Genomic DNA, 115,343 nt, shown 5'->3' on the forward strand with positions numbered 1-115,343 from the left:
TACTTTAACATTTTTCTGTGTGCTCGCAGGGCGCTATTTTACACCTACTTCAAATTTAACATAGGCTTAAGGAAGCGAGCTGTGTGTGAACCTTCGACTAACGCCACATCTTCAGGTGTACCTTCTGCAACAATCTCACCGCCACCTTGACCACCTTCAGGGCCAAGATCTAGGATCCAGTCTGCTGTTTTAACGACATCTAAGTTATGCTCAATCACCACAACCGTATTACCGTGATCGCGTAGTCTATGTAATACCGTCAATAGCTGCTGGATATCGTGGAAATGAAGACCTGTTGTTGGTTCATCAAGAATGTATAAGGTTTTTCCTGTATCTCGCTTGGATAGCTCACGCGCTAATTTAACACGCTGTGCTTCACCACCAGATAAGGTTGTCGCTGCTTGCCCTAATCGAATGTAAGAGAGGCCTACGTCCATGAGTGTTTGCAGTTTACGTGCAATCACTGGAACTGGATTAAAGAACGCACGCGCATCTTCTACGGTCATTTCTAGAACTTCGTCAATGGTTTTGCCTTTATAACGAACTTCTAGTGTTTCACGGTTATAGCGCTTACCTTTACACACATCACAAGGCACATATACATCGGGCAAGAAGTGCATCTCCACTTTGATTACACCATCACCCTGACAAGCCTCACAACGGCCACCTCGAACGTTAAAACTAAATCGTCCTGGCTTGTAACCGCGGGAACGTGATTCCTGAGTGCCTGCGAACAATTCACGGATAGGAGTGAAGATCCCGGTGTAGGTCGCAGGGTTTGATCTTGGTGTACGACCGATAGGACTTTGATCAATATCGATTACTTTGTCGAAATGCTCTAAGCCTTTTATCTTTTTGTGTTGTGCAGGAACCGCAGTCGTTGCACCGTTTAATTGAGTGTGGGCGACTTTAAAGAAGGTGTCGTTGATCAGCGTTGATTTACCCGAGCCTGAAACCCCTGTAATACAACTAAATAAACCAACTGGAATAGTGGCAGTGACATTTTTTAAATTGTTACCTGACGCGCCAATGATCTCGACAACCTTTTTCTTATCGATCGGTGTTCTCTTTTCTGGCACTGCAATTTCTTTAGCACCGCTCAGGTATTGGCCCGTCAATGAGTTCGGGTTTTCGATGATGTCTTGCATGGTACCTTCTGCAACCACGTGACCACCATGAACCCCTGCTCCTGGACCGATATCAATAACATGGTCAGCGCAACGAATTGCATCTTCGTCATGTTCCACAACAAGCACGGTATTACCTAAGTCTCTGAGGTGAATCAAGGTTTGCAGTAGACGTTCATTATCACGCTGGTGGAGGCCAATTGATGGCTCATCGAGTACATACATAACGCCAACTAGTCCTGCTCCAATTTGACTTGCTAGACGAATACGTTGCGCTTCACCACCAGACAGAGTTTCAGCACTGCGTGATAGGTTCAGGTAATTTAAACCAACGTTGACTAAGAAATGCAGGCGATCATTGATCTCTTTCATCACTTTGTCTGCGATTTGTCCACGCTGACCGTCTAGCTTCAATTCTTGGAAAAATTGTAGAGCGTCAGCAATGCTGAGTTCAACGATTTCTGGCAGTGTTGTATCACCAATGAAGACATTACGAGCTTCTAGTCTCAGACGAGTACCGTCACAGCTTGAGCATGACTTCGTTGAGATGTACTTAGCAAGATCTTCTCGAACCGCGCTTGATTCAGTATCACGATAACGGCGCTCGAGCGTATTTAAAATGCCTTCAAACGGATGACGTTTTACGCGGATATCACCACGATCATTGATGTATTTGAATTCAACTTCAGTGCGACCGGAGCCTTTGAGAATGATCTCTTGAGTCTTCTTTGGTAGAGAGTTAAATGGCGCAAACAGATCAAAACCATAATGCTCTGACAGTGATGTTAGCATCTGGAAATAGTAATAGTTCTTTTGATCCCAACCTTTGATCGCACCTTCTGCAATGCTTAGGCTCTCATCTAAAATTACCCGGCTTGGATCAAAATACTGTTGAACACCAAGACCATCACACGTACCACAAGCACCGGCTGGGTTATTAAATGAGAACAGGCGAGGCTCAAGTTCCTGCATGCTGTAACCACATTTTGGACAAGCGAAGTTAGCAGAGAATACGATTTCTTCTTGATCTGTTTCATCCATCCAACCGACAATGGCAATACCACCAGAGAGTTCTAATGTGGTCTCGAATGACTCAGCTAAGCGCTGTTGAAGATCAGGACGAACCTTGAATCTGTCTACCACAACTTCAATGGTGTGCTTCTTATGAAGTTCAAGTGCTGGTGGATCGGATAGATCACAGGTTTCGCCATCAATGCGCGCACGGATAAAGCCTTGCGCAGCTAAGTTTTCCAGTGTTTTAACATGTTCACCTTTGCGCTCTTTGACGATCGGTGCCATTAACATCATCCTTGAACCTTCAGGTAGTTCTAATACCTTATCGACCATTTGGCTGATGGTTTGCGCAGCTAGGGGAGTGTTGTGATCTGGACAGCGAGGTTCGCCAACTCGCGCGTACAATAATCTAAGATAATCATAGACTTCAGTAATTGTACCGACGGTTGAACGAGGGTTATGTGAAGTCGACTTTTGTTCTATTGAGATAGCTGGAGATAGGCCTTCAATATGGTCGACATCAGGCTTTTCCATAAGGGATAGAAATTGGCGAGCGTAAGCAGACAAAGACTCAACATAGCGGCGCTGACCTTCTGCGTAGAGTGTGTCAAACGCAAGTGATGACTTTCCTGAACCTGATAATCCGGTGATAACAGTCAGTTTGTCACGTGGAATGGTTAGGTTGACGTCTTTGAGGTTATGCGTACGAGCGCCTCTAATTTCTATTTTATCCATCTCAATAGACCATGTAATTTTAAGTGGCTAAAGTATTACATAGAGTGAGATTTGTGCAAAGTTTTACTGGATAAAAAAACAGTAAAATCCAAAAGGGCGACTCAAAGAGTCGCCCTTTTTATAATCTGTAACGTTAGTTATTAGCTAGCCGTTATGCTTCTTTTGTTGTTGAGTGTTTACCTAGCTCAATTTGTTGCTGGTCTTTCTTGTATAGGTTTTCAAAGCAGTAGTTTGTTGCTTCGATGTAGCCTTCTACACTACCACAGTCAAAACGTTGGCCTTTAAATTTGTAAGCCAATACACAGCCTGCTTTTGCTTGTTTAAGCAAAGCATCAGTAATCTGGATTTCGCCGCCTTTGCCTGGTTCCGTTTGTTCGATTAGCTCAAAGATATCTGGAGTTAGAATATAACGGCCAATGATCGCTAGGTTGCTTGGCGCAGTGCCTTGCTCTGGTTTCTCAACCATGTCATCAACACGGAAAAGGTCATCTTTAATCATTTCGCCAGAGATAACACCGTACTTGTGAGTCTCTTCCTCTGGAACTTCTTGTACTGCAACAATTGAGCAGCGGAACTGTTTGTATAGCGCAACCATTTGAGCTAATACGCCTTGCTGTTCGTTAACACAAAGGTCATCGGCAAGTACGACTGCGAATGGTTCATCACCAACCAGTTCACGACCTGTCAAGATAGCGTGACCAAGGCCTTTCATTTCACGTTGGCGAATATAAGTGAAGTTTGCAGCTTCAATTGTTTCGCGGATATTAACCAACAAGTCTTCTTTGTTGGTACCACTAATCTGGTGCTCAAGCTCGTAGTTCTTATCAAAGTGGTCCATCAACGAGTGCTTACCACGTCCAGTAACAATACACATTCCATCCATACCAGCTTCGATAGCTTCCTCTACACCGTATTCAATCAGAGGTTTGTTTACAACTGGCATCATTTCTTTCGGCATTGATTTAGTTGCTGGTAAGAAACGTGTACCGTAGCCAGCTGCCGGGAAAAGGCACTTTTTGATCATGATAAGACCCTTTATCTATAATAATTATTGATTCAACTGAGTTGTTGATATTTCTGAGGGCAACTCTAGCATAAGTGATGTCGAAAATTCAGCAACAATACCTATGGTTTACTAGAGCTTTCCTCAAAATTATCGTCAGATTAAGAGACGGATCGATTATGCAAGCAGATTCTGGTTTGCCCACGCAATGGCTTGAACTCTATTTTTGACCGCTAACTTACGGAATATCTGATAAAGGTGGGATTTGACCGTGAACTCACTAATAAATAAGTCATCGGCTATTTGCGTGTTTGATGACCCTGACTGAAGGCAACGAATAACCTGGATCTCGCGAATGGTGAGATCAACATTAGTAGGTGTTGTGTTGGTATTGACCATATTACGATAATAAAACAGCAGTTGATTGGTTACCTTTCTCGGCAGCCAGTTATCGCCATCAATGACTTCTTGAAGACCACGAGCAATCTTATCTTTTTGCTCTGTGCTGTAAAATAGCCCTTTAAGTACACCATAGGTAAGAAGTTCCGAGGTTGGAAGTTGCTGAGGGACATTGAATAAGATGATCTCATGGTTTTTCCACATAACAGCCAGGTTAGGACAAATAACCAGTAGTTGTGGCACCTCTTTATAATCGACGAGCAAGATCCGATTGCTCTGCTTTCTATCAACTAGCATTAATTCATCGGGCGTCATTTTGTAGAGAATAATAGATAAATGCTTTTCTATCTCTTTTACATGTAGATAGGTGTCGTTTGGGTCGATGCACAGAAAATGCAAAGTGCGAGCGTATCGTGATTTTCTCATTGAAACGTCCTGCTTTGGTAGAATTAGATTCCACGTTGTCATGCAGGCTTTCGCTTCTCTAGCGCCTTAATTGTGACTTGCGTTGAATATCAATTATCAAAGTAAATGAGAGGTTTGTAAGTGGAGAAAAAAGCAACATCGCTCTGAATATCATGATTTGTTACGTTTTTATTCTTTGTCTTGAGGAGAGAATAGGAATGCGATTTATCACTGCAGAAAAGCATGCTATTCTTGTGCGCTAAAATTTTCTGAGACTATGAATTTAGACGGAGCAAATCATGGCTAGCCGTGGAGTTAACAAAGTTATATTAGTGGGTAACCTAGGTAATGACCCTGAAATTCGTTACATGCCAAATGGTGGCGCAGTAGCGAACATTACCATTGCAACGTCAGAGTCATGGCGTGATAAAGCAACTGGCGAGCAGCGTGAAAAAACAGAATGGCACCGTGTTGCGCTGTTTGGCAAGCTAGCGGAAGTTGCTGGTGAGTACCTACGTAAAGGTTCTCAAGTTTACATTGAAGGTCAACTTCAAACTCGTAAATGGCAAGATCAAAGCGGTCAAGATCGCTACACAACAGAAGTGGTTGTTCAAGGCTTCAACGGTGTTATGCAAATGCTTGGCGGCCGTGCTCAAGGTGGTGCTCCTGCTCAAGGTGGTATGGGTAACAACCAACAGCAAGGTGGTTGGGGCCAACCACAGCAGCCACAACAACAGCAGCAACAATACAGTGCTCCAGCTCAACAGCAGCCGAAAGCACCTCAACAAGCTCCTCAGCAGGCTCAACCTCAATATAATGAGCCGCCAATGGATTTTGATGATGACATCCCATTTTAAGCCCTGTTTTTAATATATTATAAAGACAGTATTAAATTGGAAAAAGCCGCGTTCGTCGCGGCTTTTTGTTACCTACAATTCTTAACGCTTTATTTACAACGTCAATTTATAGTATAAGTAGCAATACGGTATAATGTGAGTTGAAAAGGATTTCGTTATTCATGAGATATACCCCGACACTAAAATTGAGCACTCGATTGGTCGCATTTGTTACTGTGATAGTGATCAGTGCGATGTTCATTCTTTTTATTGGTGGCACACTTTCCTTTAAGCGTATTGGACAGGAATATTTAGACCATTATTTGGTTGGTATTGTCGACGTTGTAGATAAAGAGATGGAAGATCCCGACGCCGCGTATTCAATGCAGCGCTGGATGCCTAAGATGTTACAGGCGAGCAATATTGTTGAGATGAAACTCTCGAACAAGACTGGCATCGTTTATCGTTTCAAAGATACCTCTCCACAAATTGATCCCAATCGTCTCTATGAGAAAAGCTTTATTTTAGAGCGCAATGAAGGGTATCGAATCGAATTTAAAGCACTCCCTCCTTATATTGGCTACAACTATTCAATGGAAGCGATGTGGTCAATTACTTTGGCTGTCGCATTAGTTCTATTCTGTCTTGCTCGTGGTGTTCGTTGGTTGAAGGAGCAACTCATGGGTTCTGAGATTTTGGAAGAGCGAGGAAGAATGATCTTGGCTGGGCAGGTTGAACCTCATGCAAAGGGAGATGAGCGTGAGTGGCCTTATACCGCAAGTGAAGCCTTGGATGTATTGATTGAAGAGTTACAAGATGCTCGTCAAGAACGAAGTCGCTTTGACACATTCATTCGTACCCACACCTTCCTAGATAAACTCACGGGAACCGCAAACCGAGTTTTATTCGATAATAAGCTAGAATCGGCACTGCATGAGAGTGGTGCTCGAGGTGGTGTGCTACTGATACGCATCGACGAATGGGAGCAAGTTCGTGATGCTAACGATAAGCAAATCACTGACGGCTTTATTATTGAAGTCGGTGAAGTACTATCGAATATCGTTCAGCGTTATCCTGATGTCATTTTTTCTCGTTATTATGAAGCGGACTTTGCTGTATTTATCCCTCATCAAGGAGCAAAAGATATTGCGACCTTGGCCGCTCAGTGCTTAAGACAGTTAGATAAGCTAACCCCTCCAGAGCCTTTGGAATCGGATAACTGGTGTCATATCGGTGTGACCATGTATACCGAAGGTGAGCGCCACAGTCAGATTATGGATGAAACGGAAACGGCATTAAAGAGTGCTCAGTTAGAGCGTATTAATAACTGGAGCCGTTACCCGAAACAGAATAAGAACGAGCTTGATAGAGGCAGTGTTCGTTGGAGAACATTACTTGATAAAGCGCTGATTCCTGAAAATTTAGTAATCTTTGCTCAGCGGTGTTATCTTATGCCGGAATCTGGTCAAGCCAATGAATTACATAGAGAAATATTCACTAGAATTCAGGACCCTGACAAAGGCTTATTGAAATCGTCTCGATTTATGCCTGCGGTTGAGCAAGTGGGTTATCAAGCTCAAATGGACCAATCGGTCCTAAGGGTTTTGTTGAAATCGCTGAAAGAATCAACTCAGCCTATCAACTACTCTGTGAACCTGAATGTGACTCCATTTGCTAATAAACAGCATTTTAAGTGGTTCAGAAGTGAGTTGTTACAGCTCTCTGCTCAACACCGTTCTCAGCTTGCTTTTGAGTTTCCCGAAGGGCACTTGATTGCTCATCTTGATTATATGAGACCGGTGGCAAAGATGCTGCGAGGTTTAGGGTGTAAAATTGTGGTTGGCCAAGCTGGACGAACCATTGTTAGCACTCACTATATAAAGGATTTGAAAGTTAATTATATTAAGCTTCATCGAAGCCTAATAAAGAAAATCGATCAAAGGCATGAGAACCAACTGTTTGTCCGAAGCTTAATTGGGGCTTGCGGTGATTCTCCAACTCAAGTGATTGCAGTTGGAGTCGAGACAAAACAAGAAAAGAATACCTTGATAGAGTTAGGCATTAACGGCTATCAAGGGAGATATTTCGACGAAGAACAACAAATTATTCCTTTACCTAATCAAGCTGAAAAGGCCGTGAAAGCGGAATCTGTTGTCAAAGTTGGAAGAAGAAATCGATGGCGTAAGAGTAGTAGTTAAGAATGAATTTTAAAGCGATTTTAGACAAGATAAAGCCAACGAATAATAAAGGTAGCTCACAAGTTGTTCTATTGGGCAATGATGCTATTTATATTTCATCGATAGATCAAGAACCTCAAGTAACCAGTATTCCAGTGGTTAATGGAGACTGGGAAAGTGCGTTAAAAAAATCGCTTAGCAGTGAGGCGTTTACCAGTAATAGCCTTCAGCTCATTGTCTGTGCGAACTACTACCAAACCTACCAAATTGATAAACCTGATATTCCAGAAAGTGAATGGTCGGTAGCACTGCCTTTTTTACTCAAAGATCTTGTTTCTGAAAGAGTCACTGAAATTACGGCGAGTGCGGTCGCGCTACCGACGTCGAACAAGCTGCAAGTGTATGTGTTGCCTAAAAAGCTGTTAGATAAGGTCCTAAAGGTTACCAACTCAGTTCAGGTAGAACTAAGTGGTGTGGTTCCAGAAGATGAAATTTGGGGTTACAGCGCTGGCGAACTGTCTAATTTCATTCTTTTACAACGTAGCACTAATTCACACTTTAAGCTTGGTGCGTTTGTTGAAAATACCGTTTGCTTTCAAAGAACAATTCGCAGCGTTGTTCCACCTTTAACAGGTGTTGCGTCAAGTGCTCTACAATTGGACGGCCTTGCTTTAGAGCTTCAACGTTCGATTGATTATCTTTCTTCTCAAATTAAAGGTACTCAACTTCACCAGCTGAAAATCTGTTGTGACGAAGAAGATGAAGCAGAGTTGCAAAGTACTTTAAATAGTACATTGAGCTCGACAGTTTCACTGTTGATTGAAGGAGAGCGTGATAATTCAGAGAGTTTGTTGGTTAAACTCGCCGCTGAAAAAAATGCTTTTAACGTCAATCTTTACCCTGAACATCTCAAGCCTAAAAAAGAATATTTTACGCTGACAAATGTTGTTGCGAGTTGGGGGGTAGTTTGTATTTTGCTGCTTGGCGGTTACTTTACGATGCAGTATCAAGTCTCTAATCTAGATAAAGAACTAACAGCCCTGCAACAAGACTCGAATCAACTTAACAAACAAGTTAACCAATTGAATAGTAAGTTAACTCAGCATAAACCGTCTCCAGAGAAAGTCGCAGCTGTTGCGCGTCTCAAACGTGAGACTGAGGCTAAAAAAGAGGCTTTGAAGGCTGTCGGACAATACGACGAATCCCAACAAGTCGGGTATTCTGGCGTCATGAATTCCTTAGCTAAATTAGGCCGAAATGACATCTCTCTTTCGCACATCTACATGACCCACGATACTTTAGACCTTAGTGGTTTGGCTCGTAACGCAAATGTCGTTCCTAACTGGATTGGTCAGTTCAAAAGTGAGCTTAATTTAGTTGGACGCGCTTTTGAAAAGCTAAAAATTGGTCGCAATGATCAAGATGTGGTGACGTTCGAGTTAAGTACTCGTCGGGAGAGTAAATAATGCAGCAGTGGAATCAGCTTAGCGATAAGTTTCTTGCATTAAGTCAAAGAGAAAAATGGCTACTTTTCGTGTGCGGTTTTGTGGGTTTATCCATGTTGCTGTTCACCTTATTAGTTGAGCCAGCGTATCTCGATCTACAAGCTAAAAATGCCAAGGCGACCAATCTGACTCAATCGAACCAAAGGCAGCAGGGGGAGTTACTTGTTCTGCAAGCTAAGTTAAACAAAGACCCAGACAAAGAAATTAATCGAGAGTACAAAAAGCTGCTGGTGGAGAGTCAAGATCTCTCACTGCAGCTTTCGCAGATTGTTGATGGGTTAATCACACCGTCTCAAATGTCGCAGTTATTGGAGAGCGTTCTTAACGCCGGTAATGGGCTAAAGCTTGAATCGCTAGAGTCGTTAAAACCAGAAGCGATTTCGAACAATAAAGAGACCAGTGAATATTCAGGCTACTTTCTTCACCCTGTAAGAATGGAGCTAACTGGCAGTTACTTTGATATATCAGCTTACCTTCAAGCTCTTGAGTCTCTGCCTGTGAGCTACTACTGGCGCACATTTGAATACTCAGTAGAAGAATACCCTAAAGCTCGACTGGTGTTCGAGGTTTACACACTTGGCACTAGACAGGAGTTTATCGGTGGTTAGAACTCTTTTGTTGTCTTTGCTGTTTAGCAGTTTCACGGTGTGGGCTGAGCAAGATCCAACGGCGCCATTAGGCTGGCTTTCGCCTCAACAGAAAACTACGCCTGCTAAGAAAGCACCAACTCGTTATCGCTTACCTTCTTTGGAAAGCATCGTGTGTAAAGGAGATACGCCTTGCTATGCGATTATGAATGGTCAGATTCTCGGACAAGGGGAAACGATCAGAGGGTACCGAGTTAAGAATATAGATCCAGAATACGTCACTCTGCAGAGAAGCTCTAAGCAGTGGAAATTAGAGATGTTCTCTTTAGATGTTAAGAAATAATTAAGGTTAGAGTGAAGACATGCGTAAACTTGTAGTAGCAATCCTAGTGTCATCTTTAGTCGGCTGTTCGATGGGGCATAGAGATCCTGTTGAGATTAAAGAGTCTTTAAACGAATCTATTAATGAAGCGAACAGCAGAGCGCTTCATGAGTTACCTTCATCGGTACAAGATGACCTTATGCCTCAGTTAAATTCTGACTCCATGTCTCCGGGTATGGAAACCGTTAAGCGTTTTCGTATTCAAGCAAAAGGCGTTGAAGCGAGGACTTTCTTTGCAAGCTTAGTGAAAGGTACTGAGTATAGTGCGGCTATTCACCCAAGTGTGTCTGGAAATCTCACCCTTAACCTAACAGATGTGACGTTAGATGAGGTATTGGCTGTTGCTCAAGATATGTATGGCTACGATATTGAAAAGCGTGGCAAAGTGATTCAAGTTTACCCTGCCGGCCTTCGCACTGTAACTATTCCTGTCGATTACTTACAAGTTAAGCGTTCAGGTCGTTCATTGACGACCATCACGACAGGCACGATCTCTAATTCAGATAACAGTTCATCGAGCTCTTCAAGTTCAGACTCTAACTCGTCAAACTCATCCAATTCATCTAACTCTTCGAACTCGACATCGAACGGTGGTACAGAGATTGAAACGACTTCTGAAAGTGATTTCTGGCCACAGCTTGAAGCGGCAGTCGCTCACTTAATTGGTTCCGGTGATGGACAAAGCGTTGTAGTTACCCCGCAAGCGAGTGTGATTACGGTACGTGCTTACCCTGACGAAATTCGTGAGGTTCGAGAGTTCCTGGGTATATCTCAAAAGCGTCTGCAACGCCAAGTTATCTTGGAAGCCAAAATCATGGAAGTCACCCTGAGTGACGGTTATCAGCAGGGCATTAATTGGACCAAGATGTTTTCGTCGAACGGTACAAATTACACAATAGGTATGGGCTCTATTGTTAAAGATGCAGCTGGTACTATCATCCCGGGAACACTGCCTGGGATGGACCCGATTGGTGCCGCTTTAGGCGGTCAATCCAATATTGTTGTTTCTGGTGGTAGCTTTGAAGCAGTATTAAGTTTCATGGATACACAGGGTGACTTGAACGTACTATCGAGCCCTCGCGTAACGGCTGCAAACAATCAAAAAGCAGTGATCAAGGTTGGTACAGACGAATACTACGTGACGGATTTATCAAGTGCGGTTGGCAGTGGTGACAACGCTAATGTGGCGCCTGAAGTTGAGTTAACGCCGTTTTTCTCTGGTATATCTTTGGATGTAACCCCTCAGATAGACGATGAAGGCAGTGTGTTCTTACATGTTCACCCAGCAGTTATCGAGGTAGATGAAGAGGTGAAAGAGCTTAACTTAGGTTCAACAACGGGTGTGGTTCAACTCCCTTTGGCGAAAAGCTCTATTCGTGAATCTGACTCCGTGATTCGAGCTCGAGACGGTGATGTGGTTGTTATTGGTGGTTTGATGAAATCTAACACTACTGATGTGACGTCGAAAGTCCCGTTCTTCGGTGATATCCCTGCATTAGGTCATTTATTCCGCAATACCAATCAGTTAACGCAAAAAACTGAGCTTGTGATCTTGCTTAAGCCAACGATCGTGGGTGTGAATACTTGGCAAAATGAGTTGGAGCGTTCACGTGATCTTCTTCAACAGTGGTTCCCTGATGAAGAGTAGTTGCTCACCTTTTCAATATAGAGTGGCTGTGTCTCACTAAGCTAGGTCGTCGTATGTATCAAGCTCATTTTGGTTTTGAACAGCTGCCATTTACCTTAACGCCGAATACAGATTTTTTTTATGGTTTAGCGCCTCATTTCGAAGCGATTCAAACGGTAATCTCGGCGTTGGAAATGGGGGAGGGCGTGATTAAGGTGACTGGAGAGGTTGGCACCGGTAAGACGATGGTTTGTCGGATGTTGGTCAATCACCTAGAAGACTGTACCGCATTAATTTACCTGCCAAATCCCGTGTTGTCCGGAGCTGATTTACGTCATGCTGTTGCAAAAGAGCTTGATTTAGCTGTTAAGAACGAAGCCACCCTGGTGGATAACATTCAACATAAGTTGATTGAACTACATAACTCAGGCTTAAGAGTGGTTGCGATTATTGATGAGGCGCAAGCTCTCTCTGACGAAGCGTTGGAGACATTGAGATTGTTCGGCAATCTGGAAACTGAAGATAAAAAGTTACTTCAGATAGTGTTGCTTGGGCAACCTGAATTAGACGCTCGGTTAGAGGCTTATCACCTAAGACAGTTTCGTCAAAGAATCACGTTTAGTTCAACACTGAGGCCACTAACTCTCGATGAAACGGTAGCGTATATTGATAATCGAATCGTTAAATCTGGTGGCAGCCCTGAGCTATTCAGCTTGAATCAAAAAAAGGCGATCTGTCGTTCGACGTTAGGTATCCCTAGATTGATAAACCAACTTTGCCATAAGGCTTTATTGCTTTCATTCAGTGAAGATAAGAAAAGTATCGATAACCAACATCTGTTTTCCGCTATGCATGAAACGTACGATGTGTGTAAGCCTAAATTTAAAACGCCAATACTGTGGGGTTGGAATTAATTATGAGCGTCATTAACAACGCCTTGTCTGAATTGGCAAAGAAAAAATCCGCGACTTCGATTGAAGCAGCAGTCGTGCCTAAAGTAAAAACACGTTCTCCATTGGTTTGGGTCGTTGCAGGTTTTACTTTGAGTTTAGCTATGGGAGGCTGGGCGATATCGCAAGGCCCTGTTGTTGAGCAATCAATATCAACTCGAGATTTACAGGTGCAAGTTTCTGTCGTTGATGATTCAAATGGCGTTCAGGAAGCTGCTCAACCAATCTCATCGCCAACTAAGAAATTGGTGATGCTAGACTCTGCGAACGTTTCAACAGAAAACACAGCGATTGTAAAAAGCACTCAAGCTAAGCCTGTTGTATCTAAGCCTATTGTATCTGGCTCGGTTGCAGCGTCTGTCCCAAAAGCGACAAAACAGCCAACACCAGCTAAGCCCCTAAGCGCTCCCAAAACGACTAAGACTGAAATACCCCAGCCGATTTACGTTGCTAGCTTAGCAAAAATAGAACCAGCCCCTACTTCTAATAATGAATCAGTAGTTTCTGGTGGTTCAGAAAGTAGCGGAATGATGATCGAACAGGTTGAGCTAACCCCTGAACAGTTATCTGTGAATGCACAAGGTAGAGCTCAGAAAGCGCTGGATGCGAATGATCTTACTGGTGCTCTGAAAGGCTACACTGAAGCTCTACGTTATACGCCGCGAAATGAAGATGTCCGTCAGAAACTTGCGATTCTCTACTTTGGTAAAGGTGATACTCGTAAAGCGTACGAGCTGTTTCAGTCAGGAATTAAGCTTAATATTAACAGCGAAAAGCTACGCTTGGGCCTATCTAAGCTTTTGGTTAAAGCAAACCAAGCAGAAGCGGCTTTAAGTCCATTAATACATTTACCGCCGAACCCTACGCAAGATTATCTAGCTATGCGTGCAGCATTGAGTCAAAAGTCTCAGCAAGAAGAAGTGGCATTGGAAAGTTACCAAAAGTTGGTTGAGATTGATTCAGATAATGCTCGCTGGTGGTTAGGCTTAGCGATCCAGCAAGAACGTCAGCTCGATTTCGTAGCAGCTAAAGCGTCATACCAAGGTGCGTTAACTAGGGTAGGTATCTCATCTCAATCACAAAGCTTTGTGCGTGACCGGTTAAAAATACTCAATGCTTTAGAGGAGAGCGGCGATGCAAATTAGATTAAGAAAAAGACTTGGTGATTTGCTTGTCGAAGAGGGCATTATCACTGAGGCTCAAGTTGAGCAAGCACTGGCTGCTCAGAAAAGTACCGGTCGTAAGCTGGGTGATGCACTGATTGAACTTGGCTTCTTGTCAGAGCAACAGATGTTGAGCTTCTTGTCGCAGCAGTTAGCGATTCCTCTTATTGATCTAAGCCGAGCTGTTGTCGATGTCGAAGCGGTACAGCTTTTACCGGAAGTACATGCGCGTCGTCTTCGTGCATTAGTTATTGGACGCCAAGGTGACACTTTGCGTGTCGCAATGAGTGATCCTGCTGACTTATTTGCACAAGAGTCTTTACTTGGCCAGCTCGGTGATTACGCGCTTGAATTCGTTGTTGCTCAAGAGAGGCAATTGGTTGATGGCTTCGATCGCTATTACCGAAGAACCAAAGAGATCGCCTCGTTTGCTGAGCAGCTTCACGCTGAACACCAAGTTAATGACGCGTTTGATTTCGATATCGCTGAAGAAGACAGTGACGAAGTTACAGTAGTAAAGCTAATTAACTCGCTATTTGAAGATGCCATCCAAGTTGGCGCTTCTGATATTCATATTGAACCTGACTCGAATGTTTTGCGCCTTCGCCAGCGTATTGATGGTGTGCTGCATGAAACACTGCTGAATGAAGTCAATATTGCTTCTGCACTTGTACTTCGCTTAAAGCTGATGGCAAACCTCGATATCTCAGAGAAACGTCTTCCTCAAGATGGTCGCTTTAATATCCGAGCTAAAGGGCAGTCGGTTGATATTCGTATGTCGACCATGCCGGTTCAGCACGGTGAATCCGTGGTTATGCGTCTTCTTAACCAATCAGCAGGACTGCGTAAACTAGAAGAATCGGGAATACCGGGTGATTTGTTGGTTCGTCTACGCCAACAACTACGCCGTCCACATGGCATGATCTTGGTTACTGGCCCAACTGGTTCAGGTAAAACAACAACCTTATACGGTGCGTTAAGTGAGCTAAACGAGCCGGGTAAAAAGATCATTACTGCGGAAGACCCAGTAGAGTACCGTCTTCCTCGTGTGAACCAAGTTCAGGTAAACCCTAAGATCAACCTCGATTTCTCGACTGTTTTGAGAACCTTCTTACGTCAGGATCCCGATATCATTCTTATTGGTGAGATGCGTGACCACGAAACCGTCGAGATTGGTTTGAGAGCCGCTCTGACCGGTCACTTAGTATTAAGTACATTGCATACCAATGATGCAGTAGATAGTGCGTTACGTATGATGGATATGGGGGCTCCAGGCTATCTGGTGGCGAGTGCGGTTCGAGCTGTCGTTGCACAACGATTAGTTCGTAAGGTGTGTACCGATTGTAAGATTGAGGATGAGTTGGATGAACCTCGCAAGCAGTGGTTGAGCGTCCGCTTCCCAAATCAAGTGGGTGTACCGTTTATGAAAGGCCGTGGTTGCCAAAACTGTAATTTAACCGGCTACCGCGGGCGAATTGGTGTATTTGAAATGTTGGAACTAGAGCAAAACATGATGGATGCACTAAGAGCGAATGATGCGGTTGGTTTTGCTCAAACGGCTAGACAGTCCGGAAACTACAAACCGCTACTGGCTTCTGCGATGGAACTGGCTTTGCAAGGTGTTGTGAGTCTCGATGAGATAATGCACCTTGGTGAAGGTGATGCTTCCGGTGCCACTGACCCAATTTATCTGTAGGGGTAGAGTGATATGCCAACGTATCGTTATGTAGGTCGTAGTTCTGATGGTAGCCAAGTAAGTGGGCAATTAGACGCGAATAACGAAGACCTTGCTGCTGAAAGTTTGATGAGTAAGGGGATAATCCCAACCTCGATTAAGCTTGGGAAAAGTGGCGGTTCCGTATTGGATATGGATGTTTCTGCTCTATTCTCACCGAGTGTGCCACTTGAGGTCTTGGTGCTGTTCTGCCGTCAGTTATATAGCTTAACTAAAGCGGGCGTTCCACTGCTGAGGTCGATGAAAGGCCTGACTCAAAACTGCGAAAATAAGCAGTTGAAGGCCGCGCTCGAAGAGGTTGTTGCAGAGTTAACCAATGGTCGTGGGCTAGCGGCATCAATGCAGATGCACCCAAAGGTATTCAGTCCGTTGTTTGTTTCGATGATTGGGGTTGGTGAAAACACCGGTCGTCTAGATCAGGCTCTGCTGCAATTAGCTGGATATTACGAACAGGAAGTTGAGACTCGCAAGCGAATCAAGACCGCGATGCGATACCCAACATTTGTGATCAGCTTTATTTTGATTGCGATGTTCATTCTGAACATCAAGGTGATTCCTCAGTTCTCTAGTATGTTTGCGCGCTTTGGCGTCGATTTGCCGCTACCTACACGTATATTAATTGGCATGTCGGAGTTCTTTGTTAATTACTGGGGCTTAATGCTTGGCGTGATCTTTGGTCTTATTTTTGCTTTTAAAGCCTGGGTTAAGACAGACAAAGGCTTGGAAAAGTGGGATAGATTGCGCTTAAAGATGCCTGTGATTGGCGGGGTAGTGAATCGAGCACTACTGTCACGTTTTTCACGTACTTTTGCTTTGATGCTAAAAGCCGGTGTACCGCTTAACCAATCGTTAGCCTTATCGGCGGAAGCCTTAGATAACCGTTTTCTAGAGTTGCGAGTTCAAGCGATGAAGTCGGCCATTGAAGCGGGTAGTACGGTCTCATCGACCGCGATTAACAGCGAAATTTTCACACCGCTCGTGATACAAATGATTTCAGTCGGTGAAGAGACCGGTCGTATTGATGAGCTATTACTTGAAGTGGCTGATTTTTATGATCGCGAGGTCGATTACGATCTGAAAACCTTAACTGCCAGAATTGAACCAATTTTGCTGACCATCGTTGCGGGAATGGTGTTGATTCTTGCTCTTGGTATTTTCTTGCCGATGTGGGGAATGTTGGATGCAATCAAAGGCTAGGGAATGCTAAATAACCTACAACGCTCACGTTTTGTTATTTGGACTGTGGTTATTCTTTTTCTTATTATCGGAGTGCTTTCGGCATTCAAAACGGTAGAAGAGGAAGCGACTAACACGGCATTTATTGTCGCGAGCAAACGGATTTTAGAGCAAGCCAATTTGTTCAAACAGCAGTATTTGTTATCGGGTGTTGGGCTAGAAGGAGGCACGGACCCCCTAAATAGCTACAGCAGAACCGGGTGGGTAATGCCTATCCAAGGTTCGGAGCGAAACTGTAACTATTGGCTGGATCAATTATATCCCCAAGGGAGCATTTTAGGGCTAAGTTCTCCAAGTGTTGAAGATAAAAGCAATAACAAACAGTTTCATTGTGCTTATCATTATAGTGATAAGTATCAAATAGATATATTGCTCGAAAAAGAGCGATTTAGTGTGAAAGCCAATATTTTGGCTTTGTGAAAATATTGACAGTTTTTTTGTGGTTTTATACGAGCGCAAATGTATAATGCGCGTTAATAATTAGATGAGTAGGTAGAAAATGCTTAAGAATCAAAAGGGTTTCTCCCTTGTCGAATTAGTCATAGTGATCGTGGTCGTTGGTTTATTGGCGGTAGCTGCTTTACCTCGTTTCTTAGATGTGACGGATGAAGCCAAGAAATCAAGTATTGAAGGTGTGGCTGGTGGCTTTGCGACGGCAGTTTTGTCGGCGAGAGCGCAATGGGAAGCAGAAGCAAGGCCTTCAGAGAAGATAGGTGTTGAAACATACAATACTGTAAACTATGATGGTGTTGATTTTTGGTTAACAAGATCAAAGAACAGTAACAATATTGAGACTGATTTTCGTGATGGTTACCCTTGGACTCTGAATAACGACTCAAGTACAGCGCCACAAGATATTTCAGATCAAACCTGTTCCGAGTTGATGGAAAACTTGCTGCAAAATCCACCTAAAGTCGGTGCGGTTTCAGATGTTGCTAGTGACTCAAATTACAAATATTCAGCGCAAGCAAATTCAGGTGATGCAACGTGTACTTACATTCAATTAGAAGGTAATACTGAACACCAATTTGTTTACGAAATTAAAACTGGTCGTGTGACCGTAACTTTGCAGTAAGTCTGCGTAAAATTAAACATAGAGAGAGCTTAACTATGAAAAGACAAGGCGGTTTCACCCTAATCGAACTAGTGGTTGTAATTGTTATTCTAGGTATTCTTGCTGTAACTGCGGCACCACGTTTCCTAAACCTACAAGATGATGCGAAACGAGCTTCAGCAGAGGGCCTTAAGGGAGCAATGGCTGGAGCTTCGGGCATTACTTATGGTAAGGCGGCTATTGCTGGAGAAGAAGGAACTGCGGGTCCTAATGCAATTTCAGTTGGTCAAAGTACTATCAATGTGGTTTGGGGTTACCCTGAAGGTACATCTGCAGCATTAACCGCAATCGTATCTGGCTTGACAGATGATTGGACAGAAGTAACAGGTCAACCTGCTGGTACAGTCGCCTACGGTTTTGCAAATGACGCTACTACTTGTCATGTTACTTATCAACAAGCCCAGTCTGAGGGAGATGAACCTTCAATTGACTTGGTAGCTTGTGAGTAATTATTTTAAATCATTTAAAAGGCCAGCTCCCGCTGGCCTTTTTTCTATCCAAAGCTCACAAATATTAAAACTATTCATATAGATAAGATCACGATATTCGTAATCTTGTATAATCAGTATTCGCTAGGCAGTTAGAGGCTCATTATGGATAGTAGTCCAATATCCAAAGGCTTTACTCTGGTAGAGCTAATCATCGTTATCATTATCATCGCTATCGTATCTATTACGGCTGTGTCACGTATGTCCGGTCGGAGTAGCTTTGAACTATTCGCTTTGCAAGATCAAGCGATCTCAGTTGTGAGGCAAGTTCAAGTTAATCGCATGCAATCAAATATTGATTCGTCCTCAAGTCTAGACCAAGACAATTTTCGCCTTTTCGCAAGCAGCAGCTGCTTAGGCTCTCCTAATGCGTGTTCCTCAGAAGAAAACACAGATCCAAGAAGCGATCGTGTGACGGGTGACGGATACCTATTCCAATTCCAGCCAAGCCTCATTGATAATATTCTTGAATTTGATCTCGTTGGTAATCCTTTGTCCACTGCTTCCTCCGGAGTAGGTATCTCAATCAGTGAACAAGGAAACCCTAGTAACCGTGTGTGGGTATGTATTAATGAGCAAGGGTTCGTTTCAGCTGAGATAGGAGGTTGTTAAGAATGACTACCCGCGGCAAAGGGTTCACTTTAATTGAGTCAGTGATTGTAATCATCTTACTGGGATTTGCGGCGCTTACACTGTCCTCATTTTTGGCACCGCAGTCTGCTCAATCCAGTGATGCCAATTACTACAACAGAGCCTCAGCGTTAGGCGGTAGTGTGATGTCTAGATTGCTTGCTCAAAGCTATACGGATATTGATACGTTTGATGGTGAAACGGATCTAAGCAACTTAATTAAAGACGCTTCCACTTACACCAATTTTCAAATAGAGGTCTCTATAGAACCAGTATCAGGTGCAAGTAGCAGTCTGAAATCTGTTATTGTCGATGTTACAGCGAGTTCGCAACCAACAGTGACCTTTAATGCTTTTAAGGGGAACTATTGATGCGAGTGAAAGGCTTTACACTGATCGAACTTATTTTAGCTATTATCGTATCTAGTATTTTGCTACTTGGTTTAGCTAATTTTACCGAAGTGGGGGTAAAAGGTTATTTTGGTACGGTAGAGCGCTATCGTTTACAAACTGAAGCCAATTTTGTTATTGAAAAAATATCGCGCGAGATGAGACATGCTGTGCCTAATTTATTCCCTTCAGCAGTATCCAGCGGTTGTGTATCTTTCTATCCGATTGTAGATTCAGGCTTCTATGTTGTTTCTGGGGCAGATGTCAATTTTTTAGTAAGCGATTCACATAGCGATGTTCAATCACTACAAAGTTTATCAATGGTCATCAACCCAACGCGCTCTTACGAAGAAATTAGTAATATCGATAATGTATTCCCATTAACTAATATCAGCCAAGCTACTGGCGCTGGTGTGTCGGGAGCTGCGTTCACTTTAGCTGGCCAAGCTAGCGAGTTGGTGGGAGGCTCTGTGAGTAATAGGCATTATATTTTTGATGATGATAACCCCGTTGAATACTGCCTTTCTGGTGATAAATTTTTAACAAGAGCTAATGGTGGAGCGCCTGTTATCATTAGTGATAAATTAGATATTGATCAAAGCTCTCTTCAATATCTTCCCGCTACAGTGCAGCAAAACGGAATTGTCGATCTAACCCTTACATTTAATGTTAATGGTGAAACCACGACCTTTGAACAAGAAGTGCAGGTGCTCAATGTCCCGTAATTATCAACAGCGTGGTAGCGCACTTATCATAGTTATCTTTGTCATCGTTATTGTTGGGTTTCTCGCGACAAGTTTAACGCGCACCAGTTGGTCAACTCACGACACTAATACTCGTTCAGTGATGGGTACTCAGGCATGGCTGTTGAGTCATTCAGTTAACGAGTATGTGATGACTCAGTTCTATCCAGATCCTGACCCTGCCGCGTCTTCTGCTGTGTCAGCTTTGTGCGCAACACCAATGCCTGTCGATATTAGTAATTTTGCTGAGAGTTTAGTTGAAAGTGCGACAGTCTCTTGCGAGCTACACCGCTTAGAGTGTGAGAGTCGTGGTAGATTAAATGATATGAATTTTTATGTTTTGGAATCTTCAGTAATTTGCGGAACAGGGGTTAATCGGGCTCAACGCAATCAACAAGTTTGGGTGAGGGAGTGATTATGGTATTTGGGAACGTTCTTTTCAGAATTATTAGAAATACAACCCAATTTTTAAAGTTTACTGTGGTTGCGATCTTGCTGTCCGTGATTTCCTTCGTTTCTAGGGCTGATGACTTTTCACCTCAACAGTGTAGCAACCTCAAAAGGCAAGATGGCTTTTCTGTTGCTTTTGTTGTGCCAAACCCAAAGACAGTTACAGTAGTACTTGAGTCAAATAAACCAGATGTTGTTTTATGGTCGAGTGTAGCTAGTAGTGTTGCCAAGATAACAGATGAGAGTGTGAACCCTGGAGAAAGAGTCCTGCTAGTTTACAAACCTATATCTAATAATGGTAAGTATGGACGCTTAATTTACAAGCTTGATACCGGTGCGGGGTATATACAAAAACAGTCATCTCTAATTTGGATTGATGGGGGGAATGGTACTTTACAAGTTTCGGGAGATACTGTTGTCGTTGAGTGTGCCGATGGAGAAGAAGAACCCGACCCGATTCCTGAGTTAGAAGATGTATCTTATGAGTTTGGGTCTATTGAAGGTATGGATTGCACTAATGGTTGTAATTTATTATTCCAAAAACAATACGAGAATCCAATTGTATTCTTAATGTCGACTATTGATCCTGACAATATCGTTGATAGTGTTCCGACAAAGGCGAGTGTTGCAACGATTTGGAACTCTAAGAAAGGAGCGACTATTGAGAGCGAGTCGATGCCGGGCACTTCAAAATCCGACCGAATGTCACCTATCTACTATTTTGTTACCGAGCCTGGGAAATTAAAATTCTATGACTCTAGTGGTCATGCCGTTTATGGCGAGGCTGGTGTCAAAACAACAGACCTAGCTCAGTGTACGAGTGGATGTGATAGGGCTGATGATTGGGAGGATATTGACTATCAGCTGGGAAGCATCACCGCACCAGTTATCATGGCTCAAGTCCAAGGAAAAGACTCTAAGTGGGCGACGACGGCAATCCAAAATGTCAATTCAACAGGCTTTGATTTGTCTCTTGAACGTGGTCGTCAAGGGCCTCTCAGTTCTGGCTTTAAAGATATAGCTTATCTAGTTGTCCCTGAGTTTCATGGTAAAGATGAAGACTTGCAGTCAAATATAGAGTTTTACCAAGGTTCTAGGGACTATGCCCAATCAAACGAATTACCCAAAACAAAATCTATTGGTTGGTCGTGCGAAAATAATAAAGTGAACTTACATCAGAGTTTTTCTAAATTCGGTGTAATTGTGAATAAGCAAAGTCGAGTAGGCAGTCATGGTGGATGGCTTCGTTACTGTAAGCAATTTGAGGATGGTAGGAAGCCAACTTTTACTTTCGCGTTTGACGAAGATGTAGAGTCTCTTGGTGACCGTAAGCACGGCAGAGCAGAGTCTATCGGTTATTTTGCTTTTGAAATCCCAGAAACAGAGCTACCGACTAATGTTTGTAACTTATTTCCTGAACCGATTCAAAGTTGGTCAGGTGTGAATAGTGAGCTTTATTTGGGGAACCCCATCAACATAAATGGCTGGTCAGATGATTACATTGAACGATATGTAAATAAGGTCTCTGAAGGCTATCAGCGCTATGACGAAAGTATATGGTCACCTTCTGTGGATGAGTATTTATTATTAGGTTTTGATCATACAAGTACCGCATACCCACTCTATACATCGAAAGTTTGCAATGGTGACTATGCTTGCGACGTTGGCAATGGAGATGGATATTTAGACTTACGAAAAGTGGCACAGGCTAATATTTTACCGGTTCCACAGAGAAATACATCGCATACGCTAAGAATCGCGACTATAGATGGTATTAAGAATAGTTGTCGAGATGGCGCTACCCCCAAATTATGCTCATATTCCGAAAGTGGGAAAAATATCGAAGTAGTCATCGAGAAAGATCTGGCTAGCTTAACGATAATCAAAGAGTGGCCTAACGATACCATTGTTAGAGTTAAGCTTAGAGACAACTTGTATATTGAAAATGTGCAGATTTCATCGGGTGATAATCTTGAGTTTGTATTCCCTAAGTTAAGTACAGTTACATTTGGTACATTCCACCATCAGTCTGGAAGTACTCAATATGTGTTTGATCCAGGAACTCAAGTCAATATTAGACTGTCGATGACCTTAACTCGAGCTCAGATATCTCAGGAGCACTCATACCCTGTTTTATACGCACCTAACGGTACAATTACTTTCCATGAGCCTTCCATTTTTAGAGGATTTATTCTCGCTGACCATTTGATTTTTAATCAAGGCACTATTGAAGGAGCGGTTACTGCTCGCAAGGCTGATTTCCATCACACTAATGTAACGCTCAATAAACCAGACTATAGTTGTCCATTGCCTCCAATTCCTCAAGGTGAGTTAGTTGTTACTCCTATTCAATCACATGTTCTGATCTGTGAAGCTGCCGCTGTTGAATTTCGAGTGAAAGAAAAAGATAGTGATACTACTGTAACGAGTGAAACTGGCGACTTTGTCGCAAAAGCAATGCCCCATGCCAACGCCCGTTGGTGTGAAGTGTATGACAAAGATACGGGTAGTCTTTCGCAATGTAGTAACTATGGATCTTCTCTAACAGCATCGCTAATTGAAGGAAAAAGAACACTTTATTTGTCCTCAAATCAGCTAAATAAGTCTGGTTATGACGTTAGTGGCAAATGGAATGGAGAAGAGTATTCTGGGAACTCTAAGGTTTCTTTTGTGCCTTATAAGTTTGATATCTCAGAACAAGAAGTAATCGCCGGGGCTACAACGGATGTCTCTGCGAGAGTGCTTTCTTGTAATTCTGCAAACTCTAGCACTTCTATCGAATATTCAGGTACTCCAAGTGTTAGTTTAGCAATTGAACAACCAAGTAATGGCCTAAGTGATAGTGAGCTACTTACTTATAATCCTACATTTGATTCCGGCGAAAGTACTGATGCGACAGAAGCTTTCTCAATTGATGAGTCAGGGCTGTTTAGGGTGACCTTGATTGATAGCTCGTTTGATTGTAGCGAAATTGCGGGGTGCCCTGAGGATGATATAGATTCGTTGTCTGGTAGTTTTTTGGTGAAATCGAGACCCTGGGCGTTCGCTATATGTACTGATATCGACTCTGGAGGTACGAGTAGCACTGGAAGTGGCTTTACTGCAGCTGGAGAAGAGTTCGATGTATACGCAAAGCCAATTCGTTACACGAGCGATGCAAATACTTGTAACGACAGTTTAGTGACAGAAAACTATATGAAATCCGATGCTAGTGTTGCCATTACACATACCTTGGACACACCTGCTGATGATGGTTCGGTTCTGGGGGGGCTCAAACCGGATAGTGAGCTTGCAAAAAACGCTAATAGCATTATTGCAGCCAACAAAGGTTATAAATTCGAGAATCTAAAGTATTCAGAAGTAGGTAGCTTTAACTTCATAGCAACGGAAACTGGTAGTTTCTATGGCGATATCCTTGGTGGTTTATCTGGCAGTAAGGCTATTGGCCGTTTTTATCCTAAATATTTCCAAATTATCGACCAAAATTGGAACTATGCTGGTATCCAAATATTCAATTATATGAACCAAAACTTTGAACAAGTGAGCTTTGACGTTGAAGCTTTATCCAAAGAAGTATCGATTAATGGTGGAGTTGAAGAGCCTCAACCTGTGCACAATTATCAATATTTTACTCCAAAATTAAAAACGAGTTTTTCGTTATATGAGAGTGAGCTATCAACGCGCCTAATTTCACCAAGCTTTGGCGATGGGGCTTGGAGTGGATCTAATCAGAGCATTGGTCGCTTTTCAGTTAATCTGTCAGGGGAGTGTGGAGGAAGCAGTAGTTTCTGTTTAACTAAGGATGATACTGAAATAGGGTATGAAGATGGGCCATATAATCTTAATGAAGGAACCTCTGGAGATACTACAGACATTAGGCTAGCTGTTGAAGATAACGTTGATCCAGTTGAGTTTTGGAATGATGGTGACCAGTTCTTAAAAGAACCCGATATCCGCTTTGGTCGGATAGAACTAGATGATGTAGGTGGCAACTCAGGTACGACTATTACCATTCCATTAAGAACTGAATACTGGAATGGTAGCCGTTTTGTTGTAAATGACGTTGATAGCACAACAAATGTTGCTGCTTCTACGAGCGCTAGCGATGTTATTTGGTCAGAAGATGGCGGTGTCACCACGACAGTAACACTCGCTAATGGCGGCCAAATCTCTGGTGGAGAGTCTCGTAACCTGACGGCTTCTCAAGGCGATGATGTAAGTATCCGTGAGCAAGTGCAGTTGTGGCAAAGTATGGATGATACGCCATGGCTTAGATACGATTGGGATAGCGATAAAGTGTTGGATGTTAACGGAGAGCAAGATCCCTCCACCGTTGTCACATTTGGCATCTACCGCGGTAACGATCGTGTGATCTACCGAGGGGAAAGTGGCTTAACAGGTCAGTAATAATATAATTTTTGCCCCTTAAGTTAGGAATCTGTAAGAAATTGCGGGTTTCAGTCCATGTTTATACTTCAATGCCTTGCCGTGACAGCAAGGCATTGGTACATTTAGTGCAATTTTTGTCTTCTAATTCTTGCAGGATGAGCGAAGAATATGTTTAAAAAACTTCGTGGCATGTTTTCAAACGACCTATCGATTGATTTAGGTACAGCCAATACCCTTATTTATGTAAAAGGCCAAGGCATTGTTCTTGATGAGCCTTCAGTTGTAGCTATTCGCCAAGATCGTGCGGGTTCTGCAAAGAGTGTCGCTGCTGTTGGCCACGCTGCTAAGCAAATGCTTGGTCGTACGCCTGGTAACATCTCAGCGATCCGTCCAATGAAAGACGGTGTAATTGCCGACTTTTACGTAACGGAAAAAATGCTTCAGCACTTCATCAAACAAGTACATGACAACAGTGTGCTTAAACCAAGCCCTCGCGTTTTGGTTTGTGTACCTTGCGGTTCAACGCAGGTTGAGCGTCGTGCTATCCGTGAATCAGCGCTAGGTGCTGGTGCTCGTGAGGTTTACCTAATCGATGAGCCAATGGCTGCTGCGATTGGTGCTGGCCTACGTGTATCTGAACCAACAGGTTCAATGGTTGTTGATATCGGTGGTGGTACTACTGAAGTTGCAGTTATCTCACTGAATGGTGTGGTTTACTCGTCTTCTGTTCGTATCGGTGGTGACCGTTTTGATGAAGCGATCATCAACTACGTTCGTCGTAACTACGGCAGCTTGATCGGTGAAGCGACAGCAGAGAAGATCAAACACGAAATCGGTTCAGCGTACCCTGGCGATGAAGTGGAAGAGATCGAAGTACGTGGTCGTAACCTTGCTGAAGGTGTGCCTCGTAGCTTTAGCCTGAACTCAAACGAAATCCTTGAAGCACTTCAAGAGCCTCTATCAGGCATCGTATCTGCAGTGATGGTTGCACTTGAACAGTGTCCACCAGAACTTGCTTCTGATATCTCAGAAAATGGTATGGTGCTAACAGGTGGTGGTGCACTGCTTAAAGACCTTGATCGTCTGCTAACCGAAGAAACAGGTATCCCTGTTGTTGTTGCAGAAGAGCCACTAACGTGTGTTGCTCTAGGTGGCGGTAAAGCCCTAGAGATGATCGACATGCACGGCGGCGATCTGTTCAGCGAAGAATAATATCTAGTGTTAGGCTCTTTTCTTATCTAGTTTTATGTAAAGAGCCTAGGACCTTGTCTATAGGATCAAATGTAGCTCTAGGACCAAATATAGAATGAAGCCAATTTTTGGTAGAGGTCCCTCTCTACAATTGCGCCTGTTTTTTGCTGTAATTTTATCAGCCAGCCTTATGCTGGCTGATAGTCGTTTAGATGCTTTCTCAAATGTCCGCTATCTATTAAACAGCATGGTTGCGCCTATTCAATATGCAGCCAACTTGCCTCGCACTATGTTCGATGGTGTATACGACCGTTTTAGCACTCGTAAAGGGCTGATCGAATCAAACCATAATATTAAACGAGAAGTCTTGCGACTGAAGAGCGAGCTGATTCTGCTTGAGCAATATCAAGAAGAAAATAAGCGCCTTCGTAAGCTGTTAGGATCTCCGTTTATCCGTGATGAGAAGAAAGTCGTCACAGAAGTTATGGCGGTAGACACTTCACCATATCGTCATCAAGTCGTGATCGATAAAGGTCAGATTGATGGGGTGTATGAAGGTCAGCCGGTGATCAACGAAAAAGGCATCGTCGGCCAAGTCACTTTCGTTGCTGCTCATAATAGTCGTGTATTGCTACTTACTGATGCGAACAATGCAATTCCCGTGCAAGTTATTCGTAATGATATTCGAGTGATCGCTTCGGGCAATGGCATGATTGACGAGATTCAGCTAGAGCACATTCCAACCAGTACTGATATACAAGAAGAAGATCTATTGGTGACATCTGGGCTCGGTGGGGTATATCCAGAAGGTTATCCAGTCGCCTATGTTACCGCCGTAGATTATGACCCGAAACGTGAGTTTGCGGTTATCAAAGCGGAGCCTGTGGTTGAGTTCGATAAGCTCAGATACTTGCTGTTGGTATGGCCTGATGAAAATAAACAGATGCAAGCGGATCAATCCAGCATAGAACAAGCATTGTTAGAGGGCGAAGATGGCCAATAGCGTTTTAAGAAGCAAGGTAGTCATTGGCTGCTCATTTTTAGTAGCCCTTATTCTGCAAACGATCCCTTGGCCTGGTAGCTTAGATCTATTTAGACCCTCTTGGTTACTGCTGGTTACGTGTTACTGGGTTTTAGCTTTACCGCATCGTGTTAACGTGGGTAGCGCTTTGATTCTAGGCCTATTGTGGGACCTTTTGATTGGCTCCACTCTAGGCATTCGAGGCATGATGATGGCAATAGTGATGTACATTATTGCCATGAACTTCCTCGTCATTCGTAACATGGCGTTATGGCAGCAAGCGATGATCATTGCTGCGTTAACGGTGTTGTTTGAGGTCTTGATCTTCTTTGGTGAATATTTGATCCAAGATGTCGTTTTCAATCCGTTATCGCTATGGAGCGCATTGATAAACTGTATACTTTGGCCTTGGATGTTTTTATTAATGAGACGCGTGCGTCGCCATTGGCATGTGAGGTAGTGTGGCAATGGAAAAGAAACATTTAGTTTTGGCATCCGGTTCACCGCGCCGCAAAGAATTACTATCTCAACTCGGTTATGAGTTTTCTGTCCTTGTAACCGATGTTGAAGAGCGTAAACACGCCCAAGAAACCGCCGAAGAGTACGTTAAGCGACTATCTTTAGATAAAGCCTTAGCTGCGTTGTCTTTATTGAAAGATAACCCTTCTGAAAAGCAGCATGTCGTTTCTAGTTCTGATACTGTAGTTCTTGGATCTGACACGGTAGTCGTCAGCCAAGGTCAAGTGCTCGAGAAACCCTCCGATTTTGCTGACTCTAAGCGTATGCTTACTCAGTTAGCGAATGGACGTCATCAAGTGATGACGGCGGTTTCTGTGGTTTCAGAAGAAAAACAAAGAACAGAAATCATTATTACCGACGTATGGTTTAAACCCCTCAGTGAAAAAGAAATAGAACAATACTGGCAAACAGGGGAGCCATGCGATAAAGCCGGTAGCTATGGGATCCAAGGTTTGGGTGGACGCTTTGTCACCCGAATCGAAGGTAGTTATTACGCCGTTGTCGGCTTACCTTTATTTGAAACGGACCAGCTACTGCAAGAATTCTTATAATTACTAATCTGAGGTGCACCATGAGTGCTGAATTGTTGCTGAACGTGACCCCGAGTGAAACTCGTGTGGCCATGATTGAAGGGGGAGCTCTTCAAGAGATCCATGTCGAACGAGATGCTCGACGCGGTATCGTAGGAAATATCTATAAAGGACGTGTAAGCCGTGTTCTTCCGGGAATGCAGGCGGCTTTTGTGGATATAGGCCTTGAGAAAGCAGCTTTTTTACACGCCTCTGATATTGTTCCACACACTGAATGTGTCGCTGAAAATGAAAAGAAGCAATTTCAGGTTCGTGACATTTCAGAGCTTGTTCGCCAAGGGCAAGACATTGTGGTTCAAGTGGTCAAAGACCCTCTTGGTACTAAAGGTGCCCGTTTAACGACTGATATCACTCTACCGTCTCGCTATCTGGTATTCATGCCGGGCGCAAGCCATGTCGGTGTTTCTCAACGTATCGACAGCGAGTCTGAACGTAACCGTCTTAAAAAAGTCGTGTCTCGTTACTGTGACGAACATGGTGGCTTCATCATCCGCACTGCTGCAGAAGGTGCAGACTCGAATGAGCTGGCACAAGATGCCGCATTCTTGAAGCGATTATGGCTGAAGGTACTAGAGCGTCGTGGTAAGCATAAAGCGCGTACTCGCTTGTATGGTGAGCTTTGCCTAAGCCAACGTATCTTACGTGATTTTGTTGGTACTGAACTGAGCAAGATCCAGGTCGATTCTCGTCTAGAATATGAAAACCTAAAAGAGTTTACCTCTGAATATGTTCCTGAGCTTACAGATAAGCTTGAGTTGTATGAAGGCGATAAGCCAATCTTTGATATGTACGATACCGAGAACGAAATCCAGCGTTCATTGGATCGTAAAGTCGAATTAAAGTCTGGTGGGTATCTGATTATTGACCAAACTGAAGCGATGACCACTGTTGATATCAACACTGGCGCGTTTGTTGGTCGTCGTAATCTAGAAGAGACGATTTTCAACACCAACGTAGAAGCGACTCAAGCGATTGCTCGCCAGCTGCGTTTGCGTAATTTAGGCGGCATCATCATTATCGACTTTATTGATATGTTGTCTGAGGAGCACCGTAAGCGAGTACTAACTTCTTTAGAGGCTGCGCTAGACAAAGACCGTGTGAAAACCAATATTAATGGCTTTACGCAGCTTGGTTTGGTTGAGATGACGCGAAAGCGTACTCGTGAAAGTATTGAGCATATCCTGTGTTCGAGCTGTCCTGCTTGTGAAGGCCGTGGCAGTGTGAAGACAGTTGAAACCGTTTGTTATGAAATTCTTCGAGAGATCACGCGAGTGAATCGTGCGTACGACGCCGATAAATTTGTGGTCTATGCGGCAGCGGCTGTGGCCGAGGCGTTAGAGGGCGATGAATCTCATGCGCTTGCGGAACTTGAAGTCTTTATTGGTAAGCAAGTTAAAATCCAGGCTGAGCCTCTGTACATACAAGAGCAGTTTGATGTTGTTATGATGTAATGGAAATTTTGTGAGCTCAAGCGTTACTCTGATTCTACGTGCATGTTTATGGTTAGTGGTTACTCTCTTGGTAACGCTAGCCATTGCCGTTACTACACTGCGTGTAGCCTTGCCCAATTTAAATAAGTATCAATCTGAAATTGAGCTTTGGGTAAACCAACATTCCGGTTTTGATTTTTCGATTCAAGACGTGGGCGGTTTTTGGCGTAACACTCACCCCTCTATCGCCCTGCAAGGTGTAAAAGCCAGTCTCCCTAATGCAGAAGATGTGACCTTTTCTGTCGAGCGTGTAGAAGTCGAGTTCGACTTGATTCAATCGCTCGTTCAAATGCGTCCGGTTGTGGCTGATTTGGTCATGAATCAGATGTATCTCGACATCCGTTCTATTGACCTGTTTGCTGGGCAAGATGAGACAGACGAACCTAAAGATTCTGGTTCATCTAAACGAGTGATGCAGGAGCTTGATAACCTGCTGCTGAAAACATTGGTCGATGTCACCGCGAAAGATTCTACCATTTTGTATCGTGCTATCTCTGATGAAGAACGTCAGCTTGATATCGACACTCTGAAGTGGCAAAACTCAGGTAAACATCACCTTGCGGAAGGTGTGGTGAGTATAAAAGATGCCAATCTAAACTCTTTGTCAGTGAGCGCTAACTTTATTGATGGCGGCTCGTTAACCGATGTGACAGGCGAGTTTTATGTCAGCGCGGATAGCATTTCGGTTAAACCTTGGTTGACTCGTTACATGCAGGCGGAATCCGGCATTGAAACGGGTACGGTGAGCTTGAATAGTTGGCTAACGCTACGAAATAGCAAGCCAGTGAGTGCTTATGTTGAGGTTTTACCCTCTGAGTTGACGTGGAACGAAGATGGCAAGCATGATCTGATGCTTGAGTCCGGTGTGTTTAAGTTGTCTCCGATTGATGATGGTTGGCAAGTAAATGGCCACTCACTAAACCTTAGAACGGATGACACACCTTGGCCTGAACTCGACGTAGCGTTCAGGTGGAACCAAGGTCCATGGCAACTCAACGTTTCCGAGTTGGATATTGCGACCATTACTCCGTTGATTAAGCTGCTGCCTGACTCTGAACAATCAACCAACATGATCAACGCATTGGCACCGGGTGGTTCTGTTTCTGATATCCGAGTCTCCATGGGCTCTGAAATCGACAGTTTACGATACTCTGCCAGTTTTTCTGATCTTGCTATCGAGCAGTGGGAGTTAGTTCCAGGCTTTAGCCAAGTATCAGGTAGTGTGTTTGGTTCGGCTTCAGAAGCGAAAGCCAGCCTTCATGTAATTGATGATGTGTTCCCTTATGGTGATGTTTTCCAAGCGCCTTTGAACATCAAGCAAGGTCAGGTTGATATTGTTTGGCAGCAAGACGAAAACGGCTGGAAACTGTGGTCGGATAAAATCACGGCAGCAACGCCAGATTTACAGGTACTAGGCGCATTCCGTCTAGACTTTCCAAAAGATGCTAGCCCATTCTTATCGTTTTACGGCGAAGCAGACGCTTACAATGTCGGTGAAACATGGCGTTACCTTCCGACGCTCGCACTTGGGCAAGATCTAACAGATTACCTTTCAACTGCAATTCAAGCGGGTAAAGCGGATACCGTAAAACTGCTGTGGCATGGTGATTTATCTCAGTATCCATACACCAATCATGATGGTATTTTCCAAGTTTGGGTGGGCTTAGAAGATGCTAAATTCAGTTTCGATACCGCGTGGCCATTGATTACTGACCTTCAGCTTGATCTGTTGTTTGAAAATGATGCGATGCATTTGGATTCTCGTTCAGCTCAATTGATGGATGTGACTGCCGACCGAATCACTGGACGTATTCCTTACCTAGGGGAAGGCGGCCATATTGAGATAGAAGCTAAAGCAACGGCATCTGGCAACGCAGTTCGTGATTACATGACGTCTTCGCCACTGGTAGGTTCGGTAGGCGCAGCGTTAACCGCACTTCAAGTGAGCGGTGATGTCTCTTCAGAATTCCAGCTCAATATCCCATTCGACTCTGATAAAGACGCGAGAGCGTGGGGGTACGCTGATCTAAGTGGTAACCATGTTGAAATTGAAGCGCCACCAATGGTGTTAGAAAACACCACGGGTCGTATCGAGTTTGATAATGATGTTGTGACAGCGAATGGTTTAGCTGCAGACTTGCTTAAACAAGGCATCTCTATTGATTTCAAAGGACAGAATGACGGTCCTGGCTACGCTGTTGATATCGATGTGCTGGGCGATTGGGACGTTAAGCCTCTAGAACCTTACATTGGTGAACAGTGGTTAAGCCGTTTGTCTGGCCATGCTCAGTGGCAAAGCCAGATTGATATCCAACTTAACGATATCGGCTTTACTTACCAATTGGATTTGCAGTCTGACCTAAAATATCTCGCGAGTGACTATCCATACCCATTGGCGAAGAAGTCATTAGAGAGTGGCTCTGCAAGGTTACAAGCATCGGGTAACCAAGAGGCGATTACTGCACGTTTGCAGTTGCCGAATACTAAGTACCAAGCTGAAATTGATATCACCGGTGATGTGCCTGAGTTAACCGCGACCAACCTAGTATTAGGTCGAGGCGGCTATAAAATTAGCCCTGTGGTTGGCCACCATGCGTTGATTCGCACGGATAAGTTTAATGCTGATGATTGGCTTTCGGTGATCATGGAGCCGGTACAGCCATCAACAGCTGTTCTAAGCCAAATGAACACACCAACCATTCCAACTCCAAGTCGTGTGACTTTTGAAAGTAAGGAGCTGATTCTTGGAGGCATTTCTTGGAATGATGTTGATTTTAGTGCACGTAAGAATAAACAAGCTTGGCAAATGGAAGTATCGAGCCAAGAGCTAGAAGGGGATATTAATTATCTACCTCCTTATGATCTGACTGTGTCATTGGATCGCTTACACCTGTTTGTTCCAGAATGGAGCGACAAATCAAAGCAGGAACCATTGCTGCAACGCAAAGAGCAAGAAGCACCGTTGATCTCTGAGTTGGATAGAAAGATCCATGATGTGATGCCGAATCTCAAGCTAACCCTCAACGACTTCTGGCTACAAGGCTATAAAGTTGGCAAAGTGGATGTTGAACTTGCTAGAGAAGAAAACCGTATTGCGTGGAAGAAAATTCAGGTACGTAGCGGCGGCAATAAAGCAGATGTCAGTGGCTGGTGGGAATTGAATGGTGACAAGAGTCATTCATCGCTGAAAGTTGACGTTGAAGGTGAAAACAACAGTGAGCTAATGGAGCGCTTTGGCATCACGTCGGGAATTCAAAAAGCTCCATTTGAGCTAGAAGCTCAACTTGACTGGGACGGTTCACCTTGGGGGATCAAGATGGATACTCTGGATGGCGACGTAAAAACCAAGTTCGGTAAAGGTATTATCTCAGATGTGAGCGGGGCTGCTCGCTTACTTGGTTTGTTTAGCTTAGATTCGATCATCCGTAAGATGCAGCTCGATTTCTCTGATGTGTTTGATAAAGGTATGGCATTTAACAGCATTACAGGCACGGGCAAGATGCAAAATGGTATCTTCCTGACCAATGACCTGAACATGGATGCTGTCGCGGGTGAGATGAAAATCAAAGGCATCGCTAACCTAAACACTCGCCAGGTAGATGCAGAAGTAAACTTTACGCCAGATATCACTTCGGGTATTCCGGTACTGACAGCGTTTGCAGTAACGCCTCAAACAGCGTTGTATGTGTTGGCGGTAACTACGGTTATTTCACCGGTTGTTGAGGTCTTTACACAGGTTAATTACTCGGTGAAAGGTCCTCTGGATTCACCAACGGTAAGTGAGCTTTCTCGTAGCTCTGGTGAGTTCCAACTTCCAGAAAACTTAAGGAAGTTGGCTGAGTAAAATAAGCCCTAATATACAGATAAATAGTGATTTCTGAATCATAATGAATGGAGAAGCAGTGCACATGGATTGTGTTGGTTTGATTCAAATGACTTCGGGCCCAGACCCTGACTGTAACCTTGATTATCTCGCCCAAGAGATAACCAAGTGTAAAGCGTTGGGGGCTAAATGGGTCGTGTGCCCAGAGAATGCATTGGTATTCGGTAGCAAAGCAGATTACCACAAGTATGCCGAGCCCCTAAATGATGGCCCATTGCAGAAGAAACTGGCTGAGTTAGCTAAGCTTCATCGCATTTGGGTCATTGTGGGCAGTATGCCGATAAGCACAGCGAAAGGTGTCACCACCACGACTTTGGTGTTCGATGACTTTGGCTGCTTAGTGGCTCACTACGACAAGCTACACATGTTCGATGTGGATGTTGCCGATGCCCACAAGTGCTATCGAGAGTCTGATATTTTCACTCCGGGTGAGCGAGTTGTGACAACGGAAACGCCTTTTGGTCACTTAGGTTTAAGTATTTGTTATGATGTGCGCTTTCCTCACTTGTATTCAGAGTTACGCAAGCAAGGCGCGCAGATCATAGTGGTACCAGCGGCGTTTACTGCAGTAACCGGTCAGGCGCATTGGGAAGCATTGTTAAGATGCCGGGCAATCGAAACACAATCGTGGATTGTTGCGGTAGGGCAAGGTGGTAAGCATCCTTGCCAAAGAGAAACATGGGGACACTCTATGGTGGTTGATCCCTGGGGAAGAGTGGTCGCTCAGTTAGACCAAGATCCTAAAAGTATGGTGGTCGAGATAGACATATCCAGTTGTGAATCCATTAGGCAAAATATGCCAATCACACAACACACTCGATTTACCAATCAATTTTAATTACAAACAAGAGCCATCTATGAGCATTAATCAAATTGAAGAAGCGCTACTGAACCCAACAGGGCTTACGGAGCAAAATATCGCAGATACATTGGCGAGCATTGCTACCCGCCAAATTGATTATGCTGATATCTACTTTCAGTCAAGCTGGCACGAATCTTTAGTGCTAGAAGACAGCATCATTAAAGACGGCTCTTTCAATATTGATTGCGGTGTGGGTGTTCGTGCAGTATCTGGCGAAAAGACTGGTTTTGCTTACTCTGACCAAATCCAATTGGATGGATTAAAGCAAAGCGCGATTGCAGCTCGTGGTATCGCGAAGCAAGGTCAAAACGGCAAGGTGCAAGCTTTCAAGCGCAACGCTAACCAAACTTATTATGATGCGGTAAACCCACTAGCAAGCTGGGAAAAGCAGCAAAAAACAGAACTTCTTAAGTCATTGGACGCTTACATTCGTACTAAAGAGCCTATGGTGACGGAAGTTTCAGTGAGCTTAAGTGGTGTGCATGAGCAGATGCTGGTTGCTGCGACTGATGGCACGTACGCTGGCGATATTCGTCCGTTGGTTCGTTTATCTATTAGTGTTCTTGCTCAGAAAGGCGATCGCCGTGAGCGTGGTAGTGCTGGTGGCGGTGGTCGTTTTGGTTACGACTTCTTCCTAAGCGATGACAAAGGCACTCAAGTTGCTTACCAATTTGCTGATGAAGCGATTCGCCAAGCATTAGTTAACCTTGAAGCGGTTGCTGCGCCTGCTGGTGCAATGCCTGTGGTTCTGGGTTCTGGTTGGCCGGGTGTTCTACTGCATGAAGCGGTAGGCCACGGTTTAGAAGGTGACTTCAACCGTAAAGAGTCATCAGTATTCTCTGGCAAAGTTGGCGAACAAGTGACTTCAAGCCTGTGTACGATTGTCGATGACGGCACATTGACTGATCTTCGTGGCTCATTGAACGTCGATGATGAAGGTGTAAACGGTCAATACAATACCCTAATCGAAAACGGCATCCTAAAAGGTTATATGCAAGACAAGCTGAATGCCCGTCTAATGGGGGTTGCTCCAACAGGTAACGGTCGTCGTGAGTCTTACGCGCACCTTCCAATGCCACGTATGACTAACACATACATGCTACCGGGTGAACACACACCAGAAGAGATCATCGCGACAGTAGATAAAGGTATCTACGCACCAAACTTCGGCGGCGGTCAGGTTGATATTACTTCTGGTAAGTTTGTATTCTCAGCTTCTGAAGCCTACATGATTGAAAATGGTAAGATCACTCACCCAGTTAAGGGCGCAACGTTGATCGGCTCTGGTATCGAAGCGATGCAGCAAGTGTCTATGGTTGGTAACGACCTAAGCATCGACCGTGGTGTTGGTGTGTGTGGTAAGGCTGGTCAAAGCGTGCCAGTAGGTGTTGGTCAACCAACATTGAAACTAGACTCGCTAACCGTTGGTGGTACTGAGTAAAGCAGGTTAGTCTCTGCACAATGACTAAAAATTTAAAGTGAAAAGCGCCTCCATTGTGAGGCGCTTTTTGTTTTTGAGGGAGAGTTAGTTATAGCAAAAAGCGATTACATGTTCTCTTCGGCAAACTCTGCCAGTCGGCTACGTACCACGCCATTGAGGTGAATATTGGCGCTGCCTTCGAAGTTTTTAAAACGCTCAACCATGTAGGTTAAACCCGAAGTAACAGGGGTTAGATAGGAAGAGTCGATTTGCGCTAGGTTGCCTGAACAGACAATCTTGGTCCCTTCACCACAACGGGTGATGATGGTTTTGATTTGTGAAGCAGTCAGGTTTTGACACTCATCGAGAAGCACAAACGCATTCTGGATGGAACGGCCACGCATGAAGTTGATCGACTTGAACTGGATATTGGCTTTATCACAGATGTACTTCATCGACCCTTCGGTACAGTGGTCATTTTTGTGCAGTGCTTCAAGTGTATCGGTCACGGCAGCCAACCAAGGCAACATTTTCTCTTCCTCTGTACCAGGGAGGAAACCGATCGACTCTCCAATATCAGGCGTGTTTCGGGTTACGATGATCTTATCGAACTGTTTACGCTCAATAGTTTGTTCAAGCGCAGCGGCCATAGCTAACAGTGTCTTACCACTGCCTGCCGCACCAGTTAGGATTACCAGGTCAATATCGGGATCGAGCAGCGCATCGATCGCCATGCCTTGATAGACGTTCTTGGGTGTGATGTCCCATGCTCTGCGATTCATCAGTCTTTCGCGACTGAGGTCTCTCAGCGTGATACTTTCCGGTTCAATCTCCTCGACTCGAGCGGCAAAGTCAGTCTCTTCGTCAATTACATATTGGTTAAGGAAGGTTGGTTCAAACGGCGCTCTTGCTAAGGTGTGCAGGGTCTTACCGCCTAAACTTCTGCTCTCGACATTATCGATACCATCCCAAAATGCGCCCTCAAGTTGTTGAAAGCCTTTGGTGAGGTATTGGATATCATCAATCAGTTGGTCGGTTTGGTAATCTTCAACGAAACGGACACCAGCGCCTTTAGCTCGTAAGCGCATGTTGATGTCTTTGGTGATGAGAACCACTTCGCGTGGTGCGCGTTTATTTTGAAGATAGAGAACTGCGTTGAGGATTCGGTTATCGCCAGCTTTGTCGTCGGCGAAGGCCTTGATACTTTCTTGAAGTTCGTAATCTGCGAGTATTGAAATACTGCCAGAGGCGTTAATGTCTTTAGAAAATGGAATGCCTTCCGATATTTGGTCGGGTGTGGCTTCCCTGAATAAGTCTTCGAGGGTTCGAATCGCAATTCTCGCATCTCGAGCAACGTCTCTTTTACTGTCTTTGATTCTGTCGAGTTCTTCTAGCACTGTCATGGGGATAACGACATCGTGCTCTTGGAAAGAAAATATAGCGAAGGGTTCGTGAAGTAGGATATTGGTGTCTAAAACAAATAGCTTCCGGTTGGTCTCGCCCATAGCATCTCCTTGCCGACGTGCGGCTTGCCTTGCATTCATTGAACGTAGATAAAGCTCATATAAAGATTAGTATCTGATTCTGGTGATAGTCAACTACTCACCTAAACTTCATCTAGAGGAATAACACCATATCGTTGTAGATGAATATGGCGTATTCGTTTGAGAGCAGCAATCTGCTATCCATAGAGTAACCATGAGTTTTTGACAGTTTGATTGCATTGGCGAAAACAGAAAAAAAGCACGAAATCATCTCCTTTAGGCGTGACCTAAATCACAGCATCGAGTAAGATTAGCGACCTTTTTCTGCACCATTTTCTCGAGATATTTATTATTGAGAGCGCACTTAAAAAGTGGCTGCAAACTAGGCATTTTTGGCTATATTTTTAGTTCAGGAGCGAGAACGTTCTTGTTTGAAACTGCAGTTAAAAGACCAAATTCCAACTATAAGATTGAGGTAGTCGATTCATGACATTTGCTTTGGGGCAACGCTGGATAAGCGATACGGAGAGCGATTTAGGTTTAGGTACCGTTGTAGCAATGGATGCTCGCACAGTGACACTAATGTTTGCAGCGTCAGAAGAAAACCGTGTTTATGCACGTACTGATGCTCCCGTAACCCGAGTAACGTTTAATGTAGGCGATGTCATCGAATGCCAAGAAGGTTGGTCTCTGTCTGTCGAAGAAGTTATCGAAGACAAAGGACTGCTAACCTACTTAGGTACTCGCGAAGATACCCAAGAAACAGAAGTCGCTCTGCGTGAAATCTTCTTAAGCAATCAGATCCGCTTTAACAAGCCACAAGATAAGCTGTACGCAGGTCAAATCGACCGTATGGATAACTTTGTGTTGCGTTATCGCGCACTGAGCAATCAATACCAACAGCACAAGAGCCCAATGCGCGGCCTGTGTGGTATGCGTGCTGGCTTGATTCCTCATCAGTTATACATCGCTCATGAAGTGGGTCGTCGTCACGCTCCGCGTGTTTTGCTTGCTGATGAAGTTGGCCTAGGTAAAACCATCGAAGCGGGCATGATCATCCACCAACAAGTGTTGTCTGGTCGTGCAGAACGTATTCTGATTGTAGTGCCTGAAACTCTACAGCATCAATGGTTAGTTGAGATGATGCGCCGTTTCAATTTGCACTTCTCTATCTTTGACGAAGAGCGTTGTATTGAAGCCTTTGCAGAATCAGATAACCCATTTGATACTCAGCAATACGTTCTGTGTTCTTTGGATTTCCTACGTAAGAGCCGTAAGCGCTACGAGCAAGCACTTGAAGGTGAGTGGGATCTGTTGGTTGTCGATGAAGCTCACCACCTTGAGTGGAGCCAAGAGAAACCAAGTCGTGAATACCAAGTCGTTGAAGGCTTAGCTGAAAATACTTCTGGCGCACTACTACTAACAGCAACACCTGAACAGCTTGGTCGCGAGAGTCACTTTGCACGTCTGCGTCTGCTGGACCCTGATCGTTTCTACGACTACGAAGCATTCGTTGAAGAAGAAGACCAATACGCACCGGTTGCTGATGCAGTAACGGCTCTGTTCTCTGGTGTGAAGCTTGAAAACAGTGCGAAGAACCAGATTACTGAACTGCTTTCTGAACAAGATGTTGAGCCGCTATTCCGTGTGATTGAAGGTGATAGCAGCGAAGAAGAGCAAGCACTGGCTCGTCAAGAACTGATTGATAACCTTATGGATCGCCATGGTACAGGTCGTGTTCTTTTCAGAAACACACGTGCTGCTATTAAAGGCTTCCCTAAGCGTAATGTAAACCTACTGCCGATGGACATTCCAACGCAGTACACAACCTCAATGCGCGTATCTGGCATGATCGGTGGCAAGATGGCTCCCGAAGCTCGTGCTATGAAGATGCTGTACCCAGAAGAGATCTTCCAAGAGTTTGAAGGTGAAGATTCAAGCTGGTGGCAATTCGATTCACGCGTTAACTGGTTGATTGAAAAGATCCAAGATAAGCGCAGCGAAAAGATCCTAGTGATCGCCTCTCGTGCAAGTACGGCTTTGCAATTAGAGCAAGCGCTGCGTGAGCGTGAAGGTGTACGTGCAACCGTATTCCACGAAGGCATGTCGATTCTAGAGCGTGATAAAGCGGCGGCTTACTTTGCTCAAGAAGAGGGCGGCGCTCAGGTTCTTATCTGTAGTGAGATCGGTTCTGAAGGTCGTAACTTCCAGTTCGCTAACCAACTCGTAATGTTTGATCTTCCATTCAACCCAGATTTGCTTGAACAACGTATCGGTCGTTTGGATCGTATTGGTCAGCTGCGTGATATCGACATCCATGTTCCTTACTTGAAAGGTACATCACAGGCGATTCTTGCGCGTTGGTTCGATGAAGGTCTGAACGCGTTTGCCGAGACTTGTCCAACAGGTCGCACGGTTTACGACAAGTACTCAGATGTTCTTATTGAGATGCTAGCTTCTGGCAACACAGATCAACTTGATGAAGTGATTGAAGAGTCTGCTAAGTTAAACCAAAGCCTGAAATCAGACCTAGAAAAAGGCCGAGATCGCCTGCTCGAGATGCACTCAAACGGCGGTGATAAAGCGCATGAAATTGCAGAAAAGATCGCGTCGACTGACGGTGATACTAATCTAGTAACCTTTGCACTGAGCTTGTTCGATACGATTGGTTTGAACCAAGACGACAAGGGTGAAAATGCGCTGGTTATAACGCCATCTGAACATATGATGGTTCCAAGCTACCCTGGCTTACCGTACGAAGGCGCAACCATCACGTTCGACCGTGATACGGCACTTTCTCGTGAAGATATGAACTTCATTAGCTGGGAGCACCCAATGATTCAGGGCGGTATTGATTTGTTACTGAGTGAAGGGGTGGGCGCATCAGCGGTATCGCTACTGAAAAATAAAGCGCTGCCAGTTGGTACTATCTTGCTTGAGTTGGTTTACCTTGTGGATGCGCAAGCACCGAAACGCAGCGGTATCAGCCAGTTCCTGCCTAAAACTCCGATTCGTTTGATGATGGATGGTCGTGGTAACGATCTATCTGCTCAGGTTGAGTTTGATAGCTTTAACCGCCAGTTAAGCCCGGTGAACCGTCACCTAGCAAGTAAGCTAGTGAACTCGGTACAAGGTGAAATTCACAAGCTAATCGAAGCGGGTGAGACGCATGTATTGCCGAAGGTTGAAGAAGTTCGTCAGCAAGCTCAGAAAGATATGCAAACTAACTTGAACGGTGAGCTAGAGCGTCTACAAGCGCTTAAAGCGGTGAACCCTAACATTCGTGATGAAGAGCTAGAGGTAATCGAAGCTCAAATCAATGAACTAACAGGCTACATCAGCAAAGCTCAGGTTCAGCTAGATTCATTACGCTTGATTGTGGTTTCTCACAACTAGTTTTGAAATAGCGAAATGCTTCAAATAGATAAGGCCTTCATCATGAAGGCCTTATTTTTATCTAGCGTTTGAAAGGTGTTTGGGATGTTGAAAGTGTAATTTCAGAGGAATTACATTAACCACTTCCACCAAACAAATACCGCTAAGAAGCCAAATAGGTACACAAGACCTGCTACAGACAACCATTTTAACTTGGTGCCGATAGCTAGCGCTTCAGGAAGCTTGGTTTTGTTTACCAAAATGAAGTTAAGTAGAGCGAAGAACGGTGTCGTAGCAAAAGCTAACACCATTGCAAAATCCAGCATTGGCATCAATGCAGCACTGAAGAACATTACAATCGCCAATGCCGCGATAGAGACAATGATGATCCAGCCTTGCAGCATTCTTGGGCTCGAGTCTTTTTTGAATAACAGACGTTGTGATTCAGCAAGTACACGTGAGTAGCCGTCGATAACCGTAATCGTACTGCCAAAGATACAGAAGAAAGCGATAAGAGCGATTAATGGACGAGACCATTCACCAATCGTTGAGGCGTAGATCCCTACTAATTGATGAGTAAACCCAACACCAGAGCGAGACAGTTCAACCCCTGAACCGTGAAGGACTAGCGCACCTAACGCAACGAATACTAAAGCAAGCAGTGCCGTACCAATGTAGCCGACATTGAAATCGAACAATGCTGATTGAGCAGTCACTTCTTGTTTTTCTTTTTGGCTTTTTAGCCACATAGAGGTGATGCTGGATATTTCGATAGGCGCAGGCATCCAACCCATGGTCACCACGATAAAGCCAATAGCGGCTAATGACCAAGGAGATGGTGGAACAAAAGCTGCGTCAGGTTCGACTGGAGAGCCGATAGCAATGGCAACGGCAGCTAAGGTTGTGATGGTCAGGATCGCCATGATCGCTTTAGATAGCGTATCAAGAGCACGATAATGGCCAGCAAACAGAATGATCAAACAGGTCGCTAAAACGATCATACAAAGCGTGATGGTCGCTAGATCGAAAGGAACAAAGTAGCTAAGTAGACTTGCACTGAATAATAACAAAGCAGCCGTGTTCACGACGGCGGAAATGGCACTCAGTATTGAAAAGATAACAAGGTAAGGTCGGCCTAGGTTAGAGTAACCCTCAACCAAGCTTTGTCCGGTTCCGAGCGTATATTGTATACCGGCTCTAAAGAATGGGTATTTAAATACGTTAACCAGGATAATAAGAGCAGCGAGCTGCCAGCCATAAATCGCACCAGCTTTGGTAGAGGCGACTAAGTGAGAGCCACCAACTGCCGCAGCAGCCATCATGATACCTGGGCCAAGAGACTTGATTAAACTTGATAGGGGAGCAGAGGTTTGTGTTTTTTCTGTGGTTGTTTTAACCGTACTTTCCATCATTTTTCCTTTGATGCTGACTTCTTATTTTCCGTTACTCTATCAATACCATGTTTTGTAAGCTCGTCAACTTTTATGTACAAAAATGTTGGAAGTTGTATTTAATAATAAACAAATCAACCGTAAATTATTTATTTACCAGTAATTAAGAGGCTTCAATGGCGTTAGAACAGTACACACCACCACGTGAACCGTGGATTGATATTGTCTATCAAGATGACGATATTCTTGTGGTGAACAAGCCTGCGGGTCTACTTTCAGTACCGGGCCGGTTGCCAGAGCATTACGACAGTATGTGGAGTCGTTTAGTCGAGGAGTTTGCTGATATTCAGGTGGTTCACCGCTTAGATATGTCGACCTCTGGTTTGATGCTGTTAGCTAAGCATAAGCAGGCAGAGCGTCATTTGAAAAAGCAGTTCCAATATCGCCTGACGCACAAACTGTATTACGCACGCGTATGGGGAGCGGTTGAGCATAAAGAAGGTTTGATCGAACTGCCACTCATCTGTGATTGGCCAAATCGCCCTAGGCAGAAAGTGTGTTTTGAAGACGGTAAACCATCACAGACTCGTTATGTGGTGGAGCAAGAAGAGACTCAAACCACCTTGTTGAAGTTACTGCCGATTACCGGACGTTCTCACCAATTAAGAGTGCACTGCATGGAAATAGGCGCACCTATTGTGGGCGATGAGTTTTACGCAACACCAGAAGCGTTTGAATATAGTGATAGGTTGGCTTTGCATGCGTGTGAACTGAGTTTCTATCATCCAGCGAACAACCAACTATTCAAAGCCTTTGTCCCTTGTGACTTTTACCCTCAAGCGTCACCACAAATCGAACAGCACTTTGAAATTGCGCCTGATCTTCCAGACTACAGTAAGCTAAAAGCTTAGAATAAGATTAACCATTCGACTTATCCAAGGAAGTACAATGCCGAAGCTGAAAGTGGTCTTTCTCGACCGAGCCACAATCCCATCTCAAATTCATTTAAAACCTCTGAGCTTTGAGCATGATTGGGTGGAGTACGATTTCACGGGTCCTGAGCAAGTGTCGGAGCGAGTTGAAGAAGCTGATGTGGTGATCACTAACAAGGTGGTGCTCAATGAGTCGAATCTCGCTGGTGCTAAAAAACTCAAGTTGATCGCGGTTTCAGCGACCGGAGTCAACAATGTCGATGTGGAATACTGCGAATCTAAAAACATTGCTGTGACAAACGTACAAGGCTACGCGACTCAATCGGTTCCTGAGCATGTTATCGCAATGCTATTCGCTCTTAAACGAAACCTTGTTGGTTATCATAAAGACATTGAGGCGAGCGAGTGGCAAAAGGACAAGCAATTCTGCTTCTTTACTCATCCGATTCAAGATGTGGCTGGCAGTACATTGGGTTTAATGGGCAGTGGCAGCTTAGGCCAAGCAACCGCGATATTAGCTAAAGCAATTGGTATGAAGGTGATGTTTGCCGAGCGAAAAGGGGCGGACTCTTGTCGAGAAGGGTATCTGCCTTTTGAAACTGTTTTAAAGCAAGCGGATGCAATCAGCTTACATTGTCCATTGACTGATGCGACCCAAAATCTGATTTCAGAGCGAGAGCTCACAATGATGAAATCGAGCGCGGTGTTGATTAATGCCGGGCGCGGAGGTCTAGTAGATGAACAGGCCTTGGTTGAAGCTCTGAAGAACAATCACATTGCTGGAGCTGGCATGGATGTGTTTACTCAAGAGCCAGCCGACAACTCAAATCCACTGTTGGCTAACAGCCATTTGCCAAACTTGCTACTCACACCACATGTAGCGTGGGGTAGTGACAGCTCTATTCAAAAACTGTCTGATATCTTAATGGATAATATTGATGGCTTTATCGCTGGTAGTCCGCAAAACATAGTGAACTAACTCTAAAGCTATGTAGCATGAGTTAAAAACAAAAAAGGTTGGCGTGTAGGCCAACCTTTTTAGATTGTGTGTCGATTAAATGACTTAACCTTGCGGTTTAACCACCAATACGTTGATTGGTGAGTTCTGTACTACTTTGCTTGCAACCGAGCCAAGTACCACTTTGTCGATTTTCGAACGCTTATGGCTAGGCATCACGATAAGGTCGGCGCCAAGCTTTTCTGCGTAATCAAGAATCGTCGCGTAGGTTTTACCCTCAGCAACATGAACCTTGTAAACCACTTCATCGTCGATGTGTTTGTCGGCGAACTCTTTCAGCTGATTTTTAACATCCAGTTTCATTTGGTTCGCTGCATCTTTCGGGAAGTAAGATGCCACCATCGACATGTGAATGCCTGGCAGTACGTTCAGAATATGGATTTCAGCATTGCTGTGTTTTGCGTGCCATACCGCCAGTTCGACTGCCTTATCAGAAAAGCCTTTGTCATTAAGATCAACAGGAACAAGGATTTGTTTATACATGTATTCGTCTCTTTTTAATCAGTGCCAAGCTCTCACTTAGCACTGTAATTATCCTTTCCATGTAATAAAGCTAAATAGCGTTAAGTGCTACTCAGCCTTATCCATTACGCGCTAATCTCATCCTTACGAGCACGTCTTCTTTGGTTCATCGCTAAACCAATCAAAATGATCAGAGCTGGTAAGAATACCCACTCTTTCATTGGTCGATCTGCATCTTGGATAACGGATTTGATTTCCCAATCGAAATCAATACCAGCCGCTTCTGCAGGGCTACCGAACTCAACCATATCAACAATCATCTTGCCTTCAGATTCAGTCAACATTAGACCCATAGAGGCAATACGATCTTCACTTGAGGTCGCAGAATCTTCAAACGGTAGGCGAACAGTCTTTTCAGAATAGTCACCTTCTAAGTTTTCGCCACCCACTCTTAGTTCAAGTGATTGTCCCACATCCAGCTTTTCTGTGATTTGAGCAATCTCAACTCCAGGTGAAAGAACTTTCTCTGGGTAAATCATGTCCCACCAGAAGCCAGGGCGGAAGAAAGTGAAGGTCAATGCAATCAGCAGAACCGTTTCCCACCACTTGTTCTTAGTAAACCACCAACCTTGTGTTGCAGCTGCGAAGATAAGTACCGCAGTTACAGATGAGAAGATAGTTAGTGCTAAGTGCCACCAAGAATCAATGCCCATCAGCAGTAGCTGAGTGTTGAAGATGAACATGAACGGCAAGATCGCGGTACGGATATCGTAGGTGAAGCCTTGGATACCAGTGCGGATCGGGTCTGATTTCGCAATTGCCGCTGCAGCAAATGCCGCAAGACCTACAGGAGGTGTGTCATCCGCAAGAATACCGAAGTAGAACACGAATAAGTGCACCGCAATCAGTGGGATGATAAGACCGTGTGCTGCACCTAGGGTCACAATTACTGGTGCCATCAGTGTCGATACAACGATGTAGTTTGCTGTGGTTGGCAAGCCCATACCTAGGATCAAGCTGATTACCGCAGTGAAGAGCAGCATAAGGATGATGCTACCGCCTGAGATAAACTCAACGAAGTCAGTCATTACAAGACCGATACCCGTCAGCGTTACCACGCCTACAACAGTACCAGCAGCTGCTGTAGCCACACCGATACCGATCATGTTACGTGCGCCTGAAACCAAGCTTTCAGCTAGGTCAACGAAGCCTGCTTTGGTTTGCTCTGCGAGATCGTCTGATTTGTTCATCAGAGTCATCAAAGGACGTTGTGTGATCAAGATGAAGATCATGAACACTGTTGCCCAGAATGCAGACAAACCAGGTGAGAAACGTTCAACAGTCAGACACCAAACTAGAACTACGATAGGCAGTAGGAAGTGCAAACCTGATTTAATCGTAGGGCCTGGATCCGGAACCTCTTTTAGATCCGCATCGATTTCCATGCCACCTTCAGCTGCGTATTTTGCAGATACGCGAACCAAAGCAACGTAAGCGATTAATAGCGCCACAGTCACGATAGGTGTTGCCGCATCGCCAAACACATCTTTCGTCCAACCCACACCGTAGTAAACCGCGGCACTGATAACACATAGACCTAAAATGGTGCCAGTGAAAGACAGTAGGCTTTGTACGATAGTTGGTGTGTGACGACGAGGTAGACCTGTCATACCTGCTTTACATGCTTCTAGGTGAACAATGTAAATCAGAGCAATATAAGAGATCAGAGCTGGAAGTAGCGCCGCTTTGATTACTTCTACATACGAGATGCCCACATATTCAACCATCAGGAATGCCGCAGCACCCATGATAGGTGGTGTTAGCTGACCGTTGGTTGAAGCTGCTACTTCTACCGCACCGGCTTTTGTTCCCGGGAAACCAACACGCTTCATTAGCGGGATAGTAAAGGTACCTGTGGTTACTACGTTCGCAATAGATGAACCTGATACCAGACCAGATAAACCAGATGCTACAACGGCAGCTTTCGCAGGACCGCCTTTCATGTGACCAAGCAGTGAGAATGCGACTTTAATAAAGTAAGCACCAGCTCCGGCACGCTCTAGCATTGCACCAAACAGTACAAACAAGAATACGAATGACGTTGATACGCCAAGAGCAACACCGAATACACCTTCAGTTGTTAGCCACAGGTGTGACATTGCCTTGTTCAGGCTCGCACCTTTGTGGGCAATAACGTCTGGCATGTGTGGGCCGCCAAAGGTGTAAAGTAGGAATACTGCTGCCACAACCATAAGAGGTGGACCCAAAGCGCGTCGTGTTGCTTCAAGCAGTAAAACCATACCGAATACGGCCGCAACAATATCGAATGTTGTTGGTGCGCCCGAGCGCCCGGCGAGTTCAGTATAGAAAATATAGATATAAGAAGCTGAAAAGCTACCTACAAGCGCTAGTATCCAATCGACTGCAGGGATGCGATCCCTAGGCGAGTTCTTCATGGCTGGATAAGCGGTAAAGGCTAGGAAAATAGCAAACGTAAGGTGAATTGCTCGAGCTTCAGTGTCGTTTAAAATTGCGAAGTTAAAAATGAACGGCAGCGGAGATGCATACCAAAGTTGGAACAATGACCAACATAGAGGCACAAACCATAAAATACGGCCTTGGATACCACGAGGGCTACGCGCACCAGTATCTGATTGTGCCACCATTTCTTGCACATCTGGAGACGGTGATGTTGTCTGCGTCATGTACTTTATCCTTATTATTGATGGTCTGCCTTTTCTTACGAACAACAAACGTTATTTATTTCCTATCTAGTGTAGTGAATGGATAGGGAAATGCGTTCTTTGTTCGTCTTTGTCTTAGGCTTGATACGAAGGTAAGTCCTCCAAATTGGAGAAACTTAAAGGGTTGTTCTTTCCACTTAAGTTATTTTTATAAAACGTGAAAAGCCAATAAGGAGGGCTAGCCTCCTTATTGGTGTAGTAGGCTTAAAGTAGAATTACTTTAGAAGGCCCACTTCTTTGTAGTATTTTGCTGCGCCTGGGTGAAGAGGGATAGAGATACCCGCTTTAACCATGTCTTCTTTCTTCAGGTTAGCAAATGCTGGGTGTAGGCGTTTGAAAGTGTCAAAGTTTTCAAATACTGCCTTAGCAACGTTGTATGCAACTTCTTCAGAAACGTCTGAAGTAGTTACCATAGTTGCAGCAACACCGAAGCTGTTTACGTCAGCGTCTGTACCACGGTACATGCCAGCAGGGACTGTGCTGTATGCGTAGTATGGGTTTTCAGCTACGATTTTGTCGATCTGTGGACCCGTTGCTGAAACCAGTTTTGCATCACAAGACGTCGTTGCTTCTTTGATTGATCCGTTCGGGTGACCAACCATGTAGATGAATGCATCAATCTTGTTATCACAAAGTGCTTGTGAACGCTCAGAACCTTTAAGTTCAGAAGCAAGCTTGAAGCTGTCGTTAGTCCAGCCCATAGCGTCCATTACAACACCCATCGTTGCACGGTCACCAGAACCTGGGTTACCAATGTTTACACGCTTACCAGCTAGGTCAGACACATTGTTGATGCCAGCATCGGTACGAGCGATGATGTTGAACGGTTCTGTATGTAGAGAGAACATAGCGCGAAGTTTCTTGTATTCGCCCTGATCTTTGAACTTACTTGTACCGTTGTAGCCGTGGTATTGCCAGTCCGATTGAACAACACCGAAATCTAGTTCACCAGCACGGATGGTGTTAACGTTGTAGATTGAACCACCAGTAGACTCTACAGAACAACGAATGTTGTGGTCTTTGCGGCCTTTGTTCACTAGCTTACAAATCGCACCACCAGTTGGGTAGTAAACACCCGTTACTGAACCAGTACCAATTGTGATGAACTCTTGAGCGTTAACTGCGCCAGCGCCCATTACAGCAGCTGCAATAGCCCCAACTTTAATAAGTTTGGTAAATGCCATGAATTTCCCTTCCTTTATTCATTATTAACCCTGAAACAATTGTAGTCGTTTCTGGAGTTTCCTATTTGGAAACGGCACCTTTTTCAATCCATGTGATGAAAAAGTGGCTGAATAATATCAAAAATTGGCAGAAAATTACTCGAATGTTAAAAGATATAGCTAAAAAATCTAACAAATGATGTCTAGAACTCGTGTTTCATTTGCTACTGAGTTTTTTAAAATCAATGATTTAGTGTGATTTTAGGAAGGGGAGATAGATATTCTAGGATGTGATTTGGATCACGAAGCGAATAGATGTTCGCGATCCATTACTAAGGCTGATAGTTATGAAACAGTGATCAACTATCCTGCGTATTCAAACAGTTCGCACACTGAATCAAACAGTTGCTTAGTGGTAACCGATAACGTTGGAGTGATAAAGATAGTATCATCACCTGCGACTACGCCTAGTATGCCTTCAGACTTACCTAGTGAGTCTAATAAACGAGCAATCAGTTGCGCTGCGCCAGGGCCAGTGTGTATCACTACTAATGCATTGTTGTGGTCAATATCTAACACCAACTCTCTTAAAGAGCTCGAAACCGTCGGGACGCCAAGCTCAGCAGGAAGACAGTAAACCATCTCCATTTTTGCGTTACGAGTTCGAACGGCACCAAACTTGGTTAACATACGCGAGACTTTAGACTGGTTGATGCTTTCAAAACCTTCGTGTTTTAGGGCATCCACAATTTCGCCTTGTGAGCCAAAACGTTCTTCTTTTAGTAAGGCTTTAAATGCACGAACTAAGTTGTCTTGCTTTTCTGTATTGCGCATATGTCATTCTTATTCATTAACAAAGATGTTTGCATATTCTCGCATACATATTCAATTTTAGCCAAAATATCCCAGTAATTTGTTAGTCATATCACTGTAAATATTTAATAGAATAATGTGTTATTTGCGACGACTTATTTTGTTATTTCAGTTGATTATCGCCATAATGCGAACTCGCTGTGTAGCACGGTTTTATTGACTTGCGCGAAGTCGCAAAGCTAGCGTTAATTGATTGTAATCACTTTGTGATTAATATAGTTTTTAACTTAGATTTAGCTCAAGAATTACCCTACAAAGAATTTATAAGAGAAAGCTCTCAAGGAGAATAACAATGAAAGTAGCTGTTATTGGTGCCGCTGGTGGCATCGGTCAAGCCCTAGCCCTACTACTTAAGAACCGCCTACCTGCTGGTTCTGATCTTGCACTTTACGATATTGCACCGGTAACACCGGGTGTTGCTGCCGATCTTAGCCATATCCCAACGCCTGTTTCGATCAAAGGTTACGCGGGTGAAGATCCAACTCCAGCACTAGAAGGTGCGGATGTTGTGCTTATTTCTGCGGGTGTTGCTCGTAAGCCAGGTATGGATCGTGCGGATCTTTTCAATGTAAACGCTGGTATTGTTAAGTCTCTTGCAGAGAAAATCGCAGTTACTTGTCCTACTGCTTGTGTTGGCATCATCACTAACCCAGTAAACACAACAGTGCCAATCGCGGCTGAAGTACTTAAGAAAGCAGGCGTTTACGATAAGCGTCGTTTATTCGGTATTACCACTCTTGATGTGATTCGTTCTGAAACGTTCGTTGCTGAACTAAAAGATAAAGATCCAGGCGACATCCGTGTCCCTGTTATTGGTGGTCACTCTGGTGTAACAATCCTTCCTCTTCTTTCTCAAGTTGAAGGTGTAGAGTTCACTGACGAAGAAATCGCAGCGCTAACGACTCGCATCCAAAATGCTGGTACGGAAGTAGTAGAAGCTAAAGCGGGTGGCGGTAGTGCGACACTGTCTATGGGTCAAGCGGCTTGTCGTTTCGGTCTTGCATTAGTTAAAGCTCTTCAAGGCGAAGAGAACGTGATTGAGTGTGCATACGTTGAAGGTGAAGGCGAGCATGCACCATTCTTCGCACAACCAGTTAAACTTGGTAAAGAGGGTGCAGAAGCTATCCTTAGCTACGGTGAACTGAGCGACTTCGAACGCAATGCTCTAGACAGCATGCTTGAAACGCTAAATGGCGATATTGAGATTGGTGTTGAGTTCGCTAAGTAAGCGAGACGCTATTTAATTCAGCCTAAAAGTTAAGTAATAAGAGCCGGTCATTATGATCGGCTTTTTTGATCCTAGAGTTCAAGCTACTCGTATTTTCCTCTAACACCAAGTTGAGGGTAAGTTTTATGGCTACTGTTCAGAAGGGTATGAATGTCGAATATCTGGGGCACTTAGGAAAAGTATTGGTTATTGATGAGCAAGAGCAATATGCCTTAGTAGAGACTTACAATAGGCATGAGCAATACGCAGTGCCAATGGAAGAACTTGAAGAAATTGAAGCGCAACTGCCGTTATTATTAGAAGCTAGCCGATATTAAAATTGGTTCTCTTAGAAATATTTGTTCAGATCAAAAAAGAGCCCAAAGGCTCTTTTTTATTATCTATGTAATGTTGTCTATTCAGAAGACAGTCTACAAAGTTACTTGTTGCGTTTAACAGCCAAGTGAGCAAGTGTGGTTAGTGCTTGCTTATATTCAGAGTCAGGCAGTACAGATAGCTCAGCAATCGCTTTATCGGCTTCTTCATAGGCTTTATTAGTTGTGTACTCTAATGAGCCTGTCTCTTTCATTACAGCCATAATATCGTCGAGACGCTCCATGCCGTTCGCTTTTTCAATCGCTTCACGAATCATGCTTGCTTGTTCAGGAGAGCCATTATGCATTGCGTAAAGTAGAGGCAGTGTCGGTTTGCCTTCGGCTAGGTCGTCACCAACGTTCTTGCCCATCTCTTTACCATCAGCCGTGTAGTCCATCACATCGTCAATCAGTTGGAATGCAGTGCCTAGGTACTTACCATAGTTCTGCATAGCCGTTTCGATTTCAGGTGCTGACTCAGTAAGAATCGCACCAATTTGGGTCGCAGCTTCGAACAAGCGAGCAGTCTTAGAGTAGATAACCTGCATGTAGCTTTCTTCTGTGGTGTCTGGGTTATTGCAGTTCATTAATTGTTGAACTTCACCCTCGGCAATCACGTTTACCGCTTCACTCATTAACTCAAGGATCTTTAAAGATCCTAGTGTTGTCATCATTTGGAACGAGCGAGTATAAATAAAGTCACCCACCAAAACGCTAGCAGCATTACCAAAAGCAGCGTTGGCTGTCGCTTTACCGCGTCTCATGTCCGATTCGTCAACGACATCATCATGAAGCAGGGTGGCGGTGTGAATAAACTCGATAAAGGCTGCTGAGGTGATATGAGCTTCACCTTGGTAACCAAGTGCGCGAGCAGATAAAAGAGCAAGCAAAGGGCGTAGGCGTTTGCCACCACCGCTAACGATATAAAAACCAAGCTGGTTGATTAAACTTACGTCAGAATTAAGTTGGGCTTGAATTGTTTCATTCACTTTTGCCATATCATTGGCAGTAAGCGTTTGGATAGCTTTAAAATCCATTGTTCATCCGGCTGAAGTTAGACCCTGTAAGGCTTATACGTTGTATTTAATTGTTGAATAATACACTAAAAAACGTTGATTAATACATCGCTAAAGGGCATGATTGCCGCACTTTTCTTTGGCGAACAGGTTTTCGCCAATTTTTTAAAAATATGGCTTGTCATAGCGCCATGATTCCCGTAGAATCTGCGCCCTATTGATTAGTTTAGCGCACACCCGAGTTGTACAATTAACAACCATAGGCTGTGCGGAAAAAGCGGAGTAAAATATGTACGCTGTTTTCCAATCTGGTGGCAAACAACACCGAGTAAGCGAAGGTCAAACACTTCGTTTAGAGAAATTAGACGTTGAAACTGGTGCAACTGTTGAATTTGATAAAGTTCTTCTTGTTGCTAACGGCGAAGAAATCGCTGTTGGTGCACCTCTTGTTGAAGGTGGCAAGGTTACTGCAGAAGTAGTACAACACGGTCGTGGCGATAAAGTAAAAATCGTTAAGTTCCGTCGTCGTAAGCACTCGCGTAAGCAAGCTGGTCACCGTCAGTGGTTCACTGAAGTGAAAATCACTGGCATTAACGCTTAAGTATTAGGAGAGTTTAACAATGGCACATAAAAAAGCTGGCGGTTCTACTAATAACGGCCGCGATTCAGAAAGCAAACGTCTTGGTGTTAAGCGTTTTGGTGGTGAATCTGTTCTTGCAGGTAACATCATCGTTCGTCAACGTGGTACTAAGTTCCACGCTGGCACAAACGTTGGCATCGGTAAAGACCACACTCTTTTCGCTCTTACTGAAGGTAAAGTGAAATTTGCTGTTAAAGGTCCTAAAAACCGTAAGTTTGTAAGCATCGAAGCTGAGTAATTTAATCTTTAACTAGATTATTTTGTTAGCTTTCAAGCTGAATTCAAAAGCCCTGCCGATTCGGCAGGGTTTTTTATTTATAGCAAGAATAAAAAAGCAGACGCTCTGGCTTTATTTTTTGAGAAACAGTTTGGCTTTTAAGAAGCCTTGTAGTTCTTAATACATAAAAAGCAAAGAACCTCTCCTTATTTGTTCCTTGGTTGCAGGTCGGCCTAGATCTTAGGTGATCGATCTAAACACGGATCTGCTAGAATTTATATCACTCCTTGATGAGTGGTAACGCAACGTAAGTGCGGAGTTAAAAAATGAAATTCGTTGATGAAGCGGTAGTAAAAATAGAAGCCGGTGATGGCGGTAATGGTACAGTTAGCTTTTGGCGCGAGAAGTTCGTCGCTAAAGGCGGCCCTGACGGCGGTGACGGCGGTGACGGTGGTGATGTTTACATCCAAGCGGATGAAAACTTGAACACACTGATCGATTATCGTTTCCAGCGTTTTTACAACGCGGAGCGTGGTGAGAACGGTCGCGGTGGTAACTGTACAGGTAAGCGCGGTAAAGACATTACACTGAAAGTGCCTGTAGGTACTCGTGCGGTTGATATTCACACCAACGAAATCGTTGCTGAAGTTGCTGAACACGGCAAGAAAGTAATGGTTGGTAAAGGTGGTTGGCACGGTCTTGGTAACACGCGTTTTAAATCGTCTGTTAACCGTGCTCCTCGTCAAAAGACAATGGGTACTAAAGGCGAAGTTCGTGAACTGCGCTTAGAGCTTCTTCTATTAGCTGATGTTGGTATGCTTGGCCTACCAAATGCGGGTAAATCTACCTTTATTCGTTCAGTATCTGCTGCGAAACCAAAAGTAGCGGATTACCCGTTTACTACCTTGATCCCAAGCTTGGGTGTGGTCAGTGTTGTTCCTGAAAAGAGCTTTGTTGTTGCCGATATCCCAGGTCTAATCGAAGGCGCTGCGGATGGCGCCGGTCTTGGTATTCGTTTCCTTAAGCACCTTGAGCGCTGTCGTGTTCTTCTGCATATGATCGATATCATGCCGATCGATCAATCTGATCCGATTCAGAATGCACTAACGATCATCGATGAGCTTGAGCAATACAGTGAAAAAGTTTCACAGAAACCTCGTTGGTTAGTGTTCAACAAAGTTGACCTAATGCCAGAAGACGAAGCAGACGAAAAGATTCAAGAAATCATCGATGCTTTGGGCTGGGAAGGCGAGTACTTCAAGATCTCTGCTGTGAATAAAATCGGCACTAAAGATCTTTGCTTTAAACTAGGCGAGTTTATGGAAAACCTACCTCGTGAAGTTGTAGAAGTTGAAGAAGAAGAAAAAGTAGACTTTATGTGGGATGACTACCATAAAGATGCGATGAGCGGTAAGAATGTCGTTACTGAAGATGACGACGATTGGGACGATTGGGATGACGAAGAAGATGACGGTCATGTTATCTATGTTCGTGACTGATCTTCTTAATTTCTCATAACGCATCGGTCGCTTCTTCCAAGAACACTGATAGTTTTATTAAACCGCAATGAAAATTGCGGTTTTTTTGTATCTAAATCATTATGTACTGCCGAACTTTAATGCAGAATTTATTCTAGATATTTAACGCCTATGGAAGGGAAATCATGGCATCAAAACAAAGAGCGATCTCAAGACTCGTCGCTCAATCTGGACAAATGTTATTAGCTCACGGGGCTGAAAGCACATTGGTCGGCGATATCATGCGCCGTATCGGTGTTGCTTGTGGAGTGGATGAGGTTGAAGTTGCACTGTCAGCCAATGCGTTGGTTGTGACAACAGTAATGAATGATCACTGCATTACCACTACTCGAAGTTGTGCTGATCGTGGTATTAACATGCAGGTTATCACCGACATTCAACGAATTTGCATCATGATGGAGAAGGGAATTCTTGATTATGATTTGGCTTACAAGAAGATCCAAGGGATCAGCCCTGAACGTTATAATCGCTGGTTGGTTGTCGTGATGATTGGATTATCGTGTGCCTCTTTTAGCCGCCTTGCAGGCGGAGATTGGCAGGTATTCATGATGACCTTTATCGCTTCAGCCTGCGGTATGATCGTCAGACAGGAGATTGGTCATCGCCATTTCAATCCATTATTAAATTTTGCTATCACAGCATTCGTTACCACGACCATCTCTGCTCAGGCAGTACTTTACAATATTGGAGGTCAACCCACGATCGTGATGGCTTCATCGGTATTGATGCTAGTACCAGGTTTCCCTTTGATCAACTCCGTTGCTGATATGCTCAAAGGTCACATTAATATGGGGCTAGCGCGGTTTACCATGGCCAGTTTATTAACTCTGGCGACGAGCTTGGGAATTGTTGCGGCGATGAGTCTATCTGATGTTTGGGGTTGGGCGAGCTAATGAGTATTTTCGAACTGTTTTTAGGTTTGTTCAACGATATGTTTTTCGCAGCAATCCCTGCTGTAGGGTTCGCACTGGTATTTAATGTCCCACAACGCGCTTTAATTTATTGTGCCCTGGGTGGTTCTATCGGTCACGGTAGCCGTTATTTGATGATGCACTTTGGGATTCCAATTGAATGGGCAACCTTCTTCGCCGCAACTGTGGTTGGCCTTATAGGTGTGCATTGGTCACATAAGTTGTTGGCTCATCCCAAGGTGTTTACAGTCGCGGCTCTGATTCCTATGGTGCCGGGTGTATTTGCCTTCAAGGCAATGATTGCCATGGTTGAGATTAATCGGGCTGGTTACACGCCCGAGTTACTGGCGATGTTGATGGAGAACTTTTTGAAATCGATGTTCATTATCGCAGGGCTGGCGGTTGGCTTAGCTGTGCCAGGGCTGTTATTCTACCGTCGTAGACCTATCGTCTAGCGTTAATTTTTTTAGGACAGGACTTTCGATTTATGATCATCAGCATGATTGCGGCAATGGCGAACAACCGTGTAATTGGTAAAGACAATCAAATGCCTTGGCATTTACCTGCGGATTTCGCATGGTTCAAGCGCTCGACTATGGGTAAACCTGTCGTGATGGGACGTAAGACCTACGATTCAATTGGTCGTCCTTTACCGGGGCGGTTGAATGTTGTGATCAGCCGTGATGCGACCTTGGAAATTGAGGGGGTGACAACGGTTACTTCGATTGACGAAGCATTAGAGTTAGTCATTGATGCTGAAGAAGTAATGATCATCGGTGGTGGTTCAATCTATGAAAGCTGCCTACCTAAAGCAGACAAGTTGTACTTGACCTATATTGATTTTGATGTCGATGGTGACACTCAATTCCCAGACTGGGGAGAAGGTTGGGAGCAGAGCTTTAGCGATACGTATCAAGCGGATGAGAAGAACAAACATAATATGGAGTTTGTGATCCTCGAGCGCTAAGGTCTAAAGTTTAAAAACGCTTGCGCTGCTTCATCAGTAGCGCAAGCATCTCGTATCTCGTATCTCGTATCTCGTATCTCGTATCTCGTATCTCGTATCTCGTATCTCGTATCTCGTTCTTATAGTGCTTTTTGAGTAAAAAACTGTTTGTCTTCCCAGCGAAGTATCGTCAATTCTCCTCCCCAGACGCACCCGGTATCAAGTCCAATCACGTCTTTTCCGTTATAGCCTTCAAGTGCCGCCCAGTGCCCAAAAACAACGGTTTTATCTAGCTTTATGCGTTGCGGAAGGTCAAACCATGGTACCAATGGTTCATCGGTAATTTCATTAGGTGGTAGTTTACATGCCATGTCGAGTCGACCATCTTCAAAGCAGAAGCGCATTCTCGTGAGACTATTGATCGCATAGCGATAGCGCTCAATATCATGTAAATCTTGATGCCATAAATCCGGTAAATTACTGTACATGCTCTCGACGAGCCACTGCCATTTATCCGACTTCAGCAAGGATACGATCTCTCGATTTTCAATACGTGCTCTGTCTAGGTCCCACTGGGGCGATATACCTGCGTGACACATTACGAATTCTGGGTGTTCTTGAAGCAAAGGTTGTTGCCTTAACCATTCGAGTAGCGGCTCACGATCTTCAGCATCAAGGATAGCTTTAGTTTTATCTTTTGGTTTCGCCGGAAATAATCCTAAGGAAACCGCAAGAAGATGTAAGTCATGGTTACCTAATACAACCTTAGCTGCATCACCAAGGCTACGAATAAAGCGTAGAGTCTCTAATGATTTTGGGCCTCGGGCCACTAGGTCTCCAGCGACCCATAAAGTATCTTGGTGTTTATCAAAGTTAATAGTTTCAAGCAGTAATTGAAGTTCGTCGAAGCACCCTTGGATATCTCCGACAATATAATTCGACACAATAATTTCCTGTAGATACCGATGTATGACTAATTAAGAATGTTAGGGATTGCGAGTCTAAAGGGGTCAACTTCGGTAATAAAATCAATGCCCTTGTTATCGGTCATCACATAGTGACCTTGCATAACGCCAACAGGCGTTTCTATGACAGTGCCACTCGTATAAGTGTATTCGTCGTTGGCTTCAATCACGGGCTGTTGTCCAACCACACCGTCACCCTCAATGGTGAGTTGCTTACCGTTAGAGTCGGTAATTAACCAGCGGCGAGACATAAGCTGAACTGTTGTTTTACTTAGGTTTTTGATGGTAATAATGTAGGCGAAGACATAACGATTTTTCGTTGGCTCAGATTGTTCTTCTATGTACTTAGAGTGAACCTGGCATTTGATACAAGGCGTAGATATATCCATATTCGCACCTTTTGTTGTTGATATACTTAATGTAATTAAAGTATTACATAAAAAAGGCTCCTAACCGAAGTGTAGGAGCCTTTTTATTTATTTGTCAGCGTTGTGACTGTCGTACAACCAGTTTGCCATGTCGACAAACTGTTCGAGCGTTAAGTTCTCTGGGCGCATGCTTGGGTTGATGCCTAGCTCTTCAAGCACTTCCTTATCGATTAAGCTCTTGTAGCAGTTACGAACTGTTTTACGACGCTGGTTAAAGCCTTCGCGACATACGCGATCAAGCCATTTTAGATCTTTTGCCGGGTAAGGTAGCACTTCGTATGGCTGTAGGCGTACAACTGCAGAGTCTACTTTCGGTGGCGGAACGAAGGCTGTCGGTGGCACTTCTAGTACAGGTGTTACTTTACAGTAGTACTGAGCCATCACCGTCAAACGACCATATGCTTTGCTACCAGGTCCCGCAGCTAGGCGGTTCACCACTTCTTTTTGAAGCATAAAGTGCATGTCTTGTACGTCTTTATGGAATTCAAAAAGGTGGAACATCAATGGTGTCGAGATGTTGTATGGCAAGTTACCAAAGATACGCAGCTTATTATTTGGCTTAACCAGTTCTTGGAAATCGAACTTCATCGCATCGCCTTCACGGATCGTTAGCTTATCAGCCAGATCTGGATGGTTACGAAGACGCTCTGCAAGATCTCTATCCAATTCGATAACGGTAAATTTATCGACAAGCTTACCCACAGGCTCAGTAATTGCGCCTAGACCTGGACCGATTTCTACTAGGTTTTGACCCGGTAGTGGGTTAATGCTCGATACGATGCCATCAATAATGTATGGATCGTTAAGGAAGTTTTGACCAAAACGTTTACGCGCTTTGTGCCCTAAGTGGACATCATTTCTCATTGCTTTTTCTCTACTAATTCAATGGCGTGCGTGAGCGCTGTTCTAAAGCTCCCTGTATCGGCTTGGCCTTTCCCTGCCAAGTCTAAGGCGGTACCGTGGTCGACAGATGTACGAATAAACGGTAAGCCAAGCGTGATGTTCACTGAGCGACCAAACCCTTTGTATTTCAATACCGGGAGTACTTGGTCGTGATACATACCTAAAACAGCATCTGCATCTTGCAAATATTTTTCATTAAAGATGGTATCTGCTGGCAATGGGCCAACTAAGTTGATGCCATCTTTTTGGCGAATTTTTTCTAGCGTTGGAGTGATAGTTTCTATCTCTTCACGTCCTAAACAACCATCTTCACCCGCATGTGGATTCAAGCCACATACGTAGATAGTCGGTTTCTCAATTGCAAATTTTTCAACCAAGTCTTGATTCAGAATAGCAATGATTTGCTCTAATCTGTCTTCGGTCACTGCTTGAGATACATAAGCTAGTGGGATGTGCGTTGTTACTAGCGCAACACGCAGCCCTTCTGTTGCCAACATCATCACCACGAGTGGTGTATTGGACTTTTCTGCAAAGAACTCGGTATGGCCACTAAAAGCAACGCCAGCTCGGTTAATTACACCCTTGTGAACAGGGCCGGTGACAATAGCATCAAATTCATCATTCATACAGCCAATTGCTGCGGTTTCTAAAGTATTTAATACGTAATGGCCGTTAGCTTCGTTGAGTTGACCTGCTATTGCCGTTTCAGCTAGTGGCACGTGCTTTACTACTAGTGTGCCTGCGCGTTGAGGTTGCTTAGCCGCGTTTGCGTCGTAATCCAACAGTTCCACTTCGATACCAAGGATTTTAGCTCGCTCGGCTAGCAGTGTTTTATCGGCACAGACCACGAGTTGATGAGGCCAGCTTTCTTGAGATAGAGCCAGAGTCAAATCTGGACCTATCCCCGCGGGTTCACCTGCGGTTATGACAATACGTTTAGTTGTCATCTTGGTCGTCCTCAACCATTTCAACAAAGGCACTTGCTCTTATTTCTTGCAGCCAAGCACCTGCTTCTTCGTTGAACTTACGGTTAAATAGAATTTGGTAAGCTTTGTTCTTTAATGCTGAATCCGTGCGGTCAACCTCACGGCGGTCCAGTACTTCAACAATGTGCCAACCGTGCACAGTTTTGAATGGTGCGCTGATCTTGCCTTCCGGTAGTGTTTCTACTTGGTGTTTGAACTCGGGAACGTATAGATCTGGAGTTTGGTAGCCAAGTTCACCGTCTTGTACTGCAGACCCTGGGTCTTGACTGTATTGTTGTGCAAGGTCACCAAAGCTCGCTTCACCTGCGTTTACGCGGCGTGTTATTTCTTCAAGTTGTTCTTTTGCACCATCGTCACTTAAGATTACGGTTGGTTTAATCAGAATATGACGAGCATTCACTTCCGTTACCGCAACAGTTTCCAAACCTTTCACATCTTCAATTTTTAGAATATGGAAACCAACACCGCTTCGGAAAGGACCGATGATGCTGCCTTTGTTCTGCATTTTGATTTGGTCTGCAAAAATGGTTGGCATCTCTTCTTTACGCATCCAACCCCAATCACCACCTTGTAGTGCTTTAGGGCCTTTTGAGTAAGTATATGCCATGGTGCTGAAATCTTTACCTGAGTTGAGCTCTTCAACTAGCTCTTTAGCTTGGGCTTCTAGTTCTTCTTTGGTTTGGTCATCGTTAAAGCGAAGTTGAATATGGCCAATTTTGTATTGAACTGTCGCGTTAGTCTCTTGAGCAAGAATATCCGCTAGGTTGTCTACTTCTGCAGGAAGGATATTGATACGACGGCGAACGAGAGCGTTACGAGCTTCACTTGCCGCGATCTCTTTTCTTACTTGCTCACGAAATGCGTTGTAGCTCAGGCCTTCTTCAGCAACCGATGCCGTTAATTGTTCTACCGTTTGGTTGTTGTCTTTCGCGATTCCTTCAATTGCTTGATCAAGTCGAGCATCATCAATACGAACGCCAATACGCTCCGCTTCTTGAGTTTGAATAGTATCGATGATCAGCTTCTCGAGCACTTGCTCATTGAGCACGTCTTGTGATGGCAGTGTTTGACCGCTTTTTTTAGCGTTTGCACGCAGCGTCTTCATCGAAGCATCGATGTCGCTTTGTAAGATAACGCCTTCGTTAACGATAACTTTTACGCTGTCTAGCTCGACCGGCGCAGCATAGCTTGTTGATAAAGTACAAGCTGCTGCAATGGCAATTAATGTGCGTTTCCACAATGTCATGTGTAATCCTTTAAATTCACTGATGCTCTATCAGTAAAGAAAATTAGTTGTTTAAGAAGAATGGGCGACCGTATTCTAAAGAGTTTCCAGAGCTATCGAAGCCCGAAACATTTGATCCAGATCCAGCAGATGTACCGAAGCCTACAATACCAAAATTAACACTAAAGTTGTTTTCGTAAACAGGATCAGCGTTGATATCTGAGTAGCCGCTACCAGTCCAGCTTCTGAGTTCGTTGCTATACGTAACCCCTACATACCAACAATCATCTTTATAGCGCAGGTTAGCTAACCACTCGATAGCGATGTTTTCATTCATATCATGATAGTACTGGGCGCTAGCATACCATTTTGGAGTGAACTGGTAGCCTGTAACTAAACCTGCTTGTGAGATACCTTCGCGTGTTATCTCGTCTATATTAGTAATGGTCTCACCGACATTGTCTTCAATGTACTCTTTGGTTACGTAGCGATAGTTTGCTTGAATAAAACCGTTAGCATCTATTTTATATTCAATCGTACTATTGGCTAATTGCATTTCTGCTGAGTCGATATCGTATTGGACGCCACCGTGATAAAACAGGTAATCATCGTAGTTAAAATCGACTTCAACTGCCCAAGACGAATAATTAGACTTTTCTGTTGAATCGATGCTGCTAGATGATTGTTTTGTTTCTTTGTCGATATAAAATATTTGGCCGAAAGAGATATTAAGACGCTCTTTGTATTCGTCATCAAAGAAACGAGAAGAGGCACCATAGCTTAGTTGATTTGCAGCTGCTATAAAATCAACGCCACTGTATTTACGGCTTCTAAACAACCCGTAATAATCAGTTTGTAGTAAAGTTGTATCATAACGACCAATGTTAGATTGATCTTTCTCCGGTACGTAAAGATATTGAACCTGTGGCTCAAGAGTCTGTGTGTAACCATTCATAAACGTAGTGTCGCGTTCAAGTACAATACCAGCATGACTTCTGAATTCTGGTATTACACGAGAAACACTATCTTCGAGCCCGTAATATGGGTTAGTTTCAGGCCCAGTTGTCGTATCGACACCAGATAAATCTTGGTTATAGTATGTTCCAAGCAGGCGAGCCTCGGTTGTCCATGTTCCCCAAGTTGTACTTAATGGTACTTTTAATCCTGGTTCTATGTGTAATCGTGTTGCTGTCGGTTTTCCTTCTGCATCTGTTTCAAATTGAGAGATATGACTAATCATATCAACCTCTACAGAATTCCAAATAATAGGGGCGTAATAGTTAAATGTTAGCTGTGGCATTAAGCGATAAGCTTGGGTATTTCCATCAGTCAGCACTTGGAAGTCACGAACTGCGAGAGAAGCATCCCAATTTAATGCACGATAACTTATTTGGCCAGATTGCATGAGTTGACCATCTTCACGGTTACCTATGTTCGAATCCACGTCTGAAAAATAGTTAACATCGCTTACTTTTGAGTAATCGATATCAAATTTCCATGCTTCTTTATAGATACCTTCAAAGTTGAACTGTCCCCCCCAACGACTGCCTTGTTCTGGATATTTATCATCACTTTCTAGGAACTCGAATTTTAAATTGCTTTCACCAAAATCACTTAAATGACGGAATTCATTGTTTAGTTGTGTTCCACGCTCTGCCATATACTTAGTTGTGATAAGTAGATCGTAGTTTGGTGCTATATTCCAATAGAAAGGAACTTCGGTTTCGAAACCGTCACTTGAACCGTACGAAATCGTTGGGTACAAAAAACCAGTTTTACGTTTATCTCCTACTGGAACGGTGAGATATGGCATGTAGAAAACAGGAACATCTAGAATCTCAAAACGTGGATTGTAGAATGTGGCTTGCTCTTCATCTTGGTCTAGCTCGATACTAGAAGCTTTTAGCCTCCATGACTTATCACCCAGTGGGCAAGAAGTGATAGATCCATCTTCCATGGTATAAACGGCTTTACCAGTACGAGATATATATTGAGCATCCCCTCGGCCAGGTTCGCAAAGGAACTGGTATTGGGTATTCTCTAATTCGATTTGATCTGTATTTAGATTATTGGTCGCTTTGTCAGAGATAGATTTGATTTGACCATCACTAAAGTTTACGTTGCCTTCAGCTACAACGATATTTTCTTGTTGGTGTAGGGTTACATTGTCTGCAAGGATGGTCTTGTTCCCTTGCGTAACTCTTACGTCACCTGAATATATTGCCTTGTCGCCATTGATAGCTTCTAAGCGATCTGACTCAACATGAGCAGGTAGTTGTGTCTCGTTTTCTGCAGCGGGCTCGATCAAGCATTGATCTATAGAGGGCATTTCCTGCACACTACTATCGGTGATTGTTTCAGCTTGAGTTGTCGACACGTATAACGCCGTACTTATAGACGCGGCTAACAAGGTGCGGGAAAAAGATTGCATGAAGTTGAACTATCCTGTGTCACTAGATGGAGGGTTGATCTAGTATCAATCCAATTAATAAAGCATTTTCCTTATGATAAAGGAAATATTAGCATTCAGCATCATCAGACAGCATTACTCAGATAAAATTCATAGATAGAGAACACATAATGCAAATATTTGGCAAAATTTTGGGCGCGTTTTTTGGCTTTTTATTTGGAGGGCCGCTCGGTTTGGTTTTTGGCCTATTTTTAGGTCACCAGTTCGATAAAGCTCGCCGATTGAACCAATCAGGCTTCAATAGCTCTGGTTTTGGTCGAGGCCCAAGCCAAGCTGAAAGACAGAACGAGTTTTTTAAATCCGCTTTTGCGGTTATGGGACATGTTGCTAAAGCCAAGGGGCAAGTAACACCTGAAGAGATTCAGCTTGCTTCTACCATGATGGAGCGCATGAACCTACATGGAGAGCAACGTAAAGCGGCACAAGATGCATTCCGTGACGGCAAAGAGAGTGATTTTCCATTAAGTGATGTACTTGAGCGTGTGAAAATCTCATCGGGTGGCCGTTTTGATTTGCTGCAGTTCTTTTTAGAGCTACAAGTCTCTGCTGCATTTGCTGATGGAAGTTTGCACCCGAGTGAGCGCCAAGTTCTGCATAAAATAGCGCAAGGCCTTGGGTTTTCTGCAGAGCAACTTGAACGCCGCTTACAGATGCAAGAGGCGGCATTCCGTTTCCAGCAACAGGGTGGAAGCTTTGGTGGTGGTCATCATCAAGGGCAATCGTCAGGTTGGCAACAAGCATCACAACAAAACCAACTGGGCGATGCATTTAAGGTTCTAGGTGTAAGTGAAAGTGCGGATGGTAAGGAAGTTAAAAAGGCCTACCGTAAGCTGATGAATGAACATCACCCTGATAAATTGATGGCGAAAGGTTTACCGCCAGAGATGATGAATGTTGCGAAAGAGAAATCACAAGAAATTCAAAATGCTTATGACCTGATAAAGAAGGTCAAAGGTTTTAAGTAATCGAACACTAAGCCGAGCCATGACATTAAATGACTCGGTTTTTTATTAAAGGGAATTATATGACGGTAACGTATCAGGATGTTCTAGAGTTTTGGTTCGATGAATTGACGCCAAAAGACTGGTTTACTGGCGGCGAAGAAATTGATGCTTTGATTGAGGCTCGCTTTTCTAACTTACACCAATCAGCAGCTCAAGGTGAGCTATTTGAATGGCGACAAAACGCACAAGGACGATTGGCAGAGATTATCGTGCTTGATCAGTTTTCTCGCAATATTGGTAGAAACAGTCCGGCAGCTTTTTTGGCTGATCCGATGGCGTTGGCTCTAGCGCAAGAGGCGGTAGCGGGTGGTTTTGATCACCAACTTAACGAGCAACAAAAAAGCTTCCTGTATATGCCTTATATGCATAGTGAGTCTTTGTTAGTCCATAAACAAGCCGTGGAGCTCTTTTCTCAAACGGGACTGGAACATAATTTGGATTTTGAGTTTAAGCACAAGGTTATCATTGAGCGTTTTGGTCGTTACCCTCATCGTAATGAAGTGCTAGGGCGAACCTCGACTCCTGAAGAAGTAGAGTTCTTGCAGCAACCGGGCTCAAGTTTTTAATTGTAGAGATACGGTCAATGAATTGAGAAGAGGCTAGTGGTTGATAAAACCCTAGCCTCTTTTTTGTTTTGCTTTAGTGATGAAGTTTAGCGCTAGAGCTAGTTAGCTTGGTTGAGCGACCAGTCGTAGTCATAACTGATATTTTGAGTATTGGTGACTGCTTCTGTTCGATATTGGTCTAAGTGTTGAATGAGTTGTTTCTCTGTACCAAAATCCACAGCAAACCATTCATAAATCGATGATAGCTGGAGCTTATTGCCTTTAACCAACACACCTTTGTCACTGTTAACAAACTCAGAGGCTGCTTGTTCTAGTAGAGCCTCGGTGTTGTCAGCCGTAAAGGCTTGAAGTTGTAGGTTAGGGCACCCTAAACTCGCACAATTTACCGCGTAGTGTGTACGTGGATCTTGCCATATAGGCCTTAAGATGCGGTGCTCAATATCGTTGAGTGTCAGTGACTTACCATTTACTGATACGACATCGTCTCCCCATGGCCCAAAACTAAATAGGTCGCCGAGCTTGGTGATCGATTTAACTGGGTATGCATCGAGAATCAAATCAACAGTCACTGCATTGTATAGGTTGACCCAGTAAGCGTACTGCTCTGCTTTTGAGTATTCGAGTGGGTTTGCCTGCTCTAACTGCTTAATGTATTGCTTTAGCTTTGTTTTATCTGTGTCGGTCACTGCTTGATAACGAACTAGAGTATTTTGCCCCTGTTTAACCAAATAGCTATCGAGGAATTGCTGCCAGCTTTGATGAGAAACTTGTGCTGAGTTGGCCTCATTACTTTGATTCCAGTACGGCCACAGTTCAGATTTCGGTGCTGACCAAGCTAAGGTTGAAAAAAGTAGGCTGATAATAACGAGTAGTTGTTTCATGGCATTCTCCTGATAGCTGACTACTAAGACCTTGTGCTTTACGGTTTTCTTTCATGGCTCTTAAGTTAAATAACAGATCAGAGTTTGGTAGACACTTTAAGCTAAGGCTGAACCAAATAAAAAAGGTTGGCACTAAGCCAACCTTTTCGAACTTTGATACTGCTTTTCTATTGCAAGGCTTCTTTATTTTAGGAAGCTTGGAATCTTCTCTTCATACGCAGAAATCTTATCAGCATGCTGCAGCGTTAGGCCGATGTTGTCTAAGCCATTCAGTAGGCAGTGACGACGGAATTCATCAATTTCAAACGAGTACTCTTTACCATTTGCGCTCACTTTCATTGCTTCTAGATCAACGGTAACTTCTGCGCCTTCATTCGCTTCTACGAATTGGAAGATCTCATCCACTTCTTGCTCAGTCAATCGAACTGGAACCATTTGGTTGTTGATCGAGTTACCGTAGAAAATGTCTGCAAAGCTTGGTGCAATCATCACTTGAATACCGTAATCGGCAAGAGCCCAAGGTGCGTGTTCACGAGATGAACCACAACCAAAGTTCTCACGAGCCAGTAGAATTGAAGCGCCTTTATAGCGTGGTGCGTTCATTACAAACTCAGGGTTCGGTTGTTGGCCTGCGTCATCTAAGAAGCGCCAATCGTGGAACAAGTGCTTACCAAAACCAATGCGGTTTACTTTCTGTAGGAACTGCTTTGGAATGATCGCATCAGTATCGATGTTGGCCGTATCTAGAGGAACGACTAATCCGGTGTGTTGTTGAAAACCTGACATGTTAAATCCTCTAATTAAAGTTCACGAATATCGACAAAGTGACCGGCGATCGCTGCTGCGGCAGCCATTGCAGGGCTAACTAGGTGCGTACGACCATCACGGCCTTGGCGACCTTCAAAGTTACGGTTTGATGTAGAAGCACAGCGCTCTTGTGGACCAAGACGGTCGTTGTTCATTGCAAGGCACATAGAACAGCCAGGTAAACGCCATTCGAAGCCTGCTTCTTTGAAGATAACATCTAAGCCTTCAGCTTCTGCTTGTGCTTTAACTTGCTCTGAACCCGGAACAATAAGCGCTTGCACATGTTTTGCAACTTGGCGACCTTTCGCTACCGCTGCTGCTGCACGCATGTCTTCGATACGCGAGTTAGTACAAGAGCCCACAAACACTTTATCGACGTTGTAATCAGATAGAGATTTACCTGCTTCAAGGCCCATGTAAGCTAGTGCTTTTTCAGCTGACGCTTTTTCAACAGGGTCAGCAAAGCTTTCTGGTGCAGGGATTGGCGTGTCTACCGAGATAACCTGACCTGGGTTAGTGCCCCAAGTAACTTGTGGTTTGATGTCTGCTGCTTCTAAAGTAACAACCGCATCGAATTCAGCATCAGCATCAGTTTTTAACGTATCCCAGTATTTGATTGCAGCGTCTAAGTCTTCGCCTTGTGGAGAGAACTTACGACCTTTGATGTATTCGTAGGTCGTTGTATCTGGTGCAATTAGGCCAGCTTTAGCGCCAAGCTCGATAGCCATGTTACATACCGTCATACGGCCTTCCATCGTAAGGTCAGTAATCGCCTCACCACAGAATTCAACTACGTAGCCAGTACCGCCTGCGGCTGTTGTTTTACCGATGATCGCTAGCACGACATCTTTGGCAGTGATACCTGGAGCAACCTTGCCTTTTACTTCAATCTTCATCGTTTTAGCGCGAGCTTGTTTCAGCGTTTGAGTTGCTAGAACGTGCTCAACTTCTGAAGTACCAATACCAAATGCTAAAGAACCAAATGCACCATGTGTTGCGGTGTGTGAGTCACCACATACGATAGTCATACCCGGTAGCGTAATACCTAGTTCAGGGCCCATTACGTGCACAATACCTTGGTATTTATGGTTTAGGTCGTAAAGCGTTACACCAAACTCTTCACAGTTCTTCGATAGCGTTTCCATTTGGATACGAGCCATCTCACCAGAAGCGTTGATGTCTTTGGTTTGGGTTGATACGTTGTGATCCATGGTCGCGAAAGTTTTGCCTACTTGGCGTACTTTACGGCCTTTTTCACGTAAGCCGTCAAACGCTTGAGGTGACGTTACTTCGTGAACTAGGTGGCGGTCGATATAAAGGATCGGGTTTTCGCCTTCCGCTGCTACTGCAACGTGCGCGTCGTAAACTTTTTCGTATAAGGTTTTGGCTTGCTGGTTTGTCGACATAGCTTTTCTTCCTTGGGAGCATCAGTCCCAGTGTTTGTTTCGAGCCAAGTCATGCAATTTTGCAGACTTGGCTTGATATTATTCTTATGTACTTGCTTCTATTTCCGAGCTATTAGCTTATGAAGCTAAGATGTACTCTGCGATCTTGTCACCCATTTCAGAAGTAGTAAGCGCTTGGTTGTCGCCCGCAAGGTCTGCTGTTAGCTCGCCTGCTGAAAGCGCTCTAGATACCGCTGTTTCAATGTCTTGTGCTGCCGCTTCTTCGCCTAGGCTGTAACGAAGCATTAGCGCTGCAGAAAGAATCTGTGCAACTGGGTTTGCGATGTTCTTGCCTGCGATATCTGGAGCACTGCCGCCCGCTGGTTCGTATAGGCCGAAGTTGCTTTCGTTTAAGCTTGCAGAAGGAAGCATACCCATAGAGCCAGTGATCATTGCACACTCATCAGAAATGATGTCGCCGAAGATGTTTGAACATAGCATCACGTCAAACTGAGATGGATCTTTGATTAGCTGCATGGTCGCGTTGTCGATGTACATGTGGTTTAGCGTTACATCTGGGTAATCTTTTGCAATCTCTTCAACTACTTCACGCCATAAGATAGAGCTCTGTAGAACGTTCGCTTTATCGATTGAGTAAACATTTTTGTTACGTAGGCGTGCAGATTCAAAAGCAATCTTTGCAATACGTTCGATTTCGTAGCGGTGGTAAACCTCAGTATCAAACGCTTTTTCAGTTGCGCCTTCGCCTTCACGACCTTTAGGTTGGCCGAAGTAGATGCCGCCTGTTAGTTCACGTACTACCACGATGTCGAAACCGTTACCTGAGATGTCAGCACGTAAAGGAGAGAAAGACTCCAGACCTTTATGGATTTGTGCTGGGCGTAGGTTACAGAACAGTTGGAAGTGTTTACGTAGAGGAAGTAGGGCACCACGCTCTGGTTGATCGTTTGGTGGAAGGTGTTCCCATTTAGGACCGCCGACAGAACCAAAAAGTACTGCGTCAGATTCTTCACAACCCATTACTGTCGCTTCTGGAAGTGGACAGCCATGGTTATCAATTGCGATACCACCAACATCATACTCTTCACGAGAAAAGCTAATCGCGTGCTTCTTTTCAATCGCGTCTAGCACTTTGTGTGCTTGCTGCATTACTTCTGGGCCAATGCCATCACCAGGTAGTACGGCAATTTTGTATGATTTATCAGTCATGTTAATCCTTTAATTCTTGTTACTGAGCTTTTCGCTCGTTTTAAATTTTGTCCCTAAAGCCAATAACATCGGCTCTAGGGCTCTGTTATTGGGTGCTTAAACTGTCGCGATTTTTTGCTGTTTCATTTCAGCAATGGTGTCTGCGCGTTGAATGCTATTGATAACGTGCAGTAGCGCTTGACCAGAAGCTTCAACGATATCCGTTGAAACGCCCGTACCGTGGTACTTACGGCCTTTATAGTTAGCAATAATATCAGCTTGGCCTAGGCCATCTTCGCCTTCACCTTTCGCGGTAAGGTCGAATTTATCCAATGCAATTTCGTAACCAGTTAAGCGGTAGATGCATTGGTATAAAGCATCAACAGGGCCGTTACCTACAGCCGCTTCGCATTTCTCTTCATCACCACATTGCAGCTTGATGCTGGTGGTAGACATAACACTACCAGATTGTACGCTTAGGTAGTTAAGTTTATAGAAGTCATCTTCGTCACGTAGATTTGCGAAGTGCATTAATGCTTCTAAGTCGTAATCGAACACTTGGCCTTTACGGTCAGCAAGCTTCAAGAAGTCTTCGTACAATGAATCTAGGTTGTACTCATTGTCTTTGTAGCCCATTGCGTCCATGTGGCTCTTAACTGCTGCACGACCACTGCGGCTTGTTAGGTTTAATGCTTTGTTTTTTAAGCCAATAGACTCAGGGGTCATGATCTCGTAAGTGTTTTTGTTCTTAAGCATGCCATCTTGGTGGATACCTGAAGAGTGGCTGAATGCGTTAGCACCAACGATTGCTTTGTTGTCTTGAATTGGCATGTGGCAAAGTTGGCTTACCAACTTACTGGTGCGGTGAATCTCTTTGTGGTCCAAACCAGTGTGAACACCCAAAAGCTCTTGACGAGTTTTGATGATCATTGCGATTTCTTCTAAAGAACAGTTACCTGCACGCTCACCAATACCATTGATTGTGCCTTCAATTTGTCGAGCCCCCGCTTGAACCGCAGCAATTGAGTTAGCAACCGACATACCTAAGTCATCGTGGCAGTGAACAGATATGATCGCTTGATCGATGTTTGGTACGCGATCAAATAGCGTTTGGATAATGCCACCGAATTCATTTGGTACTGTGTAGCCTACAGTATCTGGAATATTGATGGTTTTTGCGCCAGCGTTGATAGCAGCTTCAACCATACGACATAGGTTGTCGATAGGTGTACGACCTGCATCTTCACAAGAGAATTCAACATCATCTGTGTAGTTACGCGCATGTTTAACGGCTTTTACTGCCATCTCTACTACATCGTCGTAACTGCGGCGTAATTTGTCTTGTACGTGAACCGTCGATGTCGAAATGAAGGTATGAATACGGAACTGCTCAGCGACTTTTAACGCTTCTGCCGCTGCGTCGATGTCTTTTGCTACTGCGCGAGAAAGCGCACAGATGCGGCTATCTTTAATATTTTTTGCGATGGTTTGTACTGATTCGAAATCGCCTGGTGATGACACAGGGAAGCCTGCTTCAATAACATCTACACCCAGTCGTTCAAGTGCATAAGCGATCTGTAATTTCTCTTTTACCGTAAGACTTGCGGCCAACGCTTGCTCGCCATCACGTAAGGTCGTGTCAAAAATTATCACTTGATCGTTCATGGGTGCTTCCTTATATCGATAATGAATCGATTGCTATCCAAATTATTATTAAGAATGATGTTCTTTTAAAAGTGCCAGTTACAAAAAAACCCGCTCAGCGCGGGTTTTAATATTTGTGTAGTTCTTGACCCACAACTTACCCGCGCGATTGGTTCACGATAAGGAGAAGTTTCAGCAGTCGAGAAGAAGAAAAAATCATTACACAAATATCCGTAAATAAACTGTTAACACCATATTTACCGCAATTTATTCTGAGCGTCAAACAAGAAAATCCAATATCAGTATGCTTTGGCGGTGTTTTTGTTTGGTTTGTGCTGCTTTAGTGTTGTTTGTTGGTGTTATCGGCTGATTGAGTGTTTCGTACTGGGCGGTTAGTTTATCGTTTGGCTGATGTGTAGGTTAAAACTTTGTAGTAAATCTTTTTGATGGAACGATTCACCAATAAAATTTAAAGGGCAGATAAATTAATTAATCATTTGATTAAATAGTGAGTAATTAATCTTCTACTGTTCCGCCTGTTTATCTCTATAATTAATCAGATGATTAATTATAGAGATGGATTTTTGCCATGACGGCACGAAAAGCGGGGCGACCTCAAAAGAACTTAGATGTTCGACAGTTATTAATTGAGCATGCTCGTGATCTGTTTGTCGTGCAGCCATACGACAAGGTCTCGACACGCCTGATTGCAGATCGTGCGGGTGTGAACATAGCGATGATCCGTTATTACTTTGGCAGTAAGGCCGGGTTGTTTGAAGCTATGTTGCGTGAAACGTTACGACCTATGCAATTGCAGATGCAGAGATTGGTTGAAGAGAGTAGTCACGAGAACTTTCTTGATTTAATGCGGACTTACTACAAAGAGATGGTCAAGGTTCCTAAGTTTCCTCGCTTGATTGCCCAAGTGATGAATATGCCTCCCTCTGAAGTGCAAAGAGAGTTGCTCGAAAAGGTTTTCTTCGATGTGGCTAAGCCAGCCCAAGATGTCATTTTTGAAAAGTTGGTAGCACAAGGTGTCTTAAGAAAAGATATGGATCCCAAACTCTGTCGCGTGTCGTATATAAGCTTGATGGTGTTTCCTTTCATCGCTCCGCCGCCTTTATTGGCAATCCATGGTATTGAAATTAATGAAGAATTTCTTAATCGTTTAATCGAACACAACATTCAACTGATGACTGAAGGCTTTATCAACGCACCTAGCCCTTCTTCCGTTCAGGACCAAAGATAATGAAAATAAATAAAAAACTACTCTTCTTTCCAGCACTTGCGGTTGGGGTTATTGGCCTTGTCGCAGCGATTAACTTGAAGCCGGATCTTCCAACCAAACCTGCCGGTGATAGAGCTCGCTTAGTTGACACTGTGAGCCTAGAACAGCAGTTGATCGCACCGTTAGCGGTTGGCTTTGGCAAAGTAGTGCCAAAAGTCGAATGGAAAGCGATTGCCGAGGTAACAGGGCAAATCGTGTATCGACACCCGGATCTTGAGAAAGGGCAGGTGATCCCTGCGGGAACGGACGTACTCAAGGTTGATCCACTGGATTACGAATTGAAACTGATACAAGCAGAGGCGGATCTAAAATCAAGCCAAACCTCACTAGCTAAATTGAATCAAGAAGAAGATAACCTCAATCAGACTCTTAAGATCGAAAAGAATCGCTTAGTGATCAGCAACAAAGAGCTACAACGTAAACAAAATCTGCGTAAGAAAGGGCTGACTTCTCAATCGGATGTCGACCTACAACAACAAAGTGCATTGTCTCAGCAGAAATTGGTTTTGGATATCGCGAACCAAATCGCTTTAATGCCAGACGAAAAGCGTGTAGCGGAAGCAGTCATTAAGGTCAACGTATCTAAAGTGAAAGAGGCGCAACGCTCTCTTGATAAAACCACCATCACTTTGCCAAGGGCAATGCGAATTGCTCAGGTTGATATTGAACAAAATCAAGTGGTTAATCTTCAACAAGAGATGTTTATTGCTCACGGAATTAATGTCATGGAAGTGGAGGCGCAACTCTCTATTCACGATATGCAAACTTTAGCCTCCAGTTTTAACCAGTTCCCTCGCGATGCTGCAGGAATCCCTAATCCTCACGAAGCGCCAATCAAAGCAAGCATTCAACTTAACAGTGGCAACCTAAACCTTAGCTGGCCTGCGAAAGTGGCAAGAATCAGCGAAACGGTGGATGAAAACCAAGCGACGGCAGGGATTATTCTCGAGATCGCTCAAGACTACTCACAATTGCAACCAGATAGTGCGACACCTTTGGTTAACGGTATGTTTGTAAAAGCCGAGATTGAGGGGGGCGCCAATCTGAGTTGGGTGGTTCCAGAGCGAGCACTGCATGGTGATAAGGTTTACCTGATGGATGACAACCAGCGCTTGCAAGTGGTGAATGTTGAAGTGCTTTATCGCAGAGACAATCAAGTGGTAGTGAGTGGTGAGCTACAAACCGGAGACAAATTGGTTCTCAATGATGTCCTGCCAGCAATCGAAGGCATGTTATTAAAAGAGTCAAATCCTGAAAAGGTTGAGCTTGAATCTGATACTCAGGAGAGTGCGTCATGATCAAGTTCTTCTCTAGGCACCCAACAGCAGCCAACTTGTTGATGCTTGGTTTGTTGATCATGGGTATAAGTTCACTCTCAACCATCAAACGTGAAACCTTCCCCGCTTATGATCCACCTTACATTATGGCGGCCATCGTTTATCCCGGCGCTTCTCCACAAGAAGTAGAAGAGAGCTTATGTGTGCGAATGGAAGATGCAGTCGATGGCTTGGCCAACATTGAAGAGACTCAGTGTGAAGCGATCGAAGGCAGTGCTCGTCTTATTCTGAAACTTAATGAGAAAGCAGACATCGGTCGAATGCTGGTGGACGTGCAAACTCAGATCAACTCGATCAATGACTTCCCAACTGAGATTGAATCTCCTGTTGTTCAAGAGCTAGATTGGAATGAACCTGTTGTGGATATCGCAATTACAGCCGAAACCTCATGGCCAGAGCTTAAAGCCTACGCGGAAGATCTTAAGCGCACTATGAAGCTCGATTACGATGTCTCTTTGGTCGAAGTCAGCGGATTTTCAGATCATCAATACCGAGTAGAATTAGACACCCAAGCCATTCGCCAATTGGGTTTGAGCGTCGGTGATATTGCCGATCAGATAGGCCGTCAAAATGTAAAGCTTCCGAGTGGTAACGTTGAAACACCAGACAAGAACTTTTTGATTCGTTTTGACGAGAGGCGAATTACGCCTGTTGAACTGGAAAGTATCGTGGTTGGATCTGCGCCTAATGGTTCGGTGATTCGCTTAAGGGACATAGCCAAAATAACCGACCGCTTTGAGCTTGATGAACAGAAGGTACTGTTTGATGGTAAGCCTTCTGCGCTATTGAAGATCAGCAAAAACAAAGAAGATGATGCGCTACGAATCAAGGAGAACGTGACCCGATTCGTTGAAGATCAAAGCGCGATTGCCCCTGATGGTGTGACATTGCAAATGACCAATGATCTCTCGTCTGTGCTTTGGGATCGTTTAACCATGATGGTACGCAACGGGTGGCAAGGTATTGTGCTGGTGTTTGCCACCATGTGGTTGTTCTTCAGTTTGCGATATTCATTCTGGGTTGCGGCAGGTTTACCCGTAGCCTTCCTTGGTGGCTTGTTCTTAATGGCCAACCTTGGCCTGTCGATCAACATCATGTCATTGGTCGGCTTATTAATGGCGATCGGTATTATGATGGATGATGCCATCGTGATTGCCGAATCGATAGCCTCCCATTTAGATAGGGGGCAAAATGTTGATGATGCGGTGTACAACGGCGTTAAGAAAGTGCTCCCCGGGGTGTTATCTTCTTTCTTAACCACGGTGTGTATTTTCGGTAGCTTACTGTTCCTTGATGGGGAAATGGGTGCGGTGCTTAAAGCGGTGCCTCAGGTACTTATCTTGGTGTTGTCGCTGAGTCTAATCGAAGCGTTTCTTATTCTACCAAATCACTTATCTCATTCATTACATAAAGAAAAAAATGACAAGCCTGCACTGCGCTTCAAAGTCGTGTTGTTAGAGAAGTTTGAGAACTTCCGCAATACAACCTTGATGAACATGGTCGAGAAGGTCGTGACGTTCCGTTATGCCTTTATGGGCGGTGTGATAACTCTGCTGTTGTTATCCATCTCCTTGATCGCTGGTGGCGTTGTCAAATTCCAGCCCTTTCCTGAGTTGGATGGCGATATTGCCGAGGCGCGTATTATTCTTCCACCGGGCGCATCATTGTCTCAAACCGAAAAAGTCGTCGACAAAATTGTCGCGTCGGCTGAGCGTTTGAACAGGCAATGGAGCGAAGAGGTTGAGGAAGGCAATACACTGGTCGAGCACATCACCAGCCAATTCAATGCTAACGCCGATGCTAATGAATCTGGCCCACATTTAGCCACAGTTCGCTTAGACTTACGTGGAGCAGAGAGCCGTAATACGGTTATCGATGACTTCATTGATGCGTGGCGTGAAGATATTGGCGATTTAGCGGATCCTATTTCATTGGTGTTCAAGCAACCCACTATGGGCCCGGGCGGTCGTGCTATTGAGATTCGTGCTAAGCATGATGACCTGAGTGCATTGAAATCGGCCTCTTTGGATATTCAGGAATACCTCAATCAGTTTGATGGCGTACACGGTGTGCTTGATGACATGCGCATGGGTAAGGAAGAGATCTTAGTGAAGCTGCGCCCAGGAGCTGAAACCTACAATGTGAATGGGCAGATGATTGCATCTCAGTTACGAGCGGCTTTCTTTGGGCAAACGGCGGATGAGATTCAAATCGGTGTTGAGAATATCTCGATTGAGGTTCGTCTTGATAAAGATCAAGCGGGCGACATACAGCAGCTGGCTAACTTCCCAATCATTACCGCAGATGGCAGTCAGATCCCGCTAGCAACGTTGGCGACATTAGATTTCCAACGTAACTACGTGCGAATTCAGCGAATTGATGGGTTGAGAACCATCAGTATCTTTGGTGATATTGATAACAAGAAGGCGAGTTCATCCGCGATTTTGGCTCAGTTCCAAAAAGATGAAGCCGCCAAACTTATTCAGAAATATCCGGGTTTACGCTTTGATTTCGAAGGGGAAGCTAAAGATGCAGCTAAGACTGGCGCTTCGATGGGCAAAGGATTCTTGCTCGGCTTATTCGGCGTGTTTGCGATTCTTAGCTATCAGTTTAGAAGCTACTTAGAGCCTGTGGTCGTGATGCTAGCCATTCCACTTGCCTTTATTGGTGTTGTCGTTGGTCACTGGATACTTGGGCACTCTTTGAGTATGCCAAGCATGATGGGCTTTGTGTCGCTTGCTGGTATTGTGGTTAATGATTCGATCTTGCTAGTTCAGTACATTCGTCACCATGTCGATGAGGGAGATAGCGTGCATGACTCGGTGGTAAAAGCCAGTCGCGAGCGTTTCAGAGCGGTATTCTTGACCTCAATGACAACTGCGGCAGGTTTGCTACCGCTGTTGACGGAAACCAGCCTACAGGCTCAGGTTATCCAGCCATTGGTTATTTCAATCGTGTTCGGCATATTTGCATCGACCCTATTGGTGCTGTTTATGATCCCTGCTGCCTATGCGATCTTGGCTGACTTTGGTTTAGTGAAAAAGCACGAGCCTCTTTCGTTATAGAGTTTTGGAATTAGAAAATATGCAATTAACAATAAAGCGGCCTAGTGCCGCTTTATCTTTATAGGGTGTACCGTCCTAAATATGGTTGACACATTTCCAACATGAAATTGGAGAGTGTCATGAAAACAACAAGTAGACGTACTCAACGAGATTATTCTCTTGCCTTTAAATTGGCAGTCGTAAGCCAAGTTGAAAAAGGCGAAATGACTTATAAGCAAGCTCAAGAACGTTATGGGATCCAAGGGCGCTCTACCGTTTTAGTTTGGCTTCGCAAACATGGTCAACTAGATTGGTCTAAAGGAATAGAACAATCGAGAGCGTTAGGAGCGACTATGTCAAACTCTTCCTCAACTCAAACCCCAGAGCAACGAATCAAAGAACTCGAGCAGCAATTAGAAGAAACTCAGCTCAAAGCTGAGTTCTTCGAAGCGGTTGTAAAAGTCATGGATCGAGATTTCGGAGTACGAATTTCAAAGAAGCGCAAGGCCGAGTTATTAAGGAAAAAACGGTCAGAAAGTTGACCGTTACTAAAGCTTGTCACTTTATAGGTATTACACGACAAGCTTTCTACAAGCGCTGTGTTGCAGAAATTCATCAGACAAAGAAAGATGAATCCGTACTCGGTTTTGTGAAGGAGCAAAGGATGATGCACCCTCGAATAGGGACTCGTAAGATCAAGTATTTACTTGCTCAGAACGATATTGAAATCGGGCGAGACCGCTTATTCTCTCTGCTGAGAATGAATCGATTATTAGTACAGAATCGAAGGGCTTACCATCGAACCACAAACAGTAATCATCGCTTTTACTGCCATCCAAATCGAATCAAAGAAGGCTTAATACCGGAAAGACCAGAGCAATTATGGTTTGCCGATATTACTTATCTAGCAACGCGGCGTGGTAGTACTTATCTCAGTTTAGTGACGGACGCTTACTCAAGAAAAATCGTGGGCTATCACATAAGTGATGATATGAAAGCTCGCACGGTCAAGCAGGCCTTTTTAAACGCGTTGAAAGAGCGGAAGAATACAGGTGAGCTTGTTCATCACTCAGATCGAGGTGTTCAGTACTGCTCTGTTGAATACCAAGAGTTGCATCGACAGTATGGTGTATCTTGCTCAATGACTGATGGCTATGACTGTTATCAGAATGCGTTGGCAGAGAGGATCAACGGAATACTGAAGATGGAGTATCTGTTGAATAAGCCTAATGATTTAGATGAAGCAAAGAAAATGGTCGCTGAATCAGTAAAAATCTATAATGAATATAGGCCTCACACAGCTCTAAAATACAAAACGCCCGATGAAGTACATCGAGCGTTTTAGTCAATCAAGTGTCAACCCATATCAGGACGGGTCAGGGTGTTTTTGTCATCGCCTTAGTCTGAGCAGCTTCACTGCGCATTCCAAGGAAATTTCATTTTAGTTCATTTAAAACGTCACTTAACTGTCATTTGTTGGGCATAACTTGGGCCTTAACTGAATAAGGATTGTTAAGGAGATCGTATGCGAACCATCGAACCTATTGTCCGCTGGGATGTGGCATTTTCTGTTTTCTGTTTAAACAACCGCTATGGCGTACAACAGGCGACACTCAGCAAGGCGGTGTCTCATACTGGAGACGGACACCTTTACGTTTTGATCGCTTTGATTGCACTGCTGACTGATAGCTACACTGGCCGAGACTTTCTATTGGTAGGCCTAACCGCCTTTGCAATCGAGTTACCTATTTACTGGTTTGCCAAAAACACCCTCAAGCGCCGTAGACCCGCTGAATTCTCATCACTACTTCACTCTCATATTGTGCCATCTGATAAATACAGCCTGCCTTCTGGGCATTCCGCTGCTGCTTTTGTTATGGCGACCCTAATCGGACATTTCTATCCGAGCTTGTACCTCTTTAGCTTGGTGTGGGCAACTGCGATTGCAGGCTCTCGAATCCTGCTTGGTGTGCACTTTTTAACGGACGTACTGATTGGCGCAGCCTTGGGTATCGTTTGTACTAGCCTTGCTATCAGCTTCATCCTGTAATCATTTTGTTGGCAACCACTGCCGCGTTTAAGTGGCAACTCTAAAGGAAAAAGCATGAAAATTTTATATGGCGTACAAGGCACAGGAAATGGGCACATCGCTCGAGCGAGAGCAATGGCCGTCGCTTTTCGTCAGCAAAATATCGATGTCGACTTTCTGTTCTCTGGGCGAGAAGAGAGCAAATACTTTTCGATGGAAGCGTTTGGCAACTATCAGACCCGCAATGGATTAACCTTTTACAGCGAGCAGGGGCAGGTCAAATACGGCAAGACATTCATCAAGAATAACATCTGGCGATTTCTCCGTGAGATTAACCAGATCGATCTTACGCCTTATGATTTAGTGATTAATGACTTTGAACCTGTGACAGCATGGGCGGCTAAGAGGCAAGGTGTGCCATGTATTGGGATAAGCCACCAGAATGCGTTTCGTTACGATGTGCCCAAAGAAGGGGGCAACTGGATAGAGCATTCAGTGATTCAACATTTCGCCCCAACCGAGCACTCTATTGGCTTGCATTGGTATCACTTTGAACAGCCGATTTTACCTCCTATCGTTCACACGCTTGTTGGTGATGAGCAAACTAAAAAAGCACAAGATTTTACGTTGGTCTATTTGCCATTTGAGGATCTTGAGGCGATCTCAGAGCTGCTGATGAAGTTCATTTCACACAGCTTTGTTTGCTATCACCCGCATGTCATTGAGCATAGCCGAGTCGAAAATATAGAATTCAAACCGTTGAGTCATGCCGGCTTCCAATTTGACCTAAATCAGTGCTCTGGTGTGGTCGCTAATGGCGGCTTTGAATTGCCATCCGAAGCCCTAACTTTAGGGAAGAAATTGCTTCTCAAACCGCTCGAAGGGCAGTTCGAACAACAGAGCAATGTGGCGACGCTAGAGGCTCTTGGATTAGCTCAAACTATGACCTTTTTAGATGCGGCTATCTTGCGTGCTTGGCTCAATGAAAAACAAGCTGAAGTGGTCATCTATCCGGACGTAGCGAGTGCACTCGTTGAGTGGGTATTAGCGGGGAATTGGTCTAATCAAGACGACTTAAGAAAGCAACTTTGGGACAAGGTAGACTTTCCAAGTTATGCATCGCTCACCTAACTCATAAGTGTTATTTCTGAATCAACCGGTCAACTAATTCACGAGTTCAATAAATTGTAACAATTGTAACCAAAAGATAGAACAGCTAAATAAGTCGAAATGAAACTCATAAGTTAAGCTTTTTATATTTTTTTATAACTCTATAAATTATTGATTTTTAGGTGTTATTTAATCATTAAGATAAAATAAAATTATTCTTTATCAATCTTGTTGGTAGCTCGAGATGTATTGGTTAATAGTAATGGTAATCCGAAAAGTATCGGTCTGATAAATATAAAAATTAGTGGTTATCTATTCCCATACCATTACCAATTTAACGCTGTCGAACCGACAAGAGGCAACTTGAATGTTAGAGAAAAAAGACGCAATGAGTGCAATTGCAAGCTACAGAATGGAAAGCACACTTCGTGGAGTCGACTTAAATCTTTTGACTGTATTTGATGCAGTTATGCAAGAGCAAAATATTACACGTGCAGCTCACAATCTGGGGATGTCTCAGCCAGCTGTAAGTAACGCTGTTGCTCGTTTAAAAGTGATGTTTAACGACGAACTATTCATGCGCCAAGGTCGTGGTATTCAACCGACTCAACGTGCTCGTCAGTTATTTGGTCCAATCCGCCAAGCGCTACAATTAGTACGCAACGAACTACCAAGTTCTGTGTTCTCTCCAGAGTCGTCTTCTCGCCTGTTCAAACTCGCGATTTGCAGCCCTTGTGACATGCGTTTTGCTCCGAAGATTATGTCTACAATCAACGACCAAGCACCTAGCGTTAAATTGCACATGGATGCTGAATTCGACCGTCAACTTTCTGAGCGTATGCGCTACCAAGAAATCGACTTCGTCATTGATTACGCTCGCTTTGATGAACAAGGCTTCTCAAGCACTGAAATCTTCCAAGACGAATTAGTTGTTGTTGCTTCTGCTTCTCATCCACGCATCAACGGTGAAGTTTCTGCGGCAGAGCTGCTTAACGAAAAGCACGCAAAACTGTCTCGTATCCATGGCCAACGTAGCTTCTCTGAGCAAGCGTACCGTGACCTAGATTGCACGCCTTTCTACGAAGGTACGAGCTTGAGCAATGTTCTTTACGTTGTAGGCCAATCTGAACTAGTAACAATTGCTCCTCGTTGGATGGTAGAACATGCAGCAAACAAAGAGCAGCTTCAGATTCTAGATTTCCCATTCGATAATGCGGCGATTTCTGGCTTCCTAAGCTGGCATGAATCAAGTGAAAAGGATAAAGGACACATTTGGTTACGAGATCAGTTAATGATGATCTGTGGCGAAGTAGTGGCACTTAACTAGACACTAATCCCTATGATTTATAAGCCCTAAGCTAGGAGTCTGGCTTGGGGCTTTTTTGTGCCTGCTATTTTTGTTGATAGAAAACTTAGCGTTAGACGTACTATTACTGATAACTTTGAGCTTCATCAGTTGCCTTTTCCATGATCAGAGGTACACTTGTGCGCTCAAAAAAGCTTACAGGTGTAAGCCAAAGGTAAAGAGATGGCCAATTTAGATTTTCATATCGTAAAAAGACTTCGTGACCAAATTGCCCAAGGCGGCAACCGTACAGCTTTGAAACATAAAGTAGACAATGTATGGCAAGGCATTAGCTGGGAACAGTTTGGACAACAAATCGATACGCTTTCATTAGCACTGTTGGCTCAAGGGTTGAGAGTTCAGGATAAGATCGGTATCTATTCGAACAATATGCCTCAATGGACCGTAGCAGATTTTGCATCTTTACAAGCACGCCTTGTGACTGTGCCGATTTATCCAACCAACACAGCAGCACAGTCTTCTTACATCATCCAAAATGCGGATGTGAAGATCTTATTCGTTGGTGAACAAGTTCAATTTGACGCGGCGGTGAGCCTATTCGAAGAGTGCGAACAGCTAGAAGTGGTTGTGGCGATGTCTGATGATATCGATCTTCAAGACCATAGCTTCGCGATATCTTGGAATGATTTCATGGCACGCGGTGTTGAGGCTCAGCAAGCTGAACTTGATACTCGTCTTGCAGATGCAAGCATGGACGATTTACTGACTCTTATCTATACCTCTGGTACCACAGGTCAGCCAAAAGGCGTAATGCTTGATTACACCAATATTGGCTACCAGTTAGAAGGCCACGATGAGCGCCTTAGCCTAAGCAAAGACGATGTATCATTGTGTTTTCTACCTCTGTCGCACGTATTTGAGCGTGCTTGGACGTTCTACGTTCTCTATAAAGGCGCAACTAACTGTTACCTGCAAGACACAATGCAGGTGCGTGATGCGCTAAGCGATGTGAAACCTACCGTAATGTGTGCGGTTCCCCGCTTCTACGAGAAGATCTTCTCTGCGATTCACGAGAAGGTATCTAAAGCGCCGTTTATTCGTAAAGTGTTATTTACTTGGGCGGTAAACATGGGCGCTAAGCTTTCTGTTTGTCACCAAGAAGGTCGTACTCCGTCTTTGATGCTGAAGAAGAGTCACGCACTAGCCGATAAGCTTGTGTTATCTAAACTGCGCGCTCTGCTAGGCGGTAATATCAACTTCATGCCATGTGGTGGCGCGAAGCTTGATGAGACGATTGGCCGCTTCTTCCATGCTATCGGCATCAACGTAAAACTTGGCTATGGTATGACAGAAACCACAGCAACAGTATCTTGTTGGGATGACCGCTGTTTTAACCCTGATTCGATTGGTATGTCGATGCCGGGCGCAGAAGTAAAAATTGGTGCGAAGGACGAGATTCTTGTTCGTGGTCCAATGGTGATGCGCGGCTACTACAAGATGCCTGAAGAGACGGCTAAGACGTTTGATGAGCACGGCTTCCTGAAAACCGGTGATGCGGGTCATTTTGATGAAAATGGTAACCTGTTCATTACTGACCGAATCAAAGAATTGATGAAAACCTCTGGCGGTAAATACATTGCACCGCAAGTGGTGGAAGGCGCGATTGGTAAAGATCATTTTATCGAGCAGATTGCCGTTATCGCAGATACGCGCAAATTCGTTTCTGCACTGATTGTCCCTTGTTATGACTCGCTAGAAGAGTACGCTAAAGAGCTCAATATCAAGTATCACGATCGCGTTGAGCTTGTTAAGCATCACCAAATCGTCGAGATGCTAGAAAAGCGTGTGAATGATCTGCAGCAAGAACTGGCTAAGTTTGAACAAGTGAAGAAATTCAAGTTGTTGCCAAAAGCATTTTCGATGGATGATGGTGAACTGACGCCAACTCAGAAATTGCGTCGTAAAGTTATCAATGATAAGTATCAAGACGAAATCGAAGAAATGTACAATGAAAAGCCTAAAGATAAGTAGTTTTCTGCTTAGATAAATTTTCAGTTGTTTAAAAATCCCCCTACGAATGTGATTGCATTTTTAGGGGGATTTTTTATGGCTCAAGACTTGGCACAATGTGCGAATGCGCACACTGAAAAGCGTGTAACTCATCGATAAATAATGGTTTGTAGAAATATTAAGTGCTTTTTTTGTGTGTATTTGTGGTTTTTATAACTACATGCTTGTCTTGGGGTAGTGTTTGTTTGATGTTTTAAGCTAATGGTTGGTTTTTTAACATGATCGCCGGATAACAAGTGTTAGACCAGATGATAATAAAGCGTTAAAGTTGTTTCGTATTACTGTTTGTTGTTATCACGACAGACAGCCATAGCCGAAAAAGTGGAAGTATTTCGAATTAGGCTACGAATAAGCCCTAGACTATGAAAAACCAGCCCAACATGTTCACCAAATATGATTGGAAACTGGTGAGGAGAGCAATATGACAACAAAACCTGAAACAGCAATGTTATCCGGCGCTGAGATGGTGGTGCAGTCTCTAATTGAAGAGGGTGTAGAGCAAATCTTTGGTTACCCAGGTGGCTCTGTACTTGATATCTACGATGCGCTGCATGCTAAAACTTCTGAAATTAAACACGTATTAGTACGACACGAACAAGCCGCTACCCATATGGCTGATGGCTATACTCGTTCTACCGGTAAACCGGGCGTAGTACTTGTGTGTTCTGGTCCAGGTGCAACCAATACCGTTACAGGTATTGCGACAGCGTACATGGACTCAATCCCAATGATTGTTATTTCTGGTAACGTACCAAATAACTTGATTGGTAACGACGCCTTCCAAGAGTGTGACATCGTAGGTGTATCTCGCCCGATAGTTAAACACAGCTTTCTAGTTAAGAAAGCGGAAGACATCCCTGAAGTCGTTAAAAAAGCCTTCTATATTTCAACGACAGGACGTCCTGGTCCTGTGGTTATCGATCTACCGAAAGATATCCTAAACCCACAAATCAAGCTTCCTTATGAATACCCAGAAACGATCAAAATGCGTTCATATAACCCAACGGTTACGGGTCATAAAGGTCAAATCAAGAAGGCATTAAAAGCACTTCTTGAAGCGAAGAAGCCGGTACTTTATGTCGGCGGTGGTGCGGTTATCTCTGAGGCAGACCAACAGCTAATTAAATTGGCTGAAGCACTGAATTTACCCGTTGTAAGCACCCTAATGGGTCTTGGCGCCTTCCCTGGTACTCACAAGAACTCTTTGGGTATGTTGGGTATGCACGGTTTGTATGAAGCCAATATGGCAATGCACAATGCCGACCTTATCTTTGGGGTAGGCGTACGTTTCGATGACCGTACTACTAACAACCTAGACAAGTACTGCCCGAATGCGAAGATCATGCACATTGATATCGACCCATCTTCGATCTCTAAGAACGTGAAAGTGGATCTACCGATTGTAGGTTCTGCAGAAAAAGTACTTGAGAGCATGGTGAACCTGCTGATTGAGCAAGGTGGCACTAACGATGCTGAGGCGATGGAAAGCTGGTGGAGTGAAATTAAGCAGTGGCAAGATCGTGACTGCTTAGCTTATGAGAAATCTTCTGAGCGAATTAAGCCGCAACAAGTTATTGAAACGTTGCATAAAGTAACTAATGGCGACGCGTATGTTGCTTCGGATGTTGGTCAGCACCAGATGTTTGCCGCATTGTACTACCCATTCAACAAACCACGCCGTTGGATTAACTCGGGCGGCCTAGGCACGATGGGCTTTGGTCTACCTGCTGGTATGGGCGTTAAGTTTGCTAAACCAGAAGAAGAAGTGGTTGTTGTAACGGGCGATGGCAGTATTCAAATGAATATCCAAGAGCTGTCGACGGCACTGCAATACAATATCCCAGTTAAGATTATTAACCTGAACAACCGTTTCTTAGGAATGGTTAAACAGTGGCAAGACATTGTTTATCAAGGTCGTCACTCTAACTCATATATGGACTCTGTTCCTGATTTTGCTGCAATCGCGGAGGCTTACGGCCACGTTGGTATGCGTATTTCATCTCCGGATGAACTGGAATCAGGTTTGGAAAAAGCACTGGCGATGAAAGACCGTTTGGTATTTGTCGATATCAGTGTGGATGACACCGAGCACGTATACCCAATGCAGATCAAAGGCGAGGGTATGGATAACATGTGGCTAAGCAAAACGGAGAGAACATAATATGAGACACATCATTTCACTATTAATGGAAAACCAACCTGGTGCACTTTCTCGTGTGGTTGGCTTGTTTTCTCAGCGTGGCTACAACATCGAGTCTTTGAACGTATCTCCAACCGATGATCCGACGCTGTCTCGTCTGAACGTAACCACTAACTCAAGCGAAATGCAGCTTGAGCAGATCCAGAAACAGCTACATAAACTAATCGATGTACTTAAGGTACAAGAAGTGTCTGAGCTTGAGCATATCGAGCGTGAGCTGTTGATGGTAAAAGTACGCGCGAGCGGCTTTGCTCGTGCAGAAGTGAAGCGCACGGCTGATATCTTCCGTGGCCAAATCGTTGATGTAACGGCTTCTCAATATACGGTTCAAATGGCCGGCACTAGCGAGAAGCTTGATGCCTTCATTCAGGCATTGTCTGAAGTGACGGAAGTGCTTGAAGTAGCTCGAAGTGGTGTTGTTGGCATCGCACGAGGCGAACGTGCGTTGAAAGCCTAGGCGATAAGTCTTTAAAAAACAACTTAAAAGCCGCTTTTGTAAGCGGCTTTTATTTTGTTAATTTTTTAGAGTGCTATAATCCCGCGCTGCACTTCCATTCATCTGAGTTAGCAATGCGAAATAGAAAATCAATAATTACATTGCTGATTATCTCTATCATACTGTCTTCTGCAGTATGCCTGTATTATTTACAGCGCTACAAAGAAGTAAAACAGCAGAGCTTTGACTACTCGGCTAAGCAAGCCGTCCATCAGTTAGTGTATGCCAAGCGAGATTATGATCTTCTTAAGACTCAGTTAGTCTCGGTAATGGAGCTACTAAGTCATAGCCAGAGTTTGGTTAACTTTGCTTCTTCTCCTTCAGACCAAACCAAAGGTCTACTTGAAGAGGTCTGGCAATCTGTTCTTGTGAATCAGAAGTGGTATACACAAATCCATCTGTTAGATATCACAGGTAAAGAACTGGTGCGGGTTAATTATTCCTCTGATACCGGTAGGGTGACGCTACCTCAACATCTGCAAGATAGGTCAGATTCTAACTACTTCCAATACGCTCAAAAACTAGAAGCCGAACAGATTGGCGGTTGGGGTATTGAGCTTGAAACGGAGCATGGTGAAGTCACCTTCCCGTATTCGCCGGTAATCCGTGTTTTTACCCCCGTAGAAACCCCAGACGAAAGAGTAGGCTACCTTGTCATCAATCTCGATGTATGGGGCTTATCGTCGCGTCTGAGCTTTTCACCTGATAACGATCTTCGAGCAGAAGTTCTCAATGACGCGGGCTACTTCATCGCGAGTAACAACAGCGGTAAGTTGTTCGGAGACTCTATTCCTGAAAGAAAAGGCTACAATCTGAAAAATATCGCGCCGAAGACATGGGATGCGATCTCCAATGATCAGGTAGGGTACGTTTTTGAAGATGGTAATTTGTTTGCCTTTAACACGGTTATGCTCGCGAACAGTCAAAAGGTTCATTTACTGATTCAACTTAATCACAAGCAATTGATGGATCGGGCTGAGCGTGATCTGAATGATCTGGCCTATGAAGAGATCATTGTTTTGATTACGGTGCTGATTTTCGCTTTCCCGTTTGCTTACATTGTGACGCACTATCGACGCCGAAGTCTAGAGAGTAAATTGGCACGCGCCGCATTGAATGGCATGTCGGCAGTGATGATCTCTGACAAGCAACACCGCACAATGATGATCAACAACGAATTTGAGAACATGACTGGGTACAGTAAAAAACAAGTTATTGGCCAGAATGCATTGCAGTTGTTGCTTGAGAATACCGACCAAGTGCTCTCAAGTTCGACCATCTGGAGCCATTTAGAACAAGAAGAAGTATGGGAAGGGGAAGTTCAGTGTAAGAACAAGTTACGTATTCCTTTTACTGCGATCATGCGAGTTCATGTGGTCAAAAACAGTTCGGGCAAAGTCAGCTACTACATCACTTCGTTGGTTGATATTTCCGTAAGGAAGGAGCTTGAGGTGCGTTTGAGGATCTTAAGTGAACGCGACTCTTTGAGTAATCTCTGGAACCGACGAAAGTTCGAAGAGCAGTTGGCTTACTATTCTCGCTTGGTTGAGCGTTATCCTAATGAAGCGACTACGTGCTTAGCCTTAGTCGATATCGATAACTTTAAGCGAATCAATGACGAACTTGGCCACGATGAAGGCGACCGTGTGATTGCAAGTGTTGCTAAGCTTCTGCAAGATAGCCTTCGTGGGACTGACTTTGTTGCACGTGTCGGAGGAGAAGAGTTTGCACTCTTGATGCCACACACTTCACTGCCGGAAGCAAAACGCGTATTGGAACGATTACGAATCGAGATTGAGCTAGCAGCTGGAACTAAGGTAACGGTGAGTGTTGGCTTTACGGATTTAACCAGTAACAGCACTCGTTCATATAAGTGTGCTGATGTTGCACTTTACGAATCTAAATCGTCTGGCCGTAATACGGTCTCTATGTGTCCTAGCTACGATGATGTCGCTTAGGTTCGCTTCTACCTAGTCCTCTTTTCTATTTGCTTAACTTCTTCAAGCGGCTCCCCGACTCATTTTGCCTTTCCCCCCTTTTTATTAGGAATCTCACTTTTGAACGACCTATGTCACAAAATCTATACAGTTAGACTAAAGTCTAATGCTGGTGAAAATTTGAGCTAAAATGAACAATAAGTAAACTACTTTGCTTCAGATTACATCGTGTGAAACGATATAATAAATAGAGTGTTTACCAGATGTAAAAGGATGACACCGTTAACTTAATTCAGCTGGTTAGCTAGCCTTATCAATAACTTGAAAGGCAGCAGTAGAATTAGGTTAGCTGGAGCAAGAGTTTAGGGATCATACAGTCTGGTTAAAAGAGGCGTGGTATGTTTGTCGATTTTTTAGTGAGGTTAACCATAGGCACATTAGCCATTCTTGGCTTTCAGCTTAGTGCATTGTATTTTTTACCTATGGTTGTGCTGCTCAATACTCATCACAAAGAGTTTTTTGGGTGGTAGTTCAGTCGTGGTACTGGAAAAAAAAACGGAGCCGTTGGGCTCCGTTTTTATTTGGTGAGAATCTATCTTGGCATTATGCCGCTTCGATAACTTCTTCAATTCGTTTCATTGAACCTAGTAAGTGCTGATCAAGCAGTTCTGTCGCTTGTTCTACATTCTTAGAGAGTACTAGCTTCATGATCATTTCGTGCTCATCAATATTGAACAGATCATCAGATGCGCTTTCTGCAGACATAGCGAGGAAGCGGTAACGTTTCACTTGGTTAATTAGGTCATCAAAGAACTTAAACATGTTCTCTGAATCAGCGCCTTCAAGTAACGCAACATGGAACTGCTGATGGCGCTCTTCCCACTCAACACAATCAAACTCTTCAGATACGTACTGCACTCGCGACAGTTTATGGTAAGACGTTAATACATCTAGCTCCCAGCTCTCATCACCCGCTGAAATCGCTTTTTTAAGCAGAACAGAAGAGACAACACGAAGGCTTTCGTAGAGATCATTCAGTTCTTTCTTTGATACAGGAGATACCCAGCAGCCTTTTTGTGGCTCTAGCTTTACGTATTTGCTCCAAGATAATTGTACCAAGGCTTCACGAATAGGGGATGCGCCAACGTTGTAGCGTGCTTTTAGATCAGCAACAACGAGCTTTTGGCCTGGGGTTAACTCACCATTAAGAATATCTTGGCGAATCATCTTTGATACTTTGTCAGTGAGCGTAGGACTAGACATTACAAACCTCATCTATATATGATTTCTAGTCTGCTAATCCGTCTCTTAGAAAGAGCCAATTGGAAGTTAACAGTACGTAGTTCTATTGTGATTGATAATACAGCGTACTGAAAAGTTAGGCAAGATTTTGTTTCATAAAAAAAGAGGGCCGAAGCCCTCTTTTATATTTTATGCGAATCGGTTCATTCTTATAGAACGTGAACAGATGCCGTGTTTGTAGTACCAGAAGCTACTAGAGCACCAGAAACCATAACTACGATGTCGCCTTTGTTACCTAGGCCAGATTGTAGAGCGATTTCTTTACCGTTGATGTAGAACGCGTCTGTGTTCTCGATAGAGTCAACAAGAACTGGCTTAACACCTTTAGTAAGAACTAGCTGTGCAGCTGTCTTTTCGTTAGTTGTTAGAGCAAGGATGTTTGCAGTTGGGAAGTACTTACGCACTGAACGTGCAGACTTACCGCCTTCAGTTGCAACAACGATTAGAGGAGCAGCTAGCTTCTCTGCAGTGTCTACAGCGCCTTTACATACTGCTTCAGTGATGCGTAGACGTGGGCTGTCTAGACGAGAACCTAGCTCGGCTTTAAGAGCTGAATCAGTACGGTTCGCGATTTGAGCCATGATAGTAACAGCTTCAACTGGGTACTTACCTTTAGCAGTTTCACCAGAAAGCATTACAGCATCAGTACCATCCATGATTGCGTTCGCAACGTCACCCGCTTCTGCACGAGTTGGACGTGGGTTGCTGATCATAGAGTCAAGCATTTGAGTTGCAGTGATAACCATCTTACGTGCACGGTTACACTTCTCGATCATCATCTTCTGAGCGAAGATTACTTCTTCAGCTGGGATTTCAACACCTAGGTCACCACGAGCAACCATGATGCCGTCAGAAGCTTCAAGGATTGAATCGAAGTTATCTACACCTTCTTGGTTTTCAATCTTAGAAATGATGTGGATGTTCTCGCCGCCGTTAGCGTTTAGAAGCTCACGGATTTCTTTAACGTCTTCTTCTTTACGGATGAAAGAAGCAGCAACGAAATCAACGCCTTGTTCACAACCAAACTTAAGGTCAGCTTTGTCTTTCTCAGAAAGAGCTGGAAGTTGAACAGAAACGCCAGGAAGGTTAACACCTTTGTTTTCGCCTAGAGCACCGTTGTTAAGAACTTTACACTTAACTTCAGTTTCTGTTGTTGCGATAACTTCCATTTCGATTAGGCCGTCATCAACAAGGATAGTGTTACCCGCTGTTAGGTCTTTAGCGAAACCTAGGTAAGTTACTGCTACTACGTCTTTGTTACCAACAACTGTTGCGTCAGTTGTGAAAGTGAACTCTTGACCAGCTACTAGATCTACGTCGTTACCATCTTCAAGCTTGATAGTACGGATTTCTGGACCTTTAGTATCTAGAAGGATAGCAAGTTGCTCACCTTTGTTTTCCATTACTTTACGGAAGTTCGCGATACGAGTGCCGTGCTCTGCGAAATCACCGTGAGAGAAGTTAAGACGCATAACGTTCATGCCAGCATCTACTAGTTCAGTTAGCTTCTCTACAGATTCAGTTTTAGGGCCAATCGTACATACGATTTTGGTCTTTTTCATGGAAGGTACTCTCCGGTAAGTATTGTTACAATTTGAAATTTATTTAAGTTCTGAAGATTGGTCCGCTACATCAACATTTTGTGCCTGCTGTGTAAAAGCGCGGTACTTCCAATATGTCCTTCAGAGTTGTAAGTCTTTCATCAATTTTAGTCATTTTATGACCAAAAGATTTTGATTCAATATCGGTTTTATGTGACTTACCCCACTATATAGGCGGTAAGTTGCAAAAAAATAACAGTCAGTTTTGTAATTTTTTTTCTTTTCGGGTGCGGATTCTACCACCTAATGAGTTCAATATCACTGCTTAACAATTGTCTTAGGACAAGGTTTTATCGCTATTTATTAATTTTTTGGATCAAAATAAATGGACTAAATAGTTTCGTTGTAACTATAATATGTTTCATATCGAAACTTAATGGTATTTTTTAAATGTCGAAACGAAACACCCAGCTCAGAAGACATGCAATTTCTAACCTAGTGAACGAAAAAGGGGAGGTTAGTGTTGACGAATTATCCGCTAAGTTCGAAACCTCAGAGGTCACTATTAGAAAGGATTTGGCGTCTTTAGAGAAAAACGGTCAGCTTTTACGCCGTTATGGTGGTGCCATTTCGTTACCGAAAGAGGTTGTGAACGAAGAACTGGGGCAGCAAGTTTCGAATCGAAAGATTTCTTTGGCAAAAGCGGCTGCAGATCTAATTCGTGACCATAACCGCATTGTGATCGATAGCGGCAGCACGACAGGTGCTTTAATTCAGCAGCTAAACAGTAAGCGTGGTTTGGTTGTTATGACCAACTCATTGCACGTGGCTAACGCCCTTAATGAACTTGAAAGTGAACCGACGTTACTCATGACCGGCGGAACATGGGATACCCATTCGGATTCTTTCCAAGGCAAAGTCGCAGAGTCAGTGCTGCGAGCTTACGATTTTGACCAACTGTTTATCGGGGCTGATGGTATCGACCTCGACAGAGGTACAACCACATTCAATGAGTTGGTTGGCCTGAGTAAAGTTATGGCTGAAGTGTCACGAGAAGTGATCGTGATGGTTGAGTCTGAAAAAGTGGGACGAAAGATCCCCAATTTAGAGCTGGCTTGGAACCACATCGATATTTTGATTACGGATACAGACTTGAGCAAAGAATCTCAAGCAAGTATCGAATCACATGACGTTCGAGTGATCCTGACTGATCCAGAGTAAAAACAAATTTAAATATTATGCATTTATCTTCCTATAATTGATCTTGATAAAGATATGGCCTTTGCTTGCTGCCAATAGGAATAAAACAAAATTGATGGAGTGAAACTATGTGTGGAATTGTTGGTGCAGTAGCACAGCGTGATGTGGCTGAAATTTTAGTAGAAGGCCTTCGCCGCCTAGAATACCGTGGCTATGACTCTGCAGGTGTCGCTGTAGTCGATACTGAATCTAACCTAACTCGTGTGCGCCGCCTAGGTAAAGTGCAAGAGCTAGCTGACGCGGTAGAAGAGCAACAAGTGATTGGCGGTACAGGTATCGCTCACACACGTTGGGCAACACACGGTGAACCGTCGGAAGCGAACGCACACCCACACATGTCTGGTGATATCGCAGTTGTACACAACGGTATTATCGAAAACCACGAAGCACTGCGCGCTATGCTGCAAGAGCGTGGTTACGTATTTACTTCACAAACGGATACAGAAGTTATCGCTCACCTAGTTGAGTGGGAACTTCGTACTTCAGATTCATTGGTTGAAGCGCTACAGAAAACAGCTAAACAGCTAGACGGTGCGTACGGTACGGTTGTGGTTGATCGCAAAGATCCTAGCCGCATTGTTGTTGCTCGTTCTGGTAGCCCTATCGTTATCGGTTTTGGTGTAGGTGAGAACTTCCTAGCATCAGATCAACTTGCACTGTTAAGCGTAACACGTCGCTTCATGTACCTAGAAGAAGGTGATGTTGCTGAGGTTACTCGTCGTGATGTAACGGTATTTGATGTTGCAGGCGAGCGTGTAGAGCGTGAAATCGTAGAATCAAACGCAGAACACGATGCAGGTGACAAAGGTAAATACCGTCACTTCATGCAGAAAGAGATCTTTGAACAGCCAACTGCACTGATCAACACAATGGAAGGTCGTATTTCAGATACGTCTGTGATCACCAATGCTATCGGCGTTAAAGCGGAAGAGATCTTAAGCAAGGTTGAACACGTGCAGATCATCGCATGTGGTACGTCTTACAACTCAGGCATGGCTGCTCGTTACTGGTTTGAGTCTCTAGCGGGTGTAAGCTGTGATGTAGAGATCGCTTCTGAATTCCGTTACCGTGATTTCGTAGTTCGTCCGAACAGCCTACTAGTTACTCTGTCTCAGTCTGGTGAAACGGCTGATACGCTTGCTGCACTTCGTCTTGCAAAAGAGAAGGGCTACATGTCAGCAATGACTATCTGTAACGTTGCGGGTTCTTCGCTAGTTCGTGAATCTGACTTTGCTTTCATGACTCGCGCAGGAACAGAGATCGGTGTTGCTTCAACAAAAGCGTTTACAACTCAACTTGCAGCAATGCTGATGATGGTAACGTCGATTGGTCGCCTACAAGGTCGTATCGATGAGGCGAAAGAAACTGAAATCGTTCAAGCACTTCACCAACTACCAACAGATATCGAGAAAGCACTAGCATTTGATAAAGAGATTGAAGCGCTTGCTACAGACTTCGCTGATAAGCACCACACACTATTTCTAGGTCGTGGCGAGTACTATCCAATCGCAATGGAAGCTTCTCTTAAACTAAAAGAGATCTCTTACATCCACGCAGAAGCATACGCTGCTGGTGAGCTTAAGCATGGTCCTCTAGCACTTATTGATGCCGACATGCCAGTAGTGGTAATTGCACCAAGCAATGACCTACTAGAGAAGCTGAAATCAAACGTTGAAGAAGTACGTGCTCGTGGCGGTCTACTTTACGTATTCGCTGACCAAGACGCTGGTTTTGAAAGCGATGAGAACATGAAGATCATCAAGATGCCTCACGTAAATGAAGTAACTGCACCTATTTACTACACAGTACCGATGCAGCTGCTGTCTTACCACGTAGCGCTAATCAAAGGTACCGATGTTGACCAACCTCGTAACCTAGCGAAAGCGGTAACGGTTGAGTAATAGACAGATTATCTAAGAAATAGATAATAAGAAGCCCATCTAGTGATGGGCTTTTTTGTACCTGTTACTTTTTTATGCTGCATGAGACTTTTATATCTCGGTGTCGCTACTTTGATTAAGCGTTAAGAGCTTGCTCTAGGTCAGCCAAGATATCTTCGATGTGCTCAATACCTACCGAGAGACGAATCATCTCTGGTGATACACCGGCTTGTTTTTGTTCTGCTTCGCTTAGTTGACGGTGTGTTGTGGAAGCAGGGTGACAAGCAAGAGACTTGGCGTCGCCAATGTTCACTAGGCGCTTGAAGATTTGCAGCGCGTCATAGAAGCGAACTCCTGCTTCATAACCATCTTTTAAACCAAAAGACAAAATAGCCGATGGCTTACCCTGCATGTACTTTTCAGCAAGCGGGTAGAATTCTGAGCTAGGCAAGCCGGCGTAGTTTACCCAGCTTACTTTCTCATGTTGCTGAAGGTATTCCGCCACTTTCAACGCATTCTCTGTGTGTCGCTCCATGCGTAACGACAGCGTCTCCAAGCCTTGCATCAGCATGAAAGCATTCATTGGTGACAGTGCGGCGCCTGTATTGCGTAGTGGAACCGTTCTAGCGCGACCAATAAACGCAGCCTCACCAAAGGCTTCGGTATAAACCACACCGTGGTAAGAAGGCTCTGGTTGATTAAACACAGGGAAGCGGTCCTTGTGTTCTGCCCATGGGAATTTACCTGAGTCGACAATCACGCCACCCAATGTTGTACCGTGACCACCAACGTACTTCGTTAGTGAATGAACTACGATGTCAGCGCCAAAATCGATAGGCTTGCACAGTACCGGTGTTGCTACCGTGTTATCAACAATCACAGGCACACCTTGTGCGTGAGCAAGCTCTGCGACACGCTCTAAGTCGATGATATTACCTGCTGGGTTACCAATACTTTCACAGTAAACCGCCTTGGTTTTTTCATCGATCAGTGCCGCTAAGCTTTCTGGTTTGTCATCTTTAGCAAAGCGTACTTCGATCCCTTGGTTTGGCAGCATGTGAGCAAATAGGGTGTAAGTGCCACCGTAAAGTTGAGGTGTTGAGACGATGTTGTCCCCGATTTGTGTCAAGGTTTGAATCGCGTAGTTAATCGCAGCGCTACCCGCACTTACGACTAGGCCTGCAATACCACCCTCTAGGGCTGCCATTCGCTTTTCTAACACATCATTGGTGCGAGTGTAGATATTGCCCGGTACTTCTAGGTTGAACAGGTCAGCGCCGTGTTGTGCATCATCGAACTCATAAGCAACGGTTTGGTAGATAGGAGTGGCAACGGATTTAGTCGTTGGATCGGTTTCGTAGCCGAAGTGAATCGAGAGTGTTTCGTCTTTCATATTTCTTCCCTGAACTATTGTACGATTTGTATCCACTCATCTTGCCGATTTTTTTATAAAAGAAAAGTAAGCTTAGTTACAGAGAGGCAATTGGAATTGTGTGCGGGACGATTTCAACCGTTAGGAAGTGCAGGGCGTGATTTATGCTGTTCTAGAAAAGCAAAAAGCCAGAGCAGAGTGAACTGTTCTGGCTTTTCTAATTTGGTGGCCCCTCCCAGATTTGAACTGGGGACCGAACGATTATGAGCCAAGCTTCAGCCCTGTAATCAACATAGTAACCCTGCCCCGAATCACTCCGAAATCCACCAGCAAAATCACATCACCTGATTATCAGCATGAATTCTCTGACGTCGACGACGGGGTTGATGGGATTGCAGGGGATGACTGAGTACGACGACGCCGACGAGGCTATGGGGGTAAAGTTGGGTGGAAAGACAGGAACCGGACAGGAAAAGACAGGAAGAATCCTCTAGGCGTAATAAGTCTCAAAATGAATTTATATTATTGAATTAGAATAACTTTTACCGATTCGTAACGGTGAGGTTCTTCTTTCTAGTTCAATAAATAAAGGAAAGTTTCTATGAACCAATCTAAAGGCAGTACAGCGAATACAGAAGCTGATGCATCTAAAGACACGTCAAAACACAATCCATTCTCAAACATCCTCAAATCAGGGGAAGCAGACAAACTAGGTTCAAAATCTCAAGGGAAAGTTCTCTACGAGATTGCTCAAAACAGTGAGGATAAACAGCTCTACTTCCGGATTGCAGGTCAGACAGGAGGGGCTGGGTTACATTCAAAACAATGGATTCCATGCTCTAAGTTATTCGAGGTTATCGAATCTCAGGGTGATAAACCATGGAAAAGTCAGGTCTACAAATCCCTCTATTCTTCTGGCTCCGCTAACAATCAGGGCTTCTGTGCCGCTATCGTTCGTGGCCTAGGTTTAGCCGTGAAAGCTGAGTCTTCTATTTACTTACATGTCGTTTCAGAGAAATACCAAGATAGGAAAAAGGAGCTTCTCGATCTCGTTAATCACATCAAACCGACCAAGAAAAAATAACAGAAGGATCTCATTATGAATTTAGTCTTCGATAAAGAGCGTCTAGTGCTACTAATTAGTACCGACCTTCAAGATGTAATTAACATGGTTATTGATCGCTCTCAGAAACTAACCCCGTCAACCCATGCTGTAACTATCAACTTTCGAGAACGTGCTTACTGTCCTGAAAATGGAGGGTATCACCCTGTCGAGATTCTTATCACTAGGCTTAATGATCAGTGGATTTTCGATTACATCACTGACTTTAGTTACTGTGGATTGATGCCTGAGCTAGAGAAAGAAATCGACTTTGATTTTGGTCACGGTGTGGCTTACATCCGTTACATGGGTGAAGTTCCCATTATTGAATCCAGTGTCGCTGAGTTCTATTCGATGTGGGAAACCAATTTCCTAAGCTACGTCGGAATGGACTGCTTCGATGAGATAGAAGTTTCGATAGATTAGATTGTCGTCGTCGACGTAAGGACGACGCCGTCGATAAACCTACTCATGAACAAGTCGCTAGGTAGGCTTCAACATCTCTAACCAAGGTTTGTTTTACCCATGATGGAGAAATTACATCGATATCAGGTAGCCAAGATTTGAGGACTGGCATTAATGCGTGAATATCTGATGTCTCAATGCTTATAAGTGTCGAGCCATAACCCAACTCTTTCAGCACTTGAATTGCCATAGGTTGTTCTAACTTCTGGTAATCATCAATTCGACTAGAACCAACCTGAGCGATGACCTCTACAATACCCTGAGTATTCCAGTGTAATTCTTCTCTGGTTAGTTTCTCGTTGAAGCTAGGTGAGGGAGTGTAAATATCATCGTGTTGAACTAACTCTGTAATCTCTGCCACTCGAAACGAATATGATTGGTTTCTAAGCATTGAAACCAAATGCCAAATCCCATGTTCGTTAATGAGTTGGTAAGGCTCAATCCGATGATAACGACGACGCTGACCCGTTAAGGTCAGAGTGTTTCGCTGATGAATAGCGTTCGCAATGATACGTAATGTTGTCTGAAAGCGACTGGAATCTTCGATAGGTAAATGACGGAACAGAATAGATTGTGTCTTATGACTTAGTGCCTGAGTCATGACTGCTCTATCTGGAAACAACTTATCTACTCCCATACTCGATAGGGAGTTCAGAGCTAAATGAGCTTTAGGGTTACGATGGTCTAATTGCTTTAAGAAGTAATATCCATCCTCTCTTTCGATAGGTAGAAATGCCAGTCGACTGAAATCTCGAAGTACAGTTCGTTCATGTACTCCAAATTCCTGCTGTAAGTCGATAAGGCTCAGTTTCTCTCCTGAATGTAATCGGGAAAGTATCTGACTCAATCGGTAGGCTAACTTCTCACTCTTATTCATATCACCAATGATGTACTGATTCGCTGACAGGTAGTGTCAGTCATCATTATTTCCCGATAGTCATGAGTAAGTGACCGATTTTGTTATAGGTTTCATAGCCCACGAAACCTAAGCCCTGCCGTTATTCCTTAAATTAATTTTACCAACTGACACCACCTGTCAGTCCACACCTTCAAACTAATCAACAGATGCCTTCTTAGAAAGAGGGCATGCAATCTTCAAGGAAAAACAAAAATGAAAACATCAATCATCCTGCTCGGTCTAACTTCACTATTCGCATCTTCAGTATTCGCAGGTGGCACGTTCGGCGGTAATCCGGGCGATATCTCGAAAATGAAAGAGCTACTAGAGCCACAATGGAATGGTAAGGCAGGTATTCAGAATACAGCGTCTTACGGTGTCATCGTGCAATGGAAAGCGGATGTCTGTGGAACCATGAATGGTCATGTCACTGATGTAACTCAATGCACCTCAGACACCCCGAAAGGTAAAGCACAATAAGTTTTGTTGCGGAGCTTGGCTCACGATATCTCAGTTTCGAAATTGGAACTCTCTAGGCTGAGGTATCAATGAGCTCCGCAACACTCAATCAACCAACAAGAAGGAGCCTTTACATGGCGATTAAATCCATAACAACACTAGTTACAACCTGTCCTGCATGTGGTGAGCGTGCATATGATGATGGGAGCTGTCAGGTGTGCGGTCACTCTCACTAAAGCGGCATTAACAAAAACTCCAAAGGGTCATGTTCTTCATTGAGCATGGCCCTTTTTCATATCTATATAAAGAGGTAGGGAAGTATGCAAAGTAAAACATTCTCACAATCATCATCCCAATCAAAAAAGAACACTGGTATCCGTGGCGCTCAAGTCGGTGCTGCTATTGGGGCTAGGTATGGTCCATATCCATATTCCATATTAATCGGGGGTATCGTTGGGTACGTAATTGGTGTCGTCGCAGACGAAGTTATTGATGATTGACGGATAAGCTAGGTGAGCAGGGGATAGCCTCTGCTTTTTTGTTGTCGTCGATTTCGGTTCACAATATGTAGACAGCGCTAACGTGCGCCGTTCAGTGTGGGAAGGCATCATTTACAAGGAGCCTTTAAGGCTCCTTTTCTTTATTAGTCAAATCAGTTGTTATTTTTGTTTATTAACTCTCTAAATAATTTATTAAGCTCATTTACATCACTTTTGTGGTTAGAAAGTATACATGGACGGAGGTTTTTGATGTGTTCCTGTAAAGATGTAACTATTGGTTCACCTTTGTCGACCTGCATTATTAGGTCTTTTGTTAAGTCTTTGGCAATATTCAATTGATTATAAAAGACATCATCTCTAACACTTTCTGGAGGTAAATTCTTGGGATTCTCGTGAAATTCCCATAAAAGCTTCAAGCCCTCATGTGTTTGGTTGTTTATCAACTGAAATATACTTTTGAAGTAGCGAGCGCCTGAATAATGTGAGCACTCAATTAGAGGCTCAAGCATCTCTTGGGTTTCTTTAAGCTTCTTAGTTTGTAGAACACTTATCAAAATGTCTGCACCAAAGATAGCATTGAAAGCGAGATCACATCCTCTATCGGCAGAAATGACTAAGCAGCGAAGTGCGTCGGCAACGTTTCCCTGATTGAAGAGAAAGCTCGCTATTTCATAAGCAGCACCGACATGACCACAATTGTGAGCTCTTGATAGCCAATAAAGGCAATTTTCATTTAAACCATCACTTAATGCAGTCCCTATCCAAAACATTGCACTTATATGACCATTAGATGCAGCTTTGTTTATCAATAGTTGCTCTTCTGTAGTTCGTTTCCTGTTGATAAACAATAACGGGAAGCACCTATTGTGAATCAGCTTTTTATGATTTTGAATAAGAGTATCCCATTCACAGCCGAAATCATTTATAGATGACTGATTTAGATGTGCTTTAACTTTAGAAGAAGATGCAGCAGCATCATGTTCAGCTTTTCGTGCTTTTTTGTAATCACCAGCTGTCTCGCCAGATGGCAAAATAATGTCATCGGTATAAACCAGCTGATCCGCGTCTTTTGGGTTACTGTGAAGATAGTTAGCCCATCCACCTACGATTAATGAATAGGACTCATTGTTGTATGAAATTGCTATTTGATTATGCATAGTGCCTCCCTTAACGATACATGCGATCACAGTATGCTTGTGCTGCGAACATCGCTTGCTCGAAAGTCATGCTCTGATGTTTTTCCATAAAATCTAAAGCAATGTTCATAAGAAGTCGCTGATCCCCCAGAGGACCGGATGCTCTCATTTTTTGCTCACTATCAATACGAGCTAAAGTTTTGCCTTTATGTTTTCGAGCTTCGGAAGTGTTGTGCGGAATGATATTAGACATGAGTACTGCCTCCTGTTTTTGAGAGGCAGAAAATAAGTACAGACCCGCCTCCCACTAAAGTTAATGAGATAGAGAATCCGTTACTTGCTTTCGCTGGCTACGAATAAGCCTGTTTTCATTATGGGCTTAGGAGGAGAAAAAAGCAACGAAAAATTATAGTTGCATATCTTTTGAGAATAATTTGAGGTGGACACAAAGCCTTTTTAATCAATCTATTAGGCTTTGAGTCCAGTTTTTGTCATTTAGCTAGCCACATATTGAGAGTGTTCGGATTGCCATCTTTGGTCCAACAATCTGGTTGGCTTATGTTTATATCGGCTCTAATCTTCAACTGTGGGTACATATCCTGCACCACTTGGTTCATGATCTGGGCTGTTAACTCGCTGACTTCATTTAGGTGTTCTCTAGGCACTTCGAAAACAAAGGCATCGTGCATCGCAACGATCAACTTGGCGTTGTAACCTTTGTATAACTGATGAAGTCGATTTCCGGCAGCTTTGAACAGGGCTGCTGCTGTACCTTGTACTGGCATGTTTACCATCCAGTTTTTCTCGGTATGGCCTCGCTTAGCATCCAATTGGCGGTATCGGTGCAATCCCGTTGCAGTGCTGACATGTCCTCGCAGAGCGCCATAACGGGGCATTCTCTCAATGGCTTCTTGCAGTTCGGAAAACATCGATAGAAACTTATCCATCAGTTCCGTGGCCTTGTTGACTCTGATATTGAGTTTTTTCGCTATTCCGAAGCTGGTGATACCGTAAATTAGGCCAAGTGTACATTGCTTCATGATGGCTCGTTTCTCTGGATGTTTTTCTTTGAAAGCCGACGAATCGCAGTTGCGGTATTCTGATTCTAACTCATCACAAAAGAACTCTTGCGCCATAGCTGTGTAAAGATCGCCTTGGTTATACATCTTGACTAAGTTTGAGTCACTATACACGCCAGCAGCAATCGCTACCTCAATCTGTGCAAGATCGACTTCTCCAATAGCGTAACCGTCTTGTGCAACCACTAACGGGCGAAGGACGGCAGGAAGACCTAAGATATTCGGCGCAACGGTAGCCTGTCGGCCTGTCGCAGCTGTCAGCTGTTTTTGTTCTGGGTGAACCCGTCCGTCAATACCGACAATTCCGGGCTGTAAAATGACGTCTTTGTAGACAGAATCGATATGGGTGTATTTTGCCAAGAATGCCACTGCCGGGTGCAAAGCATAGTTTTTGCTTAGCATTTCACGTTTAAAATTATAGTCGTTACCATCTTTGAAGTGATGTAGTAAGCCGAGTGAAGCAAAAGCGCTTGTTTTTGATGTTGGCTATTGGGGTTTGTCATCCCTAGTTGTGCGAGCTCTTGACTGTATAGACTAAGTTTACGTTCGCACGCTTCGAGAATTTGACTGCACTTATCTCTGCATACTTTAAAGCCATTCCACTCGATGGATGCATTAGTCACGACCCAAGGCATCTCAATATTGATAAGGTGTCGGTGGATACCAAACATGAGGCAGGATTGGCTTTGTGGTAGATACAGTTTCGCCACCGTGATGCTGAGCTGCGACGTCCGTTCAATCTGGAAGGCAGAAAAAGACTGGTGGTCTTGCTCAGAGCCCATCAGTAATTTCACGCTGGAAGCGAGGCCGTTTTTGACATTGTAACGTTGAGCTGTCTCCGCTAAGCCATAAAACACCGTGTTCTGTTCAGCCAATGTTTTTTGGGCTTGTATTTTTTCGACCGCTGAAATACCTTGCGCGGGCTTAGCGTTATTGTGTTGACCAAGATATCTGGCTTTTTCTGCAATGCAGGTATCCCACCAATATCTGGGCTCGTTTAGGCCCAATGACCAAATACAGTGCAGGTCAGGTTTGGCGTCGTGGGTTACGTAGGTCACAGGCAGATCGAAAAGGCTTTGTAGTTTTGGACGAATCGAGGGAGTCGTAACGTTAATGACGAATGAGTGCAGCACTAGTGAGCGATTTGTGTTCTCCATCAGCGTCATGCTGAGTAAGCGCGGAGTAATGGACGAAATATCATATCTGTCATTGCCGTTCGGTAGCGTGACTACCGGAGTCGAGTAAGTGAATTGAAAGCTGAGACTGACAGCGGATAGCGGTAATTGGTATGTCAGTTCAATCAATTGATCGAGCTCAGCCTCATGTTGAATGAACTGAGTTTTCCCGACGGTAAGTGACGTATCTTGAGGCAGAACCAAGGCACTCGATGGTGGGGCTGTTTTCTTGTTTAGATGCGCTTGGGTTGCAGGTAATAATTCCATTACATGACCTTTTGAGTCGTGAGGAAAGCATTTCTGTCCATGCCTTCCTTGCTGAGTTAGTGTTTGTTATCAGGCCTTATGGCGTCGAACGGTTCGAGTGCTGATCCCAAGAGTTGAAGCAATCTCCTGTTGCTTCACCCCGGCGGCTATCATCTGATTGATCTGCTCTGACAGGTTTGCCGACGTTCGGGCTTGCTTGCTTTTTAAGCCGAAGTGTTTTCGCAGTTGATCTAGATTGGTGTACTCATGGTCGTAACTCGACTTTGGTGCATCGTTATTTTGAAACGTGATGATTTCACGCGATTTTGTAAATGGGCGAACACGTCCAATTGCTTGGATGACGACCCCCATTTCTAATGTTTGCAGCATTGGGTTTACGACTTTGGCGACATCAGAGTACAGATATTTTTGGTCTGTGATAATGCCATGACGCCGTCGAGGGTTGTCAGTGGTTGTAATCGCAACCTCAATTCGCTCATCCTCGGCTCGTAGATCCTGAATCGCGTTGTTAAGTATGTTTTGGGTTATGTAATAGCTGTTTAGGCAGTAGCAGCAATCGAACTTCTCGAATTGATTAATACCAATGACCCCGTAATGGATTATGGGCACTAAGGTCATGTTGTCACACTCTGCATAATCGCTTGCGGGAACCACACGAATATCCTGAACCCCTTCTTCTACCAGATATTGATTGAGCAAAGACACGCAGTGGTCGACGTGTTTCTGTTTAGATACCAGCAATACGCGTTTTCCTTCTTTCACACGTTGGAGCGTCAATTGGGCGAAGGTATCTAGGATTTGTGGCGAGTTCTTCTTAAAGTTTGTCGCTGTTCCAATGGAGGATGCGATATTGTGCCAAATTGTCGATTCCCCTCGGAACTCAATATGAGAGTAAGGGCTATAAAAATCCATATCGAGCTTAAGTTTGAGTATGTCCGGGTAGGTGGTGCCGCTGTATAGCACGGTGTCGTATCCTGCATTGACTGGCGGTGCAGGAAAGTGAATTGAACCATCCGCTAATTTTTCGCGTGATTCTACCTCAGACACTCCGAAGCTTTGGATGTCATACAGAATATTGATGAAACGATCGCCAAACATGCGATCGCCAATGCTTGTGATTTGAGTGATCTGATCTGGAAAAATTGCAGGGCAGCGCCACGCTGAAATATCGCGCAGTTCCTCCGTCGAGGCCTGTCGTAAACATTCTAGGTAGTGCGTTAGAGTGCCTTTTATATAGTCTGATAGATGACTCTCTTGCACGGCTTCTAGGGTTTGTTCAATCGATATGGGCGATATGGTTCGACTGTAATGGTTTAGGCTCACATTGGCTTCATCGAAAATGACTAACGCATTGTTTGCTTTAGCCATCGTTACGATGTGTTGGATGAAGTAGGGGTTACGCACGAAATGTGATTGAGCTGCATATACAATTTTCGCCCCATTCAAATTCTTGCCGTATTGGTCGGGCCAAAAACACTTATCTTTATTTGGACAAAGGGCGCAAATGTGCTTTTTGCCCAGTAGACCTAAGTTTCTATGTTCGTAGCCTTTCCAGCTCAGATCGCGAGTTTCACCACACAGCTTGCTGGGACGGGGTTGTATGTTGACAACTTTAACATCGGCTGGAGGGCTTTGAAGGTGCTTTCTTTCCTCAAGAATTCCTCGAGTCGGCGCTGAGACAATGACGCAATCATATGTTCCTGACTCCAACGCCAAAGTGGTCAACTTATCCAGTTGGTACGACTTACCAACGCCTACCATCCAGTCGTTGAGCACGTAGTGGTGTTGCGTCAGCATCTCAAGCATAGCCTGAGCACTATTATTAAAACGAAATTCAGCGAGGCTTTCGGCCCCGCTGATGATGACTGTATTAACCACAATCAAGCCACACCTTTGAAACGCAGGCGTCTCTCGATCTCTGGGATATCTCGCAGTTCGTCGTCGGTCAGAATACGGTAGATATCAGACAAGCGTATTTCGCCAGAATCGAATGAATCGGAAAACGCAGTAATTTTATCTTCATCGATAGTGGCGTACTCGGGGAGGGCAGTGGCATGAACATCATAATTGAATCCATTTTTCTCAATTGACACGAGTTGACCGCCCTTGGTGACGTAAGGCTTGATCTGCGGAAACAAGGATTTTGGCTTTTCGGATGGTGGAACAGCCAGCACCTTCACCTCTCCCTCAATGTGATCGTAGACGGGAAATAGGTAGCGGCTATCTAATTTAATTTGAGCGCGGCACATCAGACAATCGGCTGCACTGCACTGAAGGAACCCGAAGGCATTCACGTAGTGAAAGTAGACTTTCTCAGCCATGGGCGTAAAGAAGGTCAGTTCTGCGGACGAATTCTTTAAATCAACAGCCTGAAGTGCCAGAGGTGCAAAGTTAGGTTGGTTAATTGAATCGCCATCAGGAAACTCGTTGAAATTCACCATCGAGTTGCGTCCATGTGTTTCGTAGTTTGCTGAAGTGTTCGTGTTGTTTGAGTAGTTCATCATGTGCTCCAAAATTCATTCTTAATTCAGCAGCCAATATATTGACTGCTGAATTTGAGGTGTAAGAAGGCCGTCACCGAGAGGCTCGGCTAGTCAAAAATTAAAGTAAAAAAGTGGTGTTGCTTAAGGGTTAGTGTTTTTCGACGGTTTTAATTGCTTCGGATAGTTGCTCAGCAGCTAGCTTGTATCCCCAATTCGACTTAGTCGCTAAGCGTTGTTCAAACTCACGAGTGATGGCGTCTAGGTTGTCTATACGGCCTACTTGCGCCTGTACTTCCATTGCGGATTCGACAAATTCAGCCATTCGGACTTTCGGACCTTTGCAGGCGTGTCGTTTGGTTTTATTGGTGTAAGTGATGAGTAGAGCTTGAGTGTTAAATGACATGGAATTTACTCCTTTAAGGTCGTTGGTTAAGGCGAGTTTTGCATTGAATTTGAATCGTTCTCCGCTTGCGAAGTCTTCCCAATCGAAGCACTCACTAGCCAGTGAAAAGGTTGCTGCACAGAAGCTCTCAATGGCTTCTGGGTGGAAGAAATCAAGATCTTTACAGTGATAGCCTACGGATAAGTAGACAGAAAGAGGAATAGTCTGCTGTCTGCTGATGAGGTGCTGGCAGGTAACTTCTGCCATTGTTCGTCCCTCCATTGGAAAGGATGTGTGAATTGTCAGAGTGTTTCTGTTTCGTTTCACTGTATTCGAAGCGAAATATAGTTTTTTATCGAAAAAGAACTCAACGGGGTCATCACAACCGTTAGCTGTTTTTTTCGACATTACGGCAGCGGGAATACCGCCACCGTCGCCATATTCTATATCCATATTTTCTAGAAACTGCCCGGCGTAACGAGGCGGAAGAGCTTCTGGGTTATAGGCTAGATTTGCGACTGCGATACCAATATTACGACCATGCTCAATGGCCTCTGCTTCCTCTTTAGATGTTAGTCTTAGTGCTTGGATTGCCATACTTTTCCTCTTGGTGAGTTTGGTTATAACTATACTGAGTTGTTTGATATTGCAATAGTGCGCTCGTTAATGTGTATCTGTCAACTGTTTTTTACTGGTTAATTGAGTTTGGTTATTGGTATACTTAAACCTGTCAAGCGAGGGAGTGACATGAACGTAAAAAAAGAAAAACAAACAAGTATTATGACTTTGGTTGCAGAAGCACTCAGTGACCTACGTAATTATGGTAATGAATTTGTGCGATCTTGTGGTGATTTTGATAAGGCCAAAAGTACTGGCGTTAATCAGGCAGATGTGGCTGCTGAGTTGAGTATGAAAAAGGCCGCTTACTCACAGTTAGAGAATGGTGCTATGCCGATTAATGCTTACCACTTGAATCAGATTTGTGAGTATTTCGATATGCCTTTAGGTGATATTTTCGCCTATGTCGATCACATGAAAAAAGAGTGTGAAGAAGCGAATATTCGAGTGGTTAGCAAGAAATTAGATTGGCAATTTGATCACATCCGCTGGGATAATCGAGTGAAAGAGCGTGCGACAACGCTTTACAACCAACGTATTCGTGAGAAGAAAAAAGAAGGTCTGTTTAAGCTGATGAAAGATGAGCACATTAGTGCTTTAAAAGCTGAAACGCTTCGAGATGCAGATAAGGAACTAGGGGCTAAGTACCTTACCGACGAAGATTATAGCTTGCAGCACTATGATCGCAGTAAAGGTGAGTAGATTCATATTTTGTTGCTGACTATTTGCTAGTAACGAGTTTTGGTAACGATGCACAGGTATTTCTAATGAAAAGAAATAAGTTGGTTCGAATACCGTACTTTGATTTCTCGGTCGATAAGATTAATGTAACAACTTAGCAATTACAGGATCTTATATGCAAACGAAGAGCAAATTAACTACGAGTGCGCAGGCTTGCCTTGACTGGTTTGAAAAGGACTTAGAGTACAATCAGAAGAACAATATTTGGGGGAGTTTGACTCCACTTTATAAGAGATCTATCGAACGTTCTGGTGAACTCAATGATTTTTTTGAAGACGTCCACAACCAGCTTGATGAACACCAGAAAAGGTTGATATTAGAAATCTTGGTAGATGCGAATATGTTCTGGCACCCAAATCAAGCAACTAAAATACGGGCTGACTACCAGAGGTTTATCGAGTCGAATCAAGCTGTTTTTGATGCAGCACGAACGCTTGCGTCACTTTTAGAAGAAAGGGAAGACTTTAGTGAAGGTGCTCGCTGGTACTCATATGTTGATACTGACTTACCAGACATTTTGAATGCCTCTAGTCAGTATCATTCACGTTTCAATTCATTTTTGAGAGAGAGATTTAAACCACTTTTATCTTTTGATTCGAGGTATTGGCCAACGACGATAGATTTTATTGAAGAACTTCGAAATAGATTTTTTGATGCAGAAATCGAAACCTCTGAGCAGCCATTGCATTTGTTAGTCAATCAGAAAAGAGCTTCTGATCTTGATACCATGATTTTATTTTTTTCTGACTTACAGACCAGAAAGGAGGGTCTTAATGGCTTACCTAAGTCATTTAAGCTCCGAGATTCATCAGTAGCATCGGCAATCAATATTGGGTTAGATCTACCACTAGAGAATTTATTTACAGCAGAAAAAGTAAAAGTTGGTCGGCAAAACTTACGTAAGAAAGGATGGGATGTTTGGGGGGAAAGGTACGAGTTTAACTAAGAGAAGCGTCGTCGACATATAGAGATGGTAATCGACGACATCACTAAACTTCCCCATACTTGTTTAATCAAGCTTGTCTTGATTACGTTCTATGGCGTTGTCTAGCTCTTCGTGTGTGAGTCGAGTTTTATTCAGTTGCTTTTTAGCCTTGTCACCAATGTTCTTTAACTTTTGGCGGTTCTCTTCGGTTTGACGCTTGTTATTGCGTTTTAGGCGATTGTTTAGTTCATATTCTTCTGAGAAGTTAACGAGATTTCTATCTTTTGGCATGTGATATCCTATTTCAAGTAATGTTATTTGAATAATATGCCACTAACCACGTATGCTTGATGTGATTTGGATACCAATATTCCTGTCTTTCCACCCAACTTTACCCCCATAGCCTCGTCGGCGTCGTCGTACTCAGTCATCCCCTGCAATCCCATCAACCCCGTCGTCGACGTCAGAGAATTCATGCTGATAATCAGGTGATGTGATTTTGCTGGTGGATTTCGGAGTGATTCGGGGCAGGGTTACTATGTTGATTACAGGGCTGAAGCTTGGCTCATAATCGTTCGGTCCCCAGTTCAAATCTGGGAGGGGCCACCAAATTCTGATAAGGCTCATGAAGAAATTCATGGGCCTTTATCTTTTCTAGTCCTTTCCATATCCGGTCTTCGATTACTTGCTGTAAGCACCATTCCATTAGCACCACTAAAACACTCCACCTAATCACCACAGAGCCCGTGAACTTATCTCAGGCTGATATCGACCATCAGTAACCTCTCTCATCTGTACGGCACGACTCTGCGCTAGATACATAACACTCAATACCAGAACAGAAGCCCAGAGCGAGAAGCAGCAGTTAATCATTGGACTGGTATTCATACTGGAATCGGTAATCTCAACGCTAGGAGTGGTTCTAGGGCGAATCTCGTATGAGTTAGTGCGAGAAGTTGGGTTAGCGAGTGGGTTGAGGGAATCAGAACTAAATCTAGAGTGGGTGCCCCGTCGTCGACAGCAAACTGGACAGAAAACCTAAATAGGGAATTTAAATAGGGTTCGTGTCCACTCATTGGGTTCTAAAATCAGGTTGAAAGACCGGACTAGGACCGGACCGACGACGCCGTCAACGAAAACTAGGGAAAGTAATTACTGAAGAAGTTAGGTAGAACAAGGGCTAGAGAGAGATTACAGGGCCAGTCTAGAGAGACCGACCCAGCGACTTAGGATTTTAGGTATTGAGGGGATAGGCAAAATGTTAACTGGAACAGGCAACTCACTTACTCATGGGTTAATATGTCTCTAGTTGCAAGCTTTGGACTTGAAATCCGTGGATACCAAAAAAGTTAGACAGTTAATTATTAAATTAGATAGTTTCTATCGAATGGCTCAAACCGGAGTAGCAATCTGGAATAGTTTGTTGCTACCTATTTTGATAGCCGTTTTCGTCACTCATCTATTTAATGTTTATGCCGAGAACAAAGAAGTTAGTAATGCCGTATGGGGAATGGTAGTCCTGATAGTGATTATCCATTTACTTGTGAGTGTTTTACACTTCAAAGGTTCTCACATGGATACTATGCTGATTGAATACCAAGATAAAAATACAAAATTTCAAGAAGTTAAAAGTGACTTTGATGAGCTTAAGCAGGCATACGCTCAAGATATGAACTACTTTACCAGCCAAGGACATGCATTAAGATTTACTAGTGAGGCATTAAGCTTCGCGGTTGGTAGAGTTCGTAACATGGAGCTTGATGGTCAGGTATTAGAGCAGCAAGATATTGAAAAAATGGTCCACAGTCTCTTATGGCCACTAGTTGTACTTAGAGAAAAATTATTCGCTTTTGAAAGTGGTGTCTTGTGGAATATTGCTCTCTATACTCCTCAAAGTGATGGTGGTTTGGTTCCTGTATGGCGCATGCATGATAAGAGAATTGAAGTGAAAAATCGTGTTTGGACTCCGGGTTTCGGAGTTGTTGGCTTGTCATTTCTACATAAAACTATTAAATATTATGACAATATCGCTAAAAGTTCGGAAACCATCAAGACATCCACCTCTGATGGGGAAACCTATAAAAGTATTATTGCAATACCAGTAATACCTTGTGAAGACGGCTCTAGCCAACAAAATCACAGCCCTGTAGGGGTATTAGTTATCACTAGTAGTGATGAAAACCAGTTCAATTTGGATAGAGATGCTCAATTTTTGCAGACTCATGCGAACTTAATGGCTATATTTATAGAGAAATTAAAGTCCCACGCTGAACACACATCAACGAATACTATGACACAAGAGGAGGAATATAATGAGTAGAAAACGTCCTCATGTAATAATGGGCCAAGTCGTTCAAGGCTCTTCGAAAGAAGGTTTTTCTATTGCGGTGAAGCAATATGAATCAATTAAAAGCGAAGCTTATATCCCAGCTGCTAAAGACATGTTAAATGACCTTCAAGATGATTTTGAAAGACTTCAACGTGTGGTTAATGCTCGCACGCACAAACTAGAAAGCAAGTTAGAGTCAGAAGCCTGTTAACTCCCGAAGAGTTAAAATAAACATACATATATTAACTCCATGATATCAATATCATGGAGTTTAATATGATCAAGGTTACAACTTTAAATAATCTATCAACCCTACCAACCACCAATACCCTGCAAGAACAGATCAAATCTATACTCACCGAACCATTCCACGACGAAACAGAAACCCAACAGGCATGGGATGAACTGCAATGTGAACTCTGGTTCCTCACCTCAATTAATGAGCTAAACGCTGTCGTCGTCGACGATATCGAACTTCTGAAACGAGCTCTAACCTATACCGAGTTCGAAGATGAACTAGATTACGGAGCTTCTATATCCCTAAGCATTGTCGAGGACAGTGGTAAGGGTATCTACCTACTGATGTCTAAGGCACTCCGCACTGAATTACACCAGCATTTCTCAATCTCTGATGAGTAAGGAGGTATCCAATGCAATCACGTAAATTCAAATTCAATAAGCGCCAACTTGATTCATTACCGCCGACGCCGTCGACAAGTCGAAGTAAAGAAACTGAGTATACGGATGAGCTCTGTAGCGGTCTGAAAATTATAATTAATAGACAAGGGAGACGTAGGTTCCTATTCAGATACACCTATTTCGGGAAAAAGAAATCGTTACAAATTGGTGAGTATCCCGCGCTAGATATCAACACTGCGAGACAGATAGCCAATGACCACAAGCGAGAGATAGCACTAGGCAATGACCCTAAGGCTATGAGGGATGAAAAATCCAATGTACTTAGTTTTCAGGAATTTGCGGAAGAACACTACTTACCCTACGCCCGAATGAACAAACTCACTGCTAAAAATGATGTCGGTAACTTGAAGCTACATTTCTATCCTAAATGGGGCAAGAAAAGCATCACCGATATCAGCCAACAAGACATTCAAAAGCTACTCGATGGAGTTCTAGAAACAAGGAAACCATCAACAGTGAATAGATTACGTTCCTTAGCCCTTAGAATGTTCCGGTTAGCCATGGAATGGGGGTATGTAGACAAGAATCCGGGGCAGTACATAAGGAAGCTTAAGGAGAACAATCTAAGAAACAGATTCCTGAACCGAAAAGAGGTTTCATCCTTCATCAAGGCATGTAACGACGAACCTAATCGTACTCAAGGGAATGCCTTAAAATTCGCCCTACTTACCGGGATGAGAATTGGTGAAATTACTAACTCTAAGTGGGACTGTCTTACCGTCGACGACGACGGCAATTGGAGCCTATTCCTACCACACACAAAATCGGGGTTATCAAGGACGGTTTTACTCAATAATTTAGCTAAGGAGGTAATACATGACCAACGACGATTTCAGATACGTAAGAACCCCTATATCTTTGCCGGAGATGCACCCGGTAGACCTATCGCACATCCAAAGAAGGCATTCGCTCGAATCAAGAAAGCAGCGGGGATCTATGATGATTTCCGTATACACGACCTCAGGCATAGCTTTGCTTCAATTTTAATCAATAGTGGAAACGCCACGCTCTATGATGTTCAGCATTTACTTGGACATCAGAGTCCTCAAACTTCGACTAGGTATGCTCATTTGGCTAGCTCAAGGTTGAGAGAGGTTAGTGCTAATGTGTCAGAGTTAATAAAAGACGTAACTTTTGCTTTATAAGCAGTTAGTTAGATACTTGTATTGAACCTTAGCTTTTTCAGTTATACGTTTTCTTTAGGATTGATTTATATGCCAAAGTAAGCTAATTTAACAAGGCTCTTTAGCGTAATTTGGATTAATCTTACGATTTAATCTAGTTTGGCGTTGCGCCAAACTCTAATTTATTGAGTGATTTTGCAGCTGCGGAACGGTATTTCCGAACTGCAATAGTTACTCATTCTTCGCAACGATTGCAGATCGGAAATACCGCTCCGCGTCTTTTAGTAAAGAGCTATCGTGATACAGGGAAACCTGTATCACACTTATTTTTTTTTAAAGTAAGTACATAAATGAAGCTTCCAATTCTTAGTCGCATACCTCCAGATATTTTTCCTAAAGGGCTCAATAACTACTTAGCGAGTAGCCCTTCTGGTCACTATAAAGTATATAAAATACCTAAAAGAACATTTGGGTTTAGGGTAATTGCACAACCTACATCTGAGTTGAAAAACATTCAACGTTCCATCATCACTCAAATTAAACCTTTAGTAAAAATTCATAATTCATCTAAAGCCTATATGGATGGTATTGGTATAAAAGAAAATGCCAGCGTTCATGTTAAGTCCAACTATTTGTTAAAGTTAGACTTGGAGAATTTCTTCAACAGTTTAACACCACCTATGTTATTAAATGCGATAGATTATCAAAATATAGAATTGGTTAGTGAAGAGATCCCCCCTTTAGTGGAGTTACTTTTTTGGAATAGAACAAAAAAGAAAACACCTAACTTTGTACTTAGTGTAGGAGCTCCATCTTCTCCATTCCTTTCAAACCTAATCATGTGTGAATTTGATAAAATTGTAACAGAAAGCTGTAGCTTGAATGGTGTAAATTATTCCAGATATGCTGATGATTTGACATTTTCCACTTTAAATAAAGATGTTCTTTTTAGCATTCCAAACTTTATTGAGTCATGTTTACATGAATTATTTAAAGGAAAAATAAAACTAAATAGATCCAAGACCACTTTTTCATCTAAAGCACATAATCGACATGTAACAGGGGTTACACTAGCTAATAATAACAAGATATCGCTAGGCCGAGAGAGAAAGAGACATATTAGAGCTTTATTACATAAATTTTCAATAAACTCGATTCGGGATAAAGAAGATATTGAACATTTGAAAGGACTTATAGGCTTTGCTAAATATATAGAACCGAGCTTCTTAGATAAAATGAAAATAAAGTATGGTGAAAAGCTTATTTTTAAATTGCTAAAATATGATGGTATTAGTTAAATGGAAGAAAAAACCAGTAAGACAATACGACGATTAGTTTCTAGATCTGAAAAAGGTGACTTTTCTGCATCTTTTCAACTAGCTCAATCATACGCTGAAGGTTTTAGCGTTGAAAAAAATAAAGAAAAGGCGCAGTACTACTTAACATCCTGCGCTAAGCAACTGAAAGAAAATAGATTTAAATTAAAATCAATAAAACTTAATAATTATAAAGGTTTCGAATTTTTAGATTTGAGGCTTTCGACTAGCAACGCAACAACTTTACTTGTTGGTAATAATGGGTGCGGAAAGTCAAGCGTACTAGAAGCAATAAAAAAATGTTTGACTCACCTTAACTCTAGGTTGGCAACAAAGTCATCAAATGGCGAGCTTATAGACGAAATAGAGATAAAAAATGGTGAAAGCTATTCCAGTATTTCTGCTGAATTTGAAATAGAAGAGCAATCAGTTAACATGGAGTTGATGCAAAAAACCTCCATGAGCACAAAAAAAGCTCGAGGAAGTTACACTGAAATCAATGATATATGTCAAATACTACGTCAGGCAAATGAATTAGACCCTCAACTGTCGTTACCTCTCTTTTGCTCTTATACCGTTGAAAGAGCAAATGATGTTACTACAAAAGACATTGAAGAATCGGATGAAATAAAAGATGACCATGTATGGGATAAAGCTAAAGCATATAGTAAAAGCTTATCAGGGAAAGCGGATTTTAAACTTTTCTTTCGATGGTTTAAAGAATTAATTGAAAGCGATAATGACGTTTCAAGTAGTGCCGATGAATTAAGAGTAAAGATAAAGTCAAAAGAATCAGAAATAAACAGTCCAATATTAAAGGATTTGATAAAAAAACACCCTGATTTAATCGATATCTTAGATAATCACAAGAAAGAGCTTAATAATTATAAAGAGGAGTTAAACTCTCTATATAGCGTTGACGAAAAATCTCTAGATATAGTCAAGGATGCTATATATCGATTTTTACCGGGATTTAACAACTTAAAGTTACAAAGAAAACCATTAGATTTAATTCTAGAAAAGAATGGGGATCAGCTAAGCGTACTTCAACTTTCCCAAGGGGAAAAAACCATATTAGCTTTAGTCGCAGATATTGCGAGAAGACTTACTTTACTTAATCCCAAAGCACTTGCACCCTTAGAAGGTTCAGGAATCGTCCTGATAGACGAAGTAGATCTGCACTTACACCCATCCTGGCAACAGAAAGTGATTCAGAGGCTAGAGTCTACTTTTCCCAATGTTCAGTTTGTAGTAACAACTCACAGTCCACAAGTTTGCCATACCGTCGATAGCTCATCGATTTGGCTGTTAAAAGAAGGTAAGAAGTACCGAGCTCCTAAAGGCACTAGAGGGGCTGTATCATCTTGGGTGTTAAAAAACTTGTTTGAAGTTGACATACGTCCACCAGACGATGAAATAACGAAGGCGTTAACTCGTTACAGGGAGCTTGTTTATGATGATGAATTTGACTCTAAAGATGCTTTGGCACTAAGAAAGCAACTTTCTCGCCATTTTGGGGCTGGATACGAGGATTTAGTTGAGTTGGAGTTATATATAGATAACCGTAAATGGGAGAAAGAGTATGAGGAAAATTAATAAGTCTCAACCTCCTAATGAGCTTACTGTTTATGCTATACATAACACTGATGATACGTGGGATAACTTTCGAAATAACAATAGCAAAGATGCAAAAGTAATAAAGAAGAAGATTTTTGGAGAGCAAAACTATATTTGTGCGTATTGTGAGATCGATCTAACTGAAGCTAATGTTCATGAGCATCATCGAAGAGTTGAACACTTTAACTCTAAATCAGGATGGGTTGTAGGTAACGCACAACCGAATTGGCACTTAGATTGGAACAATGTTGTTGGTGTGTGTATTGGTGGTACAGATAGGGATAGCACTGAGCAGTTCGTTATGCCAGATAATAAATCTTGTGACTCTTATAAAGAGCATTTAGAAACTAATCATGGCGAAGGAAAAAAGTGGATAGGGAAAGTTGTATCTCCCTTAGAAGTTAGCTTAAGTAGTAATATGTTTAATTACTGTAAGGCTTATGGCAAGCTTGAAGTTAATGTCGATGAAGCAAACTCAAAGTCCTTTTCATACAATAATTTCGCAACAAGCTCCGAACTTTTGGAGTCAACTATCGAAAAACTTAATTTGAATTGTGATCGCCTAAACCTTGCTAGACGAGAAGTTCATATTAGCTTTGAGAAACTGTTAGCGTCCTTCAAAAAATCGAAGGATCTAAATAAATTCAAGTTTATGCTTCGAAAGTGGGCAGGAATAGAGGAGCCTCTTTACTTTCAAACAACTAGAGACATTTTAGTAAGACAAAGTAGTATTGCCCAAAAGGCTCTAAAGGATTAACCCAACCTCTCCACCTACTCAATACCTAAAATCCTAAGTCGCTGGGTCGGTCTCTCTAGACTGGCCCTGTAATCTCTCTCTAGCCCTTGTTCTACCTAACTTCTTCAGTAATTACTTTCCCTAGTTTTCGTTGACGGCGTCGTCGGTCCGGTCCTAGTCCGGTCTTTCAACCTGATTTTAGAACCCAATGAGTGGACACGAACCCTATTTAAATTCCCTATTTAGGTTTTCTGTCCAGTTTGCTGTCGACGACGGGGCACCCACTCTAGATTTAG

98 protein-coding genes are annotated in these 115,343 nt (G+C 43.6%); 65 read left to right on the top strand and 33 right to left on the bottom strand.

Annotated features, from left to right (window positions below):
• Nucleotides 1-44 precede the first annotated feature (44 nt).
• The 3 genes from uvrA to OCV56_RS01645 all read right to left on the bottom strand — a co-directional run bounded on the left by uvrA (nt 45) and on the right by OCV56_RS01645 (nt 4,704).
• A complete protein-coding gene (gene uvrA, locus OCV56_RS01635) occupies nt 45-2,876 on the bottom strand; it encodes an excinuclease ABC subunit UvrA (RefSeq protein WP_086713486.1) in 2,832 nt (943 codons plus the stop codon).
• A 151-nt stretch (nt 2,877-3,027) separates the two neighbouring features.
• Complete coding sequence (galU, locus tag OCV56_RS01640) at nt 3,028-3,900, bottom strand: UTP--glucose-1-phosphate uridylyltransferase GalU (protein WP_086713485.1); 873 nt, start codon at nt 3,898-3,900, stop codon at nt 3,028-3,030.
• A gap of 156 nt (nt 3,901-4,056) precedes the next feature.
• The gene (locus OCV56_RS01645; RefSeq protein ID WP_086713492.1) at nt 4,057-4,704 is read right to left on the bottom strand and encodes a LuxR C-terminal-related transcriptional regulator; all 648 of its coding nucleotides are present in this window, start codon (nt 4,702-4,704) and stop codon (nt 4,057-4,059) included.
• A 278-nt stretch (nt 4,705-4,982) separates the two neighbouring features.
• Here OCV56_RS01645 and OCV56_RS01650 point away from each other — a divergent pair, with 278 nt between their 5' ends.
• The 26 genes from OCV56_RS01650 (at nt 4,983) to tldD (ending at nt 36,081) form a co-directional block, all read left to right on the top strand.
• Complete coding sequence (locus OCV56_RS01650) at nt 4,983-5,540, top strand: single-stranded DNA-binding protein (protein WP_017061342.1); 558 nt, start codon at nt 4,983-4,985, stop codon at nt 5,538-5,540.
• Between the two features lie 161 nt (nt 5,541-5,701).
• The gene (gene csrD / locus OCV56_RS01655; protein WP_086713484.1) at nt 5,702-7,717 is read left to right on the top strand and encodes an RNase E specificity factor CsrD; all 2,016 of its coding nucleotides are present in this window, start codon (nt 5,702-5,704) and stop codon (nt 7,715-7,717) included.
• 2 nt (nt 7,718-7,719) lie between these two features.
• The gene (locus tag OCV56_RS01660) at nt 7,720-9,162 is read left to right on the top strand and encodes an MSHA biogenesis protein MshI (protein WP_086713483.1); all 1,443 of its coding nucleotides are present in this window, start codon (nt 7,720-7,722) and stop codon (nt 9,160-9,162) included.
• Entirely contained in the window at nt 9,162-9,809 is a 648-nt protein-coding gene (gene pilO, locus OCV56_RS01665; RefSeq protein WP_086713482.1) for a type 4a pilus biogenesis protein PilO, read from the top strand. The genes OCV56_RS01660 and pilO overlap by 1 nt, the downstream gene beginning before the upstream one ends.
• Nucleotides 9,802-10,131, top strand: coding sequence for an MSHA biogenesis protein MshK (locus OCV56_RS01670; protein ID WP_086713481.1), 330 nt, complete (start codon nt 9,802-9,804; stop codon nt 10,129-10,131). Before pilO ends, OCV56_RS01670 begins: the two co-directional genes overlap by 8 nt.
• A 19-nt stretch (nt 10,132-10,150) precedes the next feature.
• Nucleotides 10,151-11,818, top strand: coding sequence for a pilus (MSHA type) biogenesis protein MshL (gene mshL / locus OCV56_RS01675; protein WP_086713480.1), 1,668 nt, complete (start codon nt 10,151-10,153; stop codon nt 11,816-11,818).
• A 53-nt stretch (nt 11,819-11,871) separates the two neighbouring features.
• Entirely contained in the window at nt 11,872-12,711 is an 840-nt protein-coding gene (locus OCV56_RS01680) for an ExeA family protein (protein ID WP_086713479.1), read from the top strand.
• 2 nt (nt 12,712-12,713) lie between these two features.
• Nucleotides 12,714-13,892, top strand: a complete 1,179-nt coding sequence (locus OCV56_RS01685; RefSeq protein ID WP_086713478.1) for a tetratricopeptide repeat protein — start codon at nt 12,714-12,716, stop codon at nt 13,890-13,892.
• Complete coding sequence (locus OCV56_RS01690) at nt 13,882-15,606, top strand: GspE/PulE family protein (RefSeq protein WP_086713477.1); 1,725 nt, start codon at nt 13,882-13,884, stop codon at nt 15,604-15,606. Before OCV56_RS01685 ends, OCV56_RS01690 begins: the two co-directional genes overlap by 11 nt.
• A gap of 12 nt (nt 15,607-15,618) precedes the next feature.
• Complete coding sequence (locus OCV56_RS01695) at nt 15,619-16,842, top strand: type II secretion system F family protein (RefSeq protein ID WP_086713476.1); 1,224 nt, start codon at nt 15,619-15,621, stop codon at nt 16,840-16,842.
• Between the two features lie 3 nt (nt 16,843-16,845).
• Nucleotides 16,846-17,301 carry an MSHA biogenesis protein MshF gene (locus OCV56_RS01700; protein WP_086713475.1) on the top strand — a complete coding sequence of 152 codons (456 nt, stop codon included), beginning with the start codon at nt 16,846-16,848 and terminating at the stop codon, nt 17,299-17,301.
• 79 nt (nt 17,302-17,380) lie between these two features.
• Nucleotides 17,381-17,956 carry a prepilin-type N-terminal cleavage/methylation domain-containing protein gene (locus tag OCV56_RS01705; RefSeq protein WP_086713474.1) on the top strand — a complete coding sequence of 192 codons (576 nt, stop codon included), beginning with the start codon at nt 17,381-17,383 and terminating at the stop codon, nt 17,954-17,956.
• Nucleotides 17,957-17,991: 35 nt separating this feature from the next.
• On the top strand, nt 17,992-18,444 hold the full coding sequence (locus OCV56_RS01710; protein WP_086713473.1) for a type II secretion system protein: 453 nt from the start codon (nt 17,992-17,994) through the stop codon (nt 18,442-18,444).
• 144 nt (nt 18,445-18,588) lie between these two features.
• A complete protein-coding gene (locus tag OCV56_RS01715; RefSeq protein WP_086713472.1) occupies nt 18,589-19,095 on the top strand; it encodes a prepilin-type N-terminal cleavage/methylation domain-containing protein in 507 nt (168 codons plus the stop codon).
• A gap of 2 nt (nt 19,096-19,097) precedes the next feature.
• Nucleotides 19,098-19,484 carry a type IV pilus modification PilV family protein gene (locus tag OCV56_RS01720; protein ID WP_086713471.1) on the top strand — a complete coding sequence of 129 codons (387 nt, stop codon included), beginning with the start codon at nt 19,098-19,100 and terminating at the stop codon, nt 19,482-19,484.
• Nucleotides 19,484-20,227, top strand: coding sequence for a PilW family protein (locus tag OCV56_RS01725; protein ID WP_086713470.1), 744 nt, complete (start codon nt 19,484-19,486; stop codon nt 20,225-20,227). The genes OCV56_RS01720 and OCV56_RS01725 overlap by 1 nt, the downstream gene beginning before the upstream one ends.
• Nucleotides 20,217-20,660: a hypothetical protein gene (locus OCV56_RS01730; RefSeq protein ID WP_050651977.1), complete on the top strand. Its 444-nt coding sequence runs from the start codon at nt 20,217-20,219 to the stop codon at nt 20,658-20,660. Before OCV56_RS01725 ends, OCV56_RS01730 begins: the two co-directional genes overlap by 11 nt.
• A gap of 2 nt (nt 20,661-20,662) precedes the next feature.
• The gene (locus tag OCV56_RS01735; protein ID WP_086713469.1) at nt 20,663-25,102 is read left to right on the top strand and encodes a DUF6701 domain-containing protein; all 4,440 of its coding nucleotides are present in this window, start codon (nt 20,663-20,665) and stop codon (nt 25,100-25,102) included.
• 150 nt (nt 25,103-25,252) lie between these two features.
• Entirely contained in the window at nt 25,253-26,296 is a 1,044-nt protein-coding gene (locus tag OCV56_RS01740; RefSeq protein ID WP_017062957.1) for a rod shape-determining protein, read from the top strand.
• A gap of 94 nt (nt 26,297-26,390) precedes the next feature.
• Nucleotides 26,391-27,278, top strand: coding sequence for a rod shape-determining protein MreC (mreC, locus tag OCV56_RS01745; protein ID WP_004735927.1), 888 nt, complete (start codon nt 26,391-26,393; stop codon nt 27,276-27,278).
• Nucleotides 27,268-27,756 (top strand): rod shape-determining protein MreD, encoded by a 489-nt coding sequence (gene mreD, locus OCV56_RS01750; RefSeq protein ID WP_004735926.1) that lies wholly within the window; start codon nt 27,268-27,270, stop codon nt 27,754-27,756. Before mreC ends, mreD begins: the two co-directional genes overlap by 11 nt.
• Nucleotides 27,757-27,763: 7 nt before the next feature.
• On the top strand, nt 27,764-28,366 hold the full coding sequence (locus OCV56_RS01755) for a Maf family protein (RefSeq protein ID WP_086713468.1): 603 nt from the start codon (nt 27,764-27,766) through the stop codon (nt 28,364-28,366).
• 20 nt (nt 28,367-28,386) lie between these two features.
• Nucleotides 28,387-29,856: a ribonuclease G gene (gene rng, locus OCV56_RS01760; RefSeq protein ID WP_017061363.1), complete on the top strand. Its 1,470-nt coding sequence runs from the start codon at nt 28,387-28,389 to the stop codon at nt 29,854-29,856.
• A 10-nt stretch (nt 29,857-29,866) separates the two neighbouring features.
• Nucleotides 29,867-33,739 (top strand): YhdP family protein, encoded by a 3,873-nt coding sequence (locus tag OCV56_RS01765; RefSeq protein WP_086713467.1) that lies wholly within the window; start codon nt 29,867-29,869, stop codon nt 33,737-33,739.
• Between the two features lie 64 nt (nt 33,740-33,803).
• Nucleotides 33,804-34,616 carry a carbon-nitrogen hydrolase family protein gene (locus OCV56_RS01770; protein ID WP_086713466.1) on the top strand — a complete coding sequence of 271 codons (813 nt, stop codon included), beginning with the start codon at nt 33,804-33,806 and terminating at the stop codon, nt 34,614-34,616.
• A gap of 19 nt (nt 34,617-34,635) precedes the next feature.
• The gene (gene tldD, locus OCV56_RS01775; protein WP_052880149.1) at nt 34,636-36,081 is read left to right on the top strand and encodes a metalloprotease TldD; all 1,446 of its coding nucleotides are present in this window, start codon (nt 34,636-34,638) and stop codon (nt 36,079-36,081) included.
• A gap of 104 nt (nt 36,082-36,185) precedes the next feature.
• On the opposite strand, the gene OCV56_RS01780 is transcribed toward tldD, so the two are convergent.
• Nucleotides 36,186-37,565 (bottom strand): PhoH family protein, encoded by a 1,380-nt coding sequence (locus OCV56_RS01780; protein WP_150330783.1) that lies wholly within the window; start codon nt 37,563-37,565, stop codon nt 36,186-36,188.
• A gap of 465 nt (nt 37,566-38,030) precedes the next feature.
• Here OCV56_RS01780 and rapA point away from each other — a divergent pair, with 465 nt between their 5' ends.
• Nucleotides 38,031-40,940, top strand: a complete 2,910-nt coding sequence (gene rapA, locus OCV56_RS01785; RefSeq protein ID WP_086713464.1) for an RNA polymerase-associated protein RapA — start codon at nt 38,031-38,033, stop codon at nt 40,938-40,940.
• 110 nt (nt 40,941-41,050) lie between these two features.
• Here rapA and OCV56_RS01790 read toward each other — a convergent pair whose 3' ends face one another.
• Entirely contained in the window at nt 41,051-42,328 is a 1,278-nt protein-coding gene (locus tag OCV56_RS01790; RefSeq protein ID WP_086713463.1) for an NRAMP family divalent metal transporter, read from the bottom strand.
• Between the two features lie 158 nt (nt 42,329-42,486).
• On the opposite strand from OCV56_RS01790, the gene OCV56_RS01795 reads away from it, so the two are divergent.
• Together OCV56_RS01795 and OCV56_RS01800 are read left to right on the top strand one after the other, a co-directional pair.
• Entirely contained in the window at nt 42,487-43,221 is a 735-nt protein-coding gene (locus tag OCV56_RS01795; protein ID WP_086713462.1) for a pseudouridine synthase, read from the top strand.
• A 37-nt stretch (nt 43,222-43,258) separates the two neighbouring features.
• Complete coding sequence (locus tag OCV56_RS01800) at nt 43,259-44,221, top strand: D-2-hydroxyacid dehydrogenase (protein ID WP_086713461.1); 963 nt, start codon at nt 43,259-43,261, stop codon at nt 44,219-44,221.
• An 84-nt stretch (nt 44,222-44,305) separates the two neighbouring features.
• Here the strand turns inward: OCV56_RS01800 and OCV56_RS01805 are convergent, their stop codons facing one another.
• The 4 genes from OCV56_RS01805 to argR all read right to left on the bottom strand — a co-directional run bounded on the left by OCV56_RS01805 (nt 44,306) and on the right by argR (nt 49,463).
• Nucleotides 44,306-44,743, bottom strand: coding sequence for a universal stress protein (locus tag OCV56_RS01805; protein ID WP_004740830.1), 438 nt, complete (start codon nt 44,741-44,743; stop codon nt 44,306-44,308).
• A 104-nt stretch (nt 44,744-44,847) separates the two neighbouring features.
• Nucleotides 44,848-47,427: a TRAP transporter permease gene (locus OCV56_RS01810; RefSeq protein WP_086713460.1), complete on the bottom strand. Its 2,580-nt coding sequence runs from the start codon at nt 47,425-47,427 to the stop codon at nt 44,848-44,850.
• 254 nt (nt 47,428-47,681) lie between these two features.
• On the bottom strand, nt 47,682-48,650 hold the full coding sequence (locus tag OCV56_RS01815) for a TAXI family TRAP transporter solute-binding subunit (protein WP_017061374.1): 969 nt from the start codon (nt 48,648-48,650) through the stop codon (nt 47,682-47,684).
• A 342-nt stretch (nt 48,651-48,992) separates the two neighbouring features.
• Complete coding sequence (gene argR, locus OCV56_RS01820; protein WP_004740827.1) at nt 48,993-49,463, bottom strand: transcriptional regulator ArgR; 471 nt, start codon at nt 49,461-49,463, stop codon at nt 48,993-48,995.
• A 331-nt stretch (nt 49,464-49,794) separates the two neighbouring features.
• On the opposite strand from argR, the gene mdh reads away from it, so the two are divergent.
• Both mdh and OCV56_RS01830 read left to right on the top strand, forming a co-directional pair.
• Nucleotides 49,795-50,730 (top strand): malate dehydrogenase, encoded by a 936-nt coding sequence (gene mdh, locus OCV56_RS01825; protein WP_009847834.1) that lies wholly within the window; start codon nt 49,795-49,797, stop codon nt 50,728-50,730.
• Nucleotides 50,731-50,855: 125 nt separating this feature from the next.
• Nucleotides 50,856-51,047, top strand: a complete 192-nt coding sequence (locus OCV56_RS01830; RefSeq protein ID WP_086713459.1) for a hypothetical protein — start codon at nt 50,856-50,858, stop codon at nt 51,045-51,047.
• Between the two features lie 101 nt (nt 51,048-51,148).
• Here OCV56_RS01830 and ispB read toward each other — a convergent pair whose 3' ends face one another.
• A complete protein-coding gene (gene ispB, locus OCV56_RS01835) occupies nt 51,149-52,120 on the bottom strand; it encodes an octaprenyl diphosphate synthase (protein ID WP_086713458.1) in 972 nt (323 codons plus the stop codon).
• A gap of 268 nt (nt 52,121-52,388) precedes the next feature.
• On the opposite strand from ispB, the gene rplU reads away from it, so the two are divergent.
• The 6 genes from rplU to folA all read left to right on the top strand — a co-directional run bounded on the left by rplU (nt 52,389) and on the right by folA (nt 56,372).
• Complete coding sequence (gene rplU, locus OCV56_RS01840; RefSeq protein ID WP_004740823.1) at nt 52,389-52,700, top strand: 50S ribosomal protein L21; 312 nt, start codon at nt 52,389-52,391, stop codon at nt 52,698-52,700.
• A 19-nt stretch (nt 52,701-52,719) separates the two neighbouring features.
• Nucleotides 52,720-52,977, top strand: a complete 258-nt coding sequence (gene rpmA / locus OCV56_RS01845) for a 50S ribosomal protein L27 (protein WP_004735905.1) — start codon at nt 52,720-52,722, stop codon at nt 52,975-52,977.
• A gap of 305 nt (nt 52,978-53,282) precedes the next feature.
• A complete protein-coding gene (gene cgtA, locus OCV56_RS01850; protein ID WP_017061377.1) occupies nt 53,283-54,455 on the top strand; it encodes an Obg family GTPase CgtA in 1,173 nt (390 codons plus the stop codon).
• Nucleotides 54,456-54,619: 164 nt separating this feature from the next.
• A complete protein-coding gene (locus tag OCV56_RS01855; RefSeq protein WP_086713457.1) occupies nt 54,620-55,387 on the top strand; it encodes a threonine/serine exporter family protein in 768 nt (255 codons plus the stop codon).
• Nucleotides 55,387-55,860 (top strand): threonine/serine exporter family protein, encoded by a 474-nt coding sequence (locus OCV56_RS01860; protein WP_167373174.1) that lies wholly within the window; start codon nt 55,387-55,389, stop codon nt 55,858-55,860. Before OCV56_RS01855 ends, OCV56_RS01860 begins: the two co-directional genes overlap by 1 nt.
• 32 nt (nt 55,861-55,892) lie before the next feature.
• The gene (gene folA / locus OCV56_RS01865) at nt 55,893-56,372 is read left to right on the top strand and encodes a type 3 dihydrofolate reductase (RefSeq protein WP_086713455.1); all 480 of its coding nucleotides are present in this window, start codon (nt 55,893-55,895) and stop codon (nt 56,370-56,372) included.
• Nucleotides 56,373-56,491: 119 nt separating this feature from the next.
• Here folA and apaH read toward each other — a convergent pair whose 3' ends face one another.
• The 6 genes from apaH to lptD all read right to left on the bottom strand — a co-directional run bounded on the left by apaH (nt 56,492) and on the right by lptD (nt 63,289).
• Nucleotides 56,492-57,295 (bottom strand): bis(5'-nucleosyl)-tetraphosphatase (symmetrical) ApaH, encoded by an 804-nt coding sequence (gene apaH / locus OCV56_RS01870; protein ID WP_086713454.1) that lies wholly within the window; start codon nt 57,293-57,295, stop codon nt 56,492-56,494.
• A 29-nt stretch (nt 57,296-57,324) separates the two neighbouring features.
• Nucleotides 57,325-57,705 (bottom strand): Co2+/Mg2+ efflux protein ApaG, encoded by a 381-nt coding sequence (apaG, locus tag OCV56_RS01875; protein ID WP_004735899.1) that lies wholly within the window; start codon nt 57,703-57,705, stop codon nt 57,325-57,327.
• 87 nt (nt 57,706-57,792) lie between these two features.
• Nucleotides 57,793-58,608 carry a 16S rRNA (adenine(1518)-N(6)/adenine(1519)-N(6))-dimethyltransferase RsmA gene (gene rsmA, locus OCV56_RS01880; RefSeq protein WP_017062942.1) on the bottom strand — a complete coding sequence of 272 codons (816 nt, stop codon included), beginning with the start codon at nt 58,606-58,608 and terminating at the stop codon, nt 57,793-57,795.
• Nucleotides 58,605-59,594 (bottom strand): 4-hydroxythreonine-4-phosphate dehydrogenase PdxA, encoded by a 990-nt coding sequence (pdxA, locus tag OCV56_RS01885; RefSeq protein WP_086713453.1) that lies wholly within the window; start codon nt 59,592-59,594, stop codon nt 58,605-58,607. Before pdxA ends, rsmA begins: the two co-directional genes overlap by 4 nt.
• Nucleotides 59,584-60,879, bottom strand: coding sequence for a peptidylprolyl isomerase SurA (gene surA, locus OCV56_RS01890; protein ID WP_086713452.1), 1,296 nt, complete (start codon nt 60,877-60,879; stop codon nt 59,584-59,586). The genes pdxA and surA overlap by 11 nt, the downstream gene beginning before the upstream one ends.
• A gap of 43 nt (nt 60,880-60,922) precedes the next feature.
• Nucleotides 60,923-63,289 (bottom strand): LPS assembly protein LptD, encoded by a 2,367-nt coding sequence (gene lptD, locus OCV56_RS01895; protein ID WP_086713451.1) that lies wholly within the window; start codon nt 63,287-63,289, stop codon nt 60,923-60,925.
• Nucleotides 63,290-63,438: 149 nt separating this feature from the next.
• On the opposite strand from lptD, the gene djlA reads away from it, so the two are divergent.
• Together djlA and OCV56_RS01905 are read left to right on the top strand one after the other, a co-directional pair.
• The gene (gene djlA / locus OCV56_RS01900) at nt 63,439-64,293 is read left to right on the top strand and encodes a co-chaperone DjlA (protein ID WP_076657024.1); all 855 of its coding nucleotides are present in this window, start codon (nt 63,439-63,441) and stop codon (nt 64,291-64,293) included.
• Nucleotides 64,294-64,352: 59 nt separating this feature from the next.
• Nucleotides 64,353-64,898, top strand: coding sequence for a DUF924 family protein (locus OCV56_RS01905; protein WP_150330784.1), 546 nt, complete (start codon nt 64,353-64,355; stop codon nt 64,896-64,898).
• 98 nt (nt 64,899-64,996) lie between these two features.
• Here OCV56_RS01905 and OCV56_RS01910 read toward each other — a convergent pair whose 3' ends face one another.
• The 5 genes from OCV56_RS01910 to leuA all read right to left on the bottom strand — a co-directional run bounded on the left by OCV56_RS01910 (nt 64,997) and on the right by leuA (nt 70,845).
• Complete coding sequence (locus OCV56_RS01910) at nt 64,997-65,779, bottom strand: DUF547 domain-containing protein (RefSeq protein ID WP_086713449.1); 783 nt, start codon at nt 65,777-65,779, stop codon at nt 64,997-64,999.
• Nucleotides 65,780-65,962: 183 nt separating this feature from the next.
• The gene (gene leuD, locus OCV56_RS01915) at nt 65,963-66,565 is read right to left on the bottom strand and encodes a 3-isopropylmalate dehydratase small subunit (protein WP_086713448.1); all 603 of its coding nucleotides are present in this window, start codon (nt 66,563-66,565) and stop codon (nt 65,963-65,965) included.
• Nucleotides 66,566-66,579: 14 nt separating this feature from the next.
• On the bottom strand, nt 66,580-67,992 hold the full coding sequence (gene leuC / locus OCV56_RS01920) for a 3-isopropylmalate dehydratase large subunit (protein ID WP_086713447.1): 1,413 nt from the start codon (nt 67,990-67,992) through the stop codon (nt 66,580-66,582).
• 117 nt (nt 67,993-68,109) lie between these two features.
• Nucleotides 68,110-69,201 carry a 3-isopropylmalate dehydrogenase gene (gene leuB, locus OCV56_RS01925; protein ID WP_086713446.1) on the bottom strand — a complete coding sequence of 364 codons (1,092 nt, stop codon included), beginning with the start codon at nt 69,199-69,201 and terminating at the stop codon, nt 68,110-68,112.
• 96 nt (nt 69,202-69,297) lie between these two features.
• Nucleotides 69,298-70,845: a 2-isopropylmalate synthase gene (leuA, locus tag OCV56_RS01930; protein WP_048657988.1), complete on the bottom strand. Its 1,548-nt coding sequence runs from the start codon at nt 70,843-70,845 to the stop codon at nt 69,298-69,300.
• Nucleotides 70,846-71,413: 568 nt separating this feature from the next.
• On the opposite strand from leuA, the gene OCV56_RS01935 reads away from it, so the two are divergent.
• The 11 genes from OCV56_RS01935 (at nt 71,414) to OCV56_RS01985 (ending at nt 87,662) form a co-directional block, all read left to right on the top strand.
• Nucleotides 71,414-72,073: a TetR/AcrR family transcriptional regulator gene (locus OCV56_RS01935; RefSeq protein ID WP_086713445.1), complete on the top strand. Its 660-nt coding sequence runs from the start codon at nt 71,414-71,416 to the stop codon at nt 72,071-72,073.
• A complete protein-coding gene (locus OCV56_RS01940; protein WP_086713444.1) occupies nt 72,073-73,410 on the top strand; it encodes an efflux RND transporter periplasmic adaptor subunit in 1,338 nt (445 codons plus the stop codon). Before OCV56_RS01935 ends, OCV56_RS01940 begins: the two co-directional genes overlap by 1 nt.
• A complete protein-coding gene (locus OCV56_RS01945; RefSeq protein ID WP_086713443.1) occupies nt 73,407-76,514 on the top strand; it encodes an efflux RND transporter permease subunit in 3,108 nt (1,035 codons plus the stop codon). The genes OCV56_RS01940 and OCV56_RS01945 overlap by 4 nt, the downstream gene beginning before the upstream one ends.
• Nucleotides 76,515-76,633: 119 nt before the next feature.
• Nucleotides 76,634-77,838 (top strand): IS3 family transposase gene (locus OCV56_RS01950; RefSeq protein ID WP_261901417.1). Its coding sequence is split into 2 segments (ribosomal slippage): nt 76,634-77,021 and nt 77,021-77,838, totalling 1,206 coding nucleotides; the frame shifts between segments, so codons are not numbered across the junction.
• A gap of 180 nt (nt 77,839-78,018) precedes the next feature.
• Nucleotides 78,019-78,543 (top strand): phosphatase PAP2 family protein, encoded by a 525-nt coding sequence (locus OCV56_RS01955; RefSeq protein ID WP_086716059.1) that lies wholly within the window; start codon nt 78,019-78,021, stop codon nt 78,541-78,543.
• Between the two features lie 54 nt (nt 78,544-78,597).
• Nucleotides 78,598-79,653 (top strand): MJ1255/VC2487 family glycosyltransferase, encoded by a 1,056-nt coding sequence (locus OCV56_RS01960; RefSeq protein ID WP_086716057.1) that lies wholly within the window; start codon nt 78,598-78,600, stop codon nt 79,651-79,653.
• A 346-nt stretch (nt 79,654-79,999) separates the two neighbouring features.
• On the top strand, nt 80,000-80,959 hold the full coding sequence (leuO, locus tag OCV56_RS01965; protein ID WP_060983006.1) for a transcriptional regulator LeuO: 960 nt from the start codon (nt 80,000-80,002) through the stop codon (nt 80,957-80,959).
• A 201-nt stretch (nt 80,960-81,160) separates the two neighbouring features.
• Nucleotides 81,161-82,969 (top strand): AMP-dependent synthetase/ligase, encoded by a 1,809-nt coding sequence (locus OCV56_RS01970; RefSeq protein WP_086716055.1) that lies wholly within the window; start codon nt 81,161-81,163, stop codon nt 82,967-82,969.
• 460 nt (nt 82,970-83,429) lie between these two features.
• Nucleotides 83,430-85,169 carry an acetolactate synthase 3 large subunit gene (locus tag OCV56_RS01975; RefSeq protein ID WP_086716053.1) on the top strand — a complete coding sequence of 580 codons (1,740 nt, stop codon included), beginning with the start codon at nt 83,430-83,432 and terminating at the stop codon, nt 85,167-85,169.
• Between the two features lies 1 nt (nt 85,170).
• Nucleotides 85,171-85,665, top strand: a complete 495-nt coding sequence (gene ilvN, locus OCV56_RS01980; protein WP_008219984.1) for an acetolactate synthase small subunit — start codon at nt 85,171-85,173, stop codon at nt 85,663-85,665.
• Nucleotides 85,666-85,778: 113 nt separating this feature from the next.
• On the top strand, nt 85,779-87,662 hold the full coding sequence (locus tag OCV56_RS01985) for a sensor domain-containing diguanylate cyclase (protein ID WP_086716051.1): 1,884 nt from the start codon (nt 85,779-85,781) through the stop codon (nt 87,660-87,662).
• A gap of 582 nt (nt 87,663-88,244) precedes the next feature.
• Here the strand turns inward: OCV56_RS01985 and OCV56_RS01990 are convergent.
• Nucleotides 88,245-88,868 carry a GntR family transcriptional regulator gene (locus OCV56_RS01990; protein WP_029405749.1) on the bottom strand — a complete coding sequence of 208 codons (624 nt, stop codon included), beginning with the start codon at nt 88,866-88,868 and terminating at the stop codon, nt 88,245-88,247.
• Between the two features lie 224 nt (nt 88,869-89,092).
• The gene (gene pykF, locus OCV56_RS01995; RefSeq protein WP_017061403.1) at nt 89,093-90,505 is read right to left on the bottom strand and encodes a pyruvate kinase PykF; all 1,413 of its coding nucleotides are present in this window, start codon (nt 90,503-90,505) and stop codon (nt 89,093-89,095) included.
• 429 nt (nt 90,506-90,934) lie between these two features.
• Between pykF and OCV56_RS02000 the strand changes: the two genes are divergently transcribed.
• Both OCV56_RS02000 and glmS read left to right on the top strand, forming a co-directional pair.
• Nucleotides 90,935-91,705: a DeoR/GlpR family DNA-binding transcription regulator gene (locus tag OCV56_RS02000; RefSeq protein WP_086716049.1), complete on the top strand. Its 771-nt coding sequence runs from the start codon at nt 90,935-90,937 to the stop codon at nt 91,703-91,705.
• 107 nt (nt 91,706-91,812) lie between these two features.
• On the top strand, nt 91,813-93,645 hold the full coding sequence (glmS, locus tag OCV56_RS02005; RefSeq protein ID WP_086716047.1) for a glutamine--fructose-6-phosphate transaminase (isomerizing): 1,833 nt from the start codon (nt 91,813-91,815) through the stop codon (nt 93,643-93,645).
• 115 nt (nt 93,646-93,760) lie between these two features.
• On the opposite strand, the gene OCV56_RS02010 is transcribed toward glmS, so the two are convergent.
• Complete coding sequence (locus OCV56_RS02010; RefSeq protein ID WP_086716045.1) at nt 93,761-95,017, bottom strand: O-acetylhomoserine aminocarboxypropyltransferase/cysteine synthase family protein; 1,257 nt, start codon at nt 95,015-95,017, stop codon at nt 93,761-93,763.
• Between the two features lie 580 nt (nt 95,018-95,597).
• On the opposite strand from OCV56_RS02010, the gene OCV56_RS02015 reads away from it, so the two are divergent.
• Together OCV56_RS02015 and OCV56_RS02020 are read left to right on the top strand one after the other, a co-directional pair.
• A complete protein-coding gene (locus OCV56_RS02015; RefSeq protein ID WP_086716298.1) occupies nt 95,598-96,080 on the top strand; it encodes a hypothetical protein in 483 nt (160 codons plus the stop codon).
• A gap of 15 nt (nt 96,081-96,095) precedes the next feature.
• The gene (locus OCV56_RS02020) at nt 96,096-96,524 is read left to right on the top strand and encodes a DUF2787 family protein (protein ID WP_086716300.1); all 429 of its coding nucleotides are present in this window, start codon (nt 96,096-96,098) and stop codon (nt 96,522-96,524) included.
• 43 nt (nt 96,525-96,567) lie between these two features.
• Here the strand turns inward: OCV56_RS02020 and OCV56_RS02025 are convergent, their stop codons facing one another.
• The gene (locus tag OCV56_RS02025; protein WP_086716302.1) at nt 96,568-97,440 is read right to left on the bottom strand and encodes a helix-turn-helix transcriptional regulator; all 873 of its coding nucleotides are present in this window, start codon (nt 97,438-97,440) and stop codon (nt 96,568-96,570) included.
• 234 nt (nt 97,441-97,674) lie between these two features.
• Here OCV56_RS02025 and OCV56_RS02030 point away from each other — a divergent pair, with 234 nt between their 5' ends.
• The gene (locus tag OCV56_RS02030; protein ID WP_065099499.1) at nt 97,675-97,941 is read left to right on the top strand and encodes a hypothetical protein; all 267 of its coding nucleotides are present in this window, start codon (nt 97,675-97,677) and stop codon (nt 97,939-97,941) included.
• 299 nt (nt 97,942-98,240) lie between these two features.
• The gene (locus OCV56_RS26100) at nt 98,241-98,420 is read left to right on the top strand and encodes a hypothetical protein (protein ID WP_016789702.1); all 180 of its coding nucleotides are present in this window, start codon (nt 98,241-98,243) and stop codon (nt 98,418-98,420) included.
• A gap of 152 nt (nt 98,421-98,572) precedes the next feature.
• Here OCV56_RS26100 and OCV56_RS02035 read toward each other — a convergent pair whose 3' ends face one another.
• From OCV56_RS02035 to OCV56_RS02065, 7 genes are all read right to left on the bottom strand, one after another.
• Nucleotides 98,573-99,577 carry an SEL1-like repeat protein gene (locus OCV56_RS02035; RefSeq protein ID WP_086716303.1) on the bottom strand — a complete coding sequence of 335 codons (1,005 nt, stop codon included), beginning with the start codon at nt 99,575-99,577 and terminating at the stop codon, nt 98,573-98,575.
• 10 nt (nt 99,578-99,587) lie between these two features.
• Nucleotides 99,588-99,809 carry a hypothetical protein gene (locus OCV56_RS02040; RefSeq protein ID WP_086716306.1) on the bottom strand — a complete coding sequence of 74 codons (222 nt, stop codon included), beginning with the start codon at nt 99,807-99,809 and terminating at the stop codon, nt 99,588-99,590.
• Between the two features lie 238 nt (nt 99,810-100,047).
• On the bottom strand, nt 100,048-101,037 hold the full coding sequence (locus tag OCV56_RS02045) for a DNA polymerase (RefSeq protein ID WP_228761242.1): 990 nt from the start codon (nt 101,035-101,037) through the stop codon (nt 100,048-100,050).
• Nucleotides 101,031-102,077 carry a hypothetical protein gene (locus tag OCV56_RS02050; RefSeq protein WP_228761243.1) on the bottom strand — a complete coding sequence of 349 codons (1,047 nt, stop codon included), beginning with the start codon at nt 102,075-102,077 and terminating at the stop codon, nt 101,031-101,033. The genes OCV56_RS02045 and OCV56_RS02050 overlap by 7 nt, the downstream gene beginning before the upstream one ends.
• A 69-nt stretch (nt 102,078-102,146) precedes the next feature.
• Nucleotides 102,147-103,955, bottom strand: coding sequence for a helix-turn-helix domain-containing protein (locus tag OCV56_RS02055; protein WP_086716308.1), 1,809 nt, complete (start codon nt 103,953-103,955; stop codon nt 102,147-102,149).
• A gap of 2 nt (nt 103,956-103,957) precedes the next feature.
• Entirely contained in the window at nt 103,958-104,581 is a 624-nt protein-coding gene (locus tag OCV56_RS02060; RefSeq protein ID WP_143691605.1) for a hypothetical protein, read from the bottom strand.
• A gap of 127 nt (nt 104,582-104,708) precedes the next feature.
• A complete protein-coding gene (locus OCV56_RS02065) occupies nt 104,709-105,539 on the bottom strand; it encodes a hypothetical protein (protein ID WP_086716312.1) in 831 nt (276 codons plus the stop codon).
• 150 nt (nt 105,540-105,689) lie between these two features.
• On the opposite strand from OCV56_RS02065, the gene OCV56_RS02070 reads away from it, so the two are divergent.
• Both OCV56_RS02070 and OCV56_RS02075 read left to right on the top strand, forming a co-directional pair.
• Nucleotides 105,690-106,262: a helix-turn-helix domain-containing protein gene (locus OCV56_RS02070; RefSeq protein ID WP_086716314.1), complete on the top strand. Its 573-nt coding sequence runs from the start codon at nt 105,690-105,692 to the stop codon at nt 106,260-106,262.
• 154 nt (nt 106,263-106,416) lie between these two features.
• Nucleotides 106,417-107,247, top strand: a complete 831-nt coding sequence (locus OCV56_RS02075; protein WP_086716316.1) for a hypothetical protein — start codon at nt 106,417-106,419, stop codon at nt 107,245-107,247.
• Between the two features lie 63 nt (nt 107,248-107,310).
• Here the strand turns inward: OCV56_RS02075 and OCV56_RS02080 are convergent, their stop codons facing one another.
• The gene (locus OCV56_RS02080; RefSeq protein ID WP_017102559.1) at nt 107,311-107,517 is read right to left on the bottom strand and encodes a hypothetical protein; all 207 of its coding nucleotides are present in this window, start codon (nt 107,515-107,517) and stop codon (nt 107,311-107,313) included.
• A gap of 1,042 nt (nt 107,518-108,559) precedes the next feature.
• Here OCV56_RS02080 and OCV56_RS02085 point away from each other — a divergent pair.
• The 7 genes from OCV56_RS02085 to ptuB all read left to right on the top strand — a co-directional run bounded on the left by OCV56_RS02085 (nt 108,560) and on the right by ptuB (nt 115,068).
• Nucleotides 108,560-109,546 (top strand): GAF domain-containing protein, encoded by a 987-nt coding sequence (locus OCV56_RS02085; protein WP_017085764.1) that lies wholly within the window; start codon nt 108,560-108,562, stop codon nt 109,544-109,546.
• On the top strand, nt 109,539-109,766 hold the full coding sequence (locus OCV56_RS02090) for a hypothetical protein (protein ID WP_108112802.1): 228 nt from the start codon (nt 109,539-109,541) through the stop codon (nt 109,764-109,766). The genes OCV56_RS02085 and OCV56_RS02090 overlap by 8 nt, the downstream gene beginning before the upstream one ends.
• Before the next feature lie 65 nt (nt 109,767-109,831).
• Complete coding sequence (locus tag OCV56_RS02095; protein ID WP_086716370.1) at nt 109,832-110,194, top strand: hypothetical protein; 363 nt, start codon at nt 109,832-109,834, stop codon at nt 110,192-110,194.
• Between the two features lie 11 nt (nt 110,195-110,205).
• Nucleotides 110,206-111,399 carry a tyrosine-type recombinase/integrase gene (locus OCV56_RS02100; RefSeq protein WP_086716368.1) on the top strand — a complete coding sequence of 398 codons (1,194 nt, stop codon included), beginning with the start codon at nt 110,206-110,208 and terminating at the stop codon, nt 111,397-111,399.
• 329 nt (nt 111,400-111,728) lie between these two features.
• Nucleotides 111,729-112,676 carry a retron St85 family RNA-directed DNA polymerase gene (locus tag OCV56_RS02105; protein WP_086716367.1) on the top strand — a complete coding sequence of 316 codons (948 nt, stop codon included), beginning with the start codon at nt 111,729-111,731 and terminating at the stop codon, nt 112,674-112,676.
• Entirely contained in the window at nt 112,677-114,290 is a 1,614-nt protein-coding gene (ptuA, locus tag OCV56_RS02110) for a retron Ec78 anti-phage system effector ATPase PtuA (protein ID WP_086716365.1), read from the top strand.
• Entirely contained in the window at nt 114,277-115,068 is a 792-nt protein-coding gene (gene ptuB / locus OCV56_RS02115) for a retron Ec78 anti-phage system effector HNH endonuclease PtuB (protein ID WP_086716363.1), read from the top strand. Before ptuA ends, ptuB begins: the two co-directional genes overlap by 14 nt.
• The last annotated feature ends 275 nt before the right edge of the window (nt 115,069-115,343 follow it).

It is taken from the genome of Vibrio gigantis (assembly GCF_024347515.1).
Classification (GTDB): domain Bacteria; phylum Pseudomonadota; class Gammaproteobacteria; order Enterobacterales; family Vibrionaceae; genus Vibrio; species Vibrio gigantis.

What these genes read in the sequence shown, in the direction of transcription:
- OCV56_RS02000 (WP_086716049.1), top strand. Translation starts at nt 90,935, where the DNA reads ATGTCGAAACGAAACACCCAGCTCAGAAGACATGCAATTTCTAACCTA.
- mshL (WP_086713480.1), top strand. Translation starts at nt 10,151, where the DNA reads ATGCGTAAACTTGTAGTAGCAATCCTAGTGTCATCTTTAGTCGGCTGT.
- OCV56_RS02070 (WP_086716314.1), top strand. Translation starts at nt 105,690, where the DNA reads ATGAACGTAAAAAAAGAAAAACAAACAAGTATTATGACTTTGGTTGCA.
- OCV56_RS02060 (WP_143691605.1), bottom strand. Translation starts at nt 104,581, where the DNA reads ATGATGAACTACTCAAACAACACGAACACTTCAGCAAACTACGAAACA.
- OCV56_RS01730 (WP_050651977.1), top strand. Translation starts at nt 20,217, where the DNA reads ATGTCCCGTAATTATCAACAGCGTGGTAGCGCACTTATCATAGTTATC.
- leuO (WP_060983006.1), top strand. Translation starts at nt 80,000, where the DNA reads ATGTTAGAGAAAAAAGACGCAATGAGTGCAATTGCAAGCTACAGAATG.
- OCV56_RS01985 (WP_086716051.1), top strand. Translation starts at nt 85,779, where the DNA reads ATGCGAAATAGAAAATCAATAATTACATTGCTGATTATCTCTATCATA.
- galU (WP_086713485.1), bottom strand. Translation starts at nt 3,900, where the DNA reads ATGATCAAAAAGTGCCTTTTCCCGGCAGCTGGCTACGGTACACGTTTC.
- OCV56_RS01970 (WP_086716055.1), top strand. Translation starts at nt 81,161, where the DNA reads ATGGCCAATTTAGATTTTCATATCGTAAAAAGACTTCGTGACCAAATT.
- OCV56_RS01680 (WP_086713479.1), top strand. Translation starts at nt 11,872, where the DNA reads ATGTATCAAGCTCATTTTGGTTTTGAACAGCTGCCATTTACCTTAACG.
- OCV56_RS01790 (WP_086713463.1), bottom strand. Translation starts at nt 42,328, where the DNA reads ATGGAAAGTACGGTTAAAACAACCACAGAAAAAACACAAACCTCTGCT.
- OCV56_RS01755 (WP_086713468.1), top strand. Translation starts at nt 27,764, where the DNA reads ATGGAAAAGAAACATTTAGTTTTGGCATCCGGTTCACCGCGCCGCAAA.
- ilvN (WP_008219984.1), top strand. Translation starts at nt 85,171, where the DNA reads ATGAGACACATCATTTCACTATTAATGGAAAACCAACCTGGTGCACTT.
- mreC (WP_004735927.1), top strand. Translation starts at nt 26,391, where the DNA reads ATGAAGCCAATTTTTGGTAGAGGTCCCTCTCTACAATTGCGCCTGTTT.
- OCV56_RS02080 (WP_017102559.1), bottom strand. Translation starts at nt 107,517, where the DNA reads ATGCCAAAAGATAGAAATCTCGTTAACTTCTCAGAAGAATATGAACTA.
- OCV56_RS01645 (WP_086713492.1), bottom strand. Translation starts at nt 4,704, where the DNA reads ATGAGAAAATCACGATACGCTCGCACTTTGCATTTTCTGTGCATCGAC.
- OCV56_RS02090 (WP_108112802.1), top strand. Translation starts at nt 109,539, where the DNA reads ATGAGTAGAAAACGTCCTCATGTAATAATGGGCCAAGTCGTTCAAGGC.
- OCV56_RS01830 (WP_086713459.1), top strand. Translation starts at nt 50,856, where the DNA reads ATGGCTACTGTTCAGAAGGGTATGAATGTCGAATATCTGGGGCACTTA.
- OCV56_RS01780 (WP_150330783.1), bottom strand. Translation starts at nt 37,565, where the DNA reads ATGGGCGAGACCAACCGGAAGCTATTTGTTTTAGACACCAATATCCTA.
- leuB (WP_086713446.1), bottom strand. Translation starts at nt 69,201, where the DNA reads ATGACTGATAAATCATACAAAATTGCCGTACTACCTGGTGATGGCATT.
- OCV56_RS01815 (WP_017061374.1), bottom strand. Translation starts at nt 48,650, where the DNA reads ATGGCATTTACCAAACTTATTAAAGTTGGGGCTATTGCAGCTGCTGTA.
- OCV56_RS02100 (WP_086716368.1), top strand. Translation starts at nt 110,206, where the DNA reads ATGCAATCACGTAAATTCAAATTCAATAAGCGCCAACTTGATTCATTA.
- lptD (WP_086713451.1), bottom strand. Translation starts at nt 63,289, where the DNA reads ATGCAATCTTTTTCCCGCACCTTGTTAGCCGCGTCTATAAGTACGGCG.
- folA (WP_086713455.1), top strand. Translation starts at nt 55,893, where the DNA reads ATGATCATCAGCATGATTGCGGCAATGGCGAACAACCGTGTAATTGGT.
- glmS (WP_086716047.1), top strand. Translation starts at nt 91,813, where the DNA reads ATGTGTGGAATTGTTGGTGCAGTAGCACAGCGTGATGTGGCTGAAATT.
- OCV56_RS26100 (WP_016789702.1), top strand. Translation starts at nt 98,241, where the DNA reads ATGCAAAGTAAAACATTCTCACAATCATCATCCCAATCAAAAAAGAAC.
- OCV56_RS01940 (WP_086713444.1), top strand. Translation starts at nt 72,073, where the DNA reads ATGAAAATAAATAAAAAACTACTCTTCTTTCCAGCACTTGCGGTTGGG.
- OCV56_RS01945 (WP_086713443.1), top strand. Translation starts at nt 73,407, where the DNA reads ATGATCAAGTTCTTCTCTAGGCACCCAACAGCAGCCAACTTGTTGATG.
- pilO (WP_086713482.1), top strand. Translation starts at nt 9,162, where the DNA reads ATGCAGCAGTGGAATCAGCTTAGCGATAAGTTTCTTGCATTAAGTCAA.
- OCV56_RS01685 (WP_086713478.1), top strand. Translation starts at nt 12,714, where the DNA reads ATGAGCGTCATTAACAACGCCTTGTCTGAATTGGCAAAGAAAAAATCC.
- OCV56_RS01650 (WP_017061342.1), top strand. Translation starts at nt 4,983, where the DNA reads ATGGCTAGCCGTGGAGTTAACAAAGTTATATTAGTGGGTAACCTAGGT.
- OCV56_RS01770 (WP_086713466.1), top strand. Translation starts at nt 33,804, where the DNA reads ATGGATTGTGTTGGTTTGATTCAAATGACTTCGGGCCCAGACCCTGAC.
- OCV56_RS01855 (WP_086713457.1), top strand. Translation starts at nt 54,620, where the DNA reads ATGGCATCAAAACAAAGAGCGATCTCAAGACTCGTCGCTCAATCTGGA.
- OCV56_RS02095 (WP_086716370.1), top strand. Translation starts at nt 109,832, where the DNA reads ATGATCAAGGTTACAACTTTAAATAATCTATCAACCCTACCAACCACC.
- ptuA (WP_086716365.1), top strand. Translation starts at nt 112,677, where the DNA reads ATGGAAGAAAAAACCAGTAAGACAATACGACGATTAGTTTCTAGATCT.
- OCV56_RS01710 (WP_086713473.1), top strand. Translation starts at nt 17,992, where the DNA reads ATGAAAAGACAAGGCGGTTTCACCCTAATCGAACTAGTGGTTGTAATT.
- OCV56_RS02045 (WP_228761242.1), bottom strand. Translation starts at nt 101,037, where the DNA reads ATGCTAAGCAAAAACTATGCTTTGCACCCGGCAGTGGCATTCTTGGCA.
- OCV56_RS01910 (WP_086713449.1), bottom strand. Translation starts at nt 65,779, where the DNA reads ATGAAACAACTACTCGTTATTATCAGCCTACTTTTTTCAACCTTAGCT.
- OCV56_RS02020 (WP_086716300.1), top strand. Translation starts at nt 96,096, where the DNA reads ATGAATTTAGTCTTCGATAAAGAGCGTCTAGTGCTACTAATTAGTACC.
- rapA (WP_086713464.1), top strand. Translation starts at nt 38,031, where the DNA reads ATGACATTTGCTTTGGGGCAACGCTGGATAAGCGATACGGAGAGCGAT.
- OCV56_RS02105 (WP_086716367.1), top strand. Translation starts at nt 111,729, where the DNA reads ATGAAGCTTCCAATTCTTAGTCGCATACCTCCAGATATTTTTCCTAAA.
- uvrA (WP_086713486.1), bottom strand. Translation starts at nt 2,876, where the DNA reads ATGGATAAAATAGAAATTAGAGGCGCTCGTACGCATAACCTCAAAGAC.
- OCV56_RS01905 (WP_150330784.1), top strand. Translation starts at nt 64,353, where the DNA reads ATGACGGTAACGTATCAGGATGTTCTAGAGTTTTGGTTCGATGAATTG.
- djlA (WP_076657024.1), top strand. Translation starts at nt 63,439, where the DNA reads ATGCAAATATTTGGCAAAATTTTGGGCGCGTTTTTTGGCTTTTTATTT.
- OCV56_RS01860 (WP_167373174.1), top strand. Translation starts at nt 55,387, where the DNA reads ATGAGTATTTTCGAACTGTTTTTAGGTTTGTTCAACGATATGTTTTTC.
- OCV56_RS02050 (WP_228761243.1), bottom strand. Translation starts at nt 102,077, where the DNA reads ATGGAATTATTACCTGCAACCCAAGCGCATCTAAACAAGAAAACAGCC.
- rpmA (WP_004735905.1), top strand. Translation starts at nt 52,720, where the DNA reads ATGGCACATAAAAAAGCTGGCGGTTCTACTAATAACGGCCGCGATTCA.
- mreD (WP_004735926.1), top strand. Translation starts at nt 27,268, where the DNA reads ATGGCCAATAGCGTTTTAAGAAGCAAGGTAGTCATTGGCTGCTCATTT.
- OCV56_RS01715 (WP_086713472.1), top strand. Translation starts at nt 18,589, where the DNA reads ATGGATAGTAGTCCAATATCCAAAGGCTTTACTCTGGTAGAGCTAATC.
- pykF (WP_017061403.1), bottom strand. Translation starts at nt 90,505, where the DNA reads ATGAAAAAGACCAAAATCGTATGTACGATTGGCCCTAAAACTGAATCT.
- surA (WP_086713452.1), bottom strand. Translation starts at nt 60,879, where the DNA reads ATGACATTGTGGAAACGCACATTAATTGCCATTGCAGCAGCTTGTACT.
- csrD (WP_086713484.1), top strand. Translation starts at nt 5,702, where the DNA reads ATGAGATATACCCCGACACTAAAATTGAGCACTCGATTGGTCGCATTT.
- OCV56_RS01740 (WP_017062957.1), top strand. Translation starts at nt 25,253, where the DNA reads ATGTTTAAAAAACTTCGTGGCATGTTTTCAAACGACCTATCGATTGAT.
- leuC (WP_086713447.1), bottom strand. Translation starts at nt 67,992, where the DNA reads ATGTCGACAAACCAGCAAGCCAAAACCTTATACGAAAAAGTTTACGAC.
- OCV56_RS02035 (WP_086716303.1), bottom strand. Translation starts at nt 99,577, where the DNA reads ATGCATAATCAAATAGCAATTTCATACAACAATGAGTCCTATTCATTA.
- OCV56_RS01795 (WP_086713462.1), top strand. Translation starts at nt 42,487, where the DNA reads ATGGCGTTAGAACAGTACACACCACCACGTGAACCGTGGATTGATATT.
- OCV56_RS01960 (WP_086716057.1), top strand. Translation starts at nt 78,598, where the DNA reads ATGAAAATTTTATATGGCGTACAAGGCACAGGAAATGGGCACATCGCT.
- OCV56_RS01990 (WP_029405749.1), bottom strand. Translation starts at nt 88,868, where the DNA reads ATGATTCGCCAAGATATTCTTAATGGTGAGTTAACCCCAGGCCAAAAG.
- OCV56_RS01695 (WP_086713476.1), top strand. Translation starts at nt 15,619, where the DNA reads ATGCCAACGTATCGTTATGTAGGTCGTAGTTCTGATGGTAGCCAAGTA.
- ispB (WP_086713458.1), bottom strand. Translation starts at nt 52,120, where the DNA reads ATGGATTTTAAAGCTATCCAAACGCTTACTGCCAATGATATGGCAAAA.
- argR (WP_004740827.1), bottom strand. Translation starts at nt 49,463, where the DNA reads ATGCGCAATACAGAAAAGCAAGACAACTTAGTTCGTGCATTTAAAGCC.
- OCV56_RS01660 (WP_086713483.1), top strand. Translation starts at nt 7,720, where the DNA reads ATGAATTTTAAAGCGATTTTAGACAAGATAAAGCCAACGAATAATAAA.
- OCV56_RS01975 (WP_086716053.1), top strand. Translation starts at nt 83,430, where the DNA reads ATGACAACAAAACCTGAAACAGCAATGTTATCCGGCGCTGAGATGGTG.
- OCV56_RS02075 (WP_086716316.1), top strand. Translation starts at nt 106,417, where the DNA reads ATGCAAACGAAGAGCAAATTAACTACGAGTGCGCAGGCTTGCCTTGAC.
- cgtA (WP_017061377.1), top strand. Translation starts at nt 53,283, where the DNA reads ATGAAATTCGTTGATGAAGCGGTAGTAAAAATAGAAGCCGGTGATGGC.
- OCV56_RS01700 (WP_086713475.1), top strand. Translation starts at nt 16,846, where the DNA reads ATGCTAAATAACCTACAACGCTCACGTTTTGTTATTTGGACTGTGGTT.
- OCV56_RS02030 (WP_065099499.1), top strand. Translation starts at nt 97,675, where the DNA reads ATGAAAACATCAATCATCCTGCTCGGTCTAACTTCACTATTCGCATCT.
- OCV56_RS02025 (WP_086716302.1), bottom strand. Translation starts at nt 97,440, where the DNA reads ATGAATAAGAGTGAGAAGTTAGCCTACCGATTGAGTCAGATACTTTCC.
- OCV56_RS02065 (WP_086716312.1), bottom strand. Translation starts at nt 105,539, where the DNA reads ATGGCAATCCAAGCACTAAGACTAACATCTAAAGAGGAAGCAGAGGCC.
- OCV56_RS01810 (WP_086713460.1), bottom strand. Translation starts at nt 47,427, where the DNA reads ATGACGCAGACAACATCACCGTCTCCAGATGTGCAAGAAATGGTGGCA.
- rplU (WP_004740823.1), top strand. Translation starts at nt 52,389, where the DNA reads ATGTACGCTGTTTTCCAATCTGGTGGCAAACAACACCGAGTAAGCGAA.
- OCV56_RS01705 (WP_086713474.1), top strand. Translation starts at nt 17,381, where the DNA reads ATGCTTAAGAATCAAAAGGGTTTCTCCCTTGTCGAATTAGTCATAGTG.
- OCV56_RS02015 (WP_086716298.1), top strand. Translation starts at nt 95,598, where the DNA reads ATGAACCAATCTAAAGGCAGTACAGCGAATACAGAAGCTGATGCATCT.
- leuA (WP_048657988.1), bottom strand. Translation starts at nt 70,845, where the DNA reads ATGAACGATCAAGTGATAATTTTTGACACGACCTTACGTGATGGCGAG.
- OCV56_RS01690 (WP_086713477.1), top strand. Translation starts at nt 13,882, where the DNA reads ATGCAAATTAGATTAAGAAAAAGACTTGGTGATTTGCTTGTCGAAGAG.
- OCV56_RS02040 (WP_086716306.1), bottom strand. Translation starts at nt 99,809, where the DNA reads ATGTCTAATATCATTCCGCACAACACTTCCGAAGCTCGAAAACATAAA.
- ptuB (WP_086716363.1), top strand. Translation starts at nt 114,277, where the DNA reads ATGAGGAAAATTAATAAGTCTCAACCTCCTAATGAGCTTACTGTTTAT.
- OCV56_RS01720 (WP_086713471.1), top strand. Translation starts at nt 19,098, where the DNA reads ATGACTACCCGCGGCAAAGGGTTCACTTTAATTGAGTCAGTGATTGTA.
- rsmA (WP_017062942.1), bottom strand. Translation starts at nt 58,608, where the DNA reads ATGAGAAATGATGTCCACTTAGGGCACAAAGCGCGTAAACGTTTTGGT.
- leuD (WP_086713448.1), bottom strand. Translation starts at nt 66,565, where the DNA reads ATGTCAGGTTTTCAACAACACACCGGATTAGTCGTTCCTCTAGATACG.
- OCV56_RS01800 (WP_086713461.1), top strand. Translation starts at nt 43,259, where the DNA reads ATGCCGAAGCTGAAAGTGGTCTTTCTCGACCGAGCCACAATCCCATCT.
- mdh (WP_009847834.1), top strand. Translation starts at nt 49,795, where the DNA reads ATGAAAGTAGCTGTTATTGGTGCCGCTGGTGGCATCGGTCAAGCCCTA.
- OCV56_RS02010 (WP_086716045.1), bottom strand. Translation starts at nt 95,017, where the DNA reads ATGAAAGACGAAACACTCTCGATTCACTTCGGCTACGAAACCGATCCA.
- OCV56_RS01935 (WP_086713445.1), top strand. Translation starts at nt 71,414, where the DNA reads ATGACGGCACGAAAAGCGGGGCGACCTCAAAAGAACTTAGATGTTCGA.
- rng (WP_017061363.1), top strand. Translation starts at nt 28,387, where the DNA reads ATGAGTGCTGAATTGTTGCTGAACGTGACCCCGAGTGAAACTCGTGTG.
- OCV56_RS01725 (WP_086713470.1), top strand. Translation starts at nt 19,484, where the DNA reads ATGCGAGTGAAAGGCTTTACACTGATCGAACTTATTTTAGCTATTATC.
- OCV56_RS01955 (WP_086716059.1), top strand. Translation starts at nt 78,019, where the DNA reads ATGCGAACCATCGAACCTATTGTCCGCTGGGATGTGGCATTTTCTGTT.
- pdxA (WP_086713453.1), bottom strand. Translation starts at nt 59,594, where the DNA reads ATGACAACTAAACGTATTGTCATAACCGCAGGTGAACCCGCGGGGATA.
- OCV56_RS01805 (WP_004740830.1), bottom strand. Translation starts at nt 44,743, where the DNA reads ATGTATAAACAAATCCTTGTTCCTGTTGATCTTAATGACAAAGGCTTT.
- apaG (WP_004735899.1), bottom strand. Translation starts at nt 57,705, where the DNA reads ATGGATATATCTACGCCTTGTATCAAATGCCAGGTTCACTCTAAGTAC.
- tldD (WP_052880149.1), top strand. Translation starts at nt 34,636, where the DNA reads ATGAGCATTAATCAAATTGAAGAAGCGCTACTGAACCCAACAGGGCTT.
- OCV56_RS01735 (WP_086713469.1), top strand. Translation starts at nt 20,663, where the DNA reads ATGGTATTTGGGAACGTTCTTTTCAGAATTATTAGAAATACAACCCAA.